This is a genomic window from Spiribacter pallidus (genome assembly GCF_040838495.1).
Lineage (GTDB): Bacteria > Pseudomonadota > Gammaproteobacteria > Nitrococcales > Nitrococcaceae > Spiribacter > Spiribacter pallidus.
Window position 1 is genome coordinate 235,408 of the sequence record NZ_JBAKFM010000002.1, and the last position, 112,617, is coordinate 348,024.

Here is a 112,617-nt window from a genome sequence, read left to right on the forward strand (position 1 = left end):
GTCCGGCGCGTCTACCAGTTTCGCCACCCCGGCAACGGATCTCAAAGTATAACAGGCCAAGATGAAAGTCAGCGATTTCCACTACGAATTGCCCGAGGCCCTGATCGCCTCGGAGCCACTGCCCAATCGCACCGACAGCCGGCTACTGGTGCTCGACCGCCTCAGCGGCGAATATCGGGACGAGCAGTTTCCGGCCATCAAAAGCTATCTGCGCCCCGGTGACCTGCTGGTGCTCAACGACACGCGGGTGTTGCCGGCGCGTTTGTACGGGCGAAAGCCAAGTGGCGGGGCGGTTGAGATCCTGCTCGAGCGCCTCGCCGGTGACACTCGGGCCATTGCCCAGATCCGGGCCAACAAACCGCCCCGAGCCGGGAGCCAAATCATCCTCGAGGGCGACATCCCGGTGACGGTGACGGGCCGGGAGGATGCGTTCTATCGCATCGAATTCCCGGCCCAACCGCCGCTGCCGCAACTGCTCGAGCGTCATGGTCACATGCCGCTGCCGCCGTACATCAAGCGGCCCGACAACGCCACCGATCGCGAGCGCTATCAGACGGTCTATGCCCAGAACCCCGGCGCCGTGGCGGCGCCGACCGCCGGGTTGCATTTCGACCAGCCCCTGCTGCAGGACCTGGCCGCCGCCGGCATCGAGACCACCACCCTGACGCTGCATGTCGGTGCCGGCACCTTCCAGCCGGTCCGGAGCGAGCGCATCGAGGACCATCACATGCACGCCGAGTGGATCTCGGTCCCGACCGCCGCCTGCGAGGCCATTGCCCGGACCCGTGACCGCGGCGGCCGGGTGGTGGCGGTGGGGACGACCGTGGTGCGCTCGCTCGAAGCGGCCGCCGCCGCCAACCATGGCGATCTGGCGCCCTTCGAGGGCGAGACAGAAATCTTTATCTACCCGGGCTTTGACTTTCGGGTGATCGATGGGCTGGTGACCAACTTTCATCTGCCCGGCTCGACGCTGGTCATGCTGGTCAGTGCGCTTGCCGGGCGTGAGTCGATCCTGGCGGCCTATCAGCATGCGGTGAGGGCAGGCTACCGGTTTTTCAGCTACGGCGATGCCATGTTCATCCTGCCCCATGCCGCGGAGCGATGGGCATGACGCTGCGGTTCGAGTCGTTGGCAGTGGATGGTTTGGCGCGTCGCGGGCGACTGCATTTCGACCGCGGCACGGTCGAGACACCCGCTTTCATGCCGGTGGGCACCTACGGCACCGTCAAGGGGATGACGCCCGAGGAAGTGCGCGACAGCGGCGCCGAGATCCTGCTGGGCAACACCTTCCATCTGATGCTGCGACCCGGCACCGAGATCATCGAGGCCCATGGTGATCTGCACGATTTCATGCAGTGGCCGGGGCCCATCTTGACCGACTCCGGCGGCTTTCAGGTCTTCAGCCTCGCCGATGGGCGTCGCATCAGCGAATCCGGGGTCGAGTTCCGCTCGCCGGTGGATGGTGCCCGGGTCTTCCTCGACCCCGAGCGCTCCATGGCTGTGCAGCGCGCCCTGGGATCGGACGTGGTGATGATCTTTGACGAATGCACCCCGTGGCCGGTGGACTGGCAGGGCGCCAGGCAGTCCATGGAGCGTTCGCTGCGCTGGGCGCAGCGCAGTCGCCAGGCCCACGGTGACAACCCCTCGGCGCTGTTCGGCATCGTCCAGGGCGGGATGTACGAGGACCTGCGGGCGGCGTCTCTGGCCGGGCTCGTGGATATCGGCTTTGACGGTTACGCCGTTGGCGGGCTGTCGGTGGGCGAGCCCCCGGAGGAGCGTTTGCGGGTGCTTGACGGGCTCGGCCCGCGGCTGCCCGAGCAAAAGCCGCGTTATCTCATGGGCGTGGGACGGCCCGAGGATCTGGTCGAGTGTGTCGCCCGCGGCATCGATATGTTCGACTGCGTGCTGCCCACCCGGAATGCCCGCAACGGATTTCTGTTTACCGACACCGGCACCCTGCGGCTGCGCAACGCCCGGTTTGCCCACGACACTCGGGCGGTCGAGCGCGACTGCGACTGCTATACCTGCAGGCACTACAGCCGCTCGTATCTGCGCCACCTTGATCGCTGCGGCGAGATGCTCGGCGCCCGGCTGAACACCATTCACAATCTGCGCTATTTTCAGCGTCTGATGGCCGATATACGCGGCGCGATCGACGCCGGATGTCTGGCGGATTTCACCAAGGCATTCCATGCCCGGCGAACGGGTGTGACATAATGCCGGCCTTTTGACCGAGGGAGATCGACATGGACTTTTTCATCAGTGATGCCCTGGCCCAGGGGGGCGAACCCGCCGCCGGGCTGACCGGGCTGATATTCCCGATCGCGCTGATCGTGATCTTTTATTTTCTGCTCATCCGCCCGCAGCAAAAGCGCGCCAAAGAGCACAAGAAGCTCGTCGAAAACCTGGCCAAGGGTGATGAGGTGCTCACCACCGGCGGGATCGTCGGGCGGATCACCGAGGTGGGTGACAGTTTTGCCAACCTGGCACTGACCGATGGCCTGGAGGTGCGGCTGCAAAAGAGCGCGGTGGCCCAGGTGCTGCCCAAGGGCTCGATGAAGGGCGGGCTGGACAAGGCCGATGCCGGCAAGGAAGGCAAGGACGAGAAAAAGGCCGACAAGTAGGCTTTCATGAACCAAAACCCCCTGTGGAAATACCTGCTGCTGGTGGTGGTCATTGCCACCGGCTGTCTTTATGCCCTGCCCAATGTCTTTGGGCAGGATCCGGCATTGCAGGTCACAACCGCCGATGGCGAGGCACCGTCGCCGGCGGATCGCGAGCGGATCGACGAACTGCTCGCCGATCGGGAGATCGCCGTGCGCGGCCGCGAGGCCGGCGAAGATCGCTACCTCCTGCGGCTTGGCAGTACCGATGCCCAGGTCCGGGCCGCGGACGAACTGGCCGTCGCCCTGGGCCGGGACTATACCGTCGCACTCAATCTGGCGCCGGCCACACCGGCGTGGCTGCGGGCGCTGGGCGGGCAGCCCATGTACCTGGGGCTGGATCTGCGCGGCGGCGTGCACTTTCTCATGCAGATCGACATGGCGGCGGTCATCGAGCAGACCCGCGAGCGCTACCGCGACGAGTTTCGGCGCCTGCTCCGCGAGGCGGACCTTCGCTACCGTGATGTCAGCCTCGAGGCCGATGGGGTGTATCTGACCTTTGCCGATGCCGCCACACGCACACAGGCGCAGGCGTTGCTGGCAGACGAATACATCGAACTTGATCTCGAACCGGTGGCCGACAGCAACCCGCCGCGGCTGGCCGCCAGGCTGACCGACGAAGAGCGGCGCGAGGCCCAGGATTTTGCCGTCGAGCAGAATATGACCACCCTGCGCAACCGCGTCAACGAACTAGGCGTGGCCGAACCGGTGATCCAGCGTCAGGGTCGCGACCGGATCGTTGTTCAGCTGCCGGGTGTCCAGGACACCGCCCGTGCCAAGGACATCATCGGTGCCACCGCGACCCTCGAGTTCCGCATGGTTGATCAGGGCAATTTCCCGTATTTCGGCGACGGCGACGATCCAATCCCGCCGGGCACCGAGCGCTTTCCCGAACGCGGGGGCGGGTTCGTGCTGCTCGAGCGCAATGTCATTATCACCGGCGAGGCCATCACCGATGCCCAGTCCGGACTGGATACCCAGACCGGGCAGCCGCAGGTCAATATCCGCCTGAGCGGCAGCGGTGGCCGGGTCATGAATGAGGTCACCGGCGGTCGGGTGGGCGATCACATGGCGGTGGTCTTCAAAGAGACAGAGATCCAGGCACGGCGAGTCGATGGTGAGATCGTCCGCGAGCAGGTCGAGGTTGAAGAGGTCATCAACATTGCCCGCATCCAGGAGCAGCTCGGCAGTCGTTTTCGGATCACCGGACTGGAGAGTTCGCGCGAGGCCCGCAACCTGGCGCTTCTGTTGCGGGCCGGGTCGCTGGCCGCGCCCATGCAGATCGTCGAAGAGCGGACCGTCGGCCCCAGCCTCGGTCAGGAGAACATCAACCAGGGGTTCATGGCGGTGGTGCTGGGGTTTGTCCTGGTGGTGCTTTTCATGGCCGTCTACTACAAGGTCTTTGGCTTGATCGCCAATCTGGCGCTTCTGGTCAATCTGGTGCTGGTGATCGCCGCGCTGTCGCTTTTGCAGGCAACCCTCACCCTGCCGGGCATTGCCGGCATCGTGCTGACCGTGGGCATGGCGGTGGACGCCAATGTGCTGATCTACGAGCGGATCCGCGAGGAGCTGCGCGCCGGCTCGAGCACCCAACAGGCCATCGAAGGGGGGTATGGCAAGGCGTTTTCGACCATTGCAGATGCCAATGTGACCACCCTGATCGCCGCGGTCGTGCTGTTCGCCTTCGGGACCGGTCCGATCAAGGGGTTTGCGGTCACGCTATCGCTTGGCATCGTCAGTTCCATGTTTACCGCCATTCTGGGGACACGGGTTCTGGTCAATCTCATCTACGGTGGCCGTCGCGGTGTCCGGCTGGCGATCTAGGGACGAGGCAGAGTGGATTTTTTCAAACGCGAAACTCGTATCGATTTCATGGCCCACCGCCTCTGGGCGGCGCTGCTGACCTTTGCCCTGATCGCACTCGCCGTGGGGCTTTTGAGCCTGCGGGGACTGAACTTCGGGCTCGATTTCACCGGCGGCACGCTGGTCGAGGTGGGTTACAGCCAGGCGGTCGAGCTCGATCGCATCCGCAGCGCCCTCGAGGCGGGCGGGTATTCGGATGCGGTGGTACAGAACTTTGGCACGGCCCGAGATGTGCTGATTCGCCTGGCCCCGGATGCGGGCGAGGGCGATGCGCTCAGCAATGCCGTGCTGGAGGTGCTTCGGGCCGATAACGCCGATGCCGAGCTGCGCCGGGTCGAGTTTGTCGGCCCCCAGGTGGGCGAGGAGCTTACCGAAAAGGGCGGTCTGGCACTGCTCTATGCCCTGGCGGGGATCCTGATCTATGTCGCCTTTCGCTTTGAATACCGGTTTGCCATCGGCGCGGTCGCCGCGGTGGTCCACGATGTGGTGATTACCCTTGGCATATTCGCGGGGATCGGCATGACCTTCGATCTGACTGTGCTCGCGGCGCTGCTGGCGGTGATCGGCTACTCGCTCAATGACACGATCGTGGTGTTCGACCGCATTCGCGAGAACTTTATCCGCATGCGCAAGGGCTCGGCGGTGGAAGTGACCAACCGCTCCATCAACCAGATGCTGCCGCGCACAGTGGTCACCAGTCTGACCACGCTGTTGGTGCTGCTGGCGCTCTTTCTGGTCGGCGGCGAACTCATCCGCGGATTTGCCCTGGCGCTGATCATCGGTGTGGTAGTCGGCACCTATTCATCCATCTACGTCGCCGGGTCGGCGGCGCTGGCTCTGGGTGTCAGCAAAGAAGACCTCATACCGCCGCCCAAGGAGGGAGAGGATGCGGAGGATGAACGACCCTGATCCCGGATCCCGGCGTCACAAGGCTTTCATAAACCCGGCGTACCTTACGGAGAAACCTGGCTACGGGGAACCTGGCATGACCGATGTCCAGCTGCTCAAACCACTCCGCTACCGCAGTATCTTTATCTCCGACACCCATCTTGGCTTTCGCGGCGCCCGTGCCGACTTTCTGCTCGATTTTCTCGAGAGTGTCGAATGCGAGACCCTGTATCTGGTGGGCGACATCATCGATATCTGGGAGATGCGCCGGCGAGGGCTGCGCTGGCCGGACAGCCACAATGCCGTCATCCAGAATATCCTCAACCGGGCGCGCAACGGCACACGGGTGGTCTATATTCCCGGCAACCACGACGAGATGATGCGTGACTACGCCGGCATGTCCATCGAGGGGGTGGATATCCGGCTGCGCGCCATCCACGCCTGTGCCGATGGCCGGCGGCTGCTGGTGCTGCATGGCGATGAATTCGACACGGTTGTCCAGTGCAGCCGACTGGTCGCGATGCTGGGCAATCGCATGTACGCCTGGCTGATCCGGGCCAACCACTGGATCAATCGGGTGCGTCAGGCGTTCAACCGCCCCTACTGGTCGCTGGCGGCGCACCTGAAACAGCGCACCAAAAACGTCATGCAGTACATCGCCAACTACGAGGAGGCCCTGGTCCACGAGGCCCGGCAAGCCGGCGTCGATGGACTGGTCTGTGGCCATATCCACCATGCCGAGATCACCCAGCGCGATGACATCCTTTATTGCAATGATGGGGACTGGGTCGAGAGCTGCACTTGCCTGGTCGAATCTCACCAGGGCCATCTGGAGCTGCTGCGCTGGAGCGATGTCCGCGAGACGCTGAAGACCACCGCCGATGCGGCGGCGTCCCGGCGTGTGGCCTGATCAGGCGCGGATTCCCTCGACCCGGTGGGGGGCGATGGTGCGCACCAGATCCGCAAAGACCTTGGGGCTGCCGGCGACGATGTTGCCGGTCTCCAGATAGCGATCGCCGCCGGCGAAATCACCGACAATGCCGCCGGCCTCGCGCACCATCAATGCACCGGCGGCCATGTCCCAGGGGGCCAGGCCGGGTTCGTAGAATCCATCCAGGCGGCCACAGGCCACATAGGCCAGATCCAGGGCCGCCGAGCCGGTCCGGCGCAGATCGCCGGCGCGGCGAAAGATATCGCCAAACATCCCCAGATAGGGGGTGTGCAGCGCTTCAAAGCGGGTCGGAAAACCGGTGCCGATCAGGGCGTTGTCGATGCCCGGCCGCTGCGCCACCCGCACCCGGCGGCCTTCGAAAGTGCAGCCACCGCCGCGTCGGGCCGTCCAGAGCTCTTGCTGGATCGGGTCGTAGATAACCCCCACCTCCAGCGCACCGCGATGGCGCAGGGCGATGGACACGGCAAAGTGCGGGAATCCGCGCAGGTAGTTGAGCGTCCCGTCCAGCGGATCCACCACCCAGACATGATCGGCGCTGTCATCGCCGCCGCCTTCTTCGCCGAGGATGCCGTGATCAGGATAGGCCTGCGAGAGGATGGCGCGAATCTCGTCTTCGGCCATTCGATCCACATCGCTGACAAAATCATTGCGGCCCTTGTCCCGGATCTCGATCCGGTCCAGCCGGTCGATGTGACGGACAATGATATTCCCGGCGCTGCGAGCGGCGCGCACGGCAACGTTGATCATCGGATGCATGCAGTGAGTCCTGAACCGGCGGATGACAACCCGCCACCTGTCGTCGAATTGATTAAACCGGCATGATAACAGCAAACACAAGGAGCGCATTTTTTGACCGACCCAAAGGCCGTTGATTGCCGGTTCACGCTGGTGGGCACGACGCATCCGGGCAACATCGGCGCCGCCGCGCGGGCGATGAAAACCATGGGGCTCGAGGGCCTTGACCTTGTCTCGCCCGATTGTCGCGTCGATGAAAACACCCGTGCCATGGCTGCCAGCGCCTACGATGTGGTCGAGCAGGGTGGATGGTTCGATGACCTGCCCGCCGCCCTGGCCGACCGCGCCCTGGTGCTGGGCCTGACCGCCCGTCCCCGGCGCGACGGTGTCCCGGCATTGACACCGCGGCAGGCCGCTGCGCTGGTGGTGGCCGAGTCGGTGCCCACGGCCGTGCTTTTTGGCCGCGAGCGCACCGGCCTGACCAATGATGAGCTCGCCAGCTGCCAGCGTCTGGTGCATATCCCGGCCAACCCCGACTATCCCTCGCTCAACCTCGCCGCTGCGGTGCAGTTGATGGCCTACGAGCTGTGGCTGGCGCGACTCGATGCGACAGCCGGTCAGTCCGCGGGGCGGGTCGATGGCGATGCCGCGCCGCCGGCCACGGGCGCCCATCTCGAGGGGCTTCACCAGACCCTGGCCCGGGCGGTCGAGGTCAGTGGCTATTCGGCCACCGCACCCCGGGCGGTCCTGCTGCGGCGTTTGCGCAATCTGTTCAACCGGGCGCGTCCCAGCGCCGATGAGGTGGATCTGCTGCGGGGCCTTTTCAAGCGGCTTTTGCCCTGATGCTGTGGTTGTCGGCTGTGACGCGGGCGTATACTGGTCGGCCATCACAGCAATAGCCGGGTTGGCGGCGATAGACGGTTATGTTCCAGCGACTGCGTGAAGATATCGGCTGCGTTTTCGATCGCGATCCGGCGGCCCGCAACCATTTTGAGGTGCTGACCAGTTATCCCGGGGTCCATGCGCTTTTGATGCATCGGATCAACCACTGGTTGTGGACCCACCGGCTGCGTTGGCTGGCCCGGTTCTTCGCCCTGATCGCACGTCTGCTCACCGGCATCGAAATCCATCCGGCGGCCCGGCTCGGGCGGCGGTTTTTCATCGACCATGGCCTTGGCGTGGTCATCGGCGAGACCGCCGAGGTCGGTGATGACTGCACCCTGTATCAGGGCGTCACGCTGGGCGGGACGAGCTGGCAGGCCGGCAAGCGCCACCCGACGCTGGGTGACGATGTGGTCGTCGGTGCCGGGGCTAAGGTCCTGGGGCCGATCAGCGTGGGCGCTGGCGCGCGCATTGGCTCCAATGCGGTGGTGGTCAAGGATGTGCCCGAGCATGCCACCATGGTCGGCATCCCGGCGCGGGTGGCGCGGATCGCCTCCGAGGCGCCTCCTGCCACCGAGGCGGATCAGCGACGGGCCGAGACCGCGCGACGGATCGGGTTCGAGGCCTATGGCGCTACCCAGGACATGCCCGATCCGGTGGCCAACGCCATCAACTCCATCCTCGATCATGTCCACCACACCGATGCCAGGCTCGAAGAGATGTGCGCAGCCTTAAGGGCCCTTGGCGGCGAGGTCAGCGACAGCCGGATTCCCGAGCTGCAGGGCTGTGGCATGGACGATGAGCCCGGTGAGGGACGGTCCTCGTCGGCGGAGTCCTGATGGATCGGCCCCGGCCCTATCTGGACTACGCGGCCACCACGCCCCTCGACCCCCGGGTGCACGCCGCGATGATGGCTTGTTACGACGCCCGAGGGCTCGTGGCCAATCCGGCCAGTCCCCACCGGGCCGGCGCCCTTGCCGGCGAGGTCATCGACCGCGCCACTGAGGCAATCCGCGACTATCTGGGGGATCCGCACTGGCAGGTGGTCTGGACCAGCGGGGCGACCGAGGCCGATAACCTCGCCATCCTGGGAACCGCCGAGGCGCTGGCGCAACGCCGTCGAGGTCGTGATCGGATACTGATCACTGCCACCGAGCATGCGGCGGTCACCATGGCGGCCCGGGCGGCCAGCCGTCATGGCTTTGCAATCGAGCGTCTGCCGGTGGATGCCATGGGAAGGCTGACCCCCGAGGCATTGGCCGATGCCCTGGATGAGCGGGTGGCGCTGGTGTCCATCGCCCCGGTGAACAACGAAACCGGGGTCCTTCAGGCCATGCCGGCGCTCGCGCCAATGGTTCACGACGCCGGCGCTCTGCTGCATCTGGATGCGGCACAGTCGGGGGGTCGGGTGGATGCAGCGGCGGCCGCCTATGACCAGGCCGACATGGTTTCTTTGTCCGGGCACAAGTTCTACGGACCCAAGGGCATCGGCGCGCTCTGCCTTCGCCCGTCGGTACGGGTCGCGCCGCAACTCCACGGCGGGGGTCAGCAGCAGGGGATGCGTTCGGGCACATTGCCGGTGCCGCTGATCGCGGGGCTGGGTGAGGCCTTTCGGCTGGCGGATGATGCCGCCGAGCGGGATCGTCAATGGTCGCTGCGGGACAGTCTGCTGGCTGGGTTGGCGCCGCTCGGCGGTGTGGTGCTCAACACCCCGGCCGAGGCGTCGCCCCACATCCTGAGCGTGAGCTTTGCCGGGGTCCACGGCGCGGCGTTGCGCGCCCACCTTGACGGGCTCGACGTCGGCTTTGGGTCGGCATGCAGCAGCCACGAGGGGGCTTCGTCGGTGTTGCGGGCCATGCAACGGCCGGAGCCCCTTGCCCACGCCACGCTGCGCCTCAGTCTCGGGCGCTTTACCGACGGTAGCGATATCACTCAGGTCATCGAGCGCGTGGGTGAGACCGTTGACCGGCTGCGCCGGGTCTCGCCGGTGTGGCGGGCCCTTGCCCGGGGGCAGGACATCGGCGCGCTGTATTCGACAACAACCCCGCTCGAGGTGGCTTGAATCCATGGTGGTTGCATTGGATCATCGTGATCAGACGGGACTCGGCGCGCCGTCGGACCCAACCGGCTGGGTCAGCGGATCCGCCGGCCGCATCAAGGATGATTGTCAGGCGGTGTGCTGGTTGCGATCGTCCCGGGGGGTGATTCGCGCCGCCCGGTTCGAGGTGTTTGCCGGCGCCGATGCGCTGAGGGCGGCCGGATGGCTGGCCCGCTGGCTCGAGGGCCGGGACATCCGCGATGCGCGGGCAGTCACCGGTCACTGGCTGGCGCAATCCGCGGCAATGGATGCCGAATCCCGTGCCGAGGCACTTTGCCTTGAGGATGCATTGCAGGCGGCACTCGCCGCGTTGCCCGATGAAGGAGGTGGATGCAGCTCATGACCATCGAACTGACAAACCGCGCCGCGGCGCATATCCGGCGGTCGCTCGAGCAGCACGGCAGTGGCCTGGGGCTTCGACTGGGTGTCAAGCCGTCGGGATGCAGTGGGTTTATGTATACCGTCGAGTATGCCGAGCAGATCAGCGATGACGACACCCTGATCGAGCAGCACGGGGTATCCGTTGTCATCGACCCCAAAAGCCTGCCCTTTCTCGACGGCATGGAGGTTGACTTTATCCGCGAGGGGCTCAACGAGCGCTTTGAGTTTCGCAACCCCAACGTGACCGCTGAATGCGGCTGCGGCGAGAGTTTCGCCATTCAGTAATTTGCCGCTGCCAGGCCATCCCGGTAGACTTCTCGCCGGTTTTTGATCGAGGCCCACAGCGCCCGGCGCGTGGGTCTTTGTGTTTTTCTCAGCCGGGCCCGCGTCCGGTTGCAAACGGGAGAATGGGGAATGGCCACCGAGCGTACGCTTTCCATCGTCAAGCCGGACGCTGTCGCCGGCAATCACATCGGCGAGATCTATCGTCGTTTCGAGACCGCCGGATTGCGCATCATCGCCGCCCGGATGCTGCATCTCAGCCAGGAGCAGGCCGAGGCCTTCTATGCGGTGCACAGTGAGCGGCCTTTCTTCGGCGATCTGGTCAAGTTCATGACCTCGGGGCCGGTGATGGTTCAGGTGCTCGAAGGCGAGGAGGCGATCCGCAAGAACCGCGAGATCATGGGTGCCACCAATCCCGCCGAGGCGGCCGCCGGAACCATCCGGCACGATCTGGCGGAGACGGTGGATGCCAATGCGGTCCACGGGTCCGATGCACTGGAAACGGCCCGGGAGGAGATCGGCTTTTTCTTTGATGACGATGAGCTCCACAGCCGCCACTGATCCAGGTGCCGCCCCCGCCGGCGGCGTCGAACTGCTGGGCCTCGACGAGTCGGGGCTGCAGCGGCTTTTCGCCGAGCTCGGCGAGAAACCTTTTCGCAGCAAGCAGCTGCGTCAGTGGTTGCACCAGCGTCAGGTCTTTGACCCCGAGGCCATGACCGACCTGGCCAAAAGCCTGCGCGGCAAGCTCCAGGCAATGGCCGAGATCCGGCTGCCCCAGCCCATCTTCGATCGCGAGTCCGAGGACGGTACGCGCAAATGGCTGCTGGCACTGGGCAGCGGCAATGCGGTGGAGACCGTCTATATCCCCGAGCGGGGGCGGGGGACGTTGTGCGTCTCCTCACAGGTCGGCTGCGCGCTGGATTGCGGGTTCTGCTCGACCGGCAAGCAGGGGTTCAACCGCAACCTTTCCGCCGCCGAAATCATCGGTCAGCTCCACTATGCACGCCAGGCGCTCGAGGCAGAGGGCCGGGGCCGGCGCGTGACCAACGTGGTCCTCATGGGCATGGGTGAGCCCCTGGCCAACTTCAACAACGTGGTGGCCGCCACCAATCTGATGGTCGACCCCTACGCCTGGGGGTTGTCACGGCGACGGGTGACTATATCGACGGTGGGGCTGGTGCCCGCGCTCTACCGGCTGGCCGATGCCAGTCACGTTAGCCTGGCCGTATCGCTGCACGCACCCAATGACGCGCTCCGTGACGAGATCGTCCCGATCAATCAAAAGTACCCGCTGCGCGAACTCTTGCCCGCCTGTGAGAATTACATCGCGCAGACGCCCCATCACTGTATCTACTGGGAATACGTCATGCTCGATGGGGTCAATGATCGCGATTGCCATGCCGAAGAGTTGATCGAGCGGCTGGACGGTATCCCCTCGAAGATCAACCTGATCCCTTTCAACCCCTTTCCGGGGACCCGGTACAGCGCCTCGCCGCGGCCGCGGATCCTGGCGTTTGCCGACAAGCTCCAGAAAGCCGGATTCATCACCACCATCCGGCGGACCCGGGGGCAGGATATCGATGGCGCCTGTGGACAGCTGGTTGGACAGGTGATCAACCGGCGCAACCGCGGCAAAAAGAGTAAGCAATCTCCGGCGGTGTGATGGGGCGGCTTGCTGGGGCGCTGTTGATCGTCACTCTCGCGGGTTGCTCGGTCACAGCAACCGGCCCGCTTGATGCCGACGAGCTCCGCGAGGCGGCGCGCATCAACGCCGAAATCGCCACCCATCACCTCGACAACGGCAATCTGGCCCGGGCGAGGCAGAAGATCGACCGTGCCCTCGAGCAGGATCCGGCACTGGTGGATGCGCATCTGGTCGCCGCCGCCATCGACCTCGAGCTGGATCGCGAGGCAAGCGCCGGGCGGCATTATCAAAAGGCCCTGCGGCTTGAACAGGACAACCCCAGGGTCCTGAACAACTACGCGGCCTATCTATGTCGGCGCGATCAGCGCCAGCGCGCGCTGGACCTCTGGGAGCTGGCGGCGGCCGACCGGCTCTACGATCAACGCGCCATGGCACTGACCAATGCCGGACGCTGCCTTGCCGACGCCGGCGCATGGTCATCGGCGGCTGGCTACTGGCGTCGGGCGTTGCGTATCGATGGGGGCTTTGCGCCGGCCCTGCGGGGGATGAGCGAGTACCAGCTTGAGACCGGGCAGGTTGATGCCGCAGCCCGCTGGTTTTCGCGCTACACTGCCGCCGGGAAGGAAAGCCCATCGATGCTCTGGCTGGGGGTGCGGATTGCCAGGGCGGCGAACGATGCGGACCGTCTGTCGCGGCTGACGCGGCGGCTGAGGGAGCGTTTTCCCGCATCCGAGCAGGCCGCACGCTTGATGGAGTGACCGCCATGGGCGAACAGGACAAAACGCTGGATCGAAACGCAGCCGCTATGTCGGGGCCCGGTGTCAGTCTGCGCGATGAGCGGCTGCGCCGGCAGTTGAGTGTCGAGCAGATTGCCCAGGCGCTGCATCTGGATCAGGCCACCATTACCCGACTCGAGGCCGATGACTACAGCGCGTTGCCGCCACTGACCTTTGTTCGGGGCTACCTTCGCGCCTACGCACAGTGGATCGAACTCGATGCGGATGATCTGGTGCGACGCCTCGATGCGATGGGCCTTGCCGAGGACAGCGCCCCGCTCAGGGCGCATGCCGGCATGACGGGGACGAGCACCAGGCGTCCGCGCCCGGCCGGCCGCACACCCGGTGTTGTGGTGTTGGCGGCGCTGCTGATCGCCGGTCTGGGGGTGGTGGGCGCCGGCGCCTGGTATCTGACCGACCGGGGGCTGGCGGTGCCCTGGCTGAGCGATATGACCGAAGGCGTTGACAATGCGCAGCGCGGCGAGCCGTCGGATGCGGGTGAGAATACCGCCACCACCACGCAGGCCAACCGCCCGCCCGAGGCGAGCGACGCCGAGGCGTCCTCCGATGAGGCGCCGGCGCCGATCGAGTCGTCCGAGTCGATCGAGACAGCTGAGCCTATCGAGGCGCTCGAATCGACCGACTCATCCGAGCCGACCGAGTCGTCTGAGCCCACCAACGCCGACGCCACCGTCGATGAGTCGCCCGGACCGCTCGAGACGCCTGCGGCAGCGCCATCACAGGATGGCGAGGCCATGGCATCCACCGGCGACGCGGCCGGGACGGCATCCAACGCTGACACCGCTGGAACCGCATCAAGCGCCGCGGCCACGGCCGAATCGGCGCCAACGCCGGAGGTCGCCGCCGGGACGGCAGAGCAACAGGCCATCGAACTGACCTACACCGGTGACTCGTGGATGGAAATCCGCGATGACCGCGGCGAGCGGCTTTTGTTTGGCATGGCGCGTCCGGGCACGGCGCGGGTGGCGGGTAAACCGCCGTTCGATGTCGTGGTGGGCAATACCGATCATGTCACCCTTCGCTATCAGGGAGAGGTCGTCAATCTGGAGGCGTATGCCCGGCAGAAGGTCGCCCGTTTTACCCTGGGCTCGGACGAATGAGGGCAGCTTGAGCGAGACCATTCAGAATATTCGCGGCTTTGGCGACATCCTGCCGACCGAGGCGCCGGCCTGGGGATTCGTCGAGGCGGCTTTTAGCCACGAGCTCGAACGCGACGGCTTTGACCGGATCCGCTTGCCGATTGTCGAGAAAACCGCGCTGTTCGCCCGCTCCATCGGCGAGGTGACCGACATTGTCGAGAAGGAGATGTATACCTTCAGCGACCGCAATGGGGACAGCCTGACCCTGCGGCCGGAGGGCACCGCCGGATGTGTGCGGGCCGGCATCCAGCGGGGGTTGCTGCACAATGCCACGCCGCGGCTCTGGTACATGGGCCCGATGTTTCGCCACGAGCGCCCGCAGAAGGGCCGCTATCGGCAGTTCCACCAAATCGGTGCCGAGGTCTTCGGCCTCACCGGTCCGGATATCGACGCCGAGCTCATCCTCATGTCCGGGCGCATCCTCCGCCGGCTTGGCCTCGACGGGGTGCGGCTCGAGCTCAACAACCTCGGCAGCCCGGCAGCCCGGGCCGATTACCGCCAGGCACTGGTGGAACATTTCCTCGCCCACGAGTCGGCCCTCGACGAAGACGCCCGGCGCCGGCTCGAGAGCAACCCGCTTCGGATCTTGGACAGCAAAAACCCGGCCATGGAGCCGGTCGTGGCCACCGCTCCGGATTTGCTCGACTACCTCGACGCCGAGTCACAGGCCCATTTCGATCGCCTCAAGGCCATACTCGATGCCGCCGGACAGCCTTACCGGATTAACAGCCGCCTGGTGCGGGGGCTGGATTATTACGGGGGCACGGTGTTCGAGTGGATCAGCGATGATCTTGGCGCGCAGGGCACGGTGCTGGCTGGCGGTCGCTATGACGGGCTGGTCGAGATGATCGGCGGCCGACCGACACCGGCCATCGGCTTTGCTGCCGGGCTGGAGCGGCTGGTCGCTTTAGTCGAGGCGCTTGGCAATGTGCCCCCCGGGCCATCGCCCCATGCCTATCTCGTGGTCCCCGATGCCGAGGGCATGCCGGAGAGCCTGGCCCTTGCAGAACGGCTGCGGCACCAGCACGCTCGGTTGCGATTGCAGGTGCACATGGGCGGGGGGTCGGTGAAAAGCCAGCTGCGGCGTGCCGATCGCAGCGGCGCGGCACTGGCACTGATACACGGCGCTGCTGAGCGCGCCGCCGGGACGATGACCATCAAGGACATGCGTGGCCATCGTGAGCAGACCACGGTTGCAGTGGATCGGTTGTCGGCAACGCTGGAAGACTGGCTTGCCGATGGATTGAACCGCCTTTAGGGAACAGGAGCCTGGATTGGCATACGACGACGAAGAACAACTCGAGGCGCTACGCCACTGGTGGGCCCGCTACGGCCGGGGCGTGGTGATTGGCCTGGTGGTCGCGCTGGTGGCGGTGCTCGGCTATCAGCAGTGGCAGAGCTGGCAGTCCCGCCAACTGGGCGCAGCATCGGCGGATCACTCAGCGGTGCTGGCGGCCCTGGACCAGGACGAGGTCGAGACCGCGGCCAATCGCGTGGCCATCATGCAGCAAGAGCACGGCCAGACCGCCCAGGCGGCGCTGGCGACGCTGGCGGTTGCCGGCGCCCTGGTCGAAACCGGTGCCGCCGAGCAGGCGGCCCGGCAGCTGGCCTGGGTGACCGATGCCCAGGCCGGAACCGCGCTCGCCGACATCGCGCGGTTGCGACAGGGTGAGGCCCTGGCCGCGGCGGGGAAGACGACCGCGGCCCTGGATGTGCTGCAACCCCTGCCCGACGGTCAGCTGCGGGGGCGCTTTCTGGAGTTGCAGGGCGATCTGCAGCAAATGGCCGGTGATGCCCGTGCCGCGGCGGCGGCCTATGCCGATGCGCTCGAGCAGACCACCGGGCAGCGTCGCTCGCTGGTCGAGATCAAGCTCAACAACCTGGGGGGAGCGCCGGAGTCATGAAGGATCGCCGTGTACGGGTGGGGCTCGTCCTGATGAGCGTGTTGTTCCTCGCCGGATGCAGCGCGCGGGGTCTGTTGCCGGCCGATGAGTCGGTGGATATCGGGCTCGAGGCGCCGCAGATCGAATTCGAGTCCCTTTTCTCGATGCGCATCGGTCAGTCCCAGGCCGACGGGCTGCGACTGCGCCCTGTGCTTGCCGACGGCGCGCTTTATGCAGCCAGCGTCGATGGCCGGGTCGTGGCCCTGGATCCGGTCTCGGGCGAGACGCGCTGGGCGCAGGATCTTGATGTCCGTGTGGCGGGCGCCCTGGGGGCCGGTGACGGGCTCCTGGCGCTGGGGACCGCGTCCGGCGAGGTGATCGCGCTCGAGCGTGATGGCGGGGCCGTCCGCTGGCGTCAGTCATTGAGCAGCGAGGTGCTTGCCCCGCCGGCCGTCGGCCAGGCCTCGGTGGTGGTCAGGACCGCCGATGGCCATGTCTTCGCCCTGGATGCGGTAACCGGCGAGCAACGCTGGCTGTACAGTCGCAATGTCCCCGCGCTGACGCTGCGGGGGCATTCCAGTCCCGTGCTGGTCAACGACGGCGTCGTCGCCGGTTTTGACAACGGCCGGCTGAGTGCCCTGGATCTGGCCACCGGCTCGGCGGCCTGGGAGTCGACGGTCGCGGTGCCGGAGGGCCGTACGGATCTGGCACGCATGGTCGATATCGATGCCGACCCGCTGGTGGACCGGGGAGATCTTTTTGCCGGCGCCTACCAGGGGCGTGTCGCCGGGGTGGCCCTGGGCAGCGGCGAAGTGGCCTGGGCCCGCGAGTTATCGGTGACAGGCGGCCTGGCGGTCGATGACGAGCGGCTCTATGTGACCGACGCCCAGGGGCGTGTCTGGGCCCTGGACCGGCGCAATGGGGCGTCGGTCTGGCGCGCCGAGAAGCTTCGCGGATTGCGGCTTGCAGCCCCGAGTGTGGCTGGTGAGTATCTGCTCGTGGCCGCTTCGGATGGATCAATCAACGCGCTGGACCGTCGCAATGGCGAGCTCGTTGGCCGCCGAACGGTCGGCAGCGCGGGCATCACCGTCAAGCCACTGGTCGCGGATGGCCGAGTTTACCTGCAGGATCTGGCAGGTAGACTGCACGCCATTGGCATTAACGATAAAGACGACTAGGAGGGGAGTTTCATGCGGATCATTCTTCTGGGCCCGCCCGGGGCCGGTAAGGGGACCCAGGCGGCCGGCCTCTGCGAGGCCTATGGCATACCGCAGATCTCCACCGGGGATATGCTCCGCGCAGCGGTCAAGGCGGGTACCGAGCTCGGTCGCGCGGCCAAGGCGGTCATGGATGCCGGCGAGCTGGTCTCGGACGAGATCATCATCGGCCTGGTCCGTGAGCGGATCGCCGAGCCGGACTGCGCCAACGGCTTTTTGTTTGATGGTTTTCCCCGCACCATCGCCCAGGCCGATGCCCTCAAGGACGCCGGGATCGCCATCGATGCGGTCGTCGAGATCCAGGTCGACGACGAGGCCATCGTCTCGCGCATGGCCGGCCGCCGAGTCCATCCGGCCTCGGGTCGCGTCTATCACATCGATAACGCGCCACCGGCATCGCCCGGGCTGGATGATGTCACCGGCGAAGCGTTGGTCCAGCGCGAAGACGACCGCGAGGAGACCGTCCGTCAGCGGCTCGCCGTCTACCACGAGCAGACCCGCCCACTGGTGGATTATTACCGCTCGCTGGCGGATTCCGGTGACACCAACGCACCACGCTATGTCTGCGTCAGTGGTGAGGGGGCGATCGATCAGGTTCGACAGCGGATCACCGACGCGCTGGAGGCATGACCCGGGGAACCCGCTGGACCTTTCTGCGATCCGATAGGGCATGAAACTGCGGGTTCTCAGCGCAATCCTCCTGTTGCTCACCCTGGCGATGCCGGCCTCCGCGGCGTCGGTTCACAAGCTTGTGATCGACGGATCCATCGGCCCCGCGACCGCCGACTACGTCGTCGAAGGGCTTGAAGCGGCCAGTGAGGCAGAGGCCGGGGCCGTGATCCTGCAAATGGACACCCCCGGTGGCCTGGATCAGTCGATGCGCACCATCGTCCAGGCCATCCTCTCATCCGATGTGCCGGTGATTGGCTATGTGGCGCCCTCTGGTGCTCGGGCCGCCAGCGCCGGGACCTATATCCTTTATGCCAGTCATGTCGCCATGATGGCGCCCGGAACCAATCTGGGCGCGGCCACCCCGGTACAGATGGGCGGCATGCCGGGCCAACCCGGCGACACTGGGACAACTGATCCCGGGTCAACGGGCGATGGCAATGGCCAGCCGGACGCGGGTGGCGACGATACGGCCGCCGCCGGGGCCGACGAGGGCGGCGAGCCCACGGCTTCGGCCAGCGAGCGCAAGCTGATCAACGATGCGGTCGCCTATATCCGTTCGCTGGCCGAGCTGCGGGGCCGTAACGCCGACTGGGCCGAACGGGCCGTGCGCGAGTCGGTCAGCCTCAGCGCCGATGCCGCGCTGGCCGCCGAGGTGATCGATGGCGTGGCAGCGACACCGGCCGAGCTGCTCGCCGCTGTGGATGGACGGCGGGTCGCACTGGAGCAGGGGGAACGCACCCTTGCCCTCGAAGGCGCGGCGATCGTGGATCGCCCGCCCGACTGGCGGCACGAGTTGCTGGCGGCGATCACCAACCCCAATGTGGCGTATATCCTGCTTTTGATCGGTATCTACGGGCTGATCTTCGAGCTGGCCAATCCGGGGAGTCTGGTGCCTGGGGTCATCGGCGGCATCTCGCTGATCCTCGCGCTTTTCGCGTTGCAGGCGTTGCCCATCAATTTTGCCGGGTTGGGCTTGCTGGCCCTGGGGGTGCTTTTCATGCTCGCCGAGGCGTTGGTGCCCTCGTTCGGGGCCCTCGGCGTGGGCGGTGTGCTGGCCTTCGGGCTGGGTTCATTGTTGCTCTTCGACACCGAAGGGCCAGGGTTCGAGCTCTCGATGATGCTGGTGGCGGGGGTGACCGCCGCCAGTCTGTTGATCTTTCTGGGCACCGCCAGCCTCGCCATGCGCGCATTCCGCCGCCGTGGGGTGGCCGGCGCCGCGCACCTGCGCGGCCAGACCGCCGAGGTCATCGCCACACGGCCCGTGCTCCGGGTGCGTGTCGAGGGCGAGAGCTGGCGCGCCAGGGGCGCTGCCGATCTATCGAGGGGCGAACAGGTCGAGGTCGTTGGTGTGGACGGTCTCACACTCAACGTCGCCCGGGGAGATAACACAGAGGGAGGCAACCGGTGAGCGATTATTACCAGGCGGCAATCGAGCGTTTCGGCGATTGGCTGGAGACAGCCCGTGCGGACGAGCGCATCATCGACCCCACCGCCATGACCCTGGCCACGGTCTCGGCGGACGGCCAGCCAAGCGCCCGGATGGTGTTGCTCAAGCAGGTGGATACCTCGGGGTTCGTGTTCTACACCAATACCCGTAGCCGCAAGGGCGCGCAATTGGCTGACAACCCAAAAGCGGCGCTGGTGTTTTACTGGGAAGCGCTGATGCGCCAGGTCAAGGTCGAAGGCGACGTGCAGGTCGTCTCCGATGCCGAGGCGGACGCCTATTTTGCCTCACGCCCACGACTTAGCCAGATTGGTGCCTGGGCCTCCCATCAATCCGAACCGCTGGAAAGCCGGGCGGTATTCGACACCCGTGTGGACAGCCTTGAGGCCGAATACGCGGGGCGCGAGGTGCCCAGGCCGCCGCACTGGACCGGCTTCCGGGTTCGGCCGCACTGGATGGAGTTCTGGCAGGGACGGGATGGCCGGCTCCACGATCGCGAGCGGTATTTTCGCGACGCCGCCGGCACGTGGCAGTGGGTGCTTGTGAATCCGTGAGCCATCAGGCCTCGCCGGCATAATCCAGCCACGGCCGTAACTGCGCCGGCTGACCGCCGGCAACCATCCGCCCCGGACGCTCGAGCTGGAAGTTGGCGCCAAGCTGGCTCGCCCGCCGGCGCCAGTGGTCCTGGATGGCGTCGATGGCCGGCGGGGCGAGTGGATAGTCGTGCTCGAGGCGTAACAGCCGCCCGTCCCGGGCCTGGATCAAAACGGTATACGCCACCGGCCCCAGCGTGGTGTCGAACTGCTCGGTCAGAGTGACGATGCTGGCACCCTCGAGCGGTTCTTCGGCGGCGATCTCCTCGGCGTACCAGGGCGTGTCGGCGGGCAGGGCGGTGGCCTGGGCGACGCTCATCGCCACCTCGGCATCGGCGGCGTCGATACCCGAGTGGGGTGGGCAGTGCCGCACCTCGATACCATGGTGCGCCAGCGCCAGGGTGTATTGGCGCTGTATTTTCGCCCATTCGACATAGGCATTCCCGGTCGCTTCGCTTTGGGTATTGGCCCGGGTGGCGTGATCGTTAAATGTCCGAATCGGCGTGTACACCATCCCGCCCCATCCCAGGAAGGTATTGCCGGTGGTCATATCGATTTTCTCGATGGCATCCGGCCGGTAGAGTGCACCTTCGACAAGCTGCCAGAGTTCGCCGAATCCGGCATGTTCCAATTGCACCTTCATTAATGCCGAAAGATCATGGAATGTGGCATAGCTCAAATGCACTGGTTCGACGCCGAATAATTGCCGGATCGTGCGGTCGGTGGCCAGGCTGGCCCGGCCCTTTTCCAGCAGCACCTGCTCCAGCGACCGTCGCAGCGGATCGAGGGTTTCGCCCGGCGCGACCAGTGCCAGCGGCAGCGCCAGAAGGGGACCGGCGCCGGGCCGACGCTCGGGCGCCAGACCGGCGCCGGGAAACCGGCCGCCGGCGGTGCCCAGCGCCAGGAGTTGCGGCTCAAAGGGCCCGCCGCGCAGGCTACCGCGATATAGGTCGAGCAGCGCCTCGACCATTGGCAGGCCCGGCCGCAGCAGCTCGGTGAGGTCATAGAGACCGGCCGGCAGAATGAGCCCGGCGCTGGCCACGTCTTCACCGACGATCCGGCGCAGATCATCGGCCACCGCACCGGCCAGGATTTCGGCGTTTTCGCGACTGAGCGGCTCCGGTGGGCGACCCTGGATGGCTTTTTCCGGTTCGATTTCCACGGTCAAAACCGCCGGCGTCGCGGAGAGTGCTGAACTCATTGGTCAATTCCTATCCGATTTTCTGATGATCCGGGTTGTATTCCGGATCAATTCATGACGCTGGTTTTCTGCTTTTTTTTGGATTATATTACCCGGGCTTTTCAAGCAACGAATCCAACCCACAAAGAGGATATTATGGATCTCTCCAATTACACGACCGAGCAGCTCAATCAGCTGAAAAAAGATATTGATAAGGAAATCCAGGGTCGGCGCAAAGAGGATGCCAAAAAAGCGCAAAATGAACTCAAACAAGTGGCCGAGCGTTATGGCTTCACGCTCAGCGATCTCGTGGGCGGGCAGCCGGCCCGCACCCGGACCAAAGCCAAGGTTCGCTTTCAGCATCCCAGTGATGCCAGCAAGACCTGGTCCGGCCGGGGCCGCAAGCCGGCCTGGGTCAAGGAGTGGGAAGCAAAGGGGCGTTCCCTCGACGAGCTGCGGGTGGACTGACACCCGTCGACGCACCGGCCCGGGCCTACAGCGCCCGGGCCAGGGCGTCACGCAACGCCACCAGACCGGGTGACAATGTCACCGGGTATGCATCGGGCTCGCGCAGCGCCCGATAGTCGGGTGCCAGCTGCGTCAGCCCATCGCCCAGTCGCAGGCGCGCACTTTCCAGATCCCAGGCCTGACCCTCGCCGACCCGTTGGCCCTCACGCATCACCGTCTCGAGAAGCGGTGAGCCGGGCAGGTCCTCATCGGCCAGGCCGATGACATCACCGCTCATGCGGCCCGCCTCGATGTGTCGGAACACCTGCTTGCGCCCGGGCAGGTCGGTCTTGCCCGCTGAATGTTTGCCGCGGGGCCGGTCTTGGTAGAGATGCAGCTTGTAGGCCGAGTCCAGGAAGGGCGCATCCGCCGAGGTATCCACGTTCGAGCCCACGCCAATGCCGTCGATGGGCGCATTCTCGCGCTGTAGCGCTTCGATCCGGTATTCATCGAGCCCGCCGCTGACGATGATGCGGGTCTCGGTCAGGCCACCGGCATCCAGGATTGAGCGCGTCATCCGGGCATTGGCGGCTAGATCACCGCTGTCGATGCGCACACCGTGGATGCGGATGCCGTCCGGGGCCAGTTTTTCTGCTACCTCGACCACCCGCTCGGCACCCCGGCGGACGTCGTAGGTGTCGATCAACAGCACCACGTTGTCGGGGTGGCTGCGGGCGAATCGCTCGAAGGCCGTTGCTTCGTCGTCGTGGGCCAGGATGAAGGCATGGGCCATGGTGCCGGTGGGCGGGATGTTGTAGCGGGCGCTGCCAAGACAGGTGGCGGTGGCGCCAAAGCCGGCCAAATAGCAGGCCCGTGCGGCCCAGGTGCCCGCCTCGCCGCCGTGGGCCCGGCGCATGCCGAAGTCGATCACCGGCACATCCCCGGCGGCCATGCGGCTTCGGACCGCCTTGCTGGCGATCAGTGTCTGGTAGTGGACGATGTTCATTAGCCGGGATTCGATCAACTGCGCCTCGGGCAGCGGCGCGACGATCTGCAATACCGGCTCTTCGGCAAAAAACAGGCTCCCCTCGGGCATGGCCCGGACCGTGCCGGTGAATCGGAAATCGCGCATCCGCTCGATAAAAGCCGCATTAAAAAGCCCGCTGCCGGCCATCCACTCGAGCTCTTCGTCGCCAAAGACCAGGTTCTCCAGCCACCCGAGGGCCTGGTCCAGTCCGGCGGAGACAAAAAAGCCCCGCTCCGGCGCCCGCCGCATGAAAAGCTCAAAGACCGCCTCATCGGTCATCCCATGCTCGTAGTAGGTCTGGAGCATGGTCAGTTCGTAGAGGTCGGTGAGCAGCGGGGTGGTTTCGAGATTCATATTGTTGTCTCAGCTGCGCAGGCCAAAACCACGGCGCAAGAGCCACAGGCTGATGGCGGTGCCAAGGGCGATGAAAACGCCGATCAAAAGATAGGCGGTATAGATGGGGATGTCCGAGCTGCCCAGGATGCCGTAACGAAAGGCGTTGACCATGTACAGGATGGGGTTGGCCAACGAGAGTCCCTGCCAGAAGTCCGGCAGCAGCGAGATCGAGTAGAAGACCCCGCCCAGGTAGGTCAGCGGAGTGAGCACGAAGGTCGGGACGATGGCGATGTCATCGAACTTCTTGGCGAAGACCGCGTTGATGAATCCCCCGATCGAGAACAGTACCGCGGTGAGGAAAACCACCGAAATGGTCACCGGGATGCTGTGGATCTGCAGATCGGCAAAGAAACTGGCGATGATCGTGACGATCAGCCCGGTGAAAAGCCCCCGGCCGACGCCGCCGGAGACGTAACCGGCGAGGATGACATAGTTGGGTGTCGGCGAGACCAGTAGCTCCTCGACATGACGCTGGAACTTGGCGCCGAAGAACGAGGAGACCACATTGCTGTAGGAGTTGGTGATCACCGACATCATGATGATGCCCGGGGCGATGAATTCCATGAAATCAAAGCCGTCCATGGGCCCCACCCGCGAGCCGATCAGACTGCCAAAGATGACAAAGTACAGCGTCATGGTGATCGCTGGCGGCACCAGCGTCTGCACCCAGATGCGCAGGTAGCGGTGGGTCTCTTTGTGGACCAGGGTCTGCAGTGCAGTCAGGGTCTGGCGGGGGTAGGCCGGATAGAGTGCGGCCATATCAGGCATTCTCCGAGGTCGGGGCCGGGCTGCGGTTGCCGAGCATGCGGACAAACAACTCCTCGAGCCGGTTGGATTTATTTTTCATGCTGCTGACTTCCACCCCTGCGGCAGCGAGTTGGGCAAACAGTTCCGACAGCGTCTGATCGCCCCGCACCTCAACCTCGAGCCGCCGTTCGTCCAGCGGCACGGCGTGGAAGTCGGGCAGGTGGGGCAGTCGCGACACCGAGTCGGTCAGATCCAGCACAAAGCTCTGACTTTTGAGTTTGGATAGCAGGGTGGGCACGTCGGTTTTCTCGATGATCCGCCCGCCATCGATGATGCCGATGTGTCGGCACAGCGACTCGGCCTCTTCCAGATAGTGAGTGGTGAGGATGATGGTGGTGCCGCGTTCGTTGATCCGCCGCAGAAATGCCCACATCGAGCGACGCAGCTCGATGTCGACCCCGGCGGTGGGTTCGTCGAGGATCAGCAGTCGTGGTTCGTGGACCAGTGCCCGGGCGATCATCAGCCGGCGTTTCATCCCGCCGGAGAGCGAGCGCGAGCTGGCATCGCGCTTGCCCCATAGATCCAGTTCGCGCAGATACTTCTCGGCCCGCTCCCGAGCGGTGTGCCGGTCGATGCCGTAGTAACCGGCCTGGTTGATGACGATCTGCTCGACGGTCTCGAACTGGTTGAAGTTGAACTCCTGGGGGACAAGACCAAGATTGCTCTTGGCCTCCCAGGGGTCGCGCTGGATGTCATGGCCAAAGACCGAGACCGAGCCCGAGGTGGGGGTGACCAGCGAGGCGACGATCCCGATGATGGTCGTCTTGCCGGCGCCGTTGGGCCCGAGCAGGCCAAAGAAATCGCCGGGCTCGACCTCGAGGTCGACATCGGCGAGGGCGGTTACACCGCCGGCGTACGTCTTGTTCAGCTGACGCAGTGAAAGCGCGTTCATAGCGAGATTGTTCCGGATGCGGGGGCGCGCAGGCGCTGAAAAGACGACAAAGGTAGCGCCGTGGGCCGTCACTCTGCAAGGGCGGGGCGTGGTCAGAACCGCCGCCGTTCAGTGGACAGCGAAGGCGCCGGCGGCTTAAGATCGCGGGGTTGAAACAACCGACGGGAGGGCTCCGCGCGACCCTCCCGTTTTTGCGAGTGAGCGGGGTGAACACGTGAGTGATAGGGCAATACTGGCGCTTGAGGACGGCTCGGTGTTCCGGGGATCGGCCATGGGCGCCAGCGGCGAGACGGTCGGTGAGGTCTGTTTCAATACCGCGATGACCGGCTATCAGGAAATCTGTACCGATCCCTCTTACCACGGCCAGATCGTCACCCTGACCTACCCCCATATTGGCAACACCGGTACCAATCCGCTGGATGAGGAGGCCGACGGCCCGCAACTGGCCGGCCTGGTCATCCGGGATGCACCGATGCGCTACAGCAACTGGCGCGCCAGCCAGAGCCTGCCGGCGTATTTGGCAGAACATGGGATCGTCGCGATCAGCGACATCGACACCCGGCGCCTGACCCGGCTGCTTCGCGAGACGGGCGCGCAGAACGGCTGCATCATCAGCGGTGCCAGTGCGAGCGCCGAGGCCGCGGTTGAGCGCGCCCGGGCCCATCCCTCGCTCACCGGTCGCGATCTGGTCCAGGCCGTGACCACGGACACGGCCTACGAATGGCGGCGCGGGACATGGTCGCTGGCGCACGACGAGCAGGAGGCCCCGGTCGAAGCGGAGGCGACACTGCGCTGGCATGTCGTGGCGATGGATTTCGGTATCAAGCGCAATATCCTGCGCATGCTGGTAGACGCCGGCTGCCGGGTCACCGTGGTGCCGGCCCGCACCGGCGTCGATGAGATCATGGCACTCGGCCCGGACGGGGTTTTTCTCTCCAACGGCCCCGGCGATCCGGAACCCCTCGACTATGCCATCGACACCACCCGCCGCCTGCTCGAGACCGGGGTGCCGGTGTTCGGTATCTGCCTGGGCCACCAGCTGCTGGGTCTTGCCGCCGGCGCACGCAGCGAAAAGATGAAATTCGGCCACCACGGTGCCAACCACCCGGTGCTCGATCGGGACAGCGGACGGGTCATGATCTCGAGCCAGAACCATGGCTTTGCCATCGAAGCGGCGTCTCTGCCGGAGAACGTGCGGGTGATGAACGAATCCCTTTTCGACGGCAGTCTGCAGGGCATCCATCTGACCGACGCGCCGGCTTTCAGCTTCCAGGGGCATCCCGAGGCCAGCCCCGGCCCCCATGATGTCGCCCCGTTCTTCGCCCATTTTGTCGAATTGATGGCCGCCCGCCACGCGGCCTGAAGCAGCAGGACCCCCTCCATCATGCCCAGACGCGACGACATCAAGAGCATCCTGATCATCGGCGCCGGTCCCATCGTGATCGGCCAGGCCTGCGAGTTTGACTACTCCGGCGCCCAGGCCTGCAAGGCGCTGCGCGAGGAGGGCTATCGGGTCATCCTGGTGAATTCCAACCCCGCCACCATCATGACCGACCCCGAGATGGCCGATGCGGTTTACGTCGAGCCCATCCAGTGGCAGGTGGTGGCCAGCATCATCGAGCGCGAACGCCCCGATGCGGTGCTGCCCACGATGGGCGGGCAGACGGCGCTCAACTGTGCCCTCGACCTGGACCGACACGGCGTGCTGGCAGCGCACGGTGTCGAGATGATCGGCGCCACCAAATCGGCCATCGACATGGCCGAGGATCGCGAGGCCTTCCGCCAGGCCATGGGCCGCATCGGGCTCGATACACCCCGGGCGTTGATCGCCCACAGCATGGACGAGGCGAATGCCGCGCAGCGCGAGATCGGCTTTCCGACCATCATCCGGCCGTCGTTCACCCTGGGAGGCAGCGGCGGCGGCATTGCCTACAACGCCGAGGAATTCGCCGAAATCTGCGAGCGCGGCCTCGATCTCTCGCCCACCAACGAATTGCTCATCGAAGAGTCGGTCCTGGGCTGGAAAGAATTCGAAATGGAAGTGGTCCGCGACAAGGCGGATAACGGCATCATCATCTGCGCGATCGAGAATATCGATCCCATGGGGGTGCACACCGGCGACTCCATTACCGTTGCGCCGGCGCAGACGCTCACCGACAAGGAATACCAGATCATGCGCGATGCCTCGCTGGCGGTATTGCGCGAGATCGGCGTCGAGACCGGCGGGTCGAACGTCCAGTTTGCGGTCAACCCCGATAATGGCCGATTGGTCGTCATCGAGATGAATCCCAGGGTGTCGCGCTCCTCGGCACTGGCCTCGAAGGCCACGGGCTTTCCCATTGCCAAGGTGGCCGCCAAGCTGGCGGTGGGCTACACGCTCGATGAGTTGCGCAACGAGATCACCGGCGGGCGGACACCGGCCTCATTTGAGCCGAGCATCGACTACGTGGTCACCAAGATCCCGCGCTTTACCTTCGAGAAGTTCATGCGCACCAAGCCAGTGCTGACCACGCAGATGAAATCCGTCGGCGAGGTGATGGCCATCGGCCGCAATTTCCAGGAATCGCTGCAAAAGGCCCTTCGCGGCCTCGAGAACGGCCTCGAGGGGCTCGACCCCCGTCTGTCCGCGGAGGCCCCGGATTACCGCGACCGGGTGGTGCAGGAAATCCGCCACCCCGGGCCCGAGCGCCTGCTGTGGGTGGCCGATGCGTTCCGCGCTGGCCTGGCGTTGTCGGCGATATTCAATGATACCTGGATCGACCCCTGGTTCCTTGCCCAGATCGGCGATCTGATCGACCAGGAGCAGGCCCTCGCAGACCAGCCCCTGAGCCGCCTGGATGAACCGGCGATGCGGCGTTTGAAGCGCGCCGGATTCTCTGACGCCCGCATCGCCCGGCTTGTCGGCGAGTCGGAGTCGGCGGTTCGGGCGCACCGCCACGGGCTGGGGGTGCGACCGGTGTTCAAACGGGTTGATTCCTGCGCCGCCGAGTTCGCCACCGCCACGGCCTACATGTACTCGAGCTACGACGAAGAAAACGAGGCGGCGCCCACCGATCGTCGCAAGGTCATGATCCTGGGCGGCGGGCCCAACCGCATCGGCCAGGGCATCGAGTTCGATTACTGCTGCGTCCATGCCGCCCTGGCGCTGCGGGACGACGGCTTTGAGACCATCATGGTCAACTGCAACCCCGAGACGGTCTCCACCGACTATGACACCTCAGACCGGCTCTACTTCGAGCCGCTGACACTCGAGGATGTCCTCGAGATCGTCGCCACCGAAAAGCCCGAAGGGATTGTCATCCAGTACGGTGGCCAGACACCGCTCAAGCTGGCCCGCGATCTTGAGGCCTGTGGCGCGCCGATCATCGGCACCACGCCGGATTCCATCGATCTGGCCGAGGATCGCGAGCGGTTCCAGGGGCTGCTGCAGGAGGCCGGGCTGCAGCAGCCGCCCAATCGCACCGCCCGCAGCGCGGACGAGGCCTTCAAGCTGGCGGCCGAGATCGGCTACCCGCTGGTGGTCCGCCCGTCCTATGTGCTGGGCGGGCGCGCCATGGAAATCGTCTATCAGGAATCCGAACTGGCGCAGTACATGAACGAGGCAGTGAAGGTCTCGAACGAGTCACCGGTGCTGCTGGACCGGTTTCTCGACGATGCCATTGAGGTCGATGTCGATGCCGTGTGTGACGGCCACGATGTGCTGATCGGCGGGATCATGGAGCATATCGAACAGGCCGGCGTGCATTCGGGCGATTCCGCCTGTTCGCTGCCGCCCTACAGCCTGCCGCCCCATATTGGGGATCGACTGCGCGATCAGATGAAAGCCATGGCCCTGCGCCTCGGGGTCGTGGGGCTGATGAACGCGCAATTCGCCATCAAGGGCGAGGAGATCTTCGTCCTCGAGGTCAACCCGCGGGCGTCGCGCACCGTGCCCTTTGTCTCCAAGGCAACGGGCCTGCCCCTCGCCAAGATTGCCGCGCGCTGCATGGTTGGCCAAAGCCTTGCGGCGCAGGGCTGTACCAAAGAGCGCATGCCGCCCAGCTATGCGGTCAAGGAGGCGGTCTTTCCGTTCATCAAATTCCCGGGCGTCGATCCGATCCTCGGGCCGGAGATGAAATCCACCGGCGAGGTCATGGGGGTGGGGCCGGTCTTTGGCGAGGCCTACGCCAAATCGCAGCTCGCCGCCGGGGTGGATCTGCCCACCGGCGGTCGGGTCTTTGTCAGCGTCCGCGATGCGGACAAGCCCGCGGTGGTGGCGGTTGCGCGCGATCTGGCGCAGAAAGGCTTTGAGCTGGTGGTCACCCGGGGAACGGCAGCGGTTTTGCGCGAGGCGGGTGTGGCCTGCGAAATCATCAACAAGGTGGTCGAAGGACGACCCCATGTGGTGGATGCCATCAAAAACGGCGAAATCGACCTGATCATCAACACCACCGAGGGACGTCAGGCCATTTCCGATTCCTTCTCCATCCGTCGTGAAGCGCTTCACCACAAGGTCTGCTACACGACCACCATGGCGGGTGCACGCGCCACCGGTCAGGCCCTGGATCATCTGGGCTCCACCGATGTGCGCTCGCTCCAGGATCTGCACAAGGAGGCCAGGACATGAGCAAGACCCCATTGACGGTGCGGGGCGCCGAGCAGTTGCGTGACGAGCTCAACCGGCTGAAAACCGAGGAGCGGCCGCGGGTGATCAATGCCATTGCCGAGGCCCGCTCTCATGGCGATCTCAAGGAGAACGCCGAGTATCACGCCGCCCGCGAGCAACAGGGGTTCATCGAGGGGCGGATCGCCGAGATCGAGGCCAAGCTCTCTAACGCCCAGGTCATTGACGTCACCACCCTGCCCGACAACGGCAAGGTCGTATTCGGCGTGACCGTTGTGCTCGCCGACGAGGCCGATGGCAGCGAGAAGACCTATCAGATCGTTGGCGAGGACGAGGCCGATATCAAAGCAAGCCGTATCTCTGTCCAGTCGCCCATCGCCCGTGCCCTGATCGGCAAGGAAGAGGGGGACGTGGTCGATGTCCAGACACCCGGTGGTCAGCGCGCCTATGAAATCGTCGAGGTCCGGTACGAGTAATCCGCTCGAGCGGCTCGATCTCATCAAGCTCGAGCTGGCCGTGGTGCTGGGGCTGGCCCTGGGGGTTGCCGTCGTGGTCTGGCGGCTGGATCTGGGGCATGGCATCGAGCTGGCCATGCTGGCGGGGTGTGGCTTTGTCTGCGGCGGCTGGCTGGCGCTGCGGACCCGACGCAGTCTCGACGCCATCCGTCCGGATCACGACGAGGGAGACTAGCCGATGGCAAGGCGGGGCGGCAGCCGACGGTGGCTTGATGAGCATTTCTCCGATCCCTACGTCAAAGCCGCCCAGCGTCAGGGACTGCGGTCGCGGGCGGTGTTCAAGCTCGAAGAAATCGACCGTCGGGACCAGCTGCTCAAGCCCGGGCAGTGCGTCGTGGATCTGGGCGCAGCGCCGGGCGGCTGGAGCGAATATGCCGCCGAGCGGGTGGGCCATCGGGGTCGGGTGGTGGCAATGGATCTGCTGGCGATGCCGGCGATTGCCGGGGTGGATTTCATCCAGGGCGATTTCTCCACCGACGAGGGCCTGGAGCAACTCGACCAGCGCCTCGGCGGCGAGGCAGTGGACTGGGTGCTCTCGGATATGGCGCCCAACCTCTCCGGGCAGAAGGCCGTGGATCAGCCCCGATCGATGCTGCTCGCCGAGCTGGCGCTGGATTTCTGCCACCAACGTTTGAAACCCGGCGGCGGGTTGCTGGTCAAAGTGTTCCAGGGGCAGGGCTTCGATGCCCTGCTCGCATCGATGCGGGGGCGTTTCGACCGGGTCCAGAGCCGCAAGCCGGATGCCTCGCGTGGTCGCAGCCGTGAGGTCTACCTGCTGGCCCGGGGCTTCCAGGCATAGTAGGGTTGATACATACACTTCGATTCGAGGGACGCCATCTTGAACGACATGGCCAAGAATCTGATTCTCTGGGTGGTCATCGCCGTGGTGCTGATGTCCGTTTTCAGCAACTTCCAGCAGCAGGGGACAACGGCGCAGGAGGTGCCTTACTCCCAGTTTCTGGGCGAAGTGGACAGCGGACGGATCGATTCGGTGACCATGAAGGGGCCAGTGATCCGCGGGACGCGCTCCGATGGGTCCAACTTCAGCACCTACAGCCCCGAGACCGACAACAACGCATTGATCGGGCAGCTGATGAACAACGGCGTGAGTATCCGCGCCGAAGAGCCCGAGGGCCGCAGCATGCTGCTGCAGATCCTCATCTCGTGGTTCCCTTTCCTGCTGCTCATCGGGGTGTGGATCTATTTCATGCGCCAGATGCAGGGCGGCGGTGGCGGCCGTGGCGCCATGTCGTTTGGCAAAAGCCGCGCCAAGATGATGTCCGACGAGCAGGTCAAGGTCACATTCAAGGACGTGGCCGGGGTCGAAGAGGCCAAGCAGGACGTCGTCGAGCTGGTGGAGTTCCTGCGTGACCCCAGCAAGTTCCAGCGCCTTGGCGGAACCATCCCGCGCGGGGTGCTCATGGTCGGGCCGCCGGGCACGGGCAAGACGCTGCTCGCCAAGGCCATCGCCGGCGAGGCGCGGGTGCCGTTTTTCAGCATCTCGGGCTCGGACTTTGTCGAGATGTTCGTCGGTGTCGGCGCCTCGCGGGTTCGGGATATGTTCGCCCAGGCCAAAAAGCAGGCGCCCTGCATCATCTTCATCGACGAGCTTGATGCGGTCGGCCGCCAGCGCGGTGCGGGCCTGGGGGGTGGCCATGACGAGCGTGAGCAGACCCTCAACCAGATGCTTGTCGAGATGGACGGCTTCGAGGGCAGCGAAGGCATTATTGTCATCGCCGCGACCAACCGGCCGGACGTGCTCGACCCGGCGCTGCTGCGTCCCGGTCGGTTCGATCGCCAGGTGGTGGTGCCGCTGCCGGATGTCCGTGGCCGCGAGCAAATCCTTCGCGTTCACATGAACAAGACCCCGCTCGCCGATGATGTGAATGCCAACATCATCGCCCGCGGATGTCCCGGATTCTCGGGCGCAGACCTAGCCAACCTGGTCAACGAGGCCGCGCTTTTCGCCGCCCGCCGGAACAAGCGGGTGGTGGATCAGCAGGACTTCGAGGACGCCAAGGACAAGATCATGATGGGCGCTGAGCGCAAATCCATGGTCATGACCGAGGATGAGAAACGGCTGACAGCCTACCATGAGGCCGGCCACGCCATCGTCGGGCTGAAAGTCCCCGAGCACGACCCGGTCCACAAGGTCACCATCATTCCGCGGGGCCGGGCCCTGGGGGTGACGATGTTCCTGCCCGAGGAGGACCGCTACAGCTACACCCGACAGCGGTTGAACAGCTCGATCTGCGGGCTGTTTGGCGGGCGCATCGCCGAGGAGATGATCTTTGGCGCCGAGCGGGTCACCACCGGCGCGCAGAGTGACATCCAGCGGGTCACGGAAATCGCCCGCAACATGGTCACCAAGTGGGGGCTGTCGGACAAGATGGGGCCACTTGCCTATGGCGAGGACGAAGGCGAGGTCTTTCTGGGCCATCAGGTCACCCAGCACAAGACCATTTCTGACGAGACGGCGCACTCCATCGACGAGGAGGTCCGCCGCATCGTCGAGGAGAACTACGCCGAGGCCAAGCGTATCCTGCAGGAAAACGAAGACGTGCTGCATCGGATGTCCGATGCGTTGATGAAATACGAAACCATCGACCGTGAGCAGATCGACGACATCATGAACGGACGTACGCCGAGGCCGCCCCGGGATGATGACCGGCCGACCGGAACCGCCGGCGAGGGCGATGCCGACGCCACCGGCGAGGCCGGGGCCGCCGACGACCAGGGAGGCGATGTCGGCAAGCCGGCCAGCGAGCATTAATGGCCCATGGCGATTGAGCTCGATTGCGGCGGGCGGGGTCTCGACCTCACCCGACCGCAGGTGATGGGAATCCTCAACGTCACCTCCGATTCCTTCTCGGACGGGGGTGCTTTTGTTGGGGTGGACGCCGCCATCGACCATGCCCGGCGCATGGAGGCCGAAGGGGCGGCGGTGATCGACGTCGGCGGCGAATCGACGCGCCCCGGTTCCCGGGGGGTGTCGTTGCAGGAAGAGCTCGACCGGGTCATACCGGTGATCGAAGCGATCCGTGATGTGGTCGCGGTGCCGCTGTCCGTCGATACCTCCAAGCCCGAGGTCATGCGCGAGGCCGCCGCGGCCGGCGCCGGGTTGATCAACGATGTCATGGCGCTGCGCCGCGAGGGTGCCGCCCGGGCCGCGGCGGCCACGGGGCTGCCGGTCTGTCTGATGCACATGCAGGGCACCCCCCGCGACATGCAGGACGACCCGCGCTACGACAACGTCGTCGCGGCGGTGCGTGGCTTTCTGCTCGAGCGCCTCGAGGCGGCCACCCAGGCGGGTATCCCGCGGCAGCGGCTGATACTGGATCCGGGGTTCGGGTTTGGCAAGACCGACATCCACAACGCCCAGCTACTTCGTGGACTTGATGCCATCGTCGACAGCGGTCTTCCGGTACTGGCCGGGTTGTCCCGCAAGTCCCTGGTCGGCCGTGTGCTGGGTCGCGAGATGCCGGACCGACTGGCTGGCAGTGTGGCGGCGGCGGCGCTGGCGACATGGAAGGGCGCGCGGATCATCCGTGCGCATGATGTCGCGGAGACCCTCGACGCGGTACGCTTGATGGAATACGTCGCCGAGGCACCGGGGTTGGAGCAGGCCCGTTTGCAGCAGGGAGTGCGAGGGGTATGAGCAGGCAATACTTTGGCACGGACGGAATCCGTGGCCGGGTGGGCGAGCCGCCGATCACCGCCGATTTCGTCCTCAAACTCGGCTGGGCAGCCGGCCGGGTGTTGGGCGATCGCCACGGCTCCGGGCAGGTGCTCATCGGCAAGGACACGCGGCTTTCCAATTACATGTTCGAGTCGGCCCTCGAGGCCGGCCTGTCCGCGGCGGGACTCGACATCCGGTTGCTCGGCCCGATGCCGACCCCCGCGACCGCGTATCTCACACGCACCCTGCGGGCCAATGCCGGGATCGTCATCAGCGCCTCGCACAACGGCCACCACGATAACGGCATCAAGTTCTTCTCCGGTGATGGTTTCAAGCTGGACGATGCCGCCGAGCAGGCCATCGAAGCGATGCTCGACGAGCCGCTGACCACCGTATCCTCGTCGGCTCTCGGCAAGGCCAGCCGGCTGATGGACGCGCCCGGGCGTTACATCGAGTTCTGTAAACACAGCCTGAGCAACGGCGTGCGGCTCGACGGGATGACCCTTGTGGTCGACTGCGCCAACGGCGCCGGCTACCAGGTGGCGCCGGCGGTTTTCGAAGAGCTTGGCGCCCGCGTGATCCGGATCGCCAACCAGCCGGACGGGCTCAATATCAATGTCGGATGCGGCTCCACCCACCCCGAAGCACTCCAGGCCGCGGTACAAGAGGCGGGTGCCGATGCCGGGCTCGCCCTCGACGGCGATGGCGATCGGGTGATTATGGTCGATGGCAGCGGCGCGGTGCTCGACGGCGACCAGTTGCTCTGGATCATCGCCCGACAGCGCCACAACGATCGGGCGCTGCAGGGCCCGGTGGTGGGGACGCAGATGAGCAATCTCGGGCTCGAACAGGCACTCGATGGCTGCCGGATTCCGTTCATGCGGGCCCGGGTCGGCGACCGGTATGTCCTCGAGATGCTCCAGGCCAACGGCGGGCTGCTGGGCGGCGAGTCGTCCGGGCACATCGTCTGCCTCGACCGCACCACGACCGGGGATGGCGTCGTCTCGGCGCTGCAGGTGCTCGAGGCCGCGGTCCGGGGCAACCGCTCGCTGGGCGAGCTGGCGGCCGGCATGAGCCGGCTGCCACAGCACATGGTCAATGTCCCCATCGCCCGGGACAGCCGGCCCATGGAAGACACACGGGTCAGCCAGGCGGTGGCGGCACTCGAGCGGCATCTGGGCGATGCCGGGCGGGTGCTGCTGCGGCCCTCGGGCACCGAGCCGGTCCTGCGGGTCATGGTCGAAGGCGAGGATGCCGATCGGGTGCAGCGGCTGGCAGGTGAGCTGGCCGAGCAGGTGGCCGCTTTCTGCGGCCAGCGGGCGCCCGCGCTGGATAATTGATTCTCGGTGGCGCGGGCATTAACCTCCCCGGGCTTTATCGGTGAACGGGGATGACATGCGTAGGCCATTGATTGCCGGCAACTGGAAGATGAACGGCTTAAGCGCCGATGCGGTGGCGCTGGCCGGTGCGTTGCGCGACCGACTGGATGGGCTTGAGGGGGTTGACCGAGTGGTCTGCCCGCCGCATATCCATCTTGCCGCGGTGGCCGGCGAGTTGGCACAGAGCGCCATTGCCGTGGGGGCGCAGAACTGCGCCGATGCCCCGCAGGGGGCGCGCACCGGCGAGGTTGCCGCGGACATGGTCGCCGATGCGGGCGCGCGGTATGTCATCCTGGGCCACTCCGAACGGCGGCAGTACTACGGCGAGGACGAGGCGTTGATCGCGGCACGCTGTGGCCAGGCACTGGCCGCGGGGCTGCGGCCTATCCTCTGTGTCGGCGAGACCCTCGAGGCGCGTGAGGGCGATCGGACCGAGGCCACCGTGGCCGAGCAGATCCACGGGGTACTGGATCGCCTGGGCGCCGAGGGCCTGGGCGAGGGGGTGGTCGCCTACGAGCCGGTCTGGGCGATCGGCACTGGGCGGACCGCCACTGCCGAACAGGCGCAACAGGTGCACGGCTTCATTCGTGGGCAGCTCGCCGAGCGCCTGGGGGGTTCTGCGGCCGATGCCATGCGCATCCTCTATGGCGGCAGCATGAAAGCGGACAACGCCGAGGCGTTGCTCGCCCAACCGGATGTCGACGGGGGGCTGATCGGTGGCGCTTCGCTGCAGGCGGATTCGTTCGCGGCCATTTGTGCCGCGGCAGCGCGGGGCTGACCCCCGCATCAGTAACAACGATTGAAGTGGCGATGTATACGATAGTTTTGGTGATTCATCTGGTGCTGGCTGCGGTGCTGATCGGCGTGGTGCTGTTGCAGCACGGCAAGGGGGCCGATGCCGGTGCCGCGTTTGGCAGTGGCGCGTCGAGCACGGTGTTCGGCGCCCGGGGTTCGGCGTCGTTTCTGGGTCGCCTGACCGGGTTTCTGGGGGTCGGGTTTTTTGTCACCAGCCTGACGCTCGCCATCATGGCCGGCACCTTTGGTGAGGGCGACAGCGTGGTCGATCGCGTCGAAACGGCCCCGGCGACAAGCCCGGCGACCGCGCCGGCGACTTCGCGCGAGCCGGACAGTGCCACCGCCGGTGGGGGCAACGCATCGTCGGCCCCGGCGCCGGCCCCCGCCCCGGAGTAGCCGGCCGGCGCCGGCGCCAGGCGGGGCAACCCGGCGGTTTCGCGTTGTCCGGTCATGGCAAGACTGGTACCATTCCAAAAGGTTGAGCGCTACCGACACGCGGATGTGGTGGAACTGGTAGACACGCTGTCTTGAGGGGGCAGTGGCGCAAGCCGTGCCGGTTCGAGTCCGGCCATCCGCACCAGCCCAACCGTTGACCCAACGCTTGCACGGGGCCCCGTCGCTTATGGTCGAGAGTTACCTGCCGATCCTTGTGTTCATCGTCCTTGCCATGGGGATCGGTATTGCGCCGCTGGCAGCCGGGTTCATCCTGGCGCCGCACCGCCCCGAGCACGAAAAGCTCACACCTTACGAATGCGGATTCGAGGCCTTCGAGGATTCGCGCATGCAGTTCGACGTGCGCTACTACCTCGTGGCGATACTGTTCATCATCTTCGACCTGGAGATCGCCTTTCTCTTCCCCTGGGCGATCGTGCTCGATGAAATCGGACTGTTCGGCTTTGGTGCCATGGCCATTTTCATCGGTGTCCTCCTGGTCGGCTTTTTGTACGAGTGGAAAAAGGGGGCGCTGGAATGGGAATAGAGGGCGTTCTCGAGAAGGGGTTCGTCACGACTTCGGCGGACAAACTCATCAACTGGGCGCGCACCGGCTCGCTCTGGCCGATGACCTTCGGGCTAGCCTGTTGCGCGGTCGAGATGATGCATGCCGGTGCGGCGCGCTACGACATGGACCGGCTGGGACTGATCTTCCGGCCTTCGCCCCGGCAGTCCGACGTCATGATCGTCGCCGGCACACTGGTCAACAAAATGGCGCCGGCCCTGCGCCGGGTCTATGACCAGATGCCCGATCCCAAATGGGTGATCTCCATGGGCTCGTGTGCCAACGGCGGCGGGTATTACCACTACTCCTACTCGGTCACCCGCGGTTGCGACCGTATCGTCCCGGTGGACATCTACGTCCCGGGCTGTCCGCCCACGGCCGAGGCACTGCTCTACGGCGTCGTGCAGCTCCAGAACAAGATCCGTCGCACCAACACCATCGCCCGCTGAGGAACCCCTATGCCGAGCAAGACCGAAACATTGCTGGAGGCGGTCAAACGCGCGCTGGGTGATCACCTGGTCGCGGCAAAGCAGGACTACGGCGAGGTCGATATCGAGGTCGCCCCGGCGGGGCTGTATACCGCGATGGAAACGCTGCGCGACGATGATGAACTGGCCTTTGCGCAGTTGCTCGATATCGCCGGGGTGGATTATGCCGCCTATGGCGAGGACGAGTGGATCACCGATGAGGCCACCAACACCGGGTTCTCACGAGGGGTGGATGGCTTTACGACGGGCCGGTTGGGGTTGACCGGCATTTATGGTGTCCAGCCCATCAGCGCCAACACGGGACGCCGTTTTGCGGCGGTCTACCATCTGCTTTCCATCCAGCATAACCACCGCATCCGCGTGCGCTGTTTTGCCGCCGACGACGATCTGCCCATGCTCGATTCCATTGTCCCGCTATGGGCGTCGGCCAACTGGCAGGAGCGCGAGGCTTTCGATCTCTATGGCATTGTGTTCAACGGCCATCCGGATCTGCGGCGCATCCTCACCGACTACGGCTTTGTCGGGCACCCGTTCCGCAAGGATTTCCCGCTCATTGGCAATGTCGAAGTCCGGTACGACGAAAATCGCGGCCGGGTGGTCTACGAGCCGGTCTCGATCGAGCCGCGGGTGCTCGTGCCCCGGGTGATCCGCGATGACAACCGCTACGCCGACCCGGCAGAGGGAGCAGCCGATGCCTGAGATCAGCAGCTATACGGTGAACTTCGGCCCGCAGCATCCCGCCGCCCACGGGGTGTTGCGTCTGGTCCTCGAGATGGACGGCGAGGTGGTGCGTCGCGCCGACCCCCATATCGGACTGCTGCATCGGGCCACCGAGAAGCTCGCCGAGACCAAGCCGTTCAACCAGAGCATTGGTTACATGGACCGGCTCGATTACGTCTCGATGATGTGCAACGAGCATGCCTACGTGCTGGCCATCGAGAAGCTGCTGGGTGTCCGGCCTCCCGAGCGGGCCCAGTACATCCGGGTGATGTTCGACGAGATCACCCGCATCCTCAATCACCTGCTGTGGATCGGCGCCCACGGCCTGGATGTGGGGGCCATGACGGTCTTTCTCTACGCGTTCAAGGAGCGCGAAGAGCTCATGGACTGCTACGAGGCGGTCAGCGGGGCGCGGATGCACGCGACCTACTACCGCCCCGGAGGCGTCTATCGGGACCTGCCCGACCGGATGCCCCGGTACCGCGTCAGCGAGTATCACAACGAGAAAGACATCCAGCGGATGAATGCCGAGCGCGAGGGCAGCATGCTGGACTTTCTCGACGCGTTCTGCGATCGCTTCAGCGGGACCATCGAAGAGATCGAAACCCTGCTGACCGACAACCGCATCTGGAAGCAGCGCCTGGTGGACGTGGCGGTGGTCTCGCCCGAGCGGGCGCTGCAGCTGGGCTTCACCGGTCCGATGCTGCGCGGCTCTGGCGTCGAATGGGATCTGCGCCGCAAGCAGCCCTACGAGGTCTACGACCGGATGGAATTCGACATCCCGGTGGGCACCAACGGCGATTGCTACGATCGCTACCTGGTGCGGATGGAAGAGCTGCGGCAATCGGTGGCGATCATCCGTCAGTGCATCGAGTGGCTGCGACGCAACAACGGCCCGGTCATGCTCGACGACCACAAGATCGCGCCGCCCTCGCGCGAAGAGATGAAAGACGACATGGAGTCGCTGATCCATCACTTCAAGCTGTTTACCGAGGGCTACTGCACGCCACCGGGCGAGGTCTATGCCTCGATCGAGGCGCCCAAGGGCGAGTTCGGGGCGTACATCGTCTCTGATGGCGCCAACAAGCCCTACCGGCTCAAACTCCGGGCGCCCGGGTTTGCGCATATGTCGGCCATGGACGAGATGGCACAGGGCCACATGCTGGCGGATGTCGTCACCATCATGGGAACACTGGATATTGTATTCGGGGAGGTGGACCGGTGAGCCATGCCGAAGCGGCATTGACCGAGGGGCTGAGCAAAGCGGAGCAGGCCGAGATCGATCAGTGGCTGGCACGCTTTCCGGACACGCCGGATGGGCGCCGATCCGCTGTCATCCCGGCGCTGCATGTGGTTCAGCACAACAGCGGTGGCTGGTTGCCGCGGGCGCGCATGGATGCGGTGGCCGACTATCTCGGGTTGCCGCCGGCCCGTGTCTACGAGGTGGCGACCTTCTACGGCATGTTCGACGTCGAACCGGTGGGCCGTCACAAGGTCAATATCTGTACCAACATCTCATGCATGCTCCGCGGTGCCGATGACATCGTCGAGCACGTGGAAAAACGGCTTGGCATCAGCCTGGGGGAGACCACCCCGGATGGCCGGATTACCCTCAAGCGCGAGGAGGAATGCCTCGCCGCGTGTGCCGGGGCCCCCATGATGCTGGTGGATGAGGCCTACTACACCGATCTGACGCCCGAGAAGATCGACCAAATCCTCGACGAGCTGGAGTAGTCATGACCAACGTCTGCTACACAACGCTGCAATACGACGAGCCCTGGACACTCGAAAACTACCGCGCCACCGGTGGCTACCAGGCCCTCGAGCGGATCCTTCGCGAGGGGATGAGCCCGGAAGATGTCATCGAAGAGGTCAAGACCGCCAATCTCCGCGGCCGGGGCGGGGCCGGATTTCCGGCGGGCATGAAGTGGAGCTTCATGCCGCGCAATGCACCGGGCGAGAAATACCTGCTCTGCAACTCGGACGAGTCCGAGCCGGGCACCTGCAAGGATCGGGACATCCTGCGCTACAACCCGCACGCCGTGGTCGAGGGCATGATCATCGCCGGTTATGCGATGGGTGTGACCGTGGGCTACAACTACATGCGCGGCGAGTTCATGAAAGAGCCTTTCAGTCGCATGGAGCAGGCGGTGGCCGAGGCCCGCAACGCCGGCTATCTGGGCCGCGACATCCTGGGCTCGGGCTTCGATTACGAAATCCACAACTACATCGGTGCCGGCGCCTATATCTGCGGCGAAGAATCGGCACTGATGGAGTCGCTTGAGGGCAAAAAGGGCATGCCCCGCAACAAGCCGCCGTTTCCGGCGCAGGCGGGGGTCTATGGCCGGCCCACGACCATTAACAACACCGAGACCCTGGCCTCGGTGCCGGCGATCATCCGCAATGGCGCCGACTGGTTTCTCGAGTTGGGCAAGCCCAACAACGGGGGCATGAAAATCTTCTCGGTCTCGGGCCATGTCGCCAAACCCGGCAACTTCGAGATCCCGCTGGGGACGCCGTTCCGCGATCTGCTCGAGATGGCCGGTGGTGTCTGGCACGGCCGGCGGCTCAAAGCGGTCATCCCCGGCGGCTCGTCAATGCCCATGATCCCGGGGGATCAGATGCTCGAGCTCACCATGGACTACGACGCCCTGGCCGAGGCCGGCTCGGCGCTGGGCTCTGGTGGTGTCGTGGTGATGGACGAGACCACCGATATGGTCCAGGCCATCCTGCGCATCAGCCGTTTCTACTACGCCGAGTCCTGTGGCCAGTGCACACCGTGCCGCGAGGGGACGGGCTGGATGTATCGGGTGATCAAGCGCATCTACGAAGGCAACGGCCGGCCCGAGGACATCGAGCTGCTCGAGTCGGCGGCCGGACAGATTGCCGGTCATACCATCTGCGCGTTCGGTGAGGCGGCTGCCTGGCCGGTGCAGGGGGTGCTCAAGCACTGGCGGCATGAGTTCGAGTACTACATCGAGCACAAGCGTTCCATACTCGAGGCGGCGGCATGAGCGCAGAAGTCAAGACCCAGGCCCCCGAGACGGTCACCGTCGAGATTGATGGCCGCGCCATCGAGGCGCCCAAGGGGGCCTCGATCATTGCGGTGGCTGACGAACACGGCATCGACATCCCGCGTTTTTGCTACCACAGCAAGCTCTCGGCGCCGGCCAACTGCCGGATGTGCCTGGTGGATGTGGAAATGGGCGGGCGACCCGCGCCCAAGCCGCTGCCGGCCTGCATTACGACCGTCGCCGATGGCATGGTGGTGCGGACCGCCTCCGAGCGGGCACTCAAGGCACAGAAGGGGGTGATGGAGTTTCTGCTCATCAACCACCCGCTGGACTGTCCCATTTGCGATCAGGGCGGTGAATGCGAGCTGCAGGACCTGGCGCTGGGCTATGGCCGCAGCGTCTCGCGTTTCGTCGAGCGCAAGCGGGTGGTCAAGGACGAGAACCTGGGCCCGCTGATTGCTACCGAGATGACCCGTTGCATCCATTGCACCCGCTGTGTCCGGTTTCTGGACGAAGTGGCCGGCACCTCCGAGCTGGGGGCCATGTTCCGTGGTGAGCACACCGAAATCAGTACCCTGGTCGGTAGCGGCGTCCACTCTGAGCTCTCGGGCAATGTCATCGATCTCTGTCCGGTGGGGGCGCTGACATCGCGGCCTTACCGATTCAGCGCCCGGTCCTGGGAGATGCTCAGCCACCCCGGTGTGGCGCCCCACGACTGTCTGGGCTCCAATATCGACCTGCATCAGGTCCGGGGCACCGTCAAACGCGTCGTCCCGCGGGATAACGAGGCGATCAACGAGTGCTGGATCAGCGACCGCGACCGCTTCTCCTACGAGGGCATCTACAGCGCCGAGCGGCTGGCTGCGCCTCAGATCCGTGAAGGCGATACCTGGCACACCGTCGACTGGCAGACCGCCATCGAGGCCGCTGCCAACGGCCTTCGCGATGTGGTCGCCCAGCACGGCGGCGACGCCCTCGGGGCACTGGTCTCGCCCTCGGCCAGCCTCGAAGAGATGTACTTGACCGCCCGGATCGTGCGAGCGCTCGGCAGCGACCATATCGATACCCGTCTGCGGCGGGGCGATTTCCGCGACGGGGTCGCCGGCGACGGGTTTCCGGGGCTGACCGGCTCCATTGCCGGGTTGGAGGCGGTGGATGCGGCCCTGATTGTCGGCGGCTATCCGCGCCACGAGCAGCCCCTCGCCAATCACCGGCTGCGCAAGGCCGCCATCCGCGGCGGCGCGATCATGGCGCTCAACCCCCGGGGTTTTGACTGGAATATCGATCTTGCCGTCGACGCGGTGGTGCCCGTCGGCGAGATGGCCAGGACGTTGGCCGCGGTGGTCCGCGCCGTGGCCGGTCGGACCGGGCAGGCCGAGCCTGAGGCGCTTGCCGGCTGGATTGGTGACGAGGCGCCGGACGCGCAGGCCACGGCCATGGCCGGGCACCTGCTCGATGCCGACAACGCGGTGGTGCTGACGGGCGGCCTGGCCGAGGCCCATCCGGCCGGTGCCGAGTTGCGCTGGCTGGCCGGTCGCCTGGCCGCCATGACCCAGACCGACTACGGCGAACTCACCGATGGCAGTAACACCGCGGGCGGCTGGATCGCCGGCGCGGTCCCGGGGCGGCGTGCCGATGGCCAGGCAGCTAGCGGTCTGGATGCCAGGGCTATGGTGACCCGGCCCCGCCGCGGCTATCTGCTCAACGGCATCGAACCAGAACACGATCACTTCGATGGCGCGGCCACGATCGAGGCATTGGCCCACGCCGACTGTGTGGTGGCGATGGCGGCCTACGATTCGCCGGCGCTTCGCGCCCGGGCCGATGTCCTGCTGCCGGTGGCCACCCTGGGCGAGACGGCGGGCACGTTGGTCAATGCCGAGGGGCAGTGGCAGACATTCGCCGGCTGTGCCAAGCCCCAGGGCGATGCCCGCCCGGGGTGGCGGGTGTTGCGTGTGCTGGCCAATGTCCTCGAGCTGGACGGCTTTCACTACCAGGCACCGGATGAGATCCATCACGAAATCCGTGCCGTGGCCGGTGAGGCCAAAGCCGCAACCCCGACGGCGGACGGCGCACCGACGCCTCAGCCGGTGGAGGAGATGCTGCGCGTGGGCTGGCCGGCGATGTTCGGCGGCGATCCGCTGGTTCGTCATGCGCCCTCGCTGCAGGCGTCGGTGCATGCCGGTGAGGCCGTGGTCGAGATCGCCCCCGCGGACGCCGAGCGGCTGGGCGTTGCCGACGGCGATTTGGTGGTGGTCGAGCAGGCCGGTGTCACGCGGACGCTGCCGGCCCGACCCAGCAACCAGGTGCCTGCCGGGAGCTTCTGGCTGGCCGCAGGGCTCATCCACAGCGAGGGCCTGGGGGGGCTGATCGGCCCGGCGACACTGCGGGTCGACGGAGACGGCGAATGAGCGGGTTGATCGAGCTGAGCTGGATCATGGCCAAGATCGTGGCCCTGATCATACCGCTTTTTCTGGCGGTGGCGTACATGACCTACGCCGAGCGCAAGATCATCAGCGCCATGCAGCTGCGGCGCGGCCCGAACCGGGTCGGCTGGCATGGTCTGCTCCAGCCCATCGCCGATGCCCTGAAGCTGTTGATGAAAGAGGTGGTGCTGCCACAGAACGCCAATCGGTTTTTGTTCGTGCTCGCGCCGATGCTCTCGATCATGCCGGCGCTGGCTGCCTGGGCGGTCCTGCCGCTCGGCGACGGGCTGGTGATTGCCGATATTAACGCCGGGCTGCTCTATGTGCTGGCGATGACCTCGATGGGGGTCTACGGCATTATCCTTGCGGGCTGGGCCTCCAACTCCAAATATGCCCTGCTTGGTGCGCTACGGGCCGGCGCACAGGTGGTCTCTTACGAAATCGCCATGGGCTTTGCCCTGGTGGGCGTGCTCATGGCCGCCGGCAGCCTCAACATGGGCGAGATCATTCGCGCCCAGGAGGGGCCGATCTGGAACTGGTTCTGGCTGCCGCTGTTGCCATTGTTTGTCGTCTACTGGATCTCCGGGGTAGCCGAAACCAACCGCTTGCCCTTTGACGTCGCCGAGGGCGAGTCCGAGATCGTGGCCGGCTTTCACGTCGAGTACTCGGGCATGGCCTTTGCGATCTTCTTCCTCGCCGAGTACGCCAACATGATCCTCATCTCGGGTCTGGCGGCCATTATGTTTTTAGGCGGCTGGTATTCGCCCTTCCACGGACTCCCGCTGCTCGGCCCGATGTTTGCCTGGGTGCCGGGCATTATCTGGTTCGTGCTCAAGACCTGTGTATTTCTGTTTCTCTATATTTGGTTCCGGGGCACATTCCCGCGCTACCGGTATGATCAGATCATGCGCCTGGGGTGGAAGGTGCTGATACCGGTCACGGTGGTCTGGCTGGTGGTGGTTTCGGGTATGATCCTCACCGATTTCGGGCCCTGGTTCTGACAGCGAGTGTGACCATGCAGGCAGTCAAGGAATTTTTCAGCACTTTCATGCTCACCGAGCTGCTCAAGGGGATGCGCCTGACCGGCAAGCATCTGTTTGACGCCAAATACACCCTCGAATACCCCGAGGAGAAGGCCCCCCAGTCGCCGCGGTTTCGCGGACTGCATGCGCTGCGGCGCTATCCCAACGGCGAGGAGCGGTGCATTGCCTGCAAGCTCTGCGAGGCGGTATGCCCGGCGCTGGCGATCACCATCGAGTCCGAGCAGCGTGACGACGGAACCCGTCGGACCACGCGCTATGACATCGACCTTTTTAAATGTATCTACTGCGGGTTCTGCGAGGAGTCCTGCCCCGTCGACTCCATCGTCGAGACCCGCATTCACGAGTATCATTTCGAACAGCGCGGCGAGCAGATCATGCACAAAAGCGATCTGCTCGCGGTCGGGGATCAATACGAAGCACAGCTGGCAGAAGACCGGGCGGCGGACGCACCGTACCGCTAGAACCGGCGAAGCCGAGGGCACAAAGTGATCGAGAAGGTAATTTTCTACGTCTTCGCGGCGATACTGCTGCTGGCCGCGATGCTGGTCATCACGGCACGCAATCCAGTTCACTCGGCGCTGTCACTGGTTCTGGCGTTCTTCACCAGCGCCGCGTTGTGGCTGCTTGCCGAGGCAGAGTTTCTCGGGATCGCCCTGGTGCTGGTCTATGTCGGGGCGGTGATGGTGCTTTTCTTGTTCGTCGTGATGATGCTCGATATCAACATCTCGGTGATCCGCGAGGGGTTCGCCCGTTACCTACCGCTGGGGGCGTTGGTCGGTGTGGTGATGGTGTTGCAGATGCTGCTGGTGATCGGCGCGGGGGTCGGTGAGGGGCAGGTGTCCTTGGCGCTGGCCGATGCGGCCGGCGAATCCGGCGCAGGGGGCAACAACATCCGACTGCTCGGCAGTGTGCTCTACACCGTCTATGTCTACCCGTTCGAGCTTGCTGCCATTGTGCTGCTGCTGGCCATCATCGCGGCGATCATGCTGACCCATCGGCGGCGCGCCGATACCAAGCATCAGGATATTTCGGCCCAGGTGCGCACCCGCAAGGATGACCGCCTGCGGCTGGTGAGAATGCCAAGCGAAGTCGACGACGAACGATAAACCAACCGGGAACCCCATGTTAGCGCTTTCAGACTACCTGGCACTCAGCGCACTGCTTTTTGCGATCGGAATGGCAGGGATATTCCTCAATCGCAAAAACGCCATCGTGCTTTTGATGTCCATCGAACTCATCCTGCTAGCGGTGAATTTCAACTTCATCGCCTTTTCCCATTTCCTTGGCGACATCCATGGCCAGGTTTTTGTCTTCTTTATTCTGACCGTGGCCGCGGCCGAGTCGGCAATTGGCCTGGCGATCCTGGTGGTCCTGTTCCGCAACCGGGACACGATCAATGTCGGCGACCTGGACAGCATGCGGGGCTAGGCGATGAAGACCATCTATCTGCTTGTCGTCCTCGCACCGCTTTTCGGTGCCGTCATTGCCGGGCTGGCCGGCAATGTCATCGGCCGGTCCAATGCGGCCCGGATTGCCGTGGCGGCGGTGGCCGTCTCGGCGCTCGGCTCGCTCTGGGTGCTCTATCAGCATGTCTGGGGCGGGGCCCCGGTTTTCGATGAAAGCCTCTATCAGTGGGCCCAGGTTGGCGGGCTGAGCCTTGAAGTGGGCTTTTTGATCGACCGGCTGACGGCGGTCATGATGGTGGTGGTCACCAGCGTCTCGCTGGCGGTGCATGTCTACACCATCGGCTACATGCACGACGACGCCGGCTACCAGCGCTTTTTCAGCTATATCAATCTTTTTACCTTCGCCATGCTGATGCTGGTGATGGCCAATAACTTCCTGCAGCTTTTCTTCGGCTGGGAGGCGGTCGGCCTGGTTTCCTATTTGCTCATCGGCTTCTACTACCGAAAAGAATCGGCGATCTTCGCCAACCTCAAGGCGTTTCTGGTCAATCGGGTCGGGGATTTTGGTTTTCTGCTCGGCATCGCGGCGGTGTTGATGTACTACGGCAGCCTGGACTACGGCGAGGTGTTCGCCGCCGCCACCCTGCGACCGGAGATGAGTCTGTCGATCTTCGGCACCGAGGCCCTGGTGGCCACCGTCGCCGGTGTATTGCTTTTCATCGGCGCAATGGGCAAATCGGCGCAGGTGCCCTTGCATGTCTGGCTGCCCGATTCCATGGAGGGGCCGACCCCCATCTCGGCGCTGATCCACGCCGCCACCATGGTCACCGCCGGCATCTTTCTGGTGGCCCGGATGTCGCCGATTTTCGAGCTCTCGGATGCGGCGCTGTCGGTGGTGCTGGTCCTGGGCGCTGTGACGGCGCTTTTCATGGGGCTTGTCGGGCTGGTCCAGAACGACATCAAGCGGGTGATCGCCTATTCCACACTCTCGCAGCTCGGGTACATGTTCGTGGCCCTGGGCGCCTCGGCCTACGCCGCGGGCGTTTTCCATCTGATGACCCATGCCTTTTTCAAGGCGCTGCTGTTTCTCGGGGCCGGGGCGGTCATCGTGGCCCTGCACCACGAGCAGGACATGCGCCGGATGGGCAATCTGCGTCGCTACCTGCCGATGACCCATATCACCATGCTCCTGGGCACGCTGGCGCTGGTTGGCACGCCGTTTTTCTCGGGCTACTACTCCAAGGATGTGATCATCGAGGCCGTCCATGCCGCGGACCGCTTCGGCGCCGGATTCGCTTACTGGGCGGTCCTGTTGGGCGTTTTTATCACCGCTTTGTACAGTTTCCGCCTGTATTTCATGGTCTTCTGGGGTGAGGAGCGGATCGACCCCCACGCCAAGGCCCATATGAGCCATCTGCCCGGCTACGTCCTGCCGGTCATGCAGTGGCCGCTGGTGGCACTGGCCGTGCCATCGGTGGTGATCGGCTATTTCACCATCGAACCGATGCTCTTCGGCGGCTTCTTTGATGGGGCCATCCACGTTCTGAGCGACAACGATGTGCTCGCCAAAAAGGGTGAAAGCTTCCACGGCCCGCTGGCTTTCGGGCTGCATGCGGCGGTCAACCCGGCATTCTGGCTGGCCGTGGTGGGCGCGGTGGTGGCCTGGTTTTTCTATATCGCCCGACCCGACCTGCGGCCGGCGCTGACCCGCCCGATGGCACCGCTGATCGCGGTGCTCGAGCGCAAATACGGATTCGATGAGCTCTACCGCGACGGCTTTGCCGGTGGTGGCCGGCAGTTGGGGGCGCTTTTCTGGCGCGGCGGCGATCAGGCCATTATCGACGGGGTCATCGTCAATGGCACCGCCCGCACCATCGGGCGGCTGGCCCGGGGGCTGCGTGGGGTGCAGTCCGGGTACCTCTACCACTACGCCTTCGCGATGATCATCGGGCTGCTGTTGCTGCTGACGGTGTTTGTCGGGCGCTGGCAGGGATGGTTCTGAGATGTTGGAGGGATGGCCTTTGTTAAGCCTTTTGGTCTGGCTGCCGGTACTCGGGGGGATCGGCGTACTGGTGGCCGGCCGGGATGATGCCGCTCGTGCGCGCTGGTTTGCCCTGGGGATCGCGGCGCTGGTATTCGCGCTGGCCGTGGGGCTGTGGGTGGCGTTCGAGGCCGGTGTGGCCGGCATGCAGTTTATCGAGCGGGCGGACTGGATCAGTGCCTTTGGCATCCAGTACTACCTGGGCGTCGATGGCATTTCCATGCCGCTGGTGGTGCTGACCGCCTTTGCCACGCTGCTGGTGGTGGTCGCCGCCTGGGAGGTGGTGCAGTACAAACCGGCCCAGTATCTGGCCGCCTTTTTGATTATGGAGGGGATCATGATCGGCGTGTTCAGCGCGCTGGATGCCATCCTCTTTTATGTTTTCTTCGAGGCCATGCTCATCCCGATGTTTCTGATCATCGGTATCTGGGGCGGTCCCAACCGCATCTATGCGACGCTGAAGTTCTTCCTCTACACCTTCCTCGGCTCGGTGATGATGCTCATCGCCCTCATTTACCTGCGCACCGAGGCGGGCAGCTTTGCCATTCAGGATTTCTACGGCCTGCAGTTGCCACTGGCGACACAGATGGTGCTGTTTCTGGCGTTTCTGGCGGCATTTGCCGTGAAGGTGCCCATGTTTCCGGTGCATACCTGGCTGCCCGACGCCCACGTCGAGGCGCCGACGGGCGGCTCGGTGATCCTCGCGGCGATCACCCTTAAGATCGGGGGCTACGGCTTTTTGCGCTTTTCGCTGCCCATCGCCCCCGAGGCGAGTATGGCCCTGGACTGGCTTTTGATTGGTCTGTCGCTGATCGCGGTGGTCTACATCGGGCTGGTGGCGATGGTGCAGGCCGATCTCAAAAAGCTGATCGCCTACTCGTCGATCGCCCACATGGGATTTGTCACCCTGGGGTTTTTCCTGATCTTTCGTATCCTCGCCGGCAGCGGCAGCCGCGATGGGGCGCTGCTTGCGCTTGAAGGCGGCATGGTGCAGATGATCTCCCACGGGTTTGTCTCGGCGGCCATGTTTCTGTGCGTGGGCGTGCTCTACGATCGCATGCATACCCGTCGGATCGCCGACTACGGCGGTGTGGCCAGCAAAATGCCGGTCTTTGCCGGTTTCTTCGTGTTGTTCGCCATGGCCAACGCGGGTCTGCCGGGCACGTCCGGTTTTGTCGGCGAGTTCATGATTGTGCTAGCCAGCTTCCAGGCCGGGTTCTGGTATGCCGCCATCGCCGCGTTGACCCTGATTCTGGGCGCGGCCTACAGCCTTTGGATGATCAAGCGGGTGGTCTACGGCGAGGTCGACAACGAACACGTCGACACGCTCACCGACGTGACACCGCGCGAGCGGCTGCTACTGGGCACCCTTGCGGTGGCGATCATCGCCGTCGGTGTGTACCCGGCACCGCTTGTCGAGGTGATGGAGCCCTCGCTCGACGCCCTGTTCCGTATCGTGGTGCCCACCCTTTAGCCCTGGCCCGAGGATCAACATGCCCTTTGAGATGCCCCAATTTGCACTGGCCGCCCCGGAGATCTGGCTCGGGGTCATGCTCTGCGTGGTGCTCATCGCCGATCTGTTCGACCGCGGCGGGGAGTCGCTACTGGCCTTCTATCTGACCCAGGCAACGCTGGTCGGTGCCATGGCACTGGCGATTCACACCCACTGGGGCGGCGATGCGGTCATCACCTTCAACGGCATGTACATCAGTGACAGCCTGGCTGCTGTGCTCAAGGTGGCGATCGCCGGGCTGACCGTCATTACCCTTGGCTACGGGCGGGATTACCTGCGTGACCGCGACCTGCTCAAGGGCGAGATCTATCTGCTGGTGCTCACGGCCACGCTGGGGATGTTCGTCATGGCCTCGGCATCGTCCCTGCTGGTTCTGTATATGGGGCTTGAGCTGCTCTCGCTCAGCCTCTACGCCATGGTCGCCTTCGATCGCGACAGCCGGATCGGGGCCGAGGCGGCGATGAAATACTTCATCCTCGGGGCGCTATCCTCGGGCATGCTGCTCTATGGCATGTCGATGATCTACGGTGCCGCGGGCAGCCTGCTCATTAATGACATCGCCGCCGCGGCCCTGGCAGGGGACAATCTGCTTCTCGCCTTTGGCATGACCTTCGCGCTGGTTGGCATCGCCTTCAAGTTCGGTGCCGCGCCGTTCCACATGTGGGTGCCTGACGTCTACCAGGGGGCACCGACGGCGGTGACGGCGTTTCTGGGCACCGCGCCCAAGGTGGCGGCCCTGGCGTTGTTCCTGCGCTTGATGGCCGATGGACTCGGCGATCTGCATGCGCAATGGCAGATCATGGGAATCATCCTGGCGGCCGGATCGCTGGTGGTGGGCAATCTCTTTGCCCTGGTGCAGACGAGTTTCAAGCGCATGCTGGCCTACTCGACGGTCTCGCATATCGGCTTTCTGTTTCTCGGGCTGGTCGCCGGCAGCGACGAGGGTTATGCCGCGGCGCTTTTCTATGCCATCAGTTACGGGATCATGGCCGCGGGCGCATTCGGCATGATCATGCTGCTCTCGCGTCGGGGGTTCGAGGCCGACATGATCGACGATCTCAGCGGGCTCAATGATCGGCATGGCGGTTATGCGCTGGTCATGCTGCTTTTGATGTTCTCGATGACCGGGATCCCGGGGACCGTGGGTTTCTACGCCAAGTGGCTGGTGCTCAGTGCGCTGGTAGAAGCCGGACTGATCTGGCTTGCCGTGCTTGCGGTGGTCTTTGCGGTGATCGGCGCGTTCTACTATCTGCGGGTACTCAAGGCCGTGTACTTTGACCGTGTCGACTCGCCCCAACCGGTCGAGGCGACATCGGGGCAGCAGGTGCTGATGTGGGCCAACGGCGGCGCGGTGCTGCTACTTGGCCTTTTCCCGGACACGTTGATCGCAACCTGCCGGGCGGTTTTTGGTCTGGGCTAGTCAATGAGTACCGGCGCGGCCATTGTCGTTTTGTTGTTGCTGGCCGTGCTGGCTGCCAATCTGCCCTGGGCCACCGAGCGCATCGCCTTCGTCTGGCCGGCGCGGGGGCGTGGCAAGCGTGAGTGGATACGGCTTCTCGAGTGGGGGGTGATGTTTGTCCTCATCGTCCTCGCCGGGGCCGGTCTCGAATACCGTACCCAGGGCGAGCTTCAGTCTCAGGGCTGGGAGTTCTGGGTCATCGCGCTTTGCCTGTTTGCCGTCTTCGCCATGCCGGGGTTCATCTACCGGCACGACCTGCGACGCCGTTTGCGCCGACGCCGTCGCCGGAGCAGCGCTTGAAAAAACCCTGTCCCATGGCTATCCTAGTGAATGTCGGTTGCGGGGTGGAGCAGTCCGGTAGCTCGTCGGGCTCATAACCCGAAGGTCGCAGGTTCAAATCCTGCCCCCGCTACCAAACAGGCATCTTCGAGAAGGCCGCTTGCGGCCTTTTTTTTTGCCGGCGCTGCAGGCGGCCGGCACCGGAAATGGGCCTCGGGCCCATTTTTTGTTCCGGCCAGAGACCGGATCGGGAGACATGAAAGCGCCGGAGAGTGTGATCAACCTGTTGACGCCCGTTGTCGAGGGCCTTGGCTACGAGCTGGTGGGTGTGGAGTATCACCCCAGCGGCAAAGAGTCGGTGCTTCGCGTGTTCATCGACTCAGAGCACGGGGTGGATGTGGATGACTGCGCCCGGGTCAGCCATCAGGTCAGTGGTGTGCTTGATGTCGAAGATCCCATTGCGGGCGAATACCTGCTGGAGGTCTCCTCCCCCGGGCTGGATCGGCCGATCTTCAAGACCGCCGACTATGACCGGTTCGCAGGCGAAGCCATCCGCATCAAGCTGCGCGAACGCATTGACGGGCGCCGGCGCTACGCCGGCCGGCTGCTCGGGCTGCAGGATGAGGCGGTGTTGATCGAAGAACAGGGCGAGACGGTGGCCGTGCCGATAGCGGCAATCGATCGCGCGCATGTAGAGCTGGAGCCCTGAAACGGGACCCATCGGGAGAACGCAGAACGATGAGCAAGGAAATTCTGCTGGTGGTCGATGCGATCGCCAATGAAAAAGGCGTCGAGCAGGAAGTCATCTTCGAGGCCATCGAGGCCGCGCTGGCCTCGGCAACCCAGAAACGTCACGAGGGCGAGATCGCCGCCCGGGTGGCGGTGGACCGGCAGACCGGAGACTACGAAACCTTCCGGCGCTGGGACGTGGTGGACGATGAGGCCGAAATCGAATTCCCGGATCAGCAGATCCCGCTGAGTGAGGCCCGGCAGAGCGATCCCGCCCTCGATGTGGGTGATTTCATCGAACAACCCATGGAGTCGGTGGAGTTTGGCCGCATCGCCGCGCAGGCCGCCAAGCAGGTCATCGTCCAGAAGGTTCGCGAAGCCGAACGGGCCAAAGTGGTCGAGGCCTATCGCGGGCGTGCCGGCGAGCTCATCACCGGCATCGTCAAGCGGGCCGAGCGCGGCAATGTGTATCTGGATCTGGGCGACAACGCCGAGGCGTTTATCCCGCGTGAAGAGATGATCCCGCGCGAGGCGGTCCGACCCGGCGACCGGTTGCGCGCCTGGTTGCGCGAAGTCCGCGAAGAAACCCGTGGCCCGCAGCTTTTTGCCAGCCGTTCGGCGCCGGAGTTTCTGGTCGAGCTGTTCAAGATCGAGGTGCCGGAGGTTGGTCAGGAGCTGCTCGACATCCTCGGCGCGGCCCGTGACCCGGGTCTGCGGGCCAAGATTGCGGTCAATGCGCTGGACAGCCGCATCGATCCGGTGGGTGCTTGTGTGGGGATGCGCGGCTCACGGGTCCAGGCGGTGTCCAACGAACTGGCCGGCGAGCGGATCGATATCATCCTGTGGAACGATAACCCGGCCCAGTTTGTAATCAACGCCATGGCGCCGGCCGAGGTCGAGTCGATCGTTGTCGACGAGGAACGCGGCAGCATGGACATCGCTGTGGCCGAGGACCAGCTCTCCCAGGCCATTGGTCGGGGCGGACAGAACGTCCGGCTGGCCAGCGAATTGACCCACTGGGAGCTCAACGTCATGACCGCCGAGGAGGCCGAGGCCAAGAGCGAAGCCGAGGCCGCCGAGTTGGTGGATATGTTCGTCCGCGAGCTGGATGTCGACGAAGATCTCGCCGGGCTGCTGGTCGAGGAGGGCTTCTCGAGCATCGAGGAGGTGGCCTATGTGCCGGTCACCGAGCTGCTGGAAGTCGAAGGTTTTGATGAAGACCTGGTCAACGCCCTGCGCCAGCGCGCACGGGATGTGTTGGCCAATCGCGAGGCCGAGGCCGAATCGGCGTCGGAGCCGGCCGAGGATCTGCTCGGCATGGAAGGGATGGATGAGGCGACGGCCAGGGCACTGGCTGCTCAGGGCATCCGTACCATGGAAGACCTCGCGGAGCAGTCGGTGGACGATTTGATGGATATCGAGGGCATCGACGCCGACCGCGCGGGTGCCCTGATCATGAAGGCGCGGGAGCCCTGGTTTGCCGACGAGGGTGATACCCAGGCCTAAGCCCGGTTCTCCGGGACGGAGGGAAAGAATATGTCACAGAGCACGGTCAGAGATTTTGCCGAAAAAACAGGTGTCCCCCTGGACCGGCTTCTGATGCAGCTGCGAGAGGCGGGACTGTCAACCGATGATCCGGATGCGGAGTTCTCCGAATCGGAAAAGACCACGTTGCTCGAGCACATTCGCCAGACCCACGGTCAGCGCGAAGAGGGCGAGGTGGGGACACCGTCGCAGATCACGCTCAAGCGACGCAGCCACAGCCAACTCAAGGTGCCCGCCGGCGGCGGCGAGAAGCGCGCTGCGCGCGGCAGTCGGGCGGCGACCGGCAAGACGGTGAACGTTGAGGTGCGCAAAAAGCGCACCTACGTCAAGCGCAGCGTGGTCGAGGCCGAGGCGGCCGAGCAGGACGCCCAGGTGCTGGAGCGCGCCCTGCTGGCGGATATCAAGGCGGCCGAGGCGGCGCGCCATGAGGCCGAGGAAAAGGCCCGCCAGGAAGCCGAGGCCAGGGCCGCGCGCGAGGCCGAAGCCGCCGAGGCGTCGTCAGCCGCCGAGGCGCCGGCCGAGGAAGCGCCATCGGCCGAGTCCGAGGCGGCGGCAAGCGAGGAGGCAACCTCTATTGCCGATCTCGAGGCCGAACAGCAGAAGGCCGATTCCGAGGCGGCGCGCAAAAAAGAGATCGAGGACGAAAAAGAGCGTAAGCGGCTCGAGGCCGAGGCCAAGCGCGAGCGCGAGGCCGAAGAGCGCGCCGCCCGCAAGGCCGCCCGCGGCAAGGGCAAGGCGCGCAAGAAAGCGGCCGGTGGCGGCCGACGCGGTGGCGCCGCCGGTGTTGCCAGCTCGGCAATCCAGCAGGAGTTCGAAAAGCCCACCGCGCCCGTGGTACGGGATGTTCAGGTGCCCGAGAGCATTACCGTGGGCGAGCTGGCCCAGCGCATGAGCGTCAAGGCCGCGGACCTGATCAAGGAGATGATGAAGCAGGGTGTCATGGCCACCATCAATCAGGCCATCGACCAGGACACCGCCGTGCTGTTGGTCGAAGAGCTCGGCCATCGTCCGCACATCGTGCGCGAGGATGACCTCGAAGAAGAGGTGCTGAGCCAGGCCACCGAGCCCACGGGTACCGAGGCGCCACGGCCGCCGGTGGTCACCATCATGGGGCATGTCGACCATGGAAAGACCACGCTGCTCGACTATATCCGCCGCGCCAAGGTCGCAGCCGGCGAGGCCGGCGGCATCACCCAGCATATCGGCGCCTACAAGGTGCCCACCGACCGGGGTGAGCTGACGTTTCTCGACACGCCGGGCCATGAGGCCTTTACGGCCATGCGGGCCCGGGGAGCCCAGGTCACGGATGTGGTCATCCTGGTGGTCGCCGCCGACGACGGCGTCATGCCCCAGACCGAAGAGGCGGTCAAGCACGCCCGGGCCGCCGGGGTGCCGATTGTCGTGGCGGTCAACAAAATGGACCGCGAAGACGCCGATCCGGATCGGGTGAAGAATGAACTGGCCGCCATGGAGGTCATCCCCGAGGAATGGGGTGGCGATACCCAGTTCATCGACTGCTCGGCGCTCAACGGAACCGGTGTCGAAGCATTGCTCGAGGCGGTGGCGCTGCAGGCCGAGCTGCTCGAGCTCAAGGCCGTGGTCGACTGCCCCGGTGCCGGCATCGTGGTCGAGTCGAGTCTGGATCGCGGCCGCGGCCCGGTGGCGACGGTGCTGGTCCAGAATGGCGTGCTGCGACAGGGCGATACCATCCTCTCGGGGACCGAGTTCGGCCGGGTCCGGGCGCTGCTCGATGAACGGGGCGAGCGGGTGAAATCCGCCGGCCCGTCCACACCGGCGGTTGTGCTTGGCCTCTCGGGTCTGCCCGAGGCCGGTGATGAAGTGCTAGTGGTCGAGGACGAGAAAAAGGCCCGGGAGCTTGCCGACCATCGTCGCGAGAAGAGTCGCGACAAGCGGCTGCAGGCCCAGAAGGCCGCCAAGATGGATGAGCTTTTCTCGCACATCCAGGAGCAGGACGTTAAAACCGTCAATCTGGTGATCAAGGGCGATGTCCAGGGCTCGGTGGAGGCGTTGACCCAGTCGCTCACCAACCTGTCCACCGACGAGGTGCGCATTACCCCGGTGGCCACCGGTGTGGGCGCGATCAACGAGTCCGACGTCAACCTGGCGATGGCCTCCGAAGCGCTGTTGATCGGCTTCAACGTCCGTGCCGATGCCAAGGCGCGGCGGCTTGCCCAGGACAATGACGTCGAGCTGCACTACTACAGCATCATCTACGACGCCATCGATCAGCTGCGCAACGCCATCAGCGGGATGCTCGAGCCGGAAACCCAGGAGCAGATCATCGGCACCGCCGAGGTGCGGGATGTCTTTCGCTCGTCACAGCTTGGCCAGATTGCCGGCTGTCTGGTGGTGGACGGTGTGGTCCGGCGTAGCAATCCGATCCGGGTGTTGCGCGACAATGTGGTGGTGTTCGAGGGCGAACTCGAGTCGCTGCGGCGCTTCAAGGACGACGTCAAAGAGGTGCAGTCGGGGACCGAATGTGGCATCGGTGTGCGCAACTACAACGATGTGCGTGCCGGTGACCAGATCGAGTGCTACGAGCGCATCACCATCGAGCGTTCGCTCTAGCGCACCCGATGCCCAGGGACTTTTCTCGCACCCGGCGGGTGGCCGACCAGATCCAGCGCGAGCTGGCCGAGCTCATCCGCGATGAAATCCGCGACCCGCGGGTGGGGTCGGTGACCGTCTCGGAGGTCCGGGTCACCCGCGACCTCGGTCATGCCGAGATCTATGTCACCGGCCTGGGGATGGACGAGGCGACGTCCCGGCAGATGGTGGATGCGCTGAACGGCGCCGCCGGTTTTCTGCGTCGTCAACTGGCCAGTCGCATGCGGCTTCGTACTGTGCCGGCGCCGCGTTTCCACTACGATCCGGTATTCGATCAGGGGGCGCGGCTGACCCGGCTGATCGATGATGCGGTCGGTGATGACAACGATCAGTCCACCGGCGATTGATCCGGGGCATGGCCAGACGACGCGGGCGCGATATCGACGGCATCATCCTGCTGGATAAACCCACCGGGGTGACATCCAATCGGGCGCTTCGGCGTGTGGCAAAGCTGCTGGACGCCCGCAAGGCCGGTCACACCGGCAGCCTTGATCCGTTAGCCAGTGGTCTGTTGGTGCTGTGTTTCGGCGAAGCCACCAAGGTCAGTGGCTGGTTACTGGATGCCGACAAACGCTACACCGCCATGGCTCGGCTGGGTGTGACCACCGATTCGGCCGATGCCGACGGTGCGGTGCTGGATCGTCGGCCGGTAGCTGATATCGACGCCCAGCGCCTCGAATCGATCCTCGCTGCGTTTCGTGGTCCGCAGCAGCAGATACCGCCGATGTTCTCGGCACTCAAGCACAACGGCCAGCGCCTGCACGAGCTGGCGCGGGCCGGGGTCGAGGTGGATCGCCCCCCGCGGGCGGTCACCATCAACGCCCTTGATGGCGAGCTGGTCGACGACGACCGCCTGGCGCTTGCCATTGACTGCTCCAAGGGCACCTATGTGCGCAGTCTGGTCGCCGATATCGGCGAGGCGCTCGGCTGTGGCGCCCATGTCGAGGCGCTGCGGCGCACCGCCCTGGGGCCTTTTGTCGAGCCCGACATGGTCTCCCTCGAGGCGTTGGAAGACGCCGTGGGCGATACCCCCGGGGCCTGGCAGGAATGGCTGCAACCCATCGACACGGCCCTCGTCGACCGTCCCGATGTGCACCTTGACGCGACGGCGGCACGGCGGTTCGGTCATGGCCAGGCGGTGGCCGCCGGGCGAACGGATCTGCCGGATAAGACCCTGCTGCGGGTCTACGGCCCGGGCAGGGTGTTGCTGGGCATCGCCACCATGGATGCCGACGGGCAAGCCGTGCCGCGTCGGTTGCTTGTTCAGCGGCACGGCGGCGGCTAGAATGCACGCTTTGCGAAAAAACAGCGAGTTAACCAGGAGTCATTGATGTCACTCAGCGCCCAGCAGAAACAGGAGATCGTCCGCGATTACGGCCGATCCGAAGGGGATACCGGTTCGCCGGAAGTCCAGATCGCCCTTCTCACTGCCCGCATCCAGCATCTCACCGAACATTTCTCTTCTCACAAGCAGGATCATCACTCCCGCCGCGGCCTGCTCAAGCTGGTCAACCAGCGCCGGCAGTTGCTGGACTACCTGCATCGCAAAAGCCTCGAGCGCTATCAGACCGTCATCGAGCGTCTTGGTCTGCGTAAGTAAGACCACATTCAACGATCAAGGGTGAAACCGCAGTGACTCCAGCCGTGAAGAAATCGTTCCAGTTCGGTGAACACACCGTCACACTCGAGACCGGCAAGCTGGCCCGACAGGCCACCGGCGCCGTGATGGTCAACATGTCCGACACCGTGGTGCTTGTCACCGTGGTGGGCAAGCGCGAGGAGGTGCCCGGGCGCAGCTTCCTTCCGCTGACGGTCAACTACCAGGAGCGCACCTACGCCGCCGGCAAGATCCCGGGGGGCTTTTTCAAACGCGAGGGCCGTCCCTCCGAGAAAGAAACCCTGGTCTCGCGGCTGATTGACCGGCCCATCCGGCCGCTGTTTCCGGAAGGGTTCTCCAACGAGGTGCAGGTCATCGCCACGGTGATTTCGATGAATCCCGAAGTGGACGCCGACATCCCGGCCATGATCGGTACCTCGGCGGCATTAGCCGTCTCGGGGGTGCCCTTCGACGGGCCAATTGGTGCGGCCCGGGTCGGGTACAAGGACGGCGGCTTTCTGCTCAACCCCACCTTCAGTCAGCTTGAGGACTCCGAGCTCGACCTGGTGGTGGCGGGTACGGCGGACGCTGTGCTGATGGTCGAGTCCGAGGCCAACCGGCTCTCCGAGCAGACCATGCTGGATGCGGTGCTGCACGGCCACGAGCAGATGCAGACGGCGATCAACGCCATCAACGAGCTTGCCGCCGAGGCGGGCAAGCCCCGTTGGGACTGGCAGCCGGCGCCAACGGACGAAACACTCGCCGAGCGTGTCCGGGAACTTGCCGAGGCGCCGCTGACCGAGGCCTATGGGATTGCCGACAAGCAGGCCCGGCAAGAGGCAGTGGCGGCGGCCCGCGAGCAGGTCAACAGCCAGCTGGTGGCCGATGACGAAAACCCGCAGGGCTATGATGCCGAGGCGGTGGGCGAGGCGTTCAAGGGCCTCGAGAAAAAGATCGTCCGGGGCCGGGTCCTGGCCGGTCATCCGCGCATCGACGGCCGTGATCAGCGCACGGTGCGGCCTATCGATATCGAGGTGGGCACGCTGCCACGGACCCATGGCTCGGCGATTTTCACCCGCGGCGAGACCCAGGCGATCGTGGTCACCACGCTGGGGACCGGCCGGGATGCGCAGATCATCGACGCCATCGAAGGCGAGCGGCGCGAGCCATTCATGCTCCACTACAACTTCCCGCCCTACTGCGTGGGCGAGACCGGGTTCATGGGCACGCCCAAGCGGCGTGAAATCGGCCACGGCAAGCTTGCCAAGCGCGGCATCCAGGCGGTCATGCCCTCGCCGGAAGACTGCCCCTACGTGGTGCGTGTGGTCTCCGAGATCACCGAGTCCAATGGCTCCAGCTCCATGGCATCGGTCTGCGGCACCAGCCTGTCGCTGATGGACGCCGGTGTCCCGATCAAGGCGCCGGTGGCGGGCATCGCCATGGGCCTGATCAAGGATGGTGACGAATTTGCCGTTCTCACCGACATTCTCGGCGACGAGGACCACCTCGGTGACATGGACTTCAAGGTCGCCGGGACGGATGCCGGCGTGACCGCCTTGCAGATGGACATCAAGATCAACGGGATTACCCGCGAGATCATGGAAAAGGCGCTCGAGCAGGCCAAGGAAGGGCGGCTGCACATCCTGGGCAAGATGAACGAGGTCATCCCCGAGCACCGGGACGAGATGTCCGCCTACGCGCCGCGATTGATCACCCTGAAGATCGATCCGGAGAAAATCCGTGATGTGATCGGTAAGGGCGGGGCGACCATCCGCCAGCTCACCGAAGAGACCGGCACCACCATCGATATCTCCGATGATGGTGTTGTGACCATCGGTTCGGTGGACAAAGCCGCCGGTGAAGAGGCCCGTCGCCGTATCGAGCTGCTCACCGCCGATGTCGAGGTTGGCCAGGTCTATGAGGGCAAGGTGATCAAGCTCATGGACTTTGGCGCATTCGTGAACATCCTCCCGGGTCGGGACGGATTGGTGCACATCTCGCAGATCTCCAACGAGCGGGTCGAGAATGTCTCGGACGAACTCAGCGAGGGCCAGACCGTTCGGGTCAAGGTGCTCGAGGTCGATCGCCAGGGCCGGATCCGGCTCAGCATCAAGGCACTCGCCGAAGAAGAGGCCTAGTCCGACGCGGCGCCGCCGCTTGCCGGGTGGTGTGCCCGCATCGTGAACCCCGCCCCCGAGGCGGGGTTTTTGTTTTTAAAAGGCCCGTTGCTGGCGGCGAAACTCGACCATTCTCTCCTGGGCGGCCACCGCGTCGCCGAGCGTGTGGATGGATTCATCCGGCAGCAGATCGAGCAGGCGGATGAAGATCTCGGCGGTGGTTAGCGAGTCGCCAAGCGCGGTGTGGCGGCCGCCAATGCCCACCCCAAGGCGCTCGGCAATGCCCTCCATGGTGTGCTCACCGGTATGGTCATGGAGCAGGATCGAGAGCAGCAGCGCATCCAGGGTGGGCTGGTCAAAGCGAACCCCGCAGCGGCGCTGTTTGAGCTGCAAAAAGCGCATGTCAAAGGCGATGTTGAACCCGACCAGGATGGCGTCGCCGGCGAAGGCGTGAAAGCGCCTTACCACTTCTTCCACTGGAGGGGCGTCGGCCACATCCTCGTCGGTGATGCCATGAATGCTGCTCGCCAGGGCCGGGATCGGCCGGGCGGGGTTGGCATGCAACTCAAAGGTCTCGCCATGCATGACCCGTCCACGGTGAATGCGCACCGCGCCAATCGAGACAATCTCGTCCCCCTGGCTTGGCTCCAGTCCGGTGGTTTCGCAGTCGAAGACGACGTAGTCGAGCTGCTGGAGCGGCGCGTCGCGGGTATCCCCCAGCGGTCGTGATTCTTCCTCGAGGGCGAATTCGTAATACTCCGGCCGGGCCGGGATGACCGATGCCGGGCTTTCGGTCTTCTCGGGCGCACCGGGCAGCGGCAGGCGAAGCAGGGCCCGGCCGGTGCGCGAGAGATCCGGCTGACTCCAGGCGGTGGTGTCGTGACGCTGCAGGACCTCGCGAAGGGTCACCGTGCCACCGACCTCGGCCAGCCCCGTATCCAGCCATCGGTCGAGCTGATCCGGCGCCACCACATCCCCCGACCAGTTCAGATCCATGTAGATGAGACTGCCCTCGGCCCGTCCCGATAGCGCCAGGGCAGAGACATTGAGCTCGCTACGAAGCTGTCGCAGCAGTGCCTCGATGACCAGACTGAGCAGATAGGGCTCGGCGGATACCCAGACATTGGCCCGGCACTGGATGCGCGGGAGCGTCTCCCGCGCGCTTTGCCGCAGACTGTCGATGAGGCTGCCAAGGTGGGTGTCTTCCATCCGCCAGGTCTCGGTGACCATAGCGGTGGTCTCACGGGTCAGGGCCAGAAAATCCTTGGTCAGGCGCTGGCTTTCGTGGGCCATGATCTGGCCGAAGCGCTGTGCGTCGTCATGGAGCTCGGCGCGCTGAGCCAGTTGCAGGCTCTCGCTGGCACTGCCCAGTGCGGTCAGCGGATTACGCAGTCGCTCGACCGCCTCACGCAGTCGTTTCTCGCGCTTCAGCCCTTCCTGGGTCTCGCGGGAGATATCCTGGAGCGTCATCACGAAGCCATCGGTATCCGGGTCGGCGAGGTCAAGCTTTGCCAGCCGGCAGCGCAGCAGCCGATCGCCGCTGGCACTGGTGCAGACAAGATCGGCATCGCCTTGCTGGTCCTCGCCGGTGGCCTCGTCGCCCAGCAGCCGCAAGGTATGACGGACCGGTCCCTCACTCAGGACCTCGTTGATGTTGCGGCCTAGCCCCAGCGCCGGCTCGTTGGCCAGAAGCTCTCGAGCCGAACGGTTGTAAAGCCGTATGCAACCGTCCGGGGCACAGACGATTACCCCTTCTCGGATTTCGCGCAGGATGGTCTCGAGCCGGGCCTTGCGCGCTTCGACCCGCGCGGCCCAGGCGCTGGCGGCTTCATCCATCTCGTTGCGGCTGCGCGCCAGTGCCGCTGCCAGCTTCTCCAGGGTCTCTGGCAGCTTGCCCAGCCAGTGGCCGGGACGGATCTCGAGGCGATGGCCCGGATTGGAGCCGGCAAGGATACCGGCCCCTTTTTCGGTGGCGACCAGTGGTTTGGCGAGGCGCTGATCGATCGCCCAGGCCAGTGCCACTGTGACCAGCAGGTTGACCGCGGCGAGCGCAAGCAGCGCCGGCGAGAACGACGGTGTCGTTGTCGCCCAGAGGGGCAGGGTGACGATCGCGGTGACCTGGGCCAGGCCCGCCGCGCCGGCGACCAACCAGAGCCGCTTGCGCAGCCGCGGGAGCCGGAGCGCCCGCACCCTCAGGCGGCCTCTTGCAGCAGCTCCTGAACCCGGGCCAGTACATCGCCCGGGTTGAACGGCTTGACCAGAAAGTCGATGGCGCCAAGCGACAGGGCCTTTTCGCGCTCGACCTCAAGCCCATGGGTGGTGAGCATCAGCACCGGGAGCTGCGTCAGGCCTGGCATGCTGAGCAGCGCCTGACAGAGGTCGTATCCACTGCGCCCGCCGATCAGGGTATCGATCAGGGCGATATCCGGCCGGTGGGTCCGGGCCGTTTCGATGGCCTGCTCGTAGCTGGCTGCACAATCGACCCGGAACCCGGCATGCCCGAGGAAGAACGCCAGCGCGGTGGTCAGGTTGGGTTCGCTATCGGCGATGAGAATATTCTTATACATAGCCGTTCGGCGCAATCCTGCGCCGCCTCCTCCTGTTTGCCCTTAGTATAGGCTATTCCTGTCGGGGTTTGTCGAGGTAATCTAGCGTCCTTTTCGGGATTCGGCCCCAGGAGATCCTTATGACCGGCACCGAGGTGGTGGCGGAGGCCAATACCATTGCCCAGGCGTTTCTCAACGACCATGCCCCGTTTGACCGATTCCCCCGGTCGTTGCGGGACTATTTTCTCGACCATGTCCAGCTCATGGATTACTCGGCCGGCGATGTCATCCTCGAGCCCGGATCCGGGCGTGTGCGCCATTTTTATCTGATTGTCAGCGGTGGCGTGGCCGCCGAACGGCCGGGTGTGGGCGAGGAGGGGGTGGAGCGTTTCGAGCTCGAAGCCGGCGACAACTTCCCGATGGCAGCGATGATCGGCCAGCGGGCTACCCGCACATTCTACCGCGCGGCCACCGATGTGCGTTGCCTGCGGCTGCCCAGGCCAGCGTTCGAGCACCTGCTTGGCGAAAGCCCGGCCTTTCGCGATTACTGCATGCGCGGCGTGAGCAGTCTGCTGGATCAGGTCCAGCGCGATATCCAGCAACACGCCGCCGGCAATCTAGGTGGGGATTCGTCGCTGGAGACCGCGCTGCGGGGGCTGATGCAGAGCGATCCACTGACCTGTGCGCCCGAGGCAGCCATTCACAAGGCCGTGCGGTCCATGCACGAGCACGAGGTCGGCAGCATCCTGGTCACCGATACTGGCCGTCGCGCCAAAGGCATATTCACCCTGCATGATCTGCGCGCGGTGGTGGCCGATGGCGTCGATCTCGAAAGCCCGCTTTCGGCGGTGATGACGCCGGACCCGCTCAGTCTCGATGCCGACACCTATGCCTTCGAGGCGGTGGTGGAAATGGCCCGTCATCATATTCGGCACATGGTGGTCACCGACGACCGCGGCCGGCTGGCCGGGATTGTCTCGGAGCGGGACATCTTCGCGCTGCAGCGGATCAACCTGGTTCATCTGACCCGGGCGATCACCGCCGCCGGCAGTGTCGAGGCGCTTGTCCGGGCGCGCAGTGATGTCGGGGCGCTGATCGATACCATGATGGCCCACGGCGCGGGGGTCGAGCAGATCACCCGCATCATTACACTGCTCAATGACCGGACCGTCACTCGGGCCATCGAACTGAGCATCGAGGAGCAGGGCGACCCCGGGGTGCCCTTTACCTGGATTGCCTTTGGCAGCGAGGGGCGCAGCGAACAGACCCGCGTCACCGACCAGGACAACGGCATTCTCTTCGACCCCGGTGACGAGGCGACCGAGACGGTTCGGCAACGCATCCTGCCGTTGGCCTGGCATATCAATCAGGTCCTCGACCGCTGTGGCTTTACGCTGTGCACGGGCAATGTGATGGCCAGCAACCCACGCCTTTGCCTGAGCTTTGCCGAGTGGGAGCAGACCTTTCGCGAGATGGTGGGCAGCGCCACCCCGGAAAATCTGCTCAACTCCACCATCTATTTTGACTTCCGTCCCATCTGGGGCGATCTGCCAGCGGGTGATGCCCTGCATCAGCGCGTGGCGGATCTGGCCGCCGGCAACAGCGTTTTCTTGCACACCCTTGCCGGAAACTGCCTGGCCATCCGTCCGCCGCTTGGCATGTTCCGCGATTTCTCCACCGAAAAGGACACCGATGGCGTCGAGCGTATCGATCTAAAGGTCCGGGGACTGACACCGTTCGTCGATGCGGCCCGGGTGCTGGCCCTGCAGGCGGGGATTGCCGAGTCCAACACGCCGGCGCGGTATCGGGCGCTGGTCTCGGGCGGCGTGCTCAGCGCCGAGGACGCAGGCGCCTTCCAGCGCTCTTTTGCATTTATCCAGTTGCTGCGCATGCGCGAACACCAGCGTCAGGCTGCCGCGGGTGAGTCGATGAACAATCGGCTCGATCCCGACGAGCTCAACCCCATGGACCGTCGCATCCTCAAAGAGGCATTGCGCGAAGCCCGTCGGTTGCAGAAAAAGCTCGAGGTGCGCTTCCAGCTCTAGGCGCTTGGCCTCGTCAATGCGCGGTCAGACATAAAAAAACCCGGGCCAGGCCCGGGTTTTTTGTGGGGGCATCTCAGCGATGCCCCATCGCGGATCGCTTAGCTTGCCCGCGGGACACGGATGCTCTCGACGAGCTCCTGGATGTCCTTCGGCGGCGGTGCCGTGGCCCGGGATACCAGCGTGGCGATCACCACGTTGATAATCGCGCCGACAGCGCCGATGGACTGCGGGCCGATGCCCATGACCCAGTGCTCGGGGGTGTCCGGCAGCATGTTGGTGCCGGGGATGAAGAACCACCCCTTGTAGACGAACACATAAATCATGGTGAAGCCCAGACCCGAGAGCATGCCCGCCATGGCACCGGCGCTGTTCATGCGACGGTTGAAAATGCCAAGCATGAGCACCGGGAACAGCGACGAGGCCGCCAGCCCGAAGGCCAGTGCCACCACCTGCGCGGCAAACCCGGGTGGGTTGAGCCCCAGATAGCCGGCCACCAGTACGGCACCTGCCATGGCCACTCGAGCCGCCAGCAGTTCGCCTTTCTCGCTGATTCCCGGGTTGATGACGCCCTTGATCAGGTCATGAGAGACCGCCGAGGATATGGCCATCAACAACCCGGCTGCTGTTGACAACGCTGCCGCCAGGCCACCGGCCACGGTCAGCGCGATCACCCAGGCCGGGAGCTGTGCGATCTCGGGGTTGGCCATCACCATGATGTCGCGGTCAACGGTCAGCTCGTTGCCTTCCCAGCCGTACTCGGCGGCGGTGTCGGCAAATGCCTCACTGTCGTCGTTGTAGTACTGGATACGGCCGTCACCGTTTTTGTCATCGAAGCCCAGCAGCCCGGTCTCTTCCCAGCGGGAAAACCAGCCCGGGACATTCTCGTAGGCCAGGTTGCCTTCTTCGGCCCCGATCTCACCCGGCTGCACCGTGTTGATCAGGTTGTAGAAGGACATGGCACCCACCGCCGGGGCCGTGGTGTAGAGAATGGCGATGAACACCAGCGTCCAGCCGGCGGACAACCGCGCATCCCGCACCCGCGGCACGGTGAAGAAGCGGATGATGACGTGGGGCAGACCGGCGGTGCCGATCATCAGCGACATGGTCAAGAAGAACATGTTCAGCGTCGTGCCCTTCATCACCGTGTACTGCGAGAAGCCAAGATCAACCAGGATGTTGTCGAGGCGCTCGAGCAGATAGGTGCCTTCACCCACCGAGCCGAACAGCCCGAGCTGCGGGATCGGGTTGCCGGTGATGGCCAGCGCAATGAAGATCGCTGGGACAGTGTAGGCAAAGATCATCACGCAGTACTGGGCGATCTGGGTGTAGGTGATGCCCTTCATGCCGCCGATAACGGCGTAGAAGAAAACAATCGCCATGCCCGCGAACAGGCCCACCTCGTAGCTTGTCTCGAGAAAGCGCGAGAAGGCCACACCGATGCCCTTCATCTGGCCGATAACGTAGGTCACCGAGGCGACGATCAGGGCAATGACGGCGATCACCCGGGCCGGCTTGGAGTAGAACCGGTCACCGATGAACTCGGGCACCGTGAACTTGCCGAACTTGCGCAGGTACGGCGCGAGCAGCAGTGCCAGGAGCACATAGCCACCGGTCCAGCCCATCAGATACACCGAGGCGTCATAGCCCAGAAAGGCGATGAGCCCGGCCATGGAGATAAACGATGCGGCAGACATCCAGTCGGCCGCGGTGGCCATGCCGTTGGCGATCGGGTTGACCCCTTTGCCCGCGACGTAGAACTCGCCGGTGCTACCGGCCTTGGCCCAGATCGCGATACCGATATACAGGGCAAAGGTGGCGCCGACGATCAGATAAGTCGTAAGTGTTAAGTCCATGTCCACTGACCCCCGTTATTCCTCGTGGACGTCGTATTTCCGATCCAGCGCGTTCATCTTGAACACGTAGACGAAAATCAACGCGATAAAGGCGTAAATCGCGCCCTGCTGGGCAATCCAGAAGCCAAGGGGCACACCGGATATGACGATATTGTTGAGTACGGGGGCAAGGATGATGCCCAGTCCGTAGGAGACGACAAACCAGATGATCAGCAACGTGATCAGCAGTCTGACGTTCTCCTTCCAGTAGGCCATGGCGGCCTCTTGCTTGCCTGAAGCCATAGAAAGCTCCTCCTGCTGGGTTGTCCCGGTGCTGAGCTTCTGGCCCGCACCGTTTTTATCGTGACGGTCTCTCGACGGTCATGTGTTTAGATGCAAGAACCATGCTAACTCTGTCACAACGGCCGAATCCCGGCTGGGTGATCGCCAACCCGCATGACGGCGGGCTTTGCGCGGGCCGCAAGTGACCGCGGCCGGCGGATGCCGACCGGGTTCAGATCGCGAATGTTACTTTGGGTAACGCCCCGCTGTGACATCAGGTAACAGCGGCGGCCCGCAGATGGGCCGCCGTGTCGCCGGCTAGCGGTTGGCCCGGTTGCTGATGAGCTCGTCGACCACGCTTGGATCGGCCAGCGTGCTGGTATCCCCGAGGCTGTCGAGCTCGTTGGTGGCCACCTTGCGAAGGATACGGCGCATGATCTTGCCGGACCGGGTCTTGGGCAGACCCGGGGCCCACTGAATGACATCCGGCTTGGCAATGGGGCCGATCTCCTTGCGCACCAGCCCGGCCAGCTCGGCCTGCAGATCATCACTGGGCTCCACGCCGTTGACCAGCGTGACATAGCAGTAGATGCCCTGGCCCTTGACGTCGTGGGGGTAGCCGACCACGGCCGCCTCGGCCACCGATTCATGCAGCACCAGTGCGCTTTCGATCTCGGCGGTGCCCATGCGATGGCCCGAGACGTTGAGCACGTCATCGACCCGGCCGGTGATCCAGTAATAGCCATCCTCGTCCCGCCGGGCCCCGTCACCGGTGAAGTACTTGCCCTTGTAGGTCGTGAGGTAGGTGTTCATGAACCGTTCATGATCGCCGTAGATGGTGCGCATCATGCTGGGCCAGGCCCGGTTGATGCACAGATTGCCCTCGGTGGCGCCTTCCAGGACGTTGCCATCGTTGTCCACGAGCTGTGGCTCGACGCCAAAGAACGGCAGGGTAGCCGACCCGGGCTTGAGATCGACGGCACCCGGCAGCGCCGAGATCATGATCGCGCCGGTTTCGGTCTGCCACCAGGTATCGACGATGCGGCAGCGCTCGTCGCCCACCACGCGGTAGTACCACTCCCATGCTTCGGGGTTGATGGGCTCACCCACCGTGCCCAGGATCCGCAGGCTGCTGCGTGAGTACTTCTTCACCAGATCCTCACCCTGGCCCATCAGCGAGCGGATGGCCGTGGGTGCGGTGTAGAAAATGTTCACCTGATGGTCGTCGATGACCTGCCAGAACCGCCCCGCATCCGGGTAGGTCGGCACGCCCTCGAAGACCAGGCTGGTGGCGCCGTTGGAAAGCGGGCCGTAGACGATGTAGCTGTGGCCGGTGACCCAGCCCACATCGGCGGTGCACCAGTAGACCTCGCCGTCGTGGTAGTCGAAGACATACTTGAAGGTCATCGAGGCCTGCAGCAGATAGCCCCCGGTGGTATGCAACACGCCCTTGGGCTTGCCGGTGGAGCCGGAGGTGTAGAGGATGAAAAGCGGATCCTCGGCATCCATTTCTTCACAGGCGCACTCGGCGCTGGCCGCCGCCGTGGCCTCGTGGTACCAGACGTCCCGCTCGGGGTGCCAGGTCACGTCATTGCCGGTGTGTTTGACCGTCACCACGGTGTGGACACTGTCCAGGCCGTCGATGGCCTTTTCCACATTCTCCTTAAGCGGCACCGGCTTGCCGCTGCGTAGCCCTTCGTCGGCGGTGATTACCGTGCGGCAGTCGGCATCCTCGATCCGGTCGCGCAGGGCGTGGGGCGAGAAGCCGCCAAAGACGATGGAATGCACCGCTCCGATCCGGGTGCAGGCGAGCATGGCCACGACCGCCTCGGGGATCATGGGCATGTAGATCGATACACGATCGCCCTTGCCGACCCCGCGGTCCTTGAGCACGTTGGCCAGACGGCAGACCGCTTCGTGGAGTTCGCGGTAAGTGATGTGTCGGGTGGTGCCCGGCTCATCGGCCTCCCAGATGATGGCGTGACGGTCGCCGTGGGTGTCCAGGTGGCGATCAAGGCAGTTGTAGCTGACGTTGAGCTTGCCGCCCTCGAACCAGCGGATCTGGCCTTTGGCGAGGTCGTTGTTCTGGACCTTGTCCCAGCGCTTGAACCAACTCAGAAAGGCATCGGCCTGCTCGGCCCAGAAGTTTTCAGGGTCCTCCAGTGACCGGCGGTACATCTGCTCATACTGCTCGCGGTTGAGCAGCGCGTTTGCCGCGGTTTGTTCCGGGACCGGGTAGGTTTTTTCAGCGGACATGCCGTTTCTCCTCCTTATGACAATCCGTTGGCGTTCTCGAGGCGGAACGTTTCCCCCTATCCTGCTTGCCGTGGCCGCGGAAGTCCAAGACGCTGGCGTTTCTGCCACAGCGCCTTTCGGCTGATCCCCAGGCGGCGCGCAAGTTCCGTTTCGGTCAGATGTCCTTCGTGAGTGCGGACAAAGGCCCGAAAATACTCCTCCAGCGAGAGATCGGCGTTGGCATTGTCCGGATCGCGCGAGGTGCCCGGCAGTGCCAGATCCTCTACTGAGACAGTGTCATTATCCGCCAATATCACCGCTCTTTCGATGGTGTTTTCCAGTTCACGGACATTGCCCGGCCAGTCGTGGGCGGTGATGGCGGCCAGCGCGTCATCCCCCAGGGTCATTGCCGGGCGATTCAGCCGGCGGCAGGCCTTGTTGAGCATAAAGCGCGCCAGCTCGGGGATATCATCAGGCCGGTTGCGCAGCGGGGGCAGCCGGATTTCCATGACATTGATCCGAAAATAGAGGTCCTCGCGAAAGGCCTCGGCCTCGACGAGCTTTGGCAGATCGCGGTGGGTGGCGGCGATCAGGCGCACATCCACATGGCGCGACTGCGACGCTCCCACCCGACGGATCTCCGACTCCTGCATGACCCGCAGCAACCGGGCCTGCGCCGCCGGTGGCAGCTCGGCGATCTCGTCGAGAAAAAGCGTCCCCCCGCTGGCGGCCTCGATGAGCCCTTCGCGGGTGCGATCCGCGCCGGTGAACGCCCCCTTCTCGTGGCCAAAGAGTTCGGCTTCGATCAGCGTATCCGGAATCGCGGCACAGTTGACCGCGATCAAAGGCCCGTCCCGTCGCTCGCTGCGGTCGTGCAGCGCCCGAGCCACCAGCTCCTTGCCGGTGCCGGATTCGCCCAGGATGAGGACGGTGGTGTCGGTCGGCGCGACGCGATGGACCCGCTCGAAGACCTGTTTCATCGGCCCGGACCGGCCGACGATGCCGTCGACGGGATAGTCCGCATTGACCTGTGCCTTGAGCGCGGCATTCTGCCGCTGCAGGGCATGCTCGCGCAGCGCCCGCTCGACGGTCAGGCGCAGTTCTTCGTTATCGAAGGGTTTGGCGACATAGTCGACGGCCCCTTTGCGCATGGCCTCGACCGCCGAGTCGATGCTGGCGTAACTGGTCATGATGATCACCGGTGTGGCGCCGGCCTCGGCGATCACCTCGAGCCCGCTGCGGCCAGGCAGGCGCATATCGGCGAGGATGAGATCGTGGTTGCCGAGCGGCCCCTCGGCAAGGGCCGCCTCCAGCGATTCGACGCCCTTGACGCTCAGCCCGTGGCGTTCCAGGTAACGGGCCACCGCGTCGCGAATGATGGACTCGTCTTCGATGATCAGCACATCAGCCATTGGCTTGCTGCTCCAGGGTCTGGGGATAGGGCAGGCGGATGACCACCTCGGCGCCAGCGCCACGGCCACGCCGGTTGTTGAGTTTCAGCCGCCCGCCAAACTCTTCGATGATGTTGTGGGCCAGCGCCAGGCCAAGCCCGGTGCCCTCACCGGGCGTTTTCGTGGTGAAAAACGGCTCTAGCACCTTGTCCCGGATGCTTGCCGGGACACCGGGTCCGGTATCGCTGATGCGGATCTGGATGCCGTCGCGCTGGGCTTTGGCGGTGGTGGTGATCGCCCCCTCGCCGCCACAGGCATCCACGGCATTGCTGTAGAGGTTGACGAACACCTGGACCAGCCTTTGATGCTCGCCCATCACTTCGAGGGCCTCGTCGAGCTCGTGGCTGAATCGCATCGACCGCGCGCCGGGGTTGAGTCGAACAAGGTGCTCTGCCTCCTCGGCAATGGCCTGCAGCCGGGTTGGCCGCGGCTCGGCATGCGGGCGATGTTCGCCGGCATGGGCATAGCTCACCAGGGTCTGGACGATGTGACTGATCCGCCTGGTCTGCGCGAGGATCTGCTCGAGGCGTTGTTCGTCGGGGCGCTGTTCGCGCAGTTCCTGGGCCAGGCAGTCGATGCCGGTGACCGGGTTGCCAATCTCGTGGGCAACCCCGGCGGCCAGCCGGCCGATGGAGGCCAGCCGTTCGCTGTGGGTGAGCTCGTTTTCCAGGCGCTGGAGTTCGGTGACATCCTCGATGAGCACCAGGCTGTCGGCGCGCAGATCGCCCTCGGCGTCGCCAATCTGGGCGCGGTGGAGGTTCATCCAGCGGATCCCGCCGGGCAGATCGAGTCGCCTTTTGTAGGCATGATCGCTGTCGGCGGCGATGAACTCGGCGAGCAGGTTGTCCCAGGGCGCCGGCAGCTCGGCCATGGCACGGCCCAGTACCTTGCCGGCGCTGACACCGGTGAGTGTGTGCATGGCCGGATTCCAGCGCGCAATGCGCCCGGCCGGTGTCAGGGCGACCACGCCCATGGGCAGGTCCTCGAGGATCTGGCGGTGGTAACGCCGCAGGTTGTCCAGCTCGGCGGCAATGCCCCGGAAATCGCCCCGGGCGCGTTCAAGGCGCTCTTCGATGATCCGCACGTTCTGCGCCACCGCCGCGCGGCTGTCGGCGTCCAGCTGCAGGCACTCGTCGACAATATCCCGCGCGAGCACCGGCCCCATCATGCCCGAGAGGTTGCGCTGGATTTGATCGCGTAACTGGTGCAGACGGTCCGGCCGGTTCTCGCCCCAGGCCAGGCCCAGATCCTCCAGCGCTTTGCCGATCTCGGCCCGGGCCGCCGGCTCGCCGGTGACAGGACTCAACTGCTCGACAAACTGATAGGGCGACTGGGCCTGCAGCGTCCCGGAGGGCACCCGCGTGCTGATCTCGCGGCAGGCCGCGGCGGTCTCTCCCTCGCGCACGCCCTGCCGGGTGAAGATAGACACCGCCAGTGTCATCAACCCATTGGCGGTCACCGACCAGAATGCCAGCTGACCGAAATGATCGGCCGATGCGGCCACCGCCAGATCGACCCCGACGATCTGGATAGGCCCGACCGCGGTCAGCGCCGGCAGCAGACCGGCGATCCCCCAGATGGCCCCGCCGGTGAGCAGACCGGCAATGAACCCCTGGCGCGTGGCGCCGGGCCAGTAGAGCACCGCCAGCACCCCGGGCAGGAGCTGGGCCATGGCCAGAAACGAAATCAGCCCCCAGGACACCAGCCCCTCGGTGCGGGCGAGGGTGAGATAGAATAGAAAACCCGCGGCGATGATCACGGCAATGAGCATGCGCCGGGCCCAGCGCAGCATGAGGTAGAAGTCGGACTGACCCGCGAGGTGCATGGCCGGCAGCAACAGATGGTTGAGGCACATGGATGAGAGCGCCAGCGTTGAGACGATGATCATGGCGCTGGCGGCGGATATCCCGCCGAGATAGGCGACAATCACCATCAGGCTGGAGTCGGTGAGCGCGGCGATGCCAAGCAGCGTGTAGTCGTCTGGCAGACCCACATCAAGCGCCACGCCCGCCCACATGATCGGCGGAATGGCCATGGCCAGCAGCAGCAGGAACATCGGAAACGCCCAGCAGGCGGTCTTCAGGCTGCTCTCCTGGGGGTTTTCGGCAAAAAGCATGTGGAACTGGCGGGGCAGCAGAAAGGCCGCGGCGAATGCCAGAAACGTCAATCCCGCCCAGGTCGGCCCGCCGGCACCGGCATAAAACGCCCGCAGCTGCTGCGGGTGATCGTCAAGCCAGCGGTCCAGCCCACTGGGCCCGCCAAAGCCCAGCTGCAGTGCGATCCAGGCAATTGCCAGCAGCGCTGCGAGCTTGACCACCGACTCGAAGGCGATGGCCGCCACCAGGCCGTCATGCCGTTCGCGAGGGGTGACGTGCCTCACCCCGAAGATGATGGCGAAGACGCTGACGATAATGCAAAAGACAACGGCAATGGATTGCGGGTTGCCTTCGCCGCTCAACACCCGGGTGGACTCGGCCACCGCCCGGATCTGCAAGGCGAGATAGGGCAGGCTGCCGGCGAGGAGCATCAATGTGACCAGAACCCCGGCCAGGCGGCTGTCGAAGCGAAAGGCAAAGAGATCGGCCACCGAGGTCAGCTGATGGCGTCGGGTGATCCGCATCAGTGGCAGCATCAGGACCGGGGTGAGCGCAAACGCCAGCGTCACCCCCAGATAGATCGTGATATACGTCAGCCCCGAGTCGGCGGCAAATCCCACGCTGCCGTAATAGCTCCAGGTGGTGGCATACACGCCAAGCGCCAGGGCGTGGACCAGCGGGTGTCGGATCAGTCGGCGGGGCAGCCAGCGTCGCTCGCCGGCATGGGCGACCAGAAAGAGCAGCAACAGATAGGCCATTGCCGCGAGAAAAAGCCCCCCCAGGTTATAGCCCATGGCGTCTCCGCGAGAGGCTGCTGATGGCGACCACGACGATGTAGCCAAACCAGCCGATAAAAGGCAGGAACCAGGCGGGCGTGGTCTCGAGCCACCAGACGAGCACCGGCGAGACAAACGCCACAACGCCCAGGGCCAGCAACAATAGACTCAGCGACCCGGGTGCCGACTTGTGATCAGGCATGGCTCTCCTCCCGTTGTTGTTACCAAACGTATCACAAGGGCGCGTGGCGGGGGATAGCCTCCGTGCGCCAGTGCGCGACGGCCCAGTCGAGGATGGCCGAGGGGGCGGCACGCTCGAGTTTTTGCGGCGGCATCTGGCCGAGGAATGCCAGCGCCCGGCAGAGCAGGGCCGGGGCCGATGCCGGGTCGATGGCGGCGGCTCCGTTGGTCTTGCTCAGCTTGCGTCCGGTGTGATCAGTGGCGACTGGAATATGCAGGTAGCGCGGCGTCGGCAGCGCCAGGGCCTGCTGCAGGGCGATCTGGGGCGCGGTCGCCGGCAGCAGATCCGCGCCGCGAACGATGTCGGTCACCCCCAATCGGGCGTCATCCACCACCATGGCCAGATGGTAGGCGTGCAACCCATCACCCCGGCGGATGACAAAATCGCCGATTGCCTCATCGAGTTGGATCGACTGCTGGCCCATGCACCGGTCATGGAACTCGATGGCGCGCTCGGGGCTGCGAAACCGCCAGCTCCGCGCCGCAGTGCCCGGAGGCAGGCCATCGCGACAGGTGCCGGGGTAGATCATCCCCGCGGGCCCGCGGCGGGCCCGGGCCATGACCGCCCGGCGGGTGCAGCCGCAGGGGTAGGCCATTGCCCGGGACTGGAGGCGCTCCAGGGCGGCCTGATAGTGATGGGTCTGCCGGCTTTGGTCGACAATCTCGCCATCCCAGTGCAGACCCAGGCGGGCCAGCCCGTCGATGATGGCTTGCCTGGCATCGGCCCGGGCGCGGCCCCGGTCGACATCATCGATGCGCAGATGCCAGCGACCCTGGTTGGCGCGGGCATCCAGATAGCTGGCAAGCGCTGCGACCAGCGAGCCAAAATGCAACGGCCCGGTGGGGCTCGGGGCAAAGCGTCCGACGTATCGGGTATCGTCCATGGCCGGATGATAGCGCGGGTTTGAGCCGCGGGGGCTGCTAGAATGGGGCTTTGTCCAGGGAGCCGATCAATGTCGATGGTTACGCTCTCGCGGCGCAGTCACCGCATCCAGCCCTTCCATGTTATGGCGTTGCTGGCCCGCGCCCGTGAGCTCGAGGCGGCCGGCCAGGACATCGTGCATATGGAAATCGGCGAGCCGGATTTCCCGACCGCGGCGCCGGTCACCGAGGCCGGGCGCGCCGCACTGGCCGCCGGCGAGACCGGTTACCTCCCCGCCGGCGGTCTGCCCGAGTTGCGTGAGGCGATCGCCCGGCATTACGCCGATCACTACCAGGCGCCGGTGGACCCGCAGCGCATCGTGATCACGCCCGGCGCCAGTGGCGCGCTGGTGGTCGCTCTTGCCATGCTTGCCGACCCCGGGCAAAACGTGTTGCTGCCCGATCCGGGGTATCCCTGCAATCGCAACTTCGTCGAGCTGGTCGATGCCCGGCCGCGAGCGGTCCGGGTGACGGCGGATACCGATTATCAGCTCACCGCCGGGCTGGCGCGGGCGGCGGCGGATCCCCGGACCGCCGCGATCATGGTCGGCTCGCCGGGCAACCCTACCGGGACGCTGGCGGGCGCCGCCGATCTGGCGGGGCTGGCGGCTTTTGCCGAGGAACGGGGGGTCGGGCTGATCGTCGATGAGATCTACCATGGCCTGCACTATGGTGACCCACCCGCTCAGGGCGTGGTTCATGCGCCGGGCAGCATCATCATCAACAGTTTTTCAAAGTATTTCGGCATGACCGGCTGGCGATTGGGCTGGATGGTCATGCCCGCCGAGTGGGTGCCGGTGGCGGAAAAACTCATGCAGAACCTATTCATCAGTGCATCGACCCCGGCCCAGCATGCCGCCCTGGCCTGCTTTGGCGATGAGGCCCGGGCGATATTCGAGTCACGACGCGCCGCGTTTCGCCAGCGGCGGGATTTTCTGCTGCCGGCCCTGCGGGAGCTGGGCTTTCACATCCCCGGCCACCCGGACGGCGCGTTCTATCTTTATGCCGATGTCTCGGGGCTGACCGATGACAGCGCCGAGCTGGCCGAGGCGTTGCTTGACCGGGCCGGGGTGGCGGCGACGCCCGGGCTCGATTTTGAGCAGACCGCCCCGGAGCGGCATATGCGTTTTGCCTACACGACCGCTATGGAACGGCTCGAAGCCGGTGTCGAGCGGATCGCGCAGCTGCTTCGCGCCGGCGGCTAGGCCTCGCCGGGGATGCCGCACACCTCGGATCGGGTCAAAAAGCGCTTACCCTCCGGCGCTTCCAGCGAAAAACCGGAGCCACGGCCGTTGACCACATCGATGATCAAGCGGGTGTGGGCCCAGAGCTCGTACTGGTCCCCGCCGATGTAGAATGGCTCGCCAGCGATATCCCCAAGATGGACATCCCGAGCGCCAATGCGGAACTCATCCCGCGGGTAGCACATCGGCGCGCTGCCGTCACAGCAGCCGCCGGATTGATGAAAAACCAGCGGTCCATGACGCTCGCGAAGTGATCGGACCAGCGCCTCGGCCTCGGGCGTGGCGCTCAGCTTTGGTTCGGAATCGCTCATTGTTCTGCCTCCGCGTTGTCAGAATCGGCCGGTGCCCGAGTCGGGCACCGGCCGTTGATGATGGGTGGCCTAGAACAGCCCCATCGGTGCCTGACTGTAGCTCACCAGCAGGTTCTTGGTCTGCTGATAGTGGGCCAGCATCATCAGGTGGTTCTCGCGGCCGATCCCCGAGTGCTTGTAGCCACCAAAGGCGGCGTGGGCCGGGTAGAGGTGATAGCAGTTGGTCCACACTCGACCGGCCTGGATGCCCCGGCCCATTCGATACATGGTGTGGGCGCTGCGGGACCAGACACCGGCCCCCAGGCCGTAGAGCGTGTCGTTGGAGATCGAAAGGGCATCATCCATGTCGCTGAAGTCGGTGACCGAGACCACCGGCCCGAAGATCTCTTCCTGGAATACGCGCATGCGGTTCTGGCCTTCGAAGACCGTCGGCTGCACGTAGTAGCCCCCGGCCAGGTCCCCTTCGGGTTTGAGCTGCTCGCCACCGGCCAGCACCTTGGCGCCTTCTTTTTTGCCGATATCCATGTAAGCAAGGATCTTCTCGAGCTGATCCTGCGAGGCCTGTGCGCCGACCATGGTGTCGGTATCCAGCGGGTTGCCGGTCTTGATGCGACCGACCCGGTCCAGGGCGGCATCCATGAAATCGGCGTAGAACGATTTCTGAACCAGGGCTCGGGACGGGCAGGTGCAGACCTCGCCCTGGTTGAGGGCAAACATTGCAAAGCCCTCGAGGCATTTCTCGCGGAAACCATCATCGGCGGCAAAGCAGTCATCAAAAAAGACATTGGGGGATTTGCCGCCCAGCTCGAGGGTGACCGGGATGAGATTCTCCGAGGCGTACTGCATGATCAGTCGCCCGGTGGTGGTCTCGCCAGTAAACGCCACCTTGGCGATGCGCGGGTTCGAGGCCAGGGCCTTGCCGGCCTCGGCGCCAAAGCCGTTGACGATATTGACCACGCCGGCCGGGAGCAGATCGGCAATCATCTCCATGAGCACAAGGATGCTGGCCGGCGTCTGCTCGGCGGGCTTGAGGACCACGCAGTTGCCGGCGGCGAGCGCCGGAGCCAGCTTCCAGGTCGCCATCAGGATGGGGAAGTTCCAGGGGATGATCTGCCCGACCACGCCCAGTGGTTCGTGGAAGTGGTAAGCCACGGTGTCGTCGTCGAGCTCGCCGACCGTCCCTTCCTGGGCGCGGATGACGCCGGCGAAGTAGCGGAAGTGGTCCACCGCCAAAGGCAGGTCGGCGGCCAGCGTTTCGCGGACCGGTTTGCCGTTTTCCCAGGCCTCGGCCACCGCCAGCTTTTCGAGATTCTCCTCGATGCGATCGGCAATGCGGTTGAGCACCACCGCCCGCTCAGCGACCGGGGTCTTGCCCCAGCTCGCTTTGGCCGCGTGGGCGGCGTCTAGGGCCATTTCGATGTCCGCGGCCTTCGACCGGGGAATGCTGCAGAAAGTCTGCCCGGTGACGGGCGTGGGGTTTTCGAAGTACTCGCCGTCGGCCGGGGCTTTCCAGTCCCCGCCGATGTAGTTCTCGTAGCGGGACTTAAAGCTGATGATGGCATCACTGCTGCCAGGTGCTGCGTAAATCATGGTTCTCCTCCATTGGGTTGTTATCGCGCCGGTGGCGCTCGCTTAGTAACAGCAAAATCCGTTCCAGGTTCGACGGATGGCTCGCAAACCCTTGCGTTACCGGGTTTTTCCGGGGATGCTCTGGGCAAAAGGTGGCCACAGAGCCGACCACGAACTGTCCCGATATCGGACAGGACTGTTGCGATATGCGACAGAGGAGGAGCCATGGATTCAACGCCGTTCATCGACCGGCGGGATCTCGTCGCCGTGCGCAACCGCTTGCTCGCCGGCGAGCAGCCCACGGGCGCCGCCGACGGGGTGGCCGGTTCGTGGCAGCGCTCGCGGCAGTTCGGACTGGCCGTCGACCGGACCGTCAGCGACGCGGTGATCGAGTCCGGCCCGCTCAATGCCCTGCGACAGCAAAACGAACGGCTGATCAGTTTTGCCCTGCCCGAGCTCGAAAACCTCTACCAGCAGATCGCCGGCACCGGTAGCGCCGTGTTACTGACCGATGTCAACGGCGTGATCCTCGAGCGCCAGGGCGATGCCGGTTTTCATCAGCGCAGTCAGCGGGTCGCGCTGTCACCTGGGGCCTGCTGGGGCGAGCAGGCCCGGGGGACCAATGCCATTGGCCTGGCCGTCGCCGAGGCGCGATGTGCCTCGGTCCACGGCCCCGAGCATTATCTCGAGTGCAATGCCTTTCTGACCTGCGCGGCTTCGCCCATCCACGCCCCGACCGGCGAGGTGCTGGGCGTTCTCGATGTCTCGGGCGATCAGCCGGCACGACAGCTGCACTCGCTGGGTTTGGTCCGCATGGGCGCTCGCATGATCGAAAACCGCATGCTCGAGGCGCACTTCGGCGAGGCGCTTTATGTCCACTTCCACGCGCGGCCGGAACTGCTCGGGACCCTGGGCGAGGGGATCGTGGTCTTCGACGATCACGGCCGGCTATGTGCCTTGAACGCCGTCGCCAGGGACTACTTTGCCGATGTGCCACACGGTGCGACCGTCGAGGCGCTTTTCCAGTGCACGCTCGACCATCTTTGTGCCCATCGCAGCGAGCCGTCCATGCTGCGCACCCGGGCGGGCATTACCGTGTGCGTGAAAACCGCTATGGCGCAGCCATCCCGTCGGGTGATGTCGTCATCGCCTCCGGCGGTTGATCAACACAGCGCCGGGCAACTGCACGCCGGCGATCCGAGCATTGAAAAACTGGCCGACCGGGCCCGGCGGGTGTTCCACCGCGGGATTCCGGTGTTGATCGAAGGCGAGACGGGCACCGGCAAAGAGCTCATGGCGCGCTTTCTCCACGACAACGGCCCGCGCTCCGACGGGCCGCTGGTCACGGTCAACTGCGCGGCGATCCCCGAGACCCTCGCCGAGTCCGAGCTCTTCGGGCATGTCCCCGGCGCCTTTACCGGTGCGAACCCCAAGGGCGCTACCGGCCGGGTGCGCGACGCCCACGGCGGGACGCTGTTTCTTGACGAGATCGGCGATATGCCTTTGGCCCTGCAGACCCGTTTGCTGCGGGTGTTGCAGGAGAAAACGGTATTGCCGGTGGGCGGGCAGCAGCCCGTGGCCGTGGACTTTGCGGTGATCAGCGCCACCAATCAGGATCTGAGCCAACGGGTCGAGGCCGGAGAATTCCGGGCCGATCTCTACTACCGTCTGTGCGGGTTGCGGATCGGGTTGCCGCGCCTTGCCCAGCGCAGCGATCGGGAGGGGTTGATCACGCGGTCGCTGGAGCGATGCGACCCGAGCGCGAGCATTGCCCCCGCGGCCTGGGAGCGGCTGCTGGCCTATCACTGGCCGGGCAACTTGCGTGAGATGGAAAACGTCATCTCCACCGCCGTGGCCCTGCGTGAGCCCGGACACCCCATCGCGCTCGAGGACCTGCCGTCGGCCATTGCCAAGGGGACCGGCCCGGCCGGACCGTTGGCGGCGGGCGAGGGGCAGTCACTGAAGGCCGCCGAGGCGCAGCACATGCAGTCGGTGCTCGAAAGCCACCGTGGCAACATCAGCGCCGCGGCTCGGGCACTGGGCGTCAGTCGCAGCACGCTCTACCGCCGACTGGGCTCGAGGGGCTAGACGCGCGGGCCATCGGTGAGCCGTTCCAAGTTGGCGTTAAACCCGGTATTTTTGCGGTTCTACCGATGCCGTGAAATGCAGCGCCAATGCGTCTTAGCAAAATCCGTCTGACCGGGTTCAAGTCGTTTGTTGATGCGACGCCGGTGCCGTTTCCCGGCGGGATCACCGTCATCGTCGGGCCCAATGGTTGCGGCAAATCCAACATTATCGATGCCGTGCGCTGGGTGATGGGCGAGAGCTCGGCCAAACACCTGCGTGGTGGCTCGATGGCCGATGTGATCTTCAGCGGCTCGGGCAACCGCAAACCGGTGGGTCAGGCGAGCATCGAGCTTTTCTTTGACAACAGCGATGGCAGCCTGGGCGGGCAGTATGCCGGTTTTGCCGAAATCTCGGTGCGTCGTCAGGTCAATCGCGATGGCCAATCCGCCTACTACCTAAACGGCACACGTTGCCGGCGGCGGGATATTACCGATGTGTTTCTGGGCACCGGGCTGGGGCCGCGCAGTTACTCGATTATCGAGCAGGGCACCATCTCACGGCTGATTGAGGCCAAACCCGAGGAGCTGCGCGCCTATCTGGAAGAGGCCGCCGGGATCAGCCTGTACAAAGAGCGCCGTCGCGAGACCGAACGACGCATGCGGGATACCCACGAAAACCTCGAGCGCCTCGAGGATGTGCGCGACGAGGTGGGCCGACAGCTCGAGAAGCTGGCCAAACAGGCGGAGACCGCCGAGCAGTATCGGGATCTCAAAAAGCAAGAGCGTCAGCGACGGGCCGAGCTTTTGCTGCTCAAGATCAATGCCATGCAGGCCGAGCGGCAGTCGCTGCAGCAGACACTGGCCGAGCGCGAAACCGCGCTCGAGGCCCGGGTGGCCGAACAGCGGGGCTGCGAGCGCGAAATGGAGGCGCTGCGCGCCCGACACGCCGAGGAGAGTGATCAGCTCAACGAAATCCAGGGCCGCTACTACCAGCTCGGCTCGGATATCGCTCGCATCGAGCAGCGCATCAGCCATCGCGATGAGCTGCGCGAGAGCAGCCAACGCGAGCTCGAAGGCAATCGCGAGGCCCTCGCCGAAGCCCAACAGGCGCTGACCGCCGACCGCGAAAAAGAGCAACTTCTGCGCAGTCGTCTGACCACCCTCAACCCCGAGCTCGAGGCCATCGATCAGCGCCTGGCCGAGGCGGAGGCAGGCGTTGAAACCGCCCAGGCCCGGGTCGACGAGGCCCGCGAGGCGCTGGATGCGCACACCGAAGCCCGCAATCAGGCCGAGGGCAATGCCGAGATCGAACGGGCCCGCATTGAACAGCTCGAAGAGCGGCAGTTCGACCAGCACCGCCGCCGTCAGCGCATCGATGAAGCACTTGACGGGTTGGTGGATGAGGCCGGAGACGACGAGACCATGACCCGCGATTTGACGGCCTTGCGTGAGCAACACCAGGCCGTGGGATCGCGGCTCGAGACCACCGAGTCAGCGCTCGCGGAGCAGCGCGAGGCCCGCGACGAGGCGCAGCGCCGGCTGACGGCGACGCGCAACCGGCTATCCGAGGAAAAGGCCCGGCAGACCTCGCTGCAGACGTTGCAGGACGCGGCGCTGGGTGCGGATGAGGCCCTCGAGCGCTGGCTCGACGCCGCGGGCGTGGATGCCCAAAAGCGGCTTGCCGAGCAGTTGCGTGTCGAGCCGGGATGGGAGCCGGCCGTCGAAGCGGTCCTGGGCGACGCCTTGCAGGCGGTTGCCGCCGGCGACCCGCTGGCCCTCGCCAACCAGACCGAAGCCCCCGAACAGGGGCGGGTGATGCTCTACCGCGGTGACGACGAGCCCGCAGCCCGGCAGCCGGCAAGCGACACCGCCGGGCAGCCGCTGCAGAATCTACTTCAGGGTCCGGCCGCGCTGTGCGATCTGCTTGCCCACGTGCACGCCGCCCCCGATGTGGCCGCCGCCCGCGAGATGCTCGCCGGGTTGCCGGCGGGTGAGTCGGTGGTCACCCCCGACGGCCGCTGGCTGGGTCACCAATGGCTGCGCATGCTGGCGGTCGAGGACAACGCCGAGGCCGGGGTCATTGCCCGGGCGGGCGCACTTGAGGCGAGCGCCGAGCGGATCCGCGAACTCGAATCGGAGGTAGCCACCGCCGAAGCCGACTGTGCGCAGGCCGAACAACGCCTCGCCGAGCTTGACGAAAGCCGCGAGTCACAGATGGCCGAGCGCAGCGATCTTGAGCGTCGAATCGCGGCGATCGAGGCACGCATCGAGTCTGCCCAGGCTCAGCAAAAAGCCCGTGCCAAGCGCCGCGATGACCTGCAGGCCGAACGCGACGACCTCATCGAGACCATGGAAACCGGTGCCACCTCGATTCGCGAGGCCCGCGAGCGGCTGCAGACCGCACTTGACGAGGTCGAGGCGGCGGATGCGCAGCGCGAGCCGCTCGAAAAGCGACTGCATGCCGCTCGCGAGGCGCTGCAGGCCGCGCGGGAGCAGAGCGTCGAGACGCGCCATTCGCGCCAGGATCTGGCGCTTCGGATCGAGAGCGCCCAGACCGCGTTGCAGTCGGTCGAAGAGGCCATTAGCCGTTCGCAGCGCCAGACCGAGCGGCTCGAGGCCCGTAATCGCACACTCGAGCAGTCGCTCGCGGAGATCGCCGACCCGGATGACAGCCTCGAGCACGAGCGGCAGTCGCTGCTCGAGCGGCGCGTGGCCGTCGAAGACGAGCTGACCGCCGCCCGGCAGAAGCTCCAGGCCATGGATGCGGAGCTGCGCGAGCTGGATCAAAAGCGTGTCGCCGCCGAATCCGCGGTGACCGAGCTCAGAGAGCAGGCCGAGTCGGCGCGTTACCAGGACCACGAGATCGAGGTGCGAATCCGCACGCAGCAAGAGCAACTCGATGGCATGGAGGTCGACCCGGCAGAACTGGCCGCGGCCCTGCCGGCGGATGCCAGCGAGGCGGACTGGGAGAAAGCCATCACCCGCCTGGATGAGCGCATCCGCCGCCTCGGGCCCATCAACCTGGCGGCCATCGACGAGCACCAGACCCTGTCCGAGCGCAAAAGCTACCTCGACCGCCAGCACGCCGATCTCAGCGAAGCCCTCGAGACACTCCAGGACGCCATACAGCGGATCGACCGTGAGACCCGGGCTCGCTTCAAGGCGACCTTCGATAAGGTCAATGCCGGGCTCCAGCGGTTGTTCCCGCGGCTTTTCGGCGGCGGTCAGGCGTATCTGGAGATGACCGACGATGACCTGCTCGAGACCGGGGTGACGATCATGGCCCGTCCGCCGGGGAAACGCATCAGCAACATCCATCTGCTCTCCGGCGGCGAGAAGGCCCTGGCGGCAGTATCGCTGGTGTTTGCCATTTTCGAACTCAACCCGGCGCCGTTCTGCATGCTCGACGAGGTCGATGCCCCGCTCGACGAGGCCAATGTGGGGCGCTTCTGCGATCTGCTCAAGGAGATGTCCGAGCGCGTGCAGTTCATTGTCATTACGCACAACAAAGCGACCATGGAGGCGGCCAGTCATTTGGCGGGTGTCACCATGGCCGAGCCGGGGGTGTCGCGGCTGGTGGCCGTGGATGTGGCATCGGCCGTGGAACTGGCCGAGGCGGATGCTTGAGTTCGCCTGGGTCGCCATGCAATCTGGATGCACACGGGAGGCGGTAATCAGGCATGGATGAACTTCGCTGGATATTGCTGGTTCTGGGGGCGGTGATCGTCATCGGTGTCTACGGCTACACCCGCTTTCAGCGCTGGCGGCGCGAGGGGCCGCCCTGGCGCTCGAGCCGTCGCCAGGCACCCCGTGAGCCTTTTGCCGGCGATAGCGACCCGCTCATGGAGGATCCGCTGGATGGCGCGGTGCTGGGGCCGGCACGCGTGGTCAATCCGGGTGTTGACGAGGCACCTGCCCCGGAGCCGGCGGCGTCACCCGGAGCGCTGACCCCCGAACCGGCGCCGGAGGAGGCGCCGAGCGCCGAACCCGCCCCCGAGCCGATTACCGATGAAGGGCCAGACCCCGCGCCGGCCGCCGGACAAACGCCGGCGCCCACCCACGAGCCAACGGTCGAAGAGCCCGAGCTGCCACTCGGCGAGCCACTGGAGGATGGGGATGAGCCACCGCCGGTCGAGCGCGACGGCGAGGAGAAGATCGTCGCGCTCACCGTCATGGCCCATCGCGATACGCCGTTCCAACAGGCCGATCTGGTGGCGAGTCTGCAAAAGCGCGGGCTGCATGCCTCGCCGCAGGGCGTTTTCCAGCGGGGGCTCGACACCGGTCAGGGCCGGGCACCGCTTTTTACTGTCGCCAACGTCGTCGAGCCGGGGACCTTTGATCTTGATGCGCCCGAGTCGGCGACCACGCCGGGCGCGGTCTTTATCATGCAGCTGCCCGGGCCGTTTGACGGCCTGTCGGCCTTCGAACAGATGCTCGAACTCGCCCGGGGGGTCAGCACCGATCTGGGCGGGCAGCTGCTGGATGGACGGCGCTGCGATCTGACGCGACAGGCCATCGAACACATCCGCGAAGAACTGCGCGAATACCGGCGGCGGGCGCATCTTGCCCGGCGGCGACTGGGTTGAACCATGGCCGATGAAAAGCCAACGCCCGCCGAGCGGGCGGCGTCCCTGCGTCGGCAGATCGAGTATCACAACCACCGCTATTACGTGCTCGATGACCCGCAGATCTCCGATCGCGAATACGATCAGCTGCTGAAAGTGCTCGAATCCCTGGAGGCCGAGCACCCCGAGCTGGTGACCGCTTACTCGCCGACTCAGCGGGTGGGGGCTCAGCCGCAGTCGGCATTCGAGAGCGCCCGCCACGGACAACCCATGCTGTCGCTGGCCAACGCCTTCGAAGCCGACGACGTCGAGGAATTCGACCGTCGGTTGCGCGAGGCCCTGGGGACGAGCGCGCCACCCGGGTATGTGGCCGAGCCTAAGCTCGACGGCGTCTCTATCAACCTGACCTATGAAAACGGCCACCTGGTCCGCGCCGCCACTCGGGGGGACGGGCAGGTGGGCGAGGACATCACCGCTAATGCCCGGACCATTCGCAGTATCCCCCTGACGCTACTGAGCGATGAGCCACCCCCGCGGGTCGAGATCCGCGGCGAGGTGGTCATTCGCCGGCGCGATTTCGACAAGCTCAACAACCAGCGCATGGCCGAGGATGAGCGGCCATTCGCCAACCCCCGGAACGCCGCTGCCGGCAGCCTGCGACAGCTCGATGCCCGGGTCACGGCGCGGCGGCCGCTGACGTTGTTCGCCTTCGGGATTGGCGAGGGGGGGGAGCAACTGCCGCGGTATCACTTCGACTGCCTCGATGTCCTGCGTCGGTGGGGGTTCCGGGTCAATGAACGCATCGAACGGGTCACCGGCGCCGCGGGCTGTCTGGACTATCACCAGCGGTTGATCGATGACCGGGATGGTCTCGACTACGAGGTCGACGGCGCGGTCTACAAGCTCGACGACCGGGCAGCCTGGCAGCAGCTGGGTGCAACGGCACGGGCCCCGCGGTGGGCGCTGGCGCACAAGCTGCCGGCCCGTGAGGCCACCACCACCGTCGAGCGGATCAGCCCCTCGGTGGGGCGTACCGGCGTGATCACGCCGGTCGCCGAGCTCAGCCCTGTCGAGGTCGGTGGTGTGGTGGTCAGTCGGGCGACGCTCCACAACCTCGACGAGGTCCACCGCAAGGATGTCCGCGCGGGGGATACCGTGATGGTGCGCCGGGCCGGGGATGTGATCCCCGAGGTCACCAGCGTGGTCACCGACCAACGGCCCGCGGATGCTCGGCCATGGCAGATGCCCGAGCGCTGTCCCGTCTGCGACTCGGATGTCGTGCGTATCGATGACGAGGCCGCCCATCGCTGCATGGGTGGGCTTTATTGCCCGGCCCAGCGCATGGGAGCGCTGATGCACTTTGTCTCGCGTCGGGCCATGGATATCGACGGCCTGGGCGAGAAGCTCATCGAGCAGTTGGTGGCCACCGAGCGTGTCCACACCGTGGTCGATCTATACCACCTTCGACAGGCCGACCTGCGTGGGCTCGAGCGTATGGGCGAGAAATCCTCACACAACCTCATCGAGGCCATCGACCAGTCAAGGGCAACCACCCTGGGACGGTTTCTCTACGCCCTGGGCATCAGTCAGGTGGGCGAGGTGACCGCCGAGGGCCTGGCGCGACACTTCGGTGATCTGGACGCGTTGATGGCCGCCGATCAACCAACGCTGGAGCTGGTGCCGGATGTGGGGCCGGTGGTGGCCGAGTCGATCCGACGATTTTTCGAGCAGCCCCATAACCAGGCGGTGATCGAGGGGCTTCGTGATGCCGGCGTCCACTGGCCCTCGCCGGCGGCCTCGTCCGGCGGCGAGGCCGATCAGCCGCTTGCCGGGCAGACTTTTGTGCTCACCGGCAGTCTCTCGGGGCTGACCCGCGACGAGGCCAGATCAGCCATCGAGGCGCGCGGCGGCAAGGTCACCGGCAGTGTGTCGGGCAACACCGACTACGTGGTCGTCGGCGAGGACCCCGGGTCCAAGCGCGACAAAGCCGAATCGCTCGGCGTGACGCTGCTGGATGAGGCCGGCTTGCGCGAACTGCTCGAGCGCTAGGCCGCCCACCGCGGGGCGGCCCGGCATCATTTACTCCGCCCACTCGGCCCGGTAGTCGATGTCTGCATCGCCGCGCAGACTGTCCAGCTGTGACTGGATGCGCTCGTTGATCACATTCATGCGCAACTGCCCGGCCACGTCTTCAAAGCCCGGGACCTCGGCTGCCCGGGTGTCATCAAGACGGATGACATGAAAGCCAAAGCGGGTCTCCACCGGGGTGGCGCTGACCTCACCGGGCGCCATCCCGGCAACGGCATCCGCGAAGGGCTCGACCATGTCCGAGCCGGCAAACCATCCAAGATCGCCGCCATTCTGGGCGCTGCCATCCTGGGAGTACTGCCGGGCAAGGTCCTCGAACGCTTCGCCGTCGTTGAGCTGCTCGATAATGCCGGCGGCCTGTTCGGCTTCACCCACCAGGATGTGCCGTGCGCGATATTCCTTCGGCGCCTCGCCGCCGTATTCGGCTTCATAGCGCTCGCGCAGGGTCGCTTCGGCCACCGGTTCACGGGTGGTCAGCTCGCGGACGAACGCCTGGGCCATGGCAGTGCGGCGGCTGTTGTTGAGCTGCGCGGTCAGATCCGGATCATCATCCAGGCCCTGTGCCTCGCCCGCCTGCGAGAGCAGCATGAGGTTGATGGCCTCCTCGAGGAACTGACGCCGTTGGGCCGGTGGCACATCGTCGCGCCCCTGGGTCTGCTGCGAGATCAGCAGATCCAGTTCACGCTCGGTCACCGGCTCGCCATTGACCTCGGCCAGTGTGTTGGTCTCGGGTTGGGCCATGGCGATGCCCGTGGCCGCGGTGGCGCTCAGTACCAGGCCGGCGGCCAGGGATTGGAAACGGGAAATGGCAGTCATTGGTTGGCTCGCTTTAACTTGTGGATGGTCCGCCGACCTCGTCGGGGGTCAGCGCTTCAATGCTCAAGGCATGGATGCAGTCATTGCGCATGGCATCACCCATGGCCTGATAGACCATACGATGCCGCGCAATACGCCCGAGATCACGAAATGCGGGGCTGACAACGCGCACACGATAGTGCCCGCCGCCTGCCTGCGCCCCGGCATGGCCGGCATGCAGATGACTGTCATCGATCACCTCCAGCGCCTGCACCTCCAATGCTGCCTGCAGGCGCTGCCGGATCATCGCCGGCCGGTCGGTGGCAGCGCGCTCGGTCACGGCAGCACCCGTTTGAATGGCTTGACCGTGACCCGGTCGTAGACGCCGGCTTCCACATAGGGATCGGCATCGGCCCAGGCCTGTGCTGCCTCGAGCGATTCGAATGCCGCCACGACCAAGCTGCCGGTAAAGCCGGCCGGGCCAGGGTCTTCGGCGTCGATGGCCGGATGCGGGCCGGCCAGTAGCAGCCGTCCTGCCTCGCGAAGCGCTTCGAGCCGGGCCAGATGCGCCGGCCGGGCGCTCTGACGGGCGGCGAGGCTATCGGCAACGTCTTCGCTGATAATCGCGTAGTACATGATGTTCGTCCTCCAGCGGCGCAAAACGCTACCATACTTCGTTGACTTGCCAACCCGCGGAGGCGCAATGAGCCAGTTCTTTGCCATCCACCCCGAGACACCGCAGCCACGGCTGGTCCGTCGGGCCGTGGAAATCCTGGGCCAGGGCGGGGTCATCGTCTATCCCACCGGCACCACCTATGCGCTGGCCTGCGGGTTGAACGAAAAGGCGGCGCTGGAGCGCATCCGACAGCTGCGCGGCCTTGAAGAGCCCCATCATTTTGCACTGGCCTGTCGGGATCTTTCCGATATCGGCAGCTACACGCGGCTCGACAACACGGCATTCCGGCTGCTCAAAGCCCATACGCCCGGGCCGTATACATTTATCCTCCGCGCCACCGCCGAGGTCCCCCGCCGGGTCCAGCATGCCAAGCGCCGGACCATCGGCATCCGCGTCCCGGACCATCCCGTGGCCCGGGCGCTGCTTGCGGAGATGGGCGAGCCATTGACCACCAGTACCCTGTTGCTGCCCGGCGAAACCCTGCCAATGACCGATCCGGTGGACATCCGCGAGGCCATTGGCAACCGGGTAGATGCCATTATCGATGCCGGCCCGGGCGGTCTTGAACCCAGCACTGTGGTGGACCTCAGCGGCGAGCGGCCATCGGTCATTCGCCGCGGTGCCGGCGAGGCGTCGGTCTTCGAGGGCTGATCAGCTATTATGGGCGCCGACTGAAAGGACCAGGCGGAGGTCGCGTTGAATCACAATCTCACCCACGGGGACCGGATCCTCTCTGGAATGCGGCCAACCGGTCGTCTGCATCTGGGCCATTACCACGGGGTGCTGCGCAACTGGGTGGCACTTCAGCAGGCCCATGAGTGCTTTTTCTTTGTCGCTGACTGGCATGCGCTGACCACGGCCTATGAAAACCGCGAGGTCATCTCGGAGAGTGTCTGGGACATGGTGGTGGACTGGCTCGCCTGCGGCGTCAATCCCAATCTCTCAACGCTTTTCATCCAGTCCCGGGTCATGGAGCACGCCGAGCTGCACCTGCTGCTGTCAATGGTCACGCCCCTTGGATGGCTCGAGCGGGTACCCACCTACAAAGACCAGATCGAGCAGCTGCGCGAGCGGGATCTGGCGACCTACGGTTTTCTGGGCTATCCGGTGCTGCAGAGCGCGGATATCCTCATCTATCAGGCGGCCGGGGTGCCGGTGGGCGAAGACCAGGTCTCGCATGTCGAACTCACCCGCGAGCTCGCCCGGCGCTTTAACTTTCTCTTCGGCCGCGAGCCCGGATTCGAGGACAAGGCCGAGGCGGCTGTCGGCAAGATGGGCAAAAAGCAGGGACGGCTCTATCGCGAGCTCCGCCGCCGCTACCAGGAAGAAGGCGACACCGAGGCGCTCAGCGAGGCACAGGCGCTGCTCGAGGGCCAGCAGAACCTCACTATGGCCGATCGGGCCCGGCTGGCCGGTTATCTCGAAGGCGGCGGGCGCAGTGTGCTGGCCGAGCCCGAGGCGCTTTTGACCACCGCACCCCGCATGCCGGGACTGGATGGCCGCAAGATGTCCAAGTCCTATGGCAATACACTGTCGTTGCGCGAAACCGACGCCGCCATCGATCAGAAAATCCGCACCATGCCCACCGACCCCGCCCGGGTGCGGCGCAGCGACCCGGGCGAGCCGGAGAAATGCCCGGTCTTCGACCTCCACAAGGTCTACTCGGATGACGCCACCCGTCAGTGGGCGACCGAGGGATGCCGTTCGGCGGGCATCGGCTGTCTGGAGTGCAAAAAGCCGCTGATCGACGCCGTCCAGGCCGAGGTTGCGCCCATTCGCGAGCAGGCCGAGGCCCTGGATGCCGATCGCGATTATGTCCGGCAGGTCATCCAGGATGGCTGCGACCGGGCACGGGATACCGCGCGGCAGACCATGAACGACGTCCGCTCGGCCGTTGGCCTGGATTACCGCGCCCGATGAGTGACACCGCCGACGCCAGCCTGTTCGAGCCCGAGGGGGTCGCCACCGTCCGCGGGCAACCGATGGCGGACTGGCCGCGTGATCTCTATATCCCGCCGGATGCGCTGGAAGTCTTTCTCGAGGCGTTCGAGGGACCGCTCGATCTGCTGTTGTACCTGATTCGGCGACAGAATCTGGACATCCTCGATATCCCCATCGCCGAGATCACCCGCCAGTACATGAGCTATGTGGAGCTGATGAAGGATCTGCGCCTGGAGCTGGCAGCTGAGTACCTGGTCATGGCGGCCATGCTGGCCGAGATCAAATCCCGCATGCTCTTGCCGCGCCCGCCGGCCAGCGACGAGGACGACGACCCGGATCCGCGGGCGGAGCTTGTCCGGCGGCTGCGCGAATACGAACAGTTCAAGGAAGCCGGCCGGTCCATCGATGCGCTGCCCCGGGTCAATCGCGATGTCTTCACCGGCCAGGCGGCAGCGCCGGCCATGCAACCGGCGCAACGCCAGCCGGACGTGGCGCTCGGCGAGCTGCTGGCTGCATTTGCCGAGGTGCTCGAGCGCGCCGAGATGTTCACCCACCACCGGATCGAGCAAGAGGCGCTCTCGGTGCGCGAGCGCATGAGCGAGACCCTGGCCCGGCTTGATGGGCAGCGCTTCGTGCCGCTGACCGAAATCCTCCAGCCCCATGAGGGGCGCCCCGGCGTGGTGGTGACGTTTCTGGCCATTCTCGAGTTGCTCAAGGCGGCGTTGATCGAACTCACCCAATCCAGGCCTTATGCACCGCTTTATCTGCGCAGTGCCGGCGTCATGGGCCCTTCGGAGGCGGCGCAATGACCGAGCCGTCACTGGAGTCGATCCTCGAGGCGGCCCTCGTGGCGGCGGGTGAACCGCTGTCGGTGGATCGCCTGCGCGGGCTTTTCGACGACGCGGTCGCGCCCAGCCCCGGTGCCATCGAAAAGGCGCTCCAGCGACTCGCCGAACAGCTACAGGGCCGGGGGGTGGAACTGCGTCAGGTCGGCAGTGGCTACCGTCTGCAGGTGCCCGAGGATTATGCATACTGGGTATCCCGGCTCTGGGAGGAAAAGCCCACCCGCTATTCCCGGGCCGTACTGGAGACCCTGGCAATCATTGCCTATCGCCAACCGATCACCCGTGGCGAGATCGAAGAGATCCGGGGGGTGACGCTTGGCAGCAATATCATGCGCACGCTGCAGGAGCGTGGCTGGGTTCGGGTGGCCGGGCACCGGGATGCGCCGGGGCGGCCGGCGGTGTTTGCCACCACCCGAGCGTTTCTCGACTACTTCAACCTCAGCAGCCTCTCGGAGTTGCCCTCGCTGCTCGAGATCGGCGACCCGGGCCCGGAGCATCCCGAGCTGGATCTCGAGGTGCCGCTGCAGCGCGAGCCATCGGCGGGCCCCGAGGATGATCCGCATCCATGAGTTCGGAGAAGCTGCAGAAGGTGCTGGCCCGCGCCGGGCTGGGATCGCGCCGGGCGATGGAGGCGGCCATCGAAGCCGGCCGCGTCGAGGTCAATCAACGCACTGCCCGGCTGGGTGACCGGGTCGAGCCGTCCGACCGCATTCGGGTCGATGGCCGGCCGCTCAGCCAGCGGCGGACCGCACCGGCGCAACGCCGGGTCATTGCCTATCACAAGCCCACCGGCGAGTTGGTCAGCCGTCACGACCCGGAAGGCCGGCGTTGTGTTTTCGATCGCCTGCCGCGGCTCGAGCAGGGGCGCTGGATTGCCATTGGCCGGCTCGATATCAACACCTCGGGGCTTTTGCTGCTGACCACCGACGGCGAGCTGGCCAGTCGGTTGATGCACCCCCGCTACCGGCTGTTGAGGGACTATGCGGTGCGTATCTTCGGAGCGGTCGAGCCGTCCACCATCGACCGGTTGATGAGCGGCATCGAGCTCGAAGACGGCCGGGCGGCGTTCGAGTCGATCCAGGCCCTGGAGTCGCGGGAGGCGGCCAATCAGTGGTTCCGGGTACGGCTTCGAGAGGGACGAAACCGTCTGGTGCGCCGTCTTTGGGAATCCCAGGGCGTGCGGGTGAGTCGTTTGATGCGCGTGCAGTACGGCCCGATCGAGCTGCCCGCCGGATTGCGCGAGGGTCAGACCGACTGGCTGAGCGCCGGGCAGGTCAGGCACCTGGCCGGGCTGGTGGGGCTGGAGCGCGACGAGACCGCCCGGTCCCCGGGCCGGGGGCGACCCGCGGGCGGCGGCCCGCGACGCCGTCCCGCGCCCCGTCACAGGGGTTAGACGGGGCGGGGCATGGCCAAGGACGCAGTGCATAAGGCCCATCAGCGGCTACGCGCGCATTTTGGCGAGCGTCAGCAGTGGTGGCCGGCGCAGACAGCCTTTGAGGTGCTGGTGGGTGCGGTGCTTACCCAGAATACCGCCTGGACCAATGTCGAGCGGGCCATGGCGCGGCTGCTCGAGCGTGACTGGCTCTCGGCACCGGCCATCATCGAAGCGCCAGAGGCGGCGCTGGCAGAGTGTCTGCGGCCGAGCGGCTATTACAACGTCAAGGCCCGCCGCCTGCGGGCGGCCTGTGAGCGCTGGATCGAGCTGGGCGAAGAAAACGGACTGCGTGCCATGGCACCGGAGGCGGCGCGCGAGGCGCTACTTGCCGTCAACGGACTGGGCCCGGAGAGCGTTGATGATGTGCTGCTCTACGGGTTGCAGCAACCGGTCTTCGTGGTGGATGCCTATACCCACCGGATTTTCCATCGGATGGGGCTCGCCCCGGCGCGCTATCACTACCACCGGCTGCAGGCGTTCTTCCATGAACGCTTGCCGGCCGATGCACGGCTTTTTGGTGAGTATCACGCGCTGATCATCGAGCTTGGCAAGGGGTTTTGCCGGCCACGGCAGCCGCGCTGTTCAGCTTGCCCGCTGCAGTCGATATGCCAGACGGGGCGGTCGGTGACCTAGCGCTCGTAGGTCCCGATGATGCGATTCATGCCGATGACATGGGGCTCGACCTGGTCGAGGAACTGCCACAGCGTCAGGCCGGGCTCGAGATTGAGCGCCTGATCCAGCGCGAGTACCCAGAAGTAGTAGTGATGGACACCATGGCCCTCGGGGGGCATCGGGCCACCATAGACCTGTTTGCCGAAGTCGGTGACGCCGTTGGTATAGGCCTCGCTGCCTTCCTCAAGGGCGCTGACATCGCCCGGGATGTTGTAGTAGACCCAGTGGACGAACCCGTAGCTGCCCGGACTGATCAATGGGGCGTCCGGGTCGTGGCAGATCACGGCGAAACCTTGTGTCCCCTCCGGCGAACCGGTCCAGTGGATCGGCGGCGCCAGATCTTCGCCTTCGCCAGTATACCGCTGGGGGATGGGCTGGTGCGATCCAAAGGCACTACTTCGGACCTGCAACGCTGATAAGGCAAATCCCATTGGTTGTTCTCCGCTATTGGTTGATTGGCGGCATGCTTGCATTCACCGGGGTATTGTCACAAGCATGCCACATCTGTCAGGCATCGACGCGATAGTGTACGCCGTTGGCCGGCGGATGCCGCGGGTCGAGCAGTGCCGCTACGCAACCGGCCGCATGCGCGGGCGAGTCCACCTCCTCGGCCATCTCGCCGGCAAACAGCCCACGGCGCAGTGCGGTGCGCATCGGACCGGGGTCGATGGCGCAGCTGACCACCGGGTTGGCCGGCGAGTGCTCCGCGGCGATGACCCGCATCATCCCCATGAGCGCGGCCTTGCTCACGCCGTAGGCGCCCGTCGCCGCGCGTCGGTGATGCGCGTCGTGGTCGTCGACAAAGATCACGCGCCCGGCCTGCTCGCGGAGCATGGGCAGCAGCGCCTGGGTGACGAGGAACGCGCCGTTGATGTTGATATGCAATGTCTTGAGCCAGGTCTGCGGATCATAAAGTGCCATGGGCGTGGCATCCCCCGCATCGGCGGCGGTATGCAGCAACTGCTCGATGCCCCCCAGATCGGCGGCAATGCCAGTGGCGAGCTCGGCATAATCATCGGGCGCGGCGGATAGATAATCCAGCGGGTAGAGCGCCGGGCGCGGATGGCCCTTCGCCTCGATGTCATCATGCAGCGCCTCCAGGCCCTTGATGTCGCGGTCGAGCAGTACCAGATCGGCGCCCTCGGCGGCGGCGGTGGCGGCGACCGCGCTGCCAAGCCCACCGGCCGCTCCGGTAATCAACAACCGCTGGCCGGTCAATCGCCCGGGTTGGGGCAGGGTCGAGGGGGTGATGGGCCAGTCGGGTGTCATGACGTGCTCTCCGGGGGTCGGGGGGATAGCCGTTGGGGCGCACGCCGGATGCGCCAGGCAAGCCAGAGCTTGCGCAACGGCGTGAGGTGGTGCTGGCGCTCGAGGACCGGAAAATCCGCCGCATCCAGGGTGTTGAGCAGCTCGCGGTAGAGCACCGCCAGGGTCAGCCCATAGGCCTGGGCCGGCCGCTCTGCGGCGGGCAGATGACCGATGGCACTGTCGAGGAACTGCCGGGCGCGTCGTGCCTGGCGCCGGAGCAGATCGATGCGGCTGGCGGCCTGGTCGGTGTCCGCATCGGTGTCGGCGATGGTCTTTAGGCTCAAGCCGCTCAGGTGGAGTTCGTCCTCGGGGATATAGAGCCGGCCGGCGCGAAGATCCCGTCGCAGGTGGCGGATCATGCGCGTCAGCTCCAGGCCCATGGAAAGATCGTGGGCAAAGGCCGCGGCCGCGGGGGTTTCGGCACCGGTCATGCGGCGCGCTAGGTCGGCTACCCCGCCGCCGGCCCGGTGGCAGTAGACGGTGAGCTCGCGCAGGGTCGGATAGGCGCTGTAGGTCAGGTCCATGCGCGCGGCCTCTACCGTGTCCTCGAGGGTGGCGACCGGCAGAGCATGGGCTTCGATGTAGGGGGCCAGGGCCTGGGTGATCGGGTGTCGGGGCATGTCGTTTGCAAGGCGCTGGAGCTCTTCTTGCCACCAGCCGAGCTTGGCCTCGCCGATTGCCGGCTCGCTCACCTCGTGGGGGATTTCGAGTATCTCGCGCCGCAGTGCGGCGAGTGCTATCAACCCGTCGCGAATGGCCGATGGCGCAAAGAGTGCCGCGTAATAGGTGCTCGAGCCGGTCGGGGCCGCCTTGTCGCGGCAGTAGGCTTGCGGCTCCATGGCGTCAGGCGGCGCTGGCGGCGGTATGGCCTTCGGGGAGCGCGACCCAGCGCAGGATCTGGCCTGGATGGTCGATCAGCCCGTCGGCGCCCCAGCGCTCGGCATGGTCATCGCCGGAGAGATACCCGTAGAGGGCCGCCAGCGTCATGGTGCCGGCGCGCTGTCCGGCCTGTATGTCGCGTTCGGCATCGCCCACCAGGACGCAATCCGCGGGCCGCAGCCCCAGGCGCCGGCACCCTTCGGTGACCTGATGGGGGTGGGGTTTGCGGCGGGTGATGTCATCGCCGGTGACCACGCAGGCCGGCCGCTCGCCGTAGCCCAGCGCCGTGAGCAGCGGTTCGGTCAGCCAGCCGGGCTTGTTGGTGACAATGCCCCAGGGGATGCCGGCGGCCTCGAGGATGTCGATCATCGCCTCCATCCCCTCATAGGGGCGGGTCTGGTGGCTGACCTGCTCGTGGTAGAGATCAAGGAAGCGCTGCCGCAGGCCCTCGAACATGTGATCGGTGCTGCCCAGATTGAATGCCCGGGCGATCATCGGCGCGCTGCCATGGCCCACCGACCCGGCGAACTCGCGCTCGGGCAGCGCGGCAAACCCTTGCTCGTCGAGCAGCCGATTGATACTGGCAATGAGATCCGGTGCGGTATCCAGCAGCGTCCCGTCCAGGTCCAGCAGCACGCCGTGGGCGCGGTTCAGTGCAATCATTCGGGGTGGCCCTTGATGGCATGGCAGAGATAATTCACCCGGGTGTCGGCGCCGAGCGTGTGCGCACCGGTGATTGGGTTGTAGTGAAGACCGGTCAGGTCCGCGACCCGCAGCCCGGCCGCCCGGCACCAGCGGCTGAGCTCGGCCGGACGGATGAAGGCGCTGGCGTCGTGGGTCCCTCGGGGTAGGACCCGCAACAGGCGCTCGGCGGCGACGACAGCCAGCAACCAGGCGCGGGTGGTGCGGTTGATGGTTGAGAAGAACACCGAACCGCCCGGGCGGACCAATCGCGCACAGGCATCCACCACCGAGGCCGGATCGGGGACGTGCTCGAGCATTTCCATGCAGGTGACTACATCCCACTGACCGGCGCTCGTCTCAGCGAGGGCCTCGGCGCTGATTGCTTGATAATCGATGGTCAGTTGCCCGTCCGCGGCATGGGCCCGGGCAACGGCCAGGCTGTCCGTTGCCAGATCAATGCCGGTGACACGGGCCTGCTCGGCGGCCATGGCCTCGGTCAGCAGCCCGCCGCCACAGCCAACGTCGAGCACCGTCTTGCCCGCCAGCCCGCCGGTCTGCTCGAGAACGTACCGGCATCGCAAGGGGTTGATGGCATGAAGCGGTGCGTAGGGGCCGTCCGGGTTCCACCACTGGTGGGCGTCGGCTTCGAATTTGTCGATCTCGGCCTGATCGGCGTTGGCGGCCTGCATGGGGCTGGGCGCATCCGTCCGGTGGTCTGTGTTATCAAATATTAACACGGCAAAACGGCGACATCCGAACCATGGCCTGTGCGATAATCGCGCCTATTCCATCCCTTATCGACCCTGTCGAGGAGTGTGTCATGAAGACCCTGTCCATTGGCCTTGCCCTTTCCGCTGCCATCACCCATGCAGGCGCCAGCGCCGCGGCCCAGCCGGTGGTGGTGTTCGAGACGAGCGCCGGTGACATCCACATCGAGCTCGAAGCCGAGGCCGCACCGGTGAGCGTCGAGAACTTTCTGGCCTATGTCGATGGCGGGTTCTACGACAACACCATCTTCCACCGCGTGATCCCGGGGTTTGTCATTCAGGGCGGCGGGTTCAATGCCGAATTCCAGCGCAAGCCCACGCGTGATCCGATCGTCAACGAAGCGGATAATGGACTGCTCAACAAGCGCGGCACCCTGTCCATGGCCCGGGCCCAGGCCCGCGACAGCGCTACTTCGCAGTTTTTCGTCAACCTCGCCGACAACGCCTTTCTCGACCACGGCGAGCGCGATTTCGGCTACGCGGTGTTTGGCCGGGTGATCGAGGGCATGGATGTGGTTGATCGCATCGCCGCCGGCGATACCGCCCGCCGCAACGGGATGCCCGATGTCCCGGTGCAGCCGGTGGTGGTGGAGTCGGCCCGTCGACTCGAGGCGGAGTAGGGGCGGCGGTGGCGCCTGAACGGCGGCCCGCTTCGTGGTAATATCAACGGCTTACTGATCGAGCCCTCACAACAATCCGAGAACCCTTAGATGTCGAGCGTCGCCAAGGAAATCCTACCGGTCAATCTCGAAGACGAGATGCGGCAGTCCTACCTCGATTACGCCATGAGCGTGATCGTCGGCCGGGCGCTGCCGGATGTCAGAGACGGGCTCAAACCCGTGCACCGGCGTGTGCTCTATGCCATGCGCGAGCTCGGCAACGACTGGAACAAGCCCTACAAGAAATCCGCCCGTGTCGTTGGCGATGTCATCGGTAAGTATCACCCCCATGGGGATACCGCCGTGTACGACACCATCGTGCGCATGGCCCAGGATTTCTCGATGCGCTATCTGCTGGTAGACGGCCAGGGCAACTTTGGCTCGATCGACGGCGATAACGCCGCGGCCATGCGGTATACCGAGGTGCGCATGGCGCGCATGGCCCACGAGCTGCTGGCGGATATCGACAAAGAGACCGTCGATTTCATCGATAACTACGACGGCTCCGAGCGCGAGCCCCAGGTGCTGCCCACCCGGGTGCCCAATTTCCTGGTCAATGGCGGTGCGGGGATCGCCGTGGGCATGGCCACCAATGTCCCGCCCCATAACCTCGCCGAGGTGGTCAACGCCTGCATCGCGCTGATCGATGACGACAGCCTCGATATCGAGCAGCTCATGGAATACATCCCCGGCCCGGATCTGCCCACCCGGGGGATCATCAACGGCGTCGAAGGGATCCGCGAGGCCTATCGCACTGGCCGCGGCCGGATGGTGATGCGCGCGCGCTGCCGGTTCGAACATGACGAGGCCAACGGCAAGGCGAGCATCATCGTCGAAGAGCTGCCCTATCAGGTGAACAAGGCGCGACTGCTCGAGAAGATCGCCGAGCTGGTCAAGGAAAAGCGCATCGAAGGGATTACCGAGCTGCGGGACGAATCCGACAAGGATGGCATTCGCATGGTCATCGAGCTGCGCCGCGGCGAGGTGCCCGAGGTGGTGCTCAACAACCTCTATCAGCACACCCAGCTGCAGAGTGTTTTTGGCATCAACATGGTGGCCCTGCATGAGGGGCAGCCCCGGCAGCACAACCTCAAGGATATCCTCGAGGCGTTCATCAGCCACCGCCGCGAGGTAGTCACCCGGCGCACCGTCTACGAGCTGCGCAAGGCCCGGGACCGGGCCCATGTGCTCGAGGGGCTTGCCGTGGCACTGGCCAATATCGATGCTGTCATCGAGCTCATCAAGGCCTCGCCCACCTCGGCGGACGCCAAAGCGGCCCTGGTGGCGCGTGACTGGGCCCCGGGGGTGGTCAGCGAAATGCTGGCGCGCACAGGCGCCGAGGCCTCACGGCCCGAGACCCTGCCCGACGGCGTTGGGCTGATCGGCGATGCCTACCGGCTGACCGAGGCCCAGGCCCAGGCCATTCTCGATCTCAGGCTGCACCGGCTCACCGGCCTCGAGCAGGACCGCATCGTCGATGAGTACCGCGAGATTCTCGATACCATCGCCGAGCTGCTGGCCATTCTCGGGAGCAGCGAGCGGCTAATGCAGGTCATTCGCGACGAGCTTGAGGAAATCCGCGAGCGATATGGCGATGAACGCCGCAGCGAGATCCTCGAGCAGCGACTCGATCTTTCCATGGAAGATCTCATCCCCCCGCAGGATGTGGTGGTGACCCTCTCCCACGGCGGGTATGCGAAATCCCAGCCGGTGGACACCTACCAGGCCCAGCGTCGCGGCGGCAAGGGCAAAGCCGCCACGCGAATGAAAGACGAGGATTTTGTCGACAAGCTCTGGGTGGCCAATACCCACGACACGCTGCTTTGCTTTTCAAGCTACGGCAAGTGCTACTGGCTGAAGGTCTACGAACTGCCCCACGGCAGCCGTGGCGCCCGGGGCAAGCCCATCGTCAATCTGCTGCCGCTCGAAGAGGACGAGCGCATCAACGCGGTGCTGCCGATCAGCGAGTTCGACGGCGATCATTACGTGTTCATGGCCACGCGCCGCGGCACGGTCAAAAAGACCCCGCTGTCGCATTTCTCGCGGCCCCGGTCTACGGGCATCATCGCCGTGAATCTGGGCGAGGACGATGCCCTGGTGAACGTAGGCGTCACCGATGGCCAGCGAGATATCATGCTGTTCACCGATGCCGGCAAGGCCGTTCGCTTTCGCGAGGATCAGGTTCGCCCCATGGGCCGGACTGCCACCGGTGTGCGCGGCGTGCGCCTGGAGGGCGACCAGCGGGTGATTCAGTGCCTCATCCTCGACGAGGGTCATGTGCTTACGATTACCGCCAACGGCTATGGCAAATGCACCGCGGTGGATGATTACCCGCTGCGCGGCCGTGGCGGCATGGGCGTGATCAGCATCCAGACCAGCGAGCGCAATGGCCCGGTGGTCGGTGCCATCCAGGTCGGCGACGACGATGAGGTGATGCTGATCAGCAACGGCGGGACGCTGGTGCGTACCCGGGCCACCGAGATCTCGGTGCTGGGGCGCAACACCCAGGGCGTGAAACTGATCAGCCTTGCCGATGACGAAACCCTCGTCGGCACCGCCCGGGTGGAGGCCCTCGGCGAAGACGACACCCTTGCGGCGACGGACGAGTGATCCGCCCATCAACCCATTAAAGCGGGAGCGCAGTATGTCGCGTGTATTCAATTTCAGTGCCGGTCCGGCGACGCTGCCCGAGCCGGTTCTTCGCCAGGCTGCCGAGGAGATGCTCGACTGGCACGGCACCGGTATGTCGGTCATGGAGATGAGCCATCGGGGCAAGGCGTTTGTGAGCATCGCCGAGCAGGCCGAAGCGGACCTGCGCGAGCTCCTCGCCGTGCCGGACAACTACCGGGTGCTTTTTCTGCAGGGTGGCGCCACCGCGCAGTTCGCTGCGGTGCCACTCAATCTGGTCGGCGACGCGCCGGTGGTGGACTACGTCAATACCGGCAGCTGGTCCAAGAAGGCCATTGCCGAGGCCGGCAAGTACACCCGGGTCAACGTGGTGGCCGAAGGCGGCAAGGGTGACCCGATGGGCATCCCGGCACAGGCGACCTGGCAGTGCGACCCGCAGGCTGCCTACCTGCATTACTGCGCCAACGAGACCATCACCGGGGTAGAGTTTGCGGACATCCCGGATAGCGGCGATGTCCCGCTGGTCAGTGACATGTCCTCGACCTTTCTCTCGCGGCCGCTGGATGTCTCGCGCTTTGGCGTTATCTACGCCGGGGCGCAGAAAAACTTTGGCCCGGCCGGGCTGACGGTGGTGATCGTGCGCGACGATCTGCTCGATCGTGCCAGCTCGTTGACGCCATCGATCTGGGATTACAAGCGCCAGGCCGAGGCCGACTCGATGCTCAACACGCCGGCCACCTACAGCCTCTACATCGCCGGGCTGGTATTTCAGTGGCTCAAGGGCGAGGGCGGACTCGAGGTCATGGCCGAGCGCAACCATCAAAAGGCCAGCAAGCTCTACGCGGCCATCGACGGGTCGGCTTTCTACCGCAACCCGGTCGAGCCTTCGGCCCGATCCTGGATGAACGTTCCGTTCGTGCTCGCCGACGACAGCCTGGATGGGCAGTTTTTGTCCGAGGCCGAGTCGGCCGGGCTGAGCACCCTCAAGGGGCACCGCTCGGTGGGCGGCATGCGGGCGAGCATCTACAACGCCATGCCCGAGGCCGGGGTGGATGCGCTCATCGAGTTCATGGCGGATTTCGAAAAACGTCACGGCTAATCGAGGAATAATGTTTAAAGTCCTGACATTCAATAATATTTCGGCCCGCGGACTGGATCGGCTGCCGCGGGAGCGCTTCGAGGTGTCTTCGGAAATCCAGCAGCCCGATGCGGTGCTGCTGCGATCGGCCAAGCTCCATGACTGGGCGGTACCGGAGACTTTGAAGGCCGTCGGCCGCGCCGGCGCGGGGGTGAACAACATCCCCGTCGAGGCGATGAGCGAGCGGGGCATTCCGGTGTTCAACGCCCCGGGCGCCAACGCCAACGCCGTCAAAGAGCTGGTGCTCGCCGCAATGTTCCTGGCCGCCCGCAATATCTGCCCCGCCTGGGCGTTTGCGCAGACCCTCGAGGGTGACGATGCGGCCATGAATAAGCAGGCCGAGGCCGAGAAGAAGCGCTTTACCGGTTTCGAGCTGCCCGGCCGGACCCTGGGCGTGGTGGGTTTGGGGGCAATTGGCGTTAACGTCGCCAATGCCGCCAAGGCGCTGGGGATGAACGTCATCGGCTACGACCCGCAGATCACCGTGCGCAGCGCCTGGAACCTAGAAGCCGGCGTGCGCCGTGCCCATAGCGTCGATGAGGTCATGGCCGCGGCGGATGTCGTCACCCTCCATGTCCCCGAGACCGATGACACTCGGGGCATGATCAATGGCTCACGGCTCGCCGCCGCCCGCGAGGGGCTGGTGCTGCTCAATTTTGCCCGGGCGGGGATTGTCGATGACAACGCCGTGGTGGCGGCCCTGGACGCCGGGCGGATGCGTAGCTACGTCTGCGATTTTCCATCGGCGGCGCTCAAGGGCCACGACGCGGTGGTGGCGCTGCCGCATATCGGGGCATCGACCAACGAGGCGCAGGAGAACTGCGCCATCATGGCCGCCGACGAGGTCCGGGATTTTCTCGAGACGGGCAACATCATGAACTCGGTGAATTTCCCCGAGCTGGTGCTGCCACGCAACGGCAGCGGCGATCGGCTGACCGTGGCCAACGCCAACGTGCCCAACATGCTCGGGCAGATCTCCTCGGCGGTGGCCGAGGCCGGGCTCAATATTGCGGATATGTACAACAAATCCCGTGGGGATCTCGCCTACAGCGTGGTCGATATCGACGGCAAACTGCCGGGGGATGTGGTCGAGCGCCTGCGACAGACCGAAGGGGTGCTCGCCGTTCGCGTGATCGAATAGCAGGGGAGTGAGGCCGTGAGCGAAGAACCGCTGAAGGCCATTCGGGCACAAATCGACAGCATCGACGACGAGCTGCTCCGGCTGGTGAACGAGCGTGCCCGGGCCGCGGCCGAAGTGGCCCGGGTCAAGTCCGCCGATGGCGAGGTGGGCGATTTCTATCGCCCGGCCCGCGAAGCCGAGGTCCTGCGGCGGGTTCGCGACAGCAATCAGGGCCCGCTCGACGACGAGGCCATTACCCGGCTGTTCCGCGAGGTCATGTCGGCGTGCCTTGCCCTGCAGCGTCCGTTGCGTGTCGCTTTCCTCGGGCCGGAGGGGACCTTCACCCAGGAGGCGGCGCTCAAGCATTTTGGCCATGCCATCCATAGCCTGCCGCTCGACGGCATCGATGCCGTCTTCCGCGAGGTGGAATCCGGCGGTGCCGAATATGGGGTGGTGCCGGTAGAGAACTCCACCGAGGGTATGGTCAGCCATACCCTGGATCGACTCCTGTCCTCGCCGCTGCAGATCGTCGGCGAGGTCGAGCTGCCGATCGTCCAGAACCTGGCCACCCGGGCCGAGGATCTGTCGGCGGTCACTGCGGTTTATTCGCATCAACAGGGGCTTGCCCAGTGCCGGCTGTGGCTCGAAACCCATCTGCCCGGCATCGAACGGGTCGCGGTCTCGAGCACCGCCGAGGCGGCGCGTCGAGCGGCCGAAGCGCCCGGCGCAGCGGCGATTGCCTCGGACGCCGCCGCCGAGCGCTATCAGCTGACCATCCGGCAACCGGCCATTCAGGACGGCACGGCCAACAGCACGCGCTTTTTGGTGCTAGGCAAGGAAAGCCCGGAACCCACGGGCGAGGACAAGACCTCGCTGGTCATTGCCCGCGAGAATCAGCCCGGCGGCCTGGCCGGTCTACTCGCGCCGCTGGCGCGTTATGGCCTGAACATGACCCGGCTGGAATCCCGTCCCTCGCCCGAGGGGATGTGGGAATATGTGTTTTTCATCGACCTCGAAGGGCATGCCGACGATCCGGCGCTCAAACGCGCCCTCGGCGAGATGCAGAGGCTGGCCAGCCTTTTAAAGATTCTCGGGTCGTACCCGCGGTCGGTGGCCTAGAGACCGGTGGACTCTCAGCCGCGTAGCATCTGTCTGGTCGGCGTCGGTCTGATCACCGGTTCGCTGGGACTGGCGCTGCGTGCCGCCGGCGCAGCCGGTGAGGTCACCGGCTTTGGCCGCGACCCCCGGCGGCTCGAGAAGGCCCGCGCCCTTGGCGCCATCGATCGATTCAGTACCGACCCGCATCAGGTCGTCGCCCAGGCGGATGTGGTGGTGCTGGGTGTCCCGCTCGGGGCGGTTGCCCCGGTGCTAGCGCATTTGGCACCGGCGCTGCCGGCGGATGCAGTGCTCACGGATGTGGGCAGCGCCAAGGGCTGTGTCGTGGCCGATGTCGAGCGCGTGTTCGGCGGTCTGCCCGATGGGTTCGTCCCGGGGCATCCCATTGCCGGCACCGAACATAGCGGCGTTGAAGCCGCCTTTGCCTCGCTTTACCAGAACCGTCGGGTCCTCCTCACCCCCACCCGGGCAACCCGGCCCGGTGCCACCGAGACCATTACCGCGATGTGGCAGGCCGCCGGGGCGACGGTGACCACCATGTCGGTGGCCCATCACGACCGGATGCTGGCGATGACCTCGCATCTGCCGCACATGCTCGCCTTTGGGCTGGTGGATATGCTCTCGCGGGCGCCCGATCATGAGGAAATCCTCGACTATGCGGCCGGCGGCTTTCGCGATTTCACCCGGATCGCCTCAAGTGATCCGGTGATGTGGCGGGACGTCTGCCTGGGCAATCGCGAGGCGATCCTCTCGGCGCTGGGTGATTATCAACGCGACCTCACCGAGCTGGCCCGGCTCATCGAATCGGCCGATGCCGCCGGGCTGGAGTCGGTGTTCGCAAGCGCCAAGGCCACCCGGGACGCCAACCGCCATCGTTTTGAAGACTAATCCGGAGCCCCGCCACCGATGAGCCATGCCAACCAACGCCGATTCATCATCGAGCCCGGCGGGTCATTGTCCGGCGACATCCGGGTCCCCGGCGACAAGAGCGTCTCGCATCGCGCGGTGATGCTGGGGTCGGTGGCCGAGGGAGTGACCCGGGTGCGCGGTTTTCTGGAAGGCGACGATGCCATGGCAACCCTGGCGGCGATGCGCGCCCTGGGGGTGAGGATCGACGGCCCCGAGGCGGGTGCGCTGACCATCCACGGCGTCGGCCTGCACGGGCTGAGTGCTCCGGACGAGCCCCTCGATCTTGGCAATTCCGGCACCTCGATGCGGCTGCTCACCGGGCTGCTCTGCGGTCAGCGCTTTGCGACGACGCTGATCGGCGATCAATCGCTGATGACCCGGCCCATGCGTCGGGTCACCGAACCTCTCGGGCAGATGGGGGCGGATATCGTCACCAGTGACAAGGGCACCGCGCCCGTTGGCATCCAGCCGGTGACATCGCTTATGGGCATCGACTACCCGCTGCCCATGGCCAGTGCCCAGGTCAAATCGGCGGTGCTCCTTGCCGGGCTTTATGCCCGGGGCGAGACCGCCGTGACCGAGCCGGGCATCACCCGCGATCACACCGAACGCATGCTCCAGGCCCTGGGTTATCCCGTCGAGGTGGACGGCCCGCGGGTCGCCTTGACCGGCCATGGCCGACTGACCGGCGGCTCGATCCAGGTGCCGGCGGACATCTCCTCGGCGGCATTCTTTCTGGTCGGCGCCGCGATCGGCGCCGGCGAAGCGGTGACCCTGCTCGATGTGGGTCTCAACCCGACCCGCACCGGGGTAGTGGAGATCTTAAAGCGCATGGGCGCCGATCTGGAGGTGATCGCCAAAGGCGACGGCGCCGGCGAACCGGTCGGCGATATCCGCATCCAGGCGGCCTCGCTCGAGGGCATCGAGATCCCGCCCTCGCTTGTGCCGGTTGCCATTGATGAGTTTCCGGCGCTTTTCATCGCCGCGGCCTGCGCCCGGGGAGAGACGCTGCTGCGGGGCGCAGAGGAGCTTCGCGTCAAGGAAAGCGACCGCATTGCCGTGATGGCCACCGGCCTTGAGCGCCTGGGGGTGCAGGTCGAGGCGCTGCCCGACGGGATTCGGATTGTGGGCGGTCGCCTCGGGGGTGGGCATGTGCAGGCTAAGGGCGATCATCGGGTGGCTATGGCCTTTGCCATGGCCGGGCTGGTGGCCGACGGGCCCATTGTCATCGACGGCTGCGCCGAGGTGGATACCTCGTTCCCGGGCTTTGCCGGGCTGGCCCGCTCGGCCGGGCTGCCCATTGCGGTCGAGGAGCAAGCCGGATGAGCGCGCCGGTTGTTACCATCGACGGGCCCGGTGGCGCGGGCAAAGGCACCATCGCGCGGGCGATTGCCGAGTCACTGGGCTGGCACCTGCTCGATAGTGGCGCCATCTATCGACTGCTGGCGCTGGCCAGTCTGCAGCGCGGCGTCGAGCCCACCCAGACCGCAACGCTCGAGACGCTGGCCCGGGGCCTGGATATCGACTTTCCGACCCGCGGCCCACACGCCGGCGAGGTGTTGCTCGACGGCGAGGTGGTCTCCGGGGCAATCCGCAGCGAGGCCTGTGGCGTGCGGGCCTCGGAGCTCGCCGCCGACCCGGCGGTACGCACCGCGCTGCTGGATCGCCAGCGCGGCTTTCAGAAGCCCCCGGGGCTGGTTGCCGATGGCCGGGATATGGGCACGGTGGTTTTCCCGGATGCGGCGGTCAAGATCTACCTCACCGCAACCGCCGAAGAACGCGCCCGCCGGCGCCATAAGCAGTTGATGGAGCAGGGTGTGAGTGCTAATCTGGCGGATCTTTTGCAGGATATGCAAGCGAGGGACGAACGCGATATGAACCGCGCCGTCGCCCCGCTCAAGCCGGCAGAAGATGCGATGGTGATCGACTCAACGACGATGGCCATCGAGGCGGTCATCGCCAGGGTGCTGGCGCAGGTGGGCAACCGCGCCGGTGGATAAAGGGGGTATTCGCCTGTCGGATACCGGGTTTTCAACAACAACTGGATCGTCCCGCGGTCCCGGATCAAATCATCCCATGAGCGAAAGCTTTGCAGAACTTTTTGAACAGAGCCTGGCGCAGACCGACATGCGTCCGGGGTCCATCGTCAATGCACAGGTCGTGGCGATCGATGGCGAAGATGTCATCGTCAACGCCGGCCTGAAGTCCGAAGCGGTGATCCCGCTGAAACAGTTCACCGACGAAGACGGCAACGTCGAGGTGAACGTCGGCGATGACGTCGAAGTGGCTCTGGATGCCGTCGAAGATGGTGGCGGCGAAACCCGCCTGTCCCGCGAGAAGGCCAAGCGTGCGCGCGCCTGGCGGGTACTCGAGGCGGCTTACGAAGGATCCGAGACCGTCAACGGACACATCAGCGGCAAAGTCAAGGGCGGCTTCACCGTCGATCTGGGGCATATCCGCGCCTTTCTGCCGGGTTCGCTGGTGGACATCCGCCCGGTCCGCGACACCACCTACCTCGAGGGCAAAGAGCTCGAGTTCAAGGTCATCAAGCTGGATGCCCGTCGCAACAATGTGGTGGTCTCGCGCCGGGCCGTAGTCGAAGAGGAATACAGCGCCGAGCGCGAGGCACTGCTCGAGAAGCTCCAGGAGGGCCAAACCCTCAAGGGCATCGTCAAGAACCTCACCGACTACGGTGCATTCGTCGATCTTGGCGGCATCGACGGGCTGCTGCATATCACCGATATGGCCTGGCGTCGCGTCAAGCACCCGTCGGAGGTGGTCGACGTCGGCCAGGAAATCGATGTCAAGGTGCTGAAGTTCGATCGCGAGCGCAATCGCGTCTCACTGGGCCTCAAACAGCTGGGCGAGGATCCGTGGGAGGCCATTGCCGCGCGCTACCCCGAGGGCAGCCGCGTGGTGGGCAAGGTCACCAACATCACCGACTATGGCTCGTTCGTCGAGATCGAAGAGGGCGTCGAGGGGCTGGTGCATGTCTCGGAGATGGACTGGACCAACAAAAACGTCAACCCGGCAAAGATGGTGTCCATCGGCGACGAGGTCGAGGTGATGATCCTCGACATCGACGAGGAGCGCCGCCGGATCTCGCTTGGCATGAAGCAATGCCAGCCCAACCCCTGGGACGAGTTTGCCGCCACCCACAACAAGGGCGACCGGGTCACCGGCGCGATCAAGTCGATTACCGATTTCGGCATCTTTGTCGGCCTTGAAGGGGGCATCGACGGGCTGGTCCATCTCTCGGACCTGTCCTGGAGCGATACCGGCGAAGAGGCCATTCGCGACTTCCAGAAAGGCGAAGAAGTCGAGGCCGTGGTGCTGTCCGTGGACCCCGAGCGCGAGCGCATCAGCCTGGGTGTCAAGCAGCTGGCCCAGGACCCGGTCTCGCAATGGGTTGCTAACAATCCCAAGGGCACCATCGTCACGGGAACCGCCACCGAGGTGGATGCCAAGGGCGCGGTGATTGACCTCGGGGACGAGGTGCAGGGCTACATCCGGGCCGCCGATCTTGCCCAGGAGCGGGTCGAGGACGCCCGCTCGGTGGTCAACGAGGGCGACACGGTCGAGGCCAAGTTCGTGGCCGTCGATCGGCGCAATCGCATGATCAGCCTCTCGGTTCGCGCCAAGGACCAGCAGGACGAGCGCGAGGCCATCGAGGACTACGGCAACACCGGGGCGGCCGGCACCACCACCCTGGGTGATCTGCTCAAAGAGCAGATGAGCGGCCAGGAAGACGAGGGCTGACAGCCCTCGTGGCCCATCGATGAGTGATGCCCGATCCATGACCAAGTCCGAGCTCATCGAGCTGATGGCCAGCAAGCAGCAGCATCTCGCGCAGCGGGATGTTGAGCTGGCGGTCAAGACCATGCTCGAGCAGATGAGCGAGTCCCTGGCCAGCGGCGAGCGGATCGAGATCCGTGGCTTTGGCAGCTTTTCGCTGCATCACCGTCCGCCGCGCATCGGCCGCAACCCCAAGACCGGCGAGCCCGTCTCGCTGCCGGGCAAGCATGTCCCGCACTTCAAGCCCGGCAAACAGATGCGCGAGCGGGTTGATGAGGGCCGGGCCCGGGAAGGGGAAACGCAGTGAAACGGCTGCTGGCGCTGTTGGTAGCGCTGGTGGTGGTGGCCCTGGGCCTTAGTTTTGCCATGCTCAACCCCGAGCCGATGGCGCTGGATTTCTATTTAGGGCGTATGACGCTGCCGGCCTCGCTCTGGCTGGTTATCGCCCTTGCCATCGGGGTGATTATCGGCGCCGGTGCCGCCGGCGGCCTGATCCTGCGCCAGCGCTGGCAGCTCGCCCGACTGCGGCGGCAGGCGGCCTCTGCCCAGGAGGAACTCTCCGAATTGCGTAAGCTGCCGATTCGGAACGCGCCCTGACCATGTGGTATCTGCTCTGGCTGCTACTCCCGTTGGCAGCCCTCTCCGGCTGGTGGATCGGCCGGCGCGGACAGACCACGCAAAAGCCGGCCCCGTCGCTGTCCCGCGATTACTTCCAGGGGCTCAACTACCTGCTCAACGAAGAACCCGACCGGGCCATCGAGGTATTCACCCGCATGGTCGAGCTCGACGAGGACACCGTCGAGACGCATCTCACCCTGGGTAACCTCTTTCGCCGCCGCGGCGAGGCGGATCGGGCGGTGCGTATCCACCAGAATCTGATCGCCCGGCCCTCCCTCGCGCCCGAACAGCGCGCCGCCGCACTGGTAGAACTGGCGCGGGACTATCAGGCCGCGGGTCTGCTCGATCGCGCCGAGAGCCTGTTCCGTGAAGCCATGGATCTGCCCGAGCACCGCGCGACGGCCCTTCGCTCGCTGCTCGATATCTACCAGCAGGAAAAGGAGTGGGAGTCTGCCATTGATATCGCCCGCCAGCTGCAGCGCAGCACCGGCGAGTCGCTGGGGCCGGTGATGGCCCAGTTTGCCTGCGAGCAGGCCGAGGCGCGGATGCGCGATCACGCCGAGCCCGGCGAGATTCGCTCACTGCTGCGAAGGGCCTGGAGCTATGACCGCAATTGCGTGCGCGCCTCGCTTTTGCAAAGCGATCTCGAAGAGCGCCAAAGCCGCTGGCGTCAGGCGATCCGAGCCTGTCTGCAGGTCGAGACCCAGGATGTCGACTATATCCCCGAGGTGCTTCCACGGCTCGAGCGCTGTTACCAGGCGCTGGATGCATCGGATCAGTTCGCCCACGACCTTCGCCGGTTGCTCAGTCGCTACCCGGGCGTGTCGGTCATCCTCAAGCTCAGCGACATTATCCAGGCCCGCGAGGGAGGCAAGGCGGCAATCGAGTTTCTGGCGACGCAGCTGCGAGAGCGCCCTTCAGTCCGGGGGCTCGATCGGTTGATCGCGCTCAATATCGATAACACCGACAGCGACCGCCGGCGTCAGCGTGACCTGGGGGTCCTGCGCGAGCTCTTTCGGGCGCTGCTGAGCGACCGGTTGCCCTATGCCTGTGTAAGCTGTGGTTTTGAAGCCCGGCAGTTGCATTGGCAATGCCCTGGGTGTCGGGGCTGGGCGACCATCAAACCACGTCGCGGACTGGAGGGGGAATGAACAGCCACCGCGCCGCCGAGCCACCCATCGTGGCGCTGGATTTTGCCGACCCGGCTCGGGCGGACGCCCTGGTGCGCCGGCTGTCTCCCGAGCTTTGCAGGCTCAAGGTGGGCAAAGAGCTCTTCGTCCGCGGCGGCCCGGAGGCGATCCGTCGATGGGTGGCCGAGGGCTGGGATGTGTTTCTGGATCTCAAATTCCACGATATTCCGCATACCGTGGCCGCCGCCTGCCGGGCGGCAGCGGATCTGGGGGTGTGGATGGTCAACGTCCATGCGCTGGGGGGAGCGGCCATGATGACGGCTGCCCGCGAGGCGTTGGAGCCGCTCGGCCGGCAGCGGCCGTGGCTCATTGCCGTGACGATCCTCACCAGCCACGACGCCCAGAGCCTCGAGGCAGTGGGGTTGTCCGAACGGCCCGCCGCGGCGGTGGCGCGTCTGGTCGCCCTCACGCACACGGCCGGCCTGGACGGTGTGGTCTGCTCGGCGCAGGAAGCGGCAGCGGTTGAGGCTAAGACCCACTCGGCGTTCCGCCGTGTCACCCCGGGGATACGACCGGCTGGATCGGCGGCGAATGATCAGCGACGGATCATGACCCCGGCGGCAGCCCTCGCGGCCGGCGCCACGGATCTGGTGGTGGGCCGGCCCATAACCCGGGCCGATGACCCCATCGTCGCCCTGATGGATTTGCGCGCTGAGATGGGGCTCACATAAACCGACTGGATTGCGCAATAGCGTGATGGTCTCCAACCGACGCAACCACAGGAGGTCATCATGGCAGTGAGAGCCACGTCCAGTCTGCTGAGCCTGATCTTTGTCCCGGCGATGGCCGGCGCCACGACGCTGCCGGTCAACGTCAACGAGGCCGATCGTGAGGCATTGCAGGCGCTCGAGGGCGTCGGCCCGGCAACGGCCGAGGCCATTATCGAAGACCGGCAGGCCAACGGGGCTTATCAGCGCAAGGTCGAACTCACCCGGGTCAAGGGCATCGGTGATGCCACCCTCGAGGCGATCCGCGATGACGTGACGCTTGAGTGATCGGCCATCGCGCCTTTTTGTGCCGATGGATCGGCCGCTTTGCACGGGCCGGACGCCTGACAGGGCGTCCGGCTTGGTTTACGCTTTTGCAACGTTGTCGAAGGAGCGAACGGTTCAATGGCAAAACGCATTCGCAAAGCGGTTTTTCCGGTGGCGGGCCTGGGGACCCGATTTCTGCCGGCGACCAAGGCCAACCCCAAAGAAATGCTCCCCGTCGTCGACAAGCCACTGATCCAGTATGCGGCCGAAGAGGCGGTCAAGGCGGGTATCGAGACGCTGATCTTTGTCAACGGTCGCAACAAACGCAGCATCCCCGACCATTTCGACAAGGCCTATGAACTGGAAACCGAGCTTGAAGAATCGGGCAAGCTCGATCGGCTCGAGGCGGTGCGCAATATCATCCCCTCGCATGTGGCCTGTATCTACATCCGCCAGTCCGAGGCCCTGGGCCTGGGACATGCAGTGCTCTGCGCCGAACCGGCGGTCGGTGACGAGCCTTTTGCCGTGATTCTCGCCGATGATCTCATCGATGATGACACCGGCGATGGCTGTCTGGCTCAGATGGTGCAGCGCTACGACGAGCAGGTAGCCAGCATCATCGGCGTCCAGCAGGTCCCGGCCGAGCACACCGATCGCTACGGGGTGGTGGATGTCACCGCCATGGAACCCCGCCTTGGCCAGCTCCGCGGTATTGTCGAGAAGCCAGCCCCCAGCGAAGCGCCATCCAACCTGGGCGTGGTCGGGCGCTATATCCTCAATGGCAGCATCTTCAACAAGCTGCGCCAGACCCGGCCGGGCGCTGGCGGTGAGATCCAGCTCACCGACGCCATTGATGCGCTCATGCGCGACGAACCGGTCCTCGCCTATGAGTTCGAGGGCACTCGCTATGACTGCGGCGACAAGCTCGGCTATCTGCAGGCCACGGTGGAGTACGGCTTAAAGCACCCGGATCTCGGGCCGGCCTTTCGCGACTATCTGCAGAACCGCCACGACTAAGGCATCGGCCGGGCCCTGTCGGCCGGCTCAGGCCGTCCGGCCAACGCTTTCATCATCGCGAAAGCCGATGCGCTTGAGCACCGCCATGGCCGGGCACCAGCGGGTGAATGCCGACTGCAATAGATTGGCCCCCACAAAGGCGGTGAACAGATACCAACCCGGATGGACCCAGGTGCCCAGGGCGAGGCTCAGCAGGACAAAGAATCCGGCCATCGCGCGAAGTCCTTCGTTCACAGTCATGATTGCTTCCTCCTAGAAGTTGTAGCGGATGCGGGCATAGGCGTTGCTGTTGTCTTGCAACTGCGTGTGGAAAGTCCACGGATCCTCGCCGCCAAAGACATTGCCACCCACGGTGCCGGTCAACCGGTCACTGAAGCGATATTCGGCCTGGGGGCGAAAGAAGTAATCGGCGTCCGAGGGCGAGAAAAAGCTGAACAGGCTGATCGTCAAATCCTGCCGCAGCAGCTGCCAGGTCACCCGGTTGGTCAGCAAATGACGATATTCATCCGGGGCATAGCGGCGCTGGTCGGCCGGGGTCGCATCAATCAGGGCATCATGATCCTGAGTCCATTCCAGATAGTACTGCCAGCCCAGGGTCAGATCGGCCAGCGGCTCGTGTTCATAGCCAAACAGAAAGCGCCACTGCTCGTTGGGCCGGTTGGGGTCATCGCCGCCGCTGTCGTCGGCAAAATAGTAGGCAGTCTCGGCGTTGGCGATGCCACCGGCGGCCGGCCGCCGGAGACTCGCGCCCAGCACGCTCAGACGCGGAAAGTACGGGGTGCCGGTGGCCGGGTCGACTGCGCTGGGCTGTTTGTCGTAGCCATGAAATGCATAGCCGGCGTACTCGACCCCGTCAACGGTCTGATAAAGCCGCAGCGCCAGTTCGCTGTCATCCAGCCAATCGTCGCGCTCGTCCGGATCGATGGCCGGGGGCGCGGCGGTCACGGCCCCGCGGCGCGGGCTGAAATACGACAGCCGCTCGCCGGTGATGAACCGGTTGGCCTCACCCCGCGGCGTGTAGACCACATCCAGGTTGGCATCGCCGTAGAAAGAGAGCTTGATCGCATCGCTGGGTGCTTTCAGGTATTCATCGTTGCGGCCGCTGAAAAAGCTGACATAGTCCTTGGGGAAGAGGTCGTTGAGGAAAACCAGATCGCCGGTCCCCCAGGTGAGTATCTGGCGGCCGGCCTCGATATCGATGGCGTCGGTCAGCCGGCCCTGCAGGTTGGCCTCGCGCAGATCGCCACGGCCGCCGTCTTCGACGCCATCTAGCCACACATCGCCCTTGATCGTGGCGGTGTAGTCGCCCAGCACACGCTCGCCTTCGA

Annotated in this window: 107 protein-coding genes and 3 tRNA genes (2 of these 110 cut by a window edge); 83 read left to right on the top strand and 27 right to left on the bottom strand. The window is 65.2% G+C overall.

Annotation, left to right across the window (positions count from 1 at the left end; genetic code table 11):
* Window positions 1-33 (bottom strand) — tRNA-Leu (locus V6X73_RS04500); it reaches 54 nt to the left of the window's first position.
* A 28-nt stretch (window positions 34-61) separates the two neighbouring features.
* Here V6X73_RS04500 and queA point away from each other — a divergent pair.
* The 6 genes from queA to V6X73_RS04530 all read left to right on the top strand — a co-directional run bounded on the left by queA (window position 62) and on the right by V6X73_RS04530 (window position 6,324).
* Window positions 62-1,111: a tRNA preQ1(34) S-adenosylmethionine ribosyltransferase-isomerase QueA gene (gene queA / locus V6X73_RS04505; RefSeq protein ID WP_367958800.1), complete on the top strand. Its 1,050-nt coding sequence runs from the start codon at window positions 62-64 to the stop codon at window positions 1,109-1,111.
* 2 nt (window positions 1,112-1,113) lie between these two features.
* Window positions 1,114-2,217 carry a tRNA guanosine(34) transglycosylase Tgt gene (gene tgt, locus V6X73_RS04510; protein WP_367959002.1) on the top strand — a complete coding sequence of 368 codons (1,104 nt, stop codon included), beginning with the start codon at window positions 1,114-1,116 and terminating at the stop codon, window positions 2,215-2,217.
* Window positions 2,218-2,246: 29 nt separating this feature from the next.
* Window positions 2,247-2,624, top strand: coding sequence for a preprotein translocase subunit YajC (gene yajC / locus V6X73_RS04515; RefSeq protein ID WP_367958799.1), 378 nt, complete (start codon window positions 2,247-2,249; stop codon window positions 2,622-2,624).
* Window positions 2,625-2,630: 6 nt separating this feature from the next.
* Complete coding sequence (gene secD / locus V6X73_RS04520) at window positions 2,631-4,487, top strand: protein translocase subunit SecD (RefSeq protein WP_367958797.1); 1,857 nt, start codon at window positions 2,631-2,633, stop codon at window positions 4,485-4,487.
* Between the two features lie 12 nt (window positions 4,488-4,499).
* Window positions 4,500-5,435, top strand: a complete 936-nt coding sequence (gene secF / locus V6X73_RS04525) for a protein translocase subunit SecF (protein ID WP_367958796.1) — start codon at window positions 4,500-4,502, stop codon at window positions 5,433-5,435.
* 76 nt (window positions 5,436-5,511) lie between these two features.
* Entirely contained in the window at window positions 5,512-6,324 is an 813-nt protein-coding gene (locus tag V6X73_RS04530; RefSeq protein WP_367958795.1) for a UDP-2,3-diacylglucosamine diphosphatase, read from the top strand.
* Here V6X73_RS04530 and V6X73_RS04535 read toward each other — a convergent pair whose 3' ends face one another.
* Window positions 6,325-7,122: an inositol monophosphatase family protein gene (locus tag V6X73_RS04535; protein ID WP_367958794.1), complete on the bottom strand. Its 798-nt coding sequence runs from the start codon at window positions 7,120-7,122 to the stop codon at window positions 6,325-6,327. It abuts the gene before it with no gap.
* 93 nt (window positions 7,123-7,215) lie between these two features.
* On the opposite strand from V6X73_RS04535, the gene V6X73_RS04540 reads away from it, so the two are divergent.
* The 15 genes from V6X73_RS04540 to pdxH all read left to right on the top strand — a co-directional run bounded on the left by V6X73_RS04540 (window position 7,216) and on the right by pdxH (window position 20,095).
* Window positions 7,216-7,944, top strand: coding sequence for an RNA methyltransferase (locus V6X73_RS04540; protein ID WP_367958793.1), 729 nt, complete (start codon window positions 7,216-7,218; stop codon window positions 7,942-7,944).
* Between the two features lie 80 nt (window positions 7,945-8,024).
* A complete protein-coding gene (gene cysE, locus V6X73_RS04545) occupies window positions 8,025-8,822 on the top strand; it encodes a serine O-acetyltransferase (RefSeq protein ID WP_367958792.1) in 798 nt (265 codons plus the stop codon).
* Entirely contained in the window at window positions 8,822-10,045 is a 1,224-nt protein-coding gene (locus tag V6X73_RS04550) for a cysteine desulfurase family protein (RefSeq protein WP_367958791.1), read from the top strand. The genes cysE and V6X73_RS04550 overlap by 1 nt, the downstream gene beginning before the upstream one ends.
* Window positions 10,046-10,049: 4 nt before the next feature.
* The gene (locus V6X73_RS04555) at window positions 10,050-10,424 is read left to right on the top strand and encodes a hypothetical protein (protein ID WP_367958790.1); all 375 of its coding nucleotides are present in this window, start codon (window positions 10,050-10,052) and stop codon (window positions 10,422-10,424) included.
* Window positions 10,421-10,747: a HesB/IscA family protein gene (locus V6X73_RS04560; protein WP_367958789.1), complete on the top strand. Its 327-nt coding sequence runs from the start codon at window positions 10,421-10,423 to the stop codon at window positions 10,745-10,747. The genes V6X73_RS04555 and V6X73_RS04560 overlap by 4 nt, the downstream gene beginning before the upstream one ends.
* A gap of 129 nt (window positions 10,748-10,876) precedes the next feature.
* The gene (ndk, locus tag V6X73_RS04565) at window positions 10,877-11,305 is read left to right on the top strand and encodes a nucleoside-diphosphate kinase (protein ID WP_367958787.1); all 429 of its coding nucleotides are present in this window, start codon (window positions 10,877-10,879) and stop codon (window positions 11,303-11,305) included.
* Window positions 11,283-12,407, top strand: coding sequence for a 23S rRNA (adenine(2503)-C(2))-methyltransferase RlmN (gene rlmN / locus V6X73_RS04570; protein ID WP_367958786.1), 1,125 nt, complete (start codon window positions 11,283-11,285; stop codon window positions 12,405-12,407). The genes ndk and rlmN overlap by 23 nt, the downstream gene beginning before the upstream one ends.
* Window positions 12,407-13,147 (top strand): type IV pilus biogenesis/stability protein PilW, encoded by a 741-nt coding sequence (pilW, locus tag V6X73_RS04575; protein ID WP_367958785.1) that lies wholly within the window; start codon window positions 12,407-12,409, stop codon window positions 13,145-13,147. The genes rlmN and pilW overlap by 1 nt, the downstream gene beginning before the upstream one ends.
* A gap of 5 nt (window positions 13,148-13,152) precedes the next feature.
* Window positions 13,153-14,286: a RodZ domain-containing protein gene (locus V6X73_RS04580; protein WP_367958784.1), complete on the top strand. Its 1,134-nt coding sequence runs from the start codon at window positions 13,153-13,155 to the stop codon at window positions 14,284-14,286.
* A gap of 7 nt (window positions 14,287-14,293) precedes the next feature.
* A complete protein-coding gene (gene hisS / locus V6X73_RS04585; protein ID WP_367958783.1) occupies window positions 14,294-15,583 on the top strand; it encodes a histidine--tRNA ligase in 1,290 nt (429 codons plus the stop codon).
* A gap of 16 nt (window positions 15,584-15,599) precedes the next feature.
* A complete protein-coding gene (locus V6X73_RS04590; RefSeq protein ID WP_367958782.1) occupies window positions 15,600-16,229 on the top strand; it encodes a YfgM family protein in 630 nt (209 codons plus the stop codon).
* Entirely contained in the window at window positions 16,226-17,386 is a 1,161-nt protein-coding gene (gene bamB / locus V6X73_RS04595) for an outer membrane protein assembly factor BamB (protein ID WP_367958781.1), read from the top strand. The genes V6X73_RS04590 and bamB overlap by 4 nt, the downstream gene beginning before the upstream one ends.
* A 12-nt stretch (window positions 17,387-17,398) precedes the next feature.
* Window positions 17,399-18,055, top strand: coding sequence for an adenylate kinase (gene adk / locus V6X73_RS04600; RefSeq protein WP_367958780.1), 657 nt, complete (start codon window positions 17,399-17,401; stop codon window positions 18,053-18,055).
* Between the two features lie 40 nt (window positions 18,056-18,095).
* Complete coding sequence (locus V6X73_RS04605) at window positions 18,096-19,505, top strand: NfeD family protein (protein ID WP_367958779.1); 1,410 nt, start codon at window positions 18,096-18,098, stop codon at window positions 19,503-19,505.
* Window positions 19,502-20,095, top strand: a complete 594-nt coding sequence (gene pdxH, locus V6X73_RS04610; RefSeq protein WP_367958778.1) for a pyridoxamine 5'-phosphate oxidase — start codon at window positions 19,502-19,504, stop codon at window positions 20,093-20,095. The genes V6X73_RS04605 and pdxH overlap by 4 nt, the downstream gene beginning before the upstream one ends.
* Before the next feature lie 4 nt (window positions 20,096-20,099).
* Here the strand turns inward: pdxH and V6X73_RS04615 are convergent, their stop codons facing one another.
* Window positions 20,100-21,335, bottom strand: coding sequence for a hypothetical protein (locus tag V6X73_RS04615; RefSeq protein ID WP_367958777.1), 1,236 nt, complete (start codon window positions 21,333-21,335; stop codon window positions 20,100-20,102).
* Window positions 21,336-21,389: 54 nt separating this feature from the next.
* Between V6X73_RS04615 and V6X73_RS04620 the strand changes: the two genes are divergently transcribed.
* The gene (locus V6X73_RS04620) at window positions 21,390-21,782 is read left to right on the top strand and encodes an H-NS histone family protein (protein ID WP_367958776.1); all 393 of its coding nucleotides are present in this window, start codon (window positions 21,390-21,392) and stop codon (window positions 21,780-21,782) included.
* Between the two features lie 25 nt (window positions 21,783-21,807).
* Here the strand turns inward: V6X73_RS04620 and V6X73_RS04625 are convergent, their stop codons facing one another.
* From V6X73_RS04625 to V6X73_RS04635, 3 genes are read right to left on the bottom strand one after another with little or no spacing between them, the layout of a single operon-like run.
* A complete protein-coding gene (locus V6X73_RS04625; protein ID WP_367958775.1) occupies window positions 21,808-23,142 on the bottom strand; it encodes a nicotinate phosphoribosyltransferase in 1,335 nt (444 codons plus the stop codon).
* Window positions 23,143-23,151: 9 nt separating this feature from the next.
* Window positions 23,152-23,943, bottom strand: coding sequence for an ABC transporter permease (locus V6X73_RS04630; protein WP_367958774.1), 792 nt, complete (start codon window positions 23,941-23,943; stop codon window positions 23,152-23,154).
* A gap of 1 nt (window position 23,944) precedes the next feature.
* On the bottom strand, window positions 23,945-24,883 hold the full coding sequence (locus tag V6X73_RS04635) for an ABC transporter ATP-binding protein (protein ID WP_367958773.1): 939 nt from the start codon (window positions 24,881-24,883) through the stop codon (window positions 23,945-23,947).
* A gap of 271 nt (window positions 24,884-25,154) precedes the next feature.
* Here V6X73_RS04635 and carA point away from each other — a divergent pair, with 271 nt between their 5' ends.
* The 34 genes from carA (at window position 25,155) to pnp (ending at window position 59,877) form a co-directional block, all read left to right on the top strand.
* Entirely contained in the window at window positions 25,155-26,246 is a 1,092-nt protein-coding gene (carA, locus tag V6X73_RS04640; protein ID WP_407826432.1) for a glutamine-hydrolyzing carbamoyl-phosphate synthase small subunit, read from the top strand.
* Between the two features lie 21 nt (window positions 26,247-26,267).
* On the top strand, window positions 26,268-29,489 hold the full coding sequence (carB, locus tag V6X73_RS04645; RefSeq protein ID WP_367958770.1) for a carbamoyl-phosphate synthase large subunit: 3,222 nt from the start codon (window positions 26,268-26,270) through the stop codon (window positions 29,487-29,489).
* Window positions 29,486-29,962 (top strand): transcription elongation factor GreA, encoded by a 477-nt coding sequence (greA, locus tag V6X73_RS04650; RefSeq protein WP_367958769.1) that lies wholly within the window; start codon window positions 29,486-29,488, stop codon window positions 29,960-29,962. Before carB ends, greA begins: the two co-directional genes overlap by 4 nt.
* Window positions 29,934-30,176 (top strand): hypothetical protein, encoded by a 243-nt coding sequence (locus V6X73_RS04655; protein ID WP_367958768.1) that lies wholly within the window; start codon window positions 29,934-29,936, stop codon window positions 30,174-30,176. The genes greA and V6X73_RS04655 overlap by 29 nt, the downstream gene beginning before the upstream one ends.
* A gap of 3 nt (window positions 30,177-30,179) precedes the next feature.
* Window positions 30,180-30,800 carry a 23S rRNA (uridine(2552)-2'-O)-methyltransferase RlmE gene (gene rlmE / locus V6X73_RS04660; RefSeq protein ID WP_367958767.1) on the top strand — a complete coding sequence of 207 codons (621 nt, stop codon included), beginning with the start codon at window positions 30,180-30,182 and terminating at the stop codon, window positions 30,798-30,800.
* Window positions 30,801-30,848: 48 nt separating this feature from the next.
* Entirely contained in the window at window positions 30,849-32,774 is a 1,926-nt protein-coding gene (gene ftsH / locus V6X73_RS04665) for an ATP-dependent zinc metalloprotease FtsH (RefSeq protein WP_367958766.1), read from the top strand.
* Between the two features lie 6 nt (window positions 32,775-32,780).
* Window positions 32,781-33,659, top strand: a complete 879-nt coding sequence (gene folP, locus V6X73_RS04670; protein WP_367958765.1) for a dihydropteroate synthase — start codon at window positions 32,781-32,783, stop codon at window positions 33,657-33,659.
* Complete coding sequence (gene glmM, locus V6X73_RS04675) at window positions 33,656-35,020, top strand: phosphoglucosamine mutase (RefSeq protein ID WP_367958763.1); 1,365 nt, start codon at window positions 33,656-33,658, stop codon at window positions 35,018-35,020. The genes folP and glmM overlap by 4 nt, the downstream gene beginning before the upstream one ends.
* 55 nt (window positions 35,021-35,075) lie before the next feature.
* On the top strand, window positions 35,076-35,837 hold the full coding sequence (gene tpiA / locus V6X73_RS04680) for a triose-phosphate isomerase (protein ID WP_367958762.1): 762 nt from the start codon (window positions 35,076-35,078) through the stop codon (window positions 35,835-35,837).
* 32 nt (window positions 35,838-35,869) lie between these two features.
* The gene (secG, locus tag V6X73_RS04685) at window positions 35,870-36,250 is read left to right on the top strand and encodes a preprotein translocase subunit SecG (protein ID WP_367958761.1); all 381 of its coding nucleotides are present in this window, start codon (window positions 35,870-35,872) and stop codon (window positions 36,248-36,250) included.
* A 99-nt stretch (window positions 36,251-36,349) separates the two neighbouring features.
* Window positions 36,350-36,434: transfer RNA gene (locus V6X73_RS04690), tRNA-Leu, on the top strand.
* A gap of 42 nt (window positions 36,435-36,476) precedes the next feature.
* Window positions 36,477-36,833: an NADH-quinone oxidoreductase subunit A gene (locus V6X73_RS04695; RefSeq protein WP_367958760.1), complete on the top strand. Its 357-nt coding sequence runs from the start codon at window positions 36,477-36,479 to the stop codon at window positions 36,831-36,833.
* Window positions 36,824-37,300: a NuoB/complex I 20 kDa subunit family protein gene (locus V6X73_RS04700; protein WP_367958759.1), complete on the top strand. Its 477-nt coding sequence runs from the start codon at window positions 36,824-36,826 to the stop codon at window positions 37,298-37,300. Before V6X73_RS04695 ends, V6X73_RS04700 begins: the two co-directional genes overlap by 10 nt.
* 9 nt (window positions 37,301-37,309) lie before the next feature.
* Window positions 37,310-38,038 carry an NADH-quinone oxidoreductase subunit C gene (locus V6X73_RS04705; protein ID WP_367958758.1) on the top strand — a complete coding sequence of 243 codons (729 nt, stop codon included), beginning with the start codon at window positions 37,310-37,312 and terminating at the stop codon, window positions 38,036-38,038.
* The gene (locus V6X73_RS04710) at window positions 38,031-39,284 is read left to right on the top strand and encodes an NADH-quinone oxidoreductase subunit D (RefSeq protein WP_367958757.1); all 1,254 of its coding nucleotides are present in this window, start codon (window positions 38,031-38,033) and stop codon (window positions 39,282-39,284) included. Before V6X73_RS04705 ends, V6X73_RS04710 begins: the two co-directional genes overlap by 8 nt.
* Window positions 39,281-39,793: an NADH-quinone oxidoreductase subunit NuoE gene (gene nuoE, locus V6X73_RS04715; RefSeq protein ID WP_367958756.1), complete on the top strand. Its 513-nt coding sequence runs from the start codon at window positions 39,281-39,283 to the stop codon at window positions 39,791-39,793. Before V6X73_RS04710 ends, nuoE begins: the two co-directional genes overlap by 4 nt.
* Window positions 39,794-39,795: 2 nt before the next feature.
* Window positions 39,796-41,073, top strand: a complete 1,278-nt coding sequence (nuoF, locus tag V6X73_RS04720) for an NADH-quinone oxidoreductase subunit NuoF (RefSeq protein ID WP_367958755.1) — start codon at window positions 39,796-39,798, stop codon at window positions 41,071-41,073.
* Complete coding sequence (gene nuoG, locus V6X73_RS04725; protein WP_367958754.1) at window positions 41,070-43,484, top strand: NADH-quinone oxidoreductase subunit NuoG; 2,415 nt, start codon at window positions 41,070-41,072, stop codon at window positions 43,482-43,484. Before nuoF ends, nuoG begins: the two co-directional genes overlap by 4 nt.
* Window positions 43,481-44,500 carry an NADH-quinone oxidoreductase subunit NuoH gene (gene nuoH / locus V6X73_RS04730; RefSeq protein ID WP_367958753.1) on the top strand — a complete coding sequence of 340 codons (1,020 nt, stop codon included), beginning with the start codon at window positions 43,481-43,483 and terminating at the stop codon, window positions 44,498-44,500. The genes nuoG and nuoH overlap by 4 nt, the downstream gene beginning before the upstream one ends.
* A gap of 14 nt (window positions 44,501-44,514) precedes the next feature.
* A complete protein-coding gene (gene nuoI, locus V6X73_RS04735; RefSeq protein WP_367958752.1) occupies window positions 44,515-45,003 on the top strand; it encodes an NADH-quinone oxidoreductase subunit NuoI in 489 nt (162 codons plus the stop codon).
* Window positions 45,004-45,030: 27 nt separating this feature from the next.
* Window positions 45,031-45,648, top strand: a complete 618-nt coding sequence (locus tag V6X73_RS04740; RefSeq protein WP_367959000.1) for an NADH-quinone oxidoreductase subunit J — start codon at window positions 45,031-45,033, stop codon at window positions 45,646-45,648.
* A gap of 16 nt (window positions 45,649-45,664) precedes the next feature.
* A complete protein-coding gene (gene nuoK, locus V6X73_RS04745) occupies window positions 45,665-45,970 on the top strand; it encodes an NADH-quinone oxidoreductase subunit NuoK (RefSeq protein ID WP_367958751.1) in 306 nt (101 codons plus the stop codon).
* Between the two features lie 3 nt (window positions 45,971-45,973).
* The gene (nuoL, locus tag V6X73_RS04750; RefSeq protein ID WP_367958749.1) at window positions 45,974-47,950 is read left to right on the top strand and encodes an NADH-quinone oxidoreductase subunit L; all 1,977 of its coding nucleotides are present in this window, start codon (window positions 45,974-45,976) and stop codon (window positions 47,948-47,950) included.
* 1 nt (window position 47,951) lies between these two features.
* Window positions 47,952-49,463, top strand: a complete 1,512-nt coding sequence (locus V6X73_RS04755) for an NADH-quinone oxidoreductase subunit M (RefSeq protein WP_367958748.1) — start codon at window positions 47,952-47,954, stop codon at window positions 49,461-49,463.
* Between the two features lie 19 nt (window positions 49,464-49,482).
* Window positions 49,483-50,922, top strand: coding sequence for an NADH-quinone oxidoreductase subunit NuoN (nuoN, locus tag V6X73_RS04760; RefSeq protein ID WP_367958747.1), 1,440 nt, complete (start codon window positions 49,483-49,485; stop codon window positions 50,920-50,922).
* A 3-nt stretch (window positions 50,923-50,925) separates the two neighbouring features.
* Window positions 50,926-51,261, top strand: a complete 336-nt coding sequence (locus tag V6X73_RS04765; RefSeq protein ID WP_367958746.1) for a DUF2818 family protein — start codon at window positions 50,926-50,928, stop codon at window positions 51,259-51,261.
* A gap of 38 nt (window positions 51,262-51,299) precedes the next feature.
* Window positions 51,300-51,376, top strand: a tRNA-Met gene (locus tag V6X73_RS04770).
* Between the two features lie 120 nt (window positions 51,377-51,496).
* Entirely contained in the window at window positions 51,497-51,949 is a 453-nt protein-coding gene (rimP, locus tag V6X73_RS04775) for a ribosome maturation factor RimP (protein ID WP_367958745.1), read from the top strand.
* Window positions 51,950-51,978: 29 nt separating this feature from the next.
* Window positions 51,979-53,475, top strand: a complete 1,497-nt coding sequence (gene nusA, locus V6X73_RS04780; RefSeq protein WP_367958744.1) for a transcription termination factor NusA — start codon at window positions 51,979-51,981, stop codon at window positions 53,473-53,475.
* A gap of 30 nt (window positions 53,476-53,505) precedes the next feature.
* Entirely contained in the window at window positions 53,506-56,103 is a 2,598-nt protein-coding gene (gene infB / locus V6X73_RS04785) for a translation initiation factor IF-2 (RefSeq protein WP_367958743.1), read from the top strand.
* 8 nt (window positions 56,104-56,111) lie between these two features.
* Window positions 56,112-56,489: a 30S ribosome-binding factor RbfA gene (rbfA, locus tag V6X73_RS04790; RefSeq protein ID WP_367958742.1), complete on the top strand. Its 378-nt coding sequence runs from the start codon at window positions 56,112-56,114 to the stop codon at window positions 56,487-56,489.
* Between the two features lie 8 nt (window positions 56,490-56,497).
* Window positions 56,498-57,427 carry a tRNA pseudouridine(55) synthase TruB gene (truB, locus tag V6X73_RS04795; RefSeq protein WP_367958740.1) on the top strand — a complete coding sequence of 310 codons (930 nt, stop codon included), beginning with the start codon at window positions 56,498-56,500 and terminating at the stop codon, window positions 57,425-57,427.
* 45 nt (window positions 57,428-57,472) lie between these two features.
* Complete coding sequence (rpsO, locus tag V6X73_RS04800; RefSeq protein WP_367958739.1) at window positions 57,473-57,742, top strand: 30S ribosomal protein S15; 270 nt, start codon at window positions 57,473-57,475, stop codon at window positions 57,740-57,742.
* A 32-nt stretch (window positions 57,743-57,774) separates the two neighbouring features.
* On the top strand, window positions 57,775-59,877 hold the full coding sequence (gene pnp, locus V6X73_RS04805; RefSeq protein ID WP_367958737.1) for a polyribonucleotide nucleotidyltransferase: 2,103 nt from the start codon (window positions 57,775-57,777) through the stop codon (window positions 59,875-59,877).
* 75 nt (window positions 59,878-59,952) lie between these two features.
* Here the strand turns inward: pnp and V6X73_RS04810 are convergent, their stop codons facing one another.
* Together V6X73_RS04810 and V6X73_RS04815 are read right to left on the bottom strand one after the other, a co-directional pair.
* The gene (locus V6X73_RS04810; RefSeq protein WP_367958736.1) at window positions 59,953-62,046 is read right to left on the bottom strand and encodes a 3'-5' exonuclease; all 2,094 of its coding nucleotides are present in this window, start codon (window positions 62,044-62,046) and stop codon (window positions 59,953-59,955) included.
* A 2-nt stretch (window positions 62,047-62,048) separates the two neighbouring features.
* Window positions 62,049-62,423, bottom strand: coding sequence for a response regulator transcription factor (locus tag V6X73_RS04815; RefSeq protein WP_367958735.1), 375 nt, complete (start codon window positions 62,421-62,423; stop codon window positions 62,049-62,051).
* A gap of 119 nt (window positions 62,424-62,542) precedes the next feature.
* On the opposite strand from V6X73_RS04815, the gene V6X73_RS04820 reads away from it, so the two are divergent.
* Window positions 62,543-64,447 carry a putative nucleotidyltransferase substrate binding domain-containing protein gene (locus V6X73_RS04820; protein ID WP_367958734.1) on the top strand — a complete coding sequence of 635 codons (1,905 nt, stop codon included), beginning with the start codon at window positions 62,543-62,545 and terminating at the stop codon, window positions 64,445-64,447.
* 98 nt (window positions 64,448-64,545) lie between these two features.
* Here V6X73_RS04820 and V6X73_RS04825 read toward each other — a convergent pair whose 3' ends face one another.
* The 7 genes from V6X73_RS04825 to gluQRS all read right to left on the bottom strand — a co-directional run bounded on the left by V6X73_RS04825 (window position 64,546) and on the right by gluQRS (window position 74,243).
* Window positions 64,546-66,300, bottom strand: a complete 1,755-nt coding sequence (locus tag V6X73_RS04825; RefSeq protein WP_367958733.1) for a sodium:solute symporter family protein — start codon at window positions 66,298-66,300, stop codon at window positions 64,546-64,548.
* Window positions 66,301-66,315: 15 nt separating this feature from the next.
* Complete coding sequence (locus V6X73_RS04830) at window positions 66,316-66,582, bottom strand: DUF4212 domain-containing protein (protein WP_367958732.1); 267 nt, start codon at window positions 66,580-66,582, stop codon at window positions 66,316-66,318.
* A gap of 297 nt (window positions 66,583-66,879) precedes the next feature.
* Window positions 66,880-68,817, bottom strand: a complete 1,938-nt coding sequence (gene acs / locus V6X73_RS04835) for an acetate--CoA ligase (RefSeq protein WP_367958731.1) — start codon at window positions 68,815-68,817, stop codon at window positions 66,880-66,882.
* Between the two features lie 56 nt (window positions 68,818-68,873).
* The gene (locus V6X73_RS04840) at window positions 68,874-70,208 is read right to left on the bottom strand and encodes a sigma-54-dependent transcriptional regulator (RefSeq protein ID WP_367958729.1); all 1,335 of its coding nucleotides are present in this window, start codon (window positions 70,206-70,208) and stop codon (window positions 68,874-68,876) included.
* Window positions 70,201-73,137 (bottom strand): ATP-binding protein, encoded by a 2,937-nt coding sequence (locus tag V6X73_RS04845; RefSeq protein WP_367958727.1) that lies wholly within the window; start codon window positions 73,135-73,137, stop codon window positions 70,201-70,203. The genes V6X73_RS04840 and V6X73_RS04845 overlap by 8 nt, the downstream gene beginning before the upstream one ends.
* On the bottom strand, window positions 73,127-73,321 hold the full coding sequence (locus tag V6X73_RS04850) for a hypothetical protein (protein WP_367958726.1): 195 nt from the start codon (window positions 73,319-73,321) through the stop codon (window positions 73,127-73,129). The genes V6X73_RS04845 and V6X73_RS04850 overlap by 11 nt, the downstream gene beginning before the upstream one ends.
* A 31-nt stretch (window positions 73,322-73,352) precedes the next feature.
* Window positions 73,353-74,243, bottom strand: coding sequence for a tRNA glutamyl-Q(34) synthetase GluQRS (gene gluQRS / locus V6X73_RS04855; RefSeq protein ID WP_367958725.1), 891 nt, complete (start codon window positions 74,241-74,243; stop codon window positions 73,353-73,355).
* 69 nt (window positions 74,244-74,312) lie between these two features.
* On the opposite strand from gluQRS, the gene V6X73_RS04860 reads away from it, so the two are divergent.
* Window positions 74,313-75,485, top strand: coding sequence for a pyridoxal phosphate-dependent aminotransferase (locus V6X73_RS04860; RefSeq protein WP_367958724.1), 1,173 nt, complete (start codon window positions 74,313-74,315; stop codon window positions 75,483-75,485).
* On the opposite strand, the gene V6X73_RS04865 is transcribed toward V6X73_RS04860, so the two are convergent.
* Window positions 75,482-75,835, bottom strand: a complete 354-nt coding sequence (locus tag V6X73_RS04865) for a DUF779 domain-containing protein (protein WP_367958723.1) — start codon at window positions 75,833-75,835, stop codon at window positions 75,482-75,484. The two genes, V6X73_RS04860 and V6X73_RS04865, sit on opposite strands and share 4 nt — an antisense overlap.
* 69 nt (window positions 75,836-75,904) lie before the next feature.
* The gene (gene exaC, locus V6X73_RS04870) at window positions 75,905-77,425 is read right to left on the bottom strand and encodes an acetaldehyde dehydrogenase ExaC (protein ID WP_367958721.1); all 1,521 of its coding nucleotides are present in this window, start codon (window positions 77,423-77,425) and stop codon (window positions 75,905-75,907) included.
* A gap of 204 nt (window positions 77,426-77,629) precedes the next feature.
* Between exaC and V6X73_RS04875 the strand changes: the two genes are divergently transcribed.
* The 4 genes from V6X73_RS04875 to ligA all read left to right on the top strand — a co-directional run bounded on the left by V6X73_RS04875 (window position 77,630) and on the right by ligA (window position 86,084).
* Complete coding sequence (locus tag V6X73_RS04875; protein ID WP_367958720.1) at window positions 77,630-79,492, top strand: sigma-54-dependent Fis family transcriptional regulator; 1,863 nt, start codon at window positions 77,630-77,632, stop codon at window positions 79,490-79,492.
* 86 nt (window positions 79,493-79,578) lie between these two features.
* A complete protein-coding gene (gene smc, locus V6X73_RS04880; protein ID WP_367958719.1) occupies window positions 79,579-83,097 on the top strand; it encodes a chromosome segregation protein SMC in 3,519 nt (1,172 codons plus the stop codon).
* 53 nt (window positions 83,098-83,150) lie between these two features.
* Window positions 83,151-84,056 carry a cell division protein ZipA gene (zipA, locus tag V6X73_RS04885; protein WP_367958718.1) on the top strand — a complete coding sequence of 302 codons (906 nt, stop codon included), beginning with the start codon at window positions 83,151-83,153 and terminating at the stop codon, window positions 84,054-84,056.
* 3 nt (window positions 84,057-84,059) lie between these two features.
* A complete protein-coding gene (gene ligA / locus V6X73_RS04890) occupies window positions 84,060-86,084 on the top strand; it encodes an NAD-dependent DNA ligase LigA (RefSeq protein WP_367958717.1) in 2,025 nt (674 codons plus the stop codon).
* Between the two features lie 30 nt (window positions 86,085-86,114).
* On the opposite strand, the gene V6X73_RS04895 is transcribed toward ligA, so the two are convergent.
* From V6X73_RS04895 to V6X73_RS04905, 3 genes are read right to left on the bottom strand one after another with little or no spacing between them, the layout of a single operon-like run.
* A complete protein-coding gene (locus V6X73_RS04895; protein WP_367958716.1) occupies window positions 86,115-86,939 on the bottom strand; it encodes a peptidylprolyl isomerase in 825 nt (274 codons plus the stop codon).
* A 13-nt stretch (window positions 86,940-86,952) separates the two neighbouring features.
* Window positions 86,953-87,258, bottom strand: a complete 306-nt coding sequence (locus V6X73_RS04900) for a BolA family protein (RefSeq protein ID WP_367958715.1) — start codon at window positions 87,256-87,258, stop codon at window positions 86,953-86,955.
* Complete coding sequence (locus tag V6X73_RS04905) at window positions 87,255-87,554, bottom strand: YciI family protein (protein WP_367958714.1); 300 nt, start codon at window positions 87,552-87,554, stop codon at window positions 87,255-87,257. The genes V6X73_RS04900 and V6X73_RS04905 overlap by 4 nt, the downstream gene beginning before the upstream one ends.
* A gap of 67 nt (window positions 87,555-87,621) precedes the next feature.
* Between V6X73_RS04905 and V6X73_RS04910 the strand changes: the two genes are divergently transcribed.
* The 6 genes from V6X73_RS04910 to V6X73_RS04935 are packed head-to-tail and all read left to right on the top strand — an operon-like array spanning window position 87,622 to window position 92,448.
* Window positions 87,622-88,245, top strand: a complete 624-nt coding sequence (locus V6X73_RS04910) for an L-threonylcarbamoyladenylate synthase (protein ID WP_367958712.1) — start codon at window positions 87,622-87,624, stop codon at window positions 88,243-88,245.
* Between the two features lie 45 nt (window positions 88,246-88,290).
* A complete protein-coding gene (locus V6X73_RS04915) occupies window positions 88,291-89,514 on the top strand; it encodes a tryptophan--tRNA ligase (protein ID WP_367958711.1) in 1,224 nt (407 codons plus the stop codon).
* The gene (locus V6X73_RS04920) at window positions 89,511-90,344 is read left to right on the top strand and encodes a segregation and condensation protein A (RefSeq protein ID WP_367958710.1); all 834 of its coding nucleotides are present in this window, start codon (window positions 89,511-89,513) and stop codon (window positions 90,342-90,344) included. Before V6X73_RS04915 ends, V6X73_RS04920 begins: the two co-directional genes overlap by 4 nt.
* Window positions 90,341-90,949, top strand: a complete 609-nt coding sequence (gene scpB / locus V6X73_RS04925) for an SMC-Scp complex subunit ScpB (RefSeq protein WP_367958709.1) — start codon at window positions 90,341-90,343, stop codon at window positions 90,947-90,949. Before V6X73_RS04920 ends, scpB begins: the two co-directional genes overlap by 4 nt.
* Window positions 90,946-91,773, top strand: a complete 828-nt coding sequence (gene rluB, locus V6X73_RS04930; RefSeq protein WP_367958708.1) for a 23S rRNA pseudouridine(2605) synthase RluB — start codon at window positions 90,946-90,948, stop codon at window positions 91,771-91,773. The genes scpB and rluB overlap by 4 nt, the downstream gene beginning before the upstream one ends.
* A 12-nt stretch (window positions 91,774-91,785) precedes the next feature.
* Window positions 91,786-92,448, top strand: coding sequence for an endonuclease III domain-containing protein (locus V6X73_RS04935; RefSeq protein ID WP_367958707.1), 663 nt, complete (start codon window positions 91,786-91,788; stop codon window positions 92,446-92,448).
* On the opposite strand, the gene V6X73_RS04940 is transcribed toward V6X73_RS04935, so the two are convergent.
* From V6X73_RS04940 to ubiG, 5 genes are all read right to left on the bottom strand, one after another.
* Window positions 92,445-92,918 carry a YbhB/YbcL family Raf kinase inhibitor-like protein gene (locus V6X73_RS04940; RefSeq protein WP_367958706.1) on the bottom strand — a complete coding sequence of 158 codons (474 nt, stop codon included), beginning with the start codon at window positions 92,916-92,918 and terminating at the stop codon, window positions 92,445-92,447. The two genes, V6X73_RS04935 and V6X73_RS04940, sit on opposite strands and share 4 nt — an antisense overlap.
* A gap of 76 nt (window positions 92,919-92,994) precedes the next feature.
* Window positions 92,995-93,756: an SDR family NAD(P)-dependent oxidoreductase gene (locus V6X73_RS04945; protein WP_367958705.1), complete on the bottom strand. Its 762-nt coding sequence runs from the start codon at window positions 93,754-93,756 to the stop codon at window positions 92,995-92,997.
* A complete protein-coding gene (locus tag V6X73_RS04950; RefSeq protein WP_367958704.1) occupies window positions 93,753-94,634 on the bottom strand; it encodes a squalene/phytoene synthase family protein in 882 nt (293 codons plus the stop codon). The genes V6X73_RS04945 and V6X73_RS04950 overlap by 4 nt, the downstream gene beginning before the upstream one ends.
* Before the next feature lie 4 nt (window positions 94,635-94,638).
* On the bottom strand, window positions 94,639-95,337 hold the full coding sequence (locus V6X73_RS04955) for an HAD family hydrolase (RefSeq protein ID WP_367958703.1): 699 nt from the start codon (window positions 95,335-95,337) through the stop codon (window positions 94,639-94,641).
* On the bottom strand, window positions 95,334-96,047 hold the full coding sequence (gene ubiG, locus V6X73_RS04960; RefSeq protein ID WP_367958702.1) for a bifunctional 2-polyprenyl-6-hydroxyphenol methylase/3-demethylubiquinol 3-O-methyltransferase UbiG: 714 nt from the start codon (window positions 96,045-96,047) through the stop codon (window positions 95,334-95,336). Before ubiG ends, V6X73_RS04955 begins: the two co-directional genes overlap by 4 nt.
* Window positions 96,048-96,178: 131 nt before the next feature.
* Here ubiG and V6X73_RS04965 point away from each other — a divergent pair, with 131 nt between their 5' ends.
* The 15 genes from V6X73_RS04965 to galU all read left to right on the top strand — a co-directional run bounded on the left by V6X73_RS04965 (window position 96,179) and on the right by galU (window position 111,289).
* Window positions 96,179-96,745, top strand: a complete 567-nt coding sequence (locus V6X73_RS04965) for a peptidylprolyl isomerase (protein ID WP_367958701.1) — start codon at window positions 96,179-96,181, stop codon at window positions 96,743-96,745.
* Between the two features lie 90 nt (window positions 96,746-96,835).
* The gene (gene gyrA / locus V6X73_RS04970) at window positions 96,836-99,394 is read left to right on the top strand and encodes a DNA gyrase subunit A (protein ID WP_367958700.1); all 2,559 of its coding nucleotides are present in this window, start codon (window positions 96,836-96,838) and stop codon (window positions 99,392-99,394) included.
* 34 nt (window positions 99,395-99,428) lie between these two features.
* Entirely contained in the window at window positions 99,429-100,511 is a 1,083-nt protein-coding gene (serC, locus tag V6X73_RS04975) for a 3-phosphoserine/phosphohydroxythreonine transaminase (protein ID WP_367958699.1), read from the top strand.
* A 10-nt stretch (window positions 100,512-100,521) separates the two neighbouring features.
* Window positions 100,522-101,691: a phosphoglycerate dehydrogenase gene (locus tag V6X73_RS04980; protein ID WP_367958698.1), complete on the top strand. Its 1,170-nt coding sequence runs from the start codon at window positions 100,522-100,524 to the stop codon at window positions 101,689-101,691.
* Between the two features lie 15 nt (window positions 101,692-101,706).
* A complete protein-coding gene (gene pheA / locus V6X73_RS04985; protein ID WP_367958697.1) occupies window positions 101,707-102,789 on the top strand; it encodes a prephenate dehydratase in 1,083 nt (360 codons plus the stop codon).
* Window positions 102,790-102,795: 6 nt separating this feature from the next.
* Window positions 102,796-103,674, top strand: coding sequence for a prephenate dehydrogenase (locus V6X73_RS04990; RefSeq protein ID WP_367958696.1), 879 nt, complete (start codon window positions 102,796-102,798; stop codon window positions 103,672-103,674).
* Between the two features lie 18 nt (window positions 103,675-103,692).
* On the top strand, window positions 103,693-105,021 hold the full coding sequence (gene aroA, locus V6X73_RS04995; RefSeq protein WP_367958695.1) for a 3-phosphoshikimate 1-carboxyvinyltransferase: 1,329 nt from the start codon (window positions 103,693-103,695) through the stop codon (window positions 105,019-105,021).
* Window positions 105,018-105,695 (top strand): (d)CMP kinase, encoded by a 678-nt coding sequence (gene cmk / locus V6X73_RS05000; RefSeq protein ID WP_367958694.1) that lies wholly within the window; start codon window positions 105,018-105,020, stop codon window positions 105,693-105,695. The genes aroA and cmk overlap by 4 nt, the downstream gene beginning before the upstream one ends.
* Window positions 105,696-105,771: 76 nt before the next feature.
* Window positions 105,772-107,454 (top strand): 30S ribosomal protein S1, encoded by a 1,683-nt coding sequence (rpsA, locus tag V6X73_RS05005; protein WP_367958693.1) that lies wholly within the window; start codon window positions 105,772-105,774, stop codon window positions 107,452-107,454.
* A 19-nt stretch (window positions 107,455-107,473) separates the two neighbouring features.
* Window positions 107,474-107,797, top strand: coding sequence for an integration host factor subunit beta (locus tag V6X73_RS05010; protein ID WP_367958692.1), 324 nt, complete (start codon window positions 107,474-107,476; stop codon window positions 107,795-107,797).
* A complete protein-coding gene (locus V6X73_RS05015) occupies window positions 107,794-108,087 on the top strand; it encodes a LapA family protein (protein ID WP_367958691.1) in 294 nt (97 codons plus the stop codon). The genes V6X73_RS05010 and V6X73_RS05015 overlap by 4 nt, the downstream gene beginning before the upstream one ends.
* Before the next feature lie 2 nt (window positions 108,088-108,089).
* Window positions 108,090-109,259, top strand: coding sequence for a lipopolysaccharide assembly protein LapB (gene lapB, locus V6X73_RS05020; protein WP_367958690.1), 1,170 nt, complete (start codon window positions 108,090-108,092; stop codon window positions 109,257-109,259).
* Window positions 109,256-109,969, top strand: coding sequence for an orotidine-5'-phosphate decarboxylase (gene pyrF / locus V6X73_RS05025; RefSeq protein WP_367958689.1), 714 nt, complete (start codon window positions 109,256-109,258; stop codon window positions 109,967-109,969). Before lapB ends, pyrF begins: the two co-directional genes overlap by 4 nt.
* 60 nt (window positions 109,970-110,029) lie before the next feature.
* A complete protein-coding gene (locus tag V6X73_RS05030) occupies window positions 110,030-110,293 on the top strand; it encodes a ComEA family DNA-binding protein (RefSeq protein WP_367958688.1) in 264 nt (87 codons plus the stop codon).
* A 117-nt stretch (window positions 110,294-110,410) separates the two neighbouring features.
* Complete coding sequence (gene galU, locus V6X73_RS05035) at window positions 110,411-111,289, top strand: UTP--glucose-1-phosphate uridylyltransferase GalU (RefSeq protein ID WP_367958687.1); 879 nt, start codon at window positions 110,411-110,413, stop codon at window positions 111,287-111,289.
* Between the two features lie 27 nt (window positions 111,290-111,316).
* On the opposite strand, the gene V6X73_RS05040 is transcribed toward galU, so the two are convergent.
* Together V6X73_RS05040 and V6X73_RS05045 are read right to left on the bottom strand one after the other, a co-directional pair.
* Window positions 111,317-111,529 (bottom strand): YgaP family membrane protein, encoded by a 213-nt coding sequence (locus V6X73_RS05040; RefSeq protein WP_367958686.1) that lies wholly within the window; start codon window positions 111,527-111,529, stop codon window positions 111,317-111,319.
* 12 nt (window positions 111,530-111,541) lie between these two features.
* Window positions 111,542-112,617, bottom strand: the 3' portion of a protein-coding gene (locus tag V6X73_RS05045; protein WP_367981271.1) for a hypothetical protein. It continues 286 nt past the right edge of the window; only the last 1,076 of its 1,362 coding nucleotides appear in the window; its start codon lies off the right edge, out of view; it ends in the stop codon at window positions 111,542-111,544.

Excerpts from the sequence above, each read along its gene's own strand:
- queA (WP_367958800.1), top strand. The coding sequence starts at position 62 with ATGAAAGTCAGCGATTTCCACTACGAATTGCCCGAGGCCCTGATCGCC.
- yajC (WP_367958799.1), top strand. The coding sequence starts at position 2,247 with ATGGACTTTTTCATCAGTGATGCCCTGGCCCAGGGGGGCGAACCCGCC.
- secD (WP_367958797.1), top strand. The coding sequence starts at position 2,631 with ATGAACCAAAACCCCCTGTGGAAATACCTGCTGCTGGTGGTGGTCATT.
- V6X73_RS04530 (WP_367958795.1), top strand. The coding sequence starts at position 5,512 with ATGACCGATGTCCAGCTGCTCAAACCACTCCGCTACCGCAGTATCTTT.
- V6X73_RS04535 (WP_367958794.1), bottom strand. The coding sequence starts at position 7,122 with ATGCATCCGATGATCAACGTTGCCGTGCGCGCCGCTCGCAGCGCCGGG.
- cysE (WP_367958792.1), top strand. The coding sequence starts at position 8,025 with ATGTTCCAGCGACTGCGTGAAGATATCGGCTGCGTTTTCGATCGCGAT.
- V6X73_RS04550 (WP_367958791.1), top strand. The coding sequence starts at position 8,822 with ATGGATCGGCCCCGGCCCTATCTGGACTACGCGGCCACCACGCCCCTC.
- V6X73_RS04555 (WP_367958790.1), top strand. The coding sequence starts at position 10,050 with ATGGTGGTTGCATTGGATCATCGTGATCAGACGGGACTCGGCGCGCCG.
- V6X73_RS04560 (WP_367958789.1), top strand. The coding sequence starts at position 10,421 with ATGACCATCGAACTGACAAACCGCGCCGCGGCGCATATCCGGCGGTCG.
- ndk (WP_367958787.1), top strand. The coding sequence starts at position 10,877 with ATGGCCACCGAGCGTACGCTTTCCATCGTCAAGCCGGACGCTGTCGCC.
- rlmN (WP_367958786.1), top strand. The coding sequence starts at position 11,283 with ATGAGCTCCACAGCCGCCACTGATCCAGGTGCCGCCCCCGCCGGCGGC.
- pilW (WP_367958785.1), top strand. The coding sequence starts at position 12,407 with ATGGGGCGGCTTGCTGGGGCGCTGTTGATCGTCACTCTCGCGGGTTGC.
- V6X73_RS04580 (WP_367958784.1), top strand. The coding sequence starts at position 13,153 with ATGGGCGAACAGGACAAAACGCTGGATCGAAACGCAGCCGCTATGTCG.
- bamB (WP_367958781.1), top strand. The coding sequence starts at position 16,226 with ATGAAGGATCGCCGTGTACGGGTGGGGCTCGTCCTGATGAGCGTGTTG.
- adk (WP_367958780.1), top strand. The coding sequence starts at position 17,399 with ATGCGGATCATTCTTCTGGGCCCGCCCGGGGCCGGTAAGGGGACCCAG.
- V6X73_RS04605 (WP_367958779.1), top strand. The coding sequence starts at position 18,096 with ATGAAACTGCGGGTTCTCAGCGCAATCCTCCTGTTGCTCACCCTGGCG.
- V6X73_RS04615 (WP_367958777.1), bottom strand. The coding sequence starts at position 21,335 with ATGAGTTCAGCACTCTCCGCGACGCCGGCGGTTTTGACCGTGGAAATC.
- V6X73_RS04620 (WP_367958776.1), top strand. The coding sequence starts at position 21,390 with ATGACGCTGGTTTTCTGCTTTTTTTTGGATTATATTACCCGGGCTTTT.
- V6X73_RS04625 (WP_367958775.1), bottom strand. The coding sequence starts at position 23,142 with ATGAATCTCGAAACCACCCCGCTGCTCACCGACCTCTACGAACTGACC.
- V6X73_RS04630 (WP_367958774.1), bottom strand. The coding sequence starts at position 23,943 with ATGGCCGCACTCTATCCGGCCTACCCCCGCCAGACCCTGACTGCACTG.
- V6X73_RS04635 (WP_367958773.1), bottom strand. The coding sequence starts at position 24,883 with ATGAACGCGCTTTCACTGCGTCAGCTGAACAAGACGTACGCCGGCGGT.
- carA (WP_407826432.1), top strand. The coding sequence starts at position 25,155 with ATGGGCGCCAGCGGCGAGACGGTCGGTGAGGTCTGTTTCAATACCGCG.
- carB (WP_367958770.1), top strand. The coding sequence starts at position 26,268 with ATGCCCAGACGCGACGACATCAAGAGCATCCTGATCATCGGCGCCGGT.
- greA (WP_367958769.1), top strand. The coding sequence starts at position 29,486 with ATGAGCAAGACCCCATTGACGGTGCGGGGCGCCGAGCAGTTGCGTGAC.
- V6X73_RS04655 (WP_367958768.1), top strand. The coding sequence starts at position 29,934 with ATGAAATCGTCGAGGTCCGGTACGAGTAATCCGCTCGAGCGGCTCGAT.
- rlmE (WP_367958767.1), top strand. The coding sequence starts at position 30,180 with ATGGCAAGGCGGGGCGGCAGCCGACGGTGGCTTGATGAGCATTTCTCC.
- ftsH (WP_367958766.1), top strand. The coding sequence starts at position 30,849 with ATGGCCAAGAATCTGATTCTCTGGGTGGTCATCGCCGTGGTGCTGATG.
- folP (WP_367958765.1), top strand. The coding sequence starts at position 32,781 with ATGGCGATTGAGCTCGATTGCGGCGGGCGGGGTCTCGACCTCACCCGA.
- glmM (WP_367958763.1), top strand. The coding sequence starts at position 33,656 with ATGAGCAGGCAATACTTTGGCACGGACGGAATCCGTGGCCGGGTGGGC.
- tpiA (WP_367958762.1), top strand. The coding sequence starts at position 35,076 with ATGCGTAGGCCATTGATTGCCGGCAACTGGAAGATGAACGGCTTAAGC.
- secG (WP_367958761.1), top strand. The coding sequence starts at position 35,870 with ATGTATACGATAGTTTTGGTGATTCATCTGGTGCTGGCTGCGGTGCTG.
- V6X73_RS04695 (WP_367958760.1), top strand. The coding sequence starts at position 36,477 with ATGGTCGAGAGTTACCTGCCGATCCTTGTGTTCATCGTCCTTGCCATG.
- V6X73_RS04700 (WP_367958759.1), top strand. The coding sequence starts at position 36,824 with ATGGGAATAGAGGGCGTTCTCGAGAAGGGGTTCGTCACGACTTCGGCG.
- V6X73_RS04705 (WP_367958758.1), top strand. The coding sequence starts at position 37,310 with ATGCCGAGCAAGACCGAAACATTGCTGGAGGCGGTCAAACGCGCGCTG.
- V6X73_RS04710 (WP_367958757.1), top strand. The coding sequence starts at position 38,031 with ATGCCTGAGATCAGCAGCTATACGGTGAACTTCGGCCCGCAGCATCCC.
- nuoF (WP_367958755.1), top strand. The coding sequence starts at position 39,796 with ATGACCAACGTCTGCTACACAACGCTGCAATACGACGAGCCCTGGACA.
- nuoG (WP_367958754.1), top strand. The coding sequence starts at position 41,070 with ATGAGCGCAGAAGTCAAGACCCAGGCCCCCGAGACGGTCACCGTCGAG.
- nuoH (WP_367958753.1), top strand. The coding sequence starts at position 43,481 with ATGAGCGGGTTGATCGAGCTGAGCTGGATCATGGCCAAGATCGTGGCC.
- nuoI (WP_367958752.1), top strand. The coding sequence starts at position 44,515 with ATGCAGGCAGTCAAGGAATTTTTCAGCACTTTCATGCTCACCGAGCTG.
- nuoK (WP_367958751.1), top strand. The coding sequence starts at position 45,665 with ATGTTAGCGCTTTCAGACTACCTGGCACTCAGCGCACTGCTTTTTGCG.
- nuoL (WP_367958749.1), top strand. The coding sequence starts at position 45,974 with ATGAAGACCATCTATCTGCTTGTCGTCCTCGCACCGCTTTTCGGTGCC.
- V6X73_RS04755 (WP_367958748.1), top strand. The coding sequence starts at position 47,952 with ATGTTGGAGGGATGGCCTTTGTTAAGCCTTTTGGTCTGGCTGCCGGTA.
- nuoN (WP_367958747.1), top strand. The coding sequence starts at position 49,483 with ATGCCCTTTGAGATGCCCCAATTTGCACTGGCCGCCCCGGAGATCTGG.
- V6X73_RS04765 (WP_367958746.1), top strand. The coding sequence starts at position 50,926 with ATGAGTACCGGCGCGGCCATTGTCGTTTTGTTGTTGCTGGCCGTGCTG.
- rimP (WP_367958745.1), top strand. The coding sequence starts at position 51,497 with ATGAAAGCGCCGGAGAGTGTGATCAACCTGTTGACGCCCGTTGTCGAG.
- nusA (WP_367958744.1), top strand. The coding sequence starts at position 51,979 with ATGAGCAAGGAAATTCTGCTGGTGGTCGATGCGATCGCCAATGAAAAA.
- infB (WP_367958743.1), top strand. The coding sequence starts at position 53,506 with ATGTCACAGAGCACGGTCAGAGATTTTGCCGAAAAAACAGGTGTCCCC.
- rbfA (WP_367958742.1), top strand. The coding sequence starts at position 56,112 with ATGCCCAGGGACTTTTCTCGCACCCGGCGGGTGGCCGACCAGATCCAG.
- truB (WP_367958740.1), top strand. The coding sequence starts at position 56,498 with ATGGCCAGACGACGCGGGCGCGATATCGACGGCATCATCCTGCTGGAT.
- rpsO (WP_367958739.1), top strand. The coding sequence starts at position 57,473 with ATGTCACTCAGCGCCCAGCAGAAACAGGAGATCGTCCGCGATTACGGC.
- V6X73_RS04815 (WP_367958735.1), bottom strand. The coding sequence starts at position 62,423 with ATGTATAAGAATATTCTCATCGCCGATAGCGAACCCAACCTGACCACC.
- V6X73_RS04820 (WP_367958734.1), top strand. The coding sequence starts at position 62,543 with ATGACCGGCACCGAGGTGGTGGCGGAGGCCAATACCATTGCCCAGGCG.
- V6X73_RS04825 (WP_367958733.1), bottom strand. The coding sequence starts at position 66,300 with ATGGACTTAACACTTACGACTTATCTGATCGTCGGCGCCACCTTTGCC.
- V6X73_RS04830 (WP_367958732.1), bottom strand. The coding sequence starts at position 66,582 with ATGGCTTCAGGCAAGCAAGAGGCCGCCATGGCCTACTGGAAGGAGAAC.
- acs (WP_367958731.1), bottom strand. The coding sequence starts at position 68,817 with ATGTCCGCTGAAAAAACCTACCCGGTCCCGGAACAAACCGCGGCAAAC.
- V6X73_RS04840 (WP_367958729.1), bottom strand. The coding sequence starts at position 70,208 with ATGGCTGATGTGCTGATCATCGAAGACGAGTCCATCATTCGCGACGCG.
- V6X73_RS04845 (WP_367958727.1), bottom strand. The coding sequence starts at position 73,137 with ATGGGCTATAACCTGGGGGGGCTTTTTCTCGCGGCAATGGCCTATCTG.
- V6X73_RS04850 (WP_367958726.1), bottom strand. The coding sequence starts at position 73,321 with ATGCCTGATCACAAGTCGGCACCCGGGTCGCTGAGTCTATTGTTGCTG.
- gluQRS (WP_367958725.1), bottom strand. The coding sequence starts at position 74,243 with ATGGACGATACCCGATACGTCGGACGCTTTGCCCCGAGCCCCACCGGG.
- V6X73_RS04860 (WP_367958724.1), top strand. The coding sequence starts at position 74,313 with ATGTCGATGGTTACGCTCTCGCGGCGCAGTCACCGCATCCAGCCCTTC.
- V6X73_RS04865 (WP_367958723.1), bottom strand. The coding sequence starts at position 75,835 with ATGAGCGATTCCGAACCAAAGCTGAGCGCCACGCCCGAGGCCGAGGCG.
- exaC (WP_367958721.1), bottom strand. The coding sequence starts at position 77,425 with ATGATTTACGCAGCACCTGGCAGCAGTGATGCCATCATCAGCTTTAAG.
- V6X73_RS04875 (WP_367958720.1), top strand. The coding sequence starts at position 77,630 with ATGGATTCAACGCCGTTCATCGACCGGCGGGATCTCGTCGCCGTGCGC.
- smc (WP_367958719.1), top strand. The coding sequence starts at position 79,579 with ATGCGTCTTAGCAAAATCCGTCTGACCGGGTTCAAGTCGTTTGTTGAT.
- zipA (WP_367958718.1), top strand. The coding sequence starts at position 83,151 with ATGGATGAACTTCGCTGGATATTGCTGGTTCTGGGGGCGGTGATCGTC.
- ligA (WP_367958717.1), top strand. The coding sequence starts at position 84,060 with ATGGCCGATGAAAAGCCAACGCCCGCCGAGCGGGCGGCGTCCCTGCGT.
- V6X73_RS04895 (WP_367958716.1), bottom strand. The coding sequence starts at position 86,939 with ATGACTGCCATTTCCCGTTTCCAATCCCTGGCCGCCGGCCTGGTACTG.
- V6X73_RS04905 (WP_367958714.1), bottom strand. The coding sequence starts at position 87,554 with ATGTACTACGCGATTATCAGCGAAGACGTTGCCGATAGCCTCGCCGCC.
- V6X73_RS04910 (WP_367958712.1), top strand. The coding sequence starts at position 87,622 with ATGAGCCAGTTCTTTGCCATCCACCCCGAGACACCGCAGCCACGGCTG.
- V6X73_RS04920 (WP_367958710.1), top strand. The coding sequence starts at position 89,511 with ATGAGTGACACCGCCGACGCCAGCCTGTTCGAGCCCGAGGGGGTCGCC.
- scpB (WP_367958709.1), top strand. The coding sequence starts at position 90,341 with ATGACCGAGCCGTCACTGGAGTCGATCCTCGAGGCGGCCCTCGTGGCG.
- rluB (WP_367958708.1), top strand. The coding sequence starts at position 90,946 with ATGAGTTCGGAGAAGCTGCAGAAGGTGCTGGCCCGCGCCGGGCTGGGA.
- V6X73_RS04935 (WP_367958707.1), top strand. The coding sequence starts at position 91,786 with ATGGCCAAGGACGCAGTGCATAAGGCCCATCAGCGGCTACGCGCGCAT.
- V6X73_RS04940 (WP_367958706.1), bottom strand. The coding sequence starts at position 92,918 with ATGGGATTTGCCTTATCAGCGTTGCAGGTCCGAAGTAGTGCCTTTGGA.
- V6X73_RS04945 (WP_367958705.1), bottom strand. The coding sequence starts at position 93,756 with ATGACACCCGACTGGCCCATCACCCCCTCGACCCTGCCCCAACCCGGG.
- V6X73_RS04950 (WP_367958704.1), bottom strand. The coding sequence starts at position 94,634 with ATGGAGCCGCAAGCCTACTGCCGCGACAAGGCGGCCCCGACCGGCTCG.
- V6X73_RS04955 (WP_367958703.1), bottom strand. The coding sequence starts at position 95,337 with ATGATTGCACTGAACCGCGCCCACGGCGTGCTGCTGGACCTGGACGGG.
- ubiG (WP_367958702.1), bottom strand. The coding sequence starts at position 96,047 with ATGCAGGCCGCCAACGCCGATCAGGCCGAGATCGACAAATTCGAAGCC.
- V6X73_RS04965 (WP_367958701.1), top strand. The coding sequence starts at position 96,179 with ATGAAGACCCTGTCCATTGGCCTTGCCCTTTCCGCTGCCATCACCCAT.
- gyrA (WP_367958700.1), top strand. The coding sequence starts at position 96,836 with ATGTCGAGCGTCGCCAAGGAAATCCTACCGGTCAATCTCGAAGACGAG.
- serC (WP_367958699.1), top strand. The coding sequence starts at position 99,429 with ATGTCGCGTGTATTCAATTTCAGTGCCGGTCCGGCGACGCTGCCCGAG.
- V6X73_RS04980 (WP_367958698.1), top strand. The coding sequence starts at position 100,522 with ATGTTTAAAGTCCTGACATTCAATAATATTTCGGCCCGCGGACTGGAT.
- aroA (WP_367958695.1), top strand. The coding sequence starts at position 103,693 with ATGAGCCATGCCAACCAACGCCGATTCATCATCGAGCCCGGCGGGTCA.
- cmk (WP_367958694.1), top strand. The coding sequence starts at position 105,018 with ATGAGCGCGCCGGTTGTTACCATCGACGGGCCCGGTGGCGCGGGCAAA.
- rpsA (WP_367958693.1), top strand. The coding sequence starts at position 105,772 with ATGAGCGAAAGCTTTGCAGAACTTTTTGAACAGAGCCTGGCGCAGACC.
- V6X73_RS05010 (WP_367958692.1), top strand. The coding sequence starts at position 107,474 with ATGAGTGATGCCCGATCCATGACCAAGTCCGAGCTCATCGAGCTGATG.
- lapB (WP_367958690.1), top strand. The coding sequence starts at position 108,090 with ATGTGGTATCTGCTCTGGCTGCTACTCCCGTTGGCAGCCCTCTCCGGC.
- pyrF (WP_367958689.1), top strand. The coding sequence starts at position 109,256 with ATGAACAGCCACCGCGCCGCCGAGCCACCCATCGTGGCGCTGGATTTT.
- V6X73_RS05030 (WP_367958688.1), top strand. The coding sequence starts at position 110,030 with ATGGCAGTGAGAGCCACGTCCAGTCTGCTGAGCCTGATCTTTGTCCCG.
- galU (WP_367958687.1), top strand. The coding sequence starts at position 110,411 with ATGGCAAAACGCATTCGCAAAGCGGTTTTTCCGGTGGCGGGCCTGGGG.
- V6X73_RS05040 (WP_367958686.1), bottom strand. The coding sequence starts at position 111,529 with ATGACTGTGAACGAAGGACTTCGCGCGATGGCCGGATTCTTTGTCCTG.